Annotated in this window: 92 protein-coding genes (2 of these 92 only partly in view); 54 read left to right on the plus strand and 38 right to left on the minus strand. The window is 73.4% G+C overall.

Going from position 1 to position 114,863, the window contains the following annotated elements:
* Positions 1-156 carry the 5' portion of a serine protease gene (locus AB0H75_RS15675; protein WP_367796457.1) on the minus strand. Its footprint begins 942 nt before the window's first position, so only the first 156 of its 1,098 coding nucleotides appear in the window; its start codon is at positions 154-156; its stop codon lies beyond the left edge, outside the window.
* A gap of 391 nt (positions 157-547) precedes the next feature.
* On the opposite strand from AB0H75_RS15675, the gene AB0H75_RS15680 reads away from it, so the two are divergent.
* The 7 genes from AB0H75_RS15680 (at position 548) to AB0H75_RS15710 (ending at position 6,137) form a co-directional block, all read left to right on the plus strand.
* Positions 548-1,057 carry a hypothetical protein gene (locus AB0H75_RS15680; RefSeq protein ID WP_367796459.1) on the plus strand — a complete coding sequence of 170 codons (510 nt, stop codon included), beginning with the start codon at positions 548-550 and terminating at the stop codon, positions 1,055-1,057.
* Positions 1,058-1,604: 547 nt separating this feature from the next.
* Entirely contained in the window at positions 1,605-1,916 is a 312-nt protein-coding gene (locus AB0H75_RS15685) for a GntR family transcriptional regulator (protein WP_367796461.1), read from the plus strand.
* Between the two features lie 435 nt (positions 1,917-2,351).
* Entirely contained in the window at positions 2,352-2,720 is a 369-nt protein-coding gene (locus AB0H75_RS15690; RefSeq protein ID WP_367796463.1) for a hypothetical protein, read from the plus strand.
* Between the two features lie 263 nt (positions 2,721-2,983).
* Entirely contained in the window at positions 2,984-3,556 is a 573-nt protein-coding gene (locus AB0H75_RS15695) for an NADPH-dependent FMN reductase (protein ID WP_367796465.1), read from the plus strand.
* 32 nt (positions 3,557-3,588) lie between these two features.
* The gene (locus tag AB0H75_RS15700) at positions 3,589-4,566 is read left to right on the plus strand and encodes an ATP-binding cassette domain-containing protein (protein WP_367796467.1); all 978 of its coding nucleotides are present in this window, start codon (positions 3,589-3,591) and stop codon (positions 4,564-4,566) included.
* The gene (locus tag AB0H75_RS15705; RefSeq protein ID WP_367796469.1) at positions 4,563-5,402 is read left to right on the plus strand and encodes an ABC transporter permease; all 840 of its coding nucleotides are present in this window, start codon (positions 4,563-4,565) and stop codon (positions 5,400-5,402) included. The genes AB0H75_RS15700 and AB0H75_RS15705 overlap by 4 nt, the downstream gene beginning before the upstream one ends.
* 114 nt (positions 5,403-5,516) lie before the next feature.
* A complete protein-coding gene (locus AB0H75_RS15710) occupies positions 5,517-6,137 on the plus strand; it encodes a hypothetical protein (protein ID WP_367796471.1) in 621 nt (206 codons plus the stop codon).
* Between the two features lie 17 nt (positions 6,138-6,154).
* Here the strand turns inward: AB0H75_RS15710 and AB0H75_RS15715 are convergent, their stop codons facing one another.
* Positions 6,155-7,669, minus strand: a complete 1,515-nt coding sequence (locus AB0H75_RS15715; RefSeq protein WP_367796473.1) for an FAD-dependent monooxygenase — start codon at positions 7,667-7,669, stop codon at positions 6,155-6,157.
* A gap of 231 nt (positions 7,670-7,900) precedes the next feature.
* Here AB0H75_RS15715 and AB0H75_RS15720 point away from each other — a divergent pair, with 231 nt between their 5' ends.
* Positions 7,901-9,100 carry a cytochrome P450 gene (locus AB0H75_RS15720; RefSeq protein ID WP_367796475.1) on the plus strand — a complete coding sequence of 400 codons (1,200 nt, stop codon included), beginning with the start codon at positions 7,901-7,903 and terminating at the stop codon, positions 9,098-9,100.
* Positions 9,101-9,150: 50 nt separating this feature from the next.
* A complete protein-coding gene (locus AB0H75_RS15725) occupies positions 9,151-12,651 on the plus strand; it encodes an AAA family ATPase (protein WP_367796477.1) in 3,501 nt (1,166 codons plus the stop codon).
* 6 nt (positions 12,652-12,657) lie between these two features.
* On the opposite strand, the gene AB0H75_RS15730 is transcribed toward AB0H75_RS15725, so the two are convergent.
* Positions 12,658-13,581, minus strand: a complete 924-nt coding sequence (locus tag AB0H75_RS15730; RefSeq protein WP_367796479.1) for an AEC family transporter — start codon at positions 13,579-13,581, stop codon at positions 12,658-12,660.
* Positions 13,582-13,654: 73 nt separating this feature from the next.
* Here AB0H75_RS15730 and AB0H75_RS15735 point away from each other — a divergent pair, with 73 nt between their 5' ends.
* Positions 13,655-14,608, plus strand: a complete 954-nt coding sequence (locus AB0H75_RS15735) for an NAD-dependent epimerase/dehydratase family protein (protein ID WP_367796481.1) — start codon at positions 13,655-13,657, stop codon at positions 14,606-14,608.
* Between the two features lie 30 nt (positions 14,609-14,638).
* Here AB0H75_RS15735 and AB0H75_RS15740 read toward each other — a convergent pair whose 3' ends face one another.
* The 5 genes from AB0H75_RS15740 to AB0H75_RS15760 are packed head-to-tail and all read right to left on the minus strand — an operon-like array spanning position 14,639 to position 19,281.
* A complete protein-coding gene (locus AB0H75_RS15740; RefSeq protein ID WP_367796483.1) occupies positions 14,639-15,907 on the minus strand; it encodes an ABC transporter substrate-binding protein in 1,269 nt (422 codons plus the stop codon).
* A gap of 5 nt (positions 15,908-15,912) precedes the next feature.
* The gene (locus AB0H75_RS15745) at positions 15,913-16,929 is read right to left on the minus strand and encodes a branched-chain amino acid ABC transporter permease (RefSeq protein ID WP_367796485.1); all 1,017 of its coding nucleotides are present in this window, start codon (positions 16,927-16,929) and stop codon (positions 15,913-15,915) included.
* Positions 16,926-17,807 carry a branched-chain amino acid ABC transporter permease gene (locus AB0H75_RS15750; protein WP_367796487.1) on the minus strand — a complete coding sequence of 294 codons (882 nt, stop codon included), beginning with the start codon at positions 17,805-17,807 and terminating at the stop codon, positions 16,926-16,928. Before AB0H75_RS15750 ends, AB0H75_RS15745 begins: the two co-directional genes overlap by 4 nt.
* A gap of 2 nt (positions 17,808-17,809) precedes the next feature.
* Positions 17,810-18,526, minus strand: coding sequence for an ABC transporter ATP-binding protein (locus AB0H75_RS15755; RefSeq protein WP_367796489.1), 717 nt, complete (start codon positions 18,524-18,526; stop codon positions 17,810-17,812).
* Entirely contained in the window at positions 18,523-19,281 is a 759-nt protein-coding gene (locus AB0H75_RS15760; RefSeq protein ID WP_367796491.1) for an ABC transporter ATP-binding protein, read from the minus strand. Before AB0H75_RS15760 ends, AB0H75_RS15755 begins: the two co-directional genes overlap by 4 nt.
* A 193-nt stretch (positions 19,282-19,474) precedes the next feature.
* Between AB0H75_RS15760 and AB0H75_RS15765 the strand changes: the two genes are divergently transcribed.
* The 4 genes from AB0H75_RS15765 to AB0H75_RS15780 all read left to right on the plus strand — a co-directional run bounded on the left by AB0H75_RS15765 (position 19,475) and on the right by AB0H75_RS15780 (position 23,634).
* The gene (locus AB0H75_RS15765) at positions 19,475-20,851 is read left to right on the plus strand and encodes a PucR family transcriptional regulator (RefSeq protein ID WP_367796493.1); all 1,377 of its coding nucleotides are present in this window, start codon (positions 19,475-19,477) and stop codon (positions 20,849-20,851) included.
* Positions 20,838-22,325, plus strand: coding sequence for a long-chain fatty acid--CoA ligase (locus tag AB0H75_RS15770; RefSeq protein WP_367796495.1), 1,488 nt, complete (start codon positions 20,838-20,840; stop codon positions 22,323-22,325). The genes AB0H75_RS15765 and AB0H75_RS15770 overlap by 14 nt, the downstream gene beginning before the upstream one ends.
* Before the next feature lie 127 nt (positions 22,326-22,452).
* A complete protein-coding gene (locus AB0H75_RS15775; protein ID WP_367796497.1) occupies positions 22,453-23,094 on the plus strand; it encodes a response regulator in 642 nt (213 codons plus the stop codon).
* 120 nt (positions 23,095-23,214) lie between these two features.
* Positions 23,215-23,634 (plus strand): pyridoxamine 5'-phosphate oxidase family protein, encoded by a 420-nt coding sequence (locus AB0H75_RS15780; protein WP_367796499.1) that lies wholly within the window; start codon positions 23,215-23,217, stop codon positions 23,632-23,634.
* Here the strand turns inward: AB0H75_RS15780 and AB0H75_RS15785 are convergent.
* Positions 23,612-25,336 (minus strand): GAF domain-containing sensor histidine kinase, encoded by a 1,725-nt coding sequence (locus AB0H75_RS15785; protein ID WP_367796501.1) that lies wholly within the window; start codon positions 25,334-25,336, stop codon positions 23,612-23,614. The genes AB0H75_RS15780 and AB0H75_RS15785 overlap by 23 nt on opposite strands.
* Before the next feature lie 72 nt (positions 25,337-25,408).
* Positions 25,409-26,143 carry a hypothetical protein gene (locus AB0H75_RS15790; protein ID WP_367796503.1) on the minus strand — a complete coding sequence of 245 codons (735 nt, stop codon included), beginning with the start codon at positions 26,141-26,143 and terminating at the stop codon, positions 25,409-25,411.
* Between the two features lie 144 nt (positions 26,144-26,287).
* Between AB0H75_RS15790 and AB0H75_RS15795 the strand changes: the two genes are divergently transcribed.
* The 4 genes from AB0H75_RS15795 to AB0H75_RS15810 all read left to right on the plus strand — a co-directional run bounded on the left by AB0H75_RS15795 (position 26,288) and on the right by AB0H75_RS15810 (position 33,743).
* Positions 26,288-27,730: an AAA family ATPase gene (locus AB0H75_RS15795; protein ID WP_367796505.1), complete on the plus strand. Its 1,443-nt coding sequence runs from the start codon at positions 26,288-26,290 to the stop codon at positions 27,728-27,730.
* Entirely contained in the window at positions 27,727-28,947 is a 1,221-nt protein-coding gene (locus tag AB0H75_RS15800) for a tetratricopeptide repeat protein (protein ID WP_367796507.1), read from the plus strand. The genes AB0H75_RS15795 and AB0H75_RS15800 overlap by 4 nt, the downstream gene beginning before the upstream one ends.
* A gap of 114 nt (positions 28,948-29,061) precedes the next feature.
* On the plus strand, positions 29,062-30,621 hold the full coding sequence (locus AB0H75_RS15805; protein WP_367796509.1) for a cellulase family glycosylhydrolase: 1,560 nt from the start codon (positions 29,062-29,064) through the stop codon (positions 30,619-30,621).
* A gap of 197 nt (positions 30,622-30,818) precedes the next feature.
* Complete coding sequence (locus AB0H75_RS15810; RefSeq protein WP_367796511.1) at positions 30,819-33,743, plus strand: AAA family ATPase; 2,925 nt, start codon at positions 30,819-30,821, stop codon at positions 33,741-33,743.
* A 45-nt stretch (positions 33,744-33,788) separates the two neighbouring features.
* On the opposite strand, the gene AB0H75_RS15815 is transcribed toward AB0H75_RS15810, so the two are convergent.
* A complete protein-coding gene (locus AB0H75_RS15815) occupies positions 33,789-37,199 on the minus strand; it encodes a M28 family peptidase (RefSeq protein WP_367796513.1) in 3,411 nt (1,136 codons plus the stop codon).
* Positions 37,200-37,456: 257 nt separating this feature from the next.
* Between AB0H75_RS15815 and AB0H75_RS15820 the strand changes: the two genes are divergently transcribed.
* From AB0H75_RS15820 to AB0H75_RS15835, 4 genes are all read left to right on the plus strand, one after another.
* Positions 37,457-41,326: a BTAD domain-containing putative transcriptional regulator gene (locus AB0H75_RS15820; protein ID WP_367796515.1), complete on the plus strand. Its 3,870-nt coding sequence runs from the start codon at positions 37,457-37,459 to the stop codon at positions 41,324-41,326.
* An 89-nt stretch (positions 41,327-41,415) separates the two neighbouring features.
* A complete protein-coding gene (locus AB0H75_RS15825) occupies positions 41,416-42,567 on the plus strand; it encodes an FAD-dependent monooxygenase (protein ID WP_367796517.1) in 1,152 nt (383 codons plus the stop codon).
* A gap of 55 nt (positions 42,568-42,622) precedes the next feature.
* Positions 42,623-43,201: a hypothetical protein gene (locus tag AB0H75_RS15830; protein WP_367796519.1), complete on the plus strand. Its 579-nt coding sequence runs from the start codon at positions 42,623-42,625 to the stop codon at positions 43,199-43,201.
* A 160-nt stretch (positions 43,202-43,361) separates the two neighbouring features.
* Entirely contained in the window at positions 43,362-43,547 is a 186-nt protein-coding gene (locus AB0H75_RS15835) for a hypothetical protein (protein ID WP_367796521.1), read from the plus strand.
* Positions 43,548-43,619: 72 nt separating this feature from the next.
* Here the strand turns inward: AB0H75_RS15835 and AB0H75_RS15840 are convergent, their stop codons facing one another.
* Positions 43,620-44,720: a serine hydrolase domain-containing protein gene (locus tag AB0H75_RS15840; protein WP_367796523.1), complete on the minus strand. Its 1,101-nt coding sequence runs from the start codon at positions 44,718-44,720 to the stop codon at positions 43,620-43,622.
* A 119-nt stretch (positions 44,721-44,839) separates the two neighbouring features.
* Between AB0H75_RS15840 and AB0H75_RS15845 the strand changes: the two genes are divergently transcribed.
* Positions 44,840-45,481: a TetR/AcrR family transcriptional regulator gene (locus AB0H75_RS15845; protein WP_367796525.1), complete on the plus strand. Its 642-nt coding sequence runs from the start codon at positions 44,840-44,842 to the stop codon at positions 45,479-45,481.
* A gap of 30 nt (positions 45,482-45,511) precedes the next feature.
* On the opposite strand, the gene AB0H75_RS15850 is transcribed toward AB0H75_RS15845, so the two are convergent.
* Positions 45,512-46,300, minus strand: coding sequence for an N-acetylmuramoyl-L-alanine amidase (locus tag AB0H75_RS15850; protein ID WP_367796527.1), 789 nt, complete (start codon positions 46,298-46,300; stop codon positions 45,512-45,514).
* Positions 46,301-46,389: 89 nt separating this feature from the next.
* Between AB0H75_RS15850 and AB0H75_RS15855 the strand changes: the two genes are divergently transcribed.
* Positions 46,390-47,751, plus strand: coding sequence for a N,N-dimethylformamidase beta subunit family domain-containing protein (locus AB0H75_RS15855; protein ID WP_367796529.1), 1,362 nt, complete (start codon positions 46,390-46,392; stop codon positions 47,749-47,751).
* On the opposite strand, the gene AB0H75_RS15860 is transcribed toward AB0H75_RS15855, so the two are convergent.
* Entirely contained in the window at positions 47,735-49,393 is a 1,659-nt protein-coding gene (locus AB0H75_RS15860) for a carbamoyltransferase (protein ID WP_367796531.1), read from the minus strand. The two genes, AB0H75_RS15855 and AB0H75_RS15860, sit on opposite strands and share 17 nt — an antisense overlap.
* Positions 49,394-49,604: 211 nt before the next feature.
* On the opposite strand from AB0H75_RS15860, the gene AB0H75_RS15865 reads away from it, so the two are divergent.
* A complete protein-coding gene (locus AB0H75_RS15865; RefSeq protein ID WP_367796533.1) occupies positions 49,605-50,201 on the plus strand; it encodes a GNAT family N-acetyltransferase in 597 nt (198 codons plus the stop codon).
* Between the two features lie 111 nt (positions 50,202-50,312).
* On the plus strand, positions 50,313-51,470 hold the full coding sequence (locus tag AB0H75_RS15870; protein WP_367797131.1) for an alkaline phosphatase PhoX: 1,158 nt from the start codon (positions 50,313-50,315) through the stop codon (positions 51,468-51,470).
* 59 nt (positions 51,471-51,529) lie between these two features.
* On the opposite strand, the gene AB0H75_RS15875 is transcribed toward AB0H75_RS15870, so the two are convergent.
* On the minus strand, positions 51,530-52,009 hold the full coding sequence (locus AB0H75_RS15875; protein ID WP_367796535.1) for a hypothetical protein: 480 nt from the start codon (positions 52,007-52,009) through the stop codon (positions 51,530-51,532).
* Between the two features lie 166 nt (positions 52,010-52,175).
* On the opposite strand from AB0H75_RS15875, the gene AB0H75_RS15880 reads away from it, so the two are divergent.
* From AB0H75_RS15880 to AB0H75_RS15935, 12 genes are all read left to right on the plus strand, one after another.
* Positions 52,176-55,646, plus strand: a complete 3,471-nt coding sequence (locus AB0H75_RS15880) for a BTAD domain-containing putative transcriptional regulator (RefSeq protein WP_367796537.1) — start codon at positions 52,176-52,178, stop codon at positions 55,644-55,646.
* Between the two features lie 84 nt (positions 55,647-55,730).
* Positions 55,731-58,268 carry a glycoside hydrolase family 9 protein gene (locus tag AB0H75_RS15885; RefSeq protein WP_367796539.1) on the plus strand — a complete coding sequence of 846 codons (2,538 nt, stop codon included), beginning with the start codon at positions 55,731-55,733 and terminating at the stop codon, positions 58,266-58,268.
* Between the two features lie 59 nt (positions 58,269-58,327).
* The gene (locus tag AB0H75_RS15890; RefSeq protein ID WP_367796541.1) at positions 58,328-58,651 is read left to right on the plus strand and encodes a PadR family transcriptional regulator; all 324 of its coding nucleotides are present in this window, start codon (positions 58,328-58,330) and stop codon (positions 58,649-58,651) included.
* The gene (locus AB0H75_RS15895) at positions 58,648-59,646 is read left to right on the plus strand and encodes a hypothetical protein (RefSeq protein WP_367796543.1); all 999 of its coding nucleotides are present in this window, start codon (positions 58,648-58,650) and stop codon (positions 59,644-59,646) included. The genes AB0H75_RS15890 and AB0H75_RS15895 overlap by 4 nt, the downstream gene beginning before the upstream one ends.
* Before the next feature lie 47 nt (positions 59,647-59,693).
* A complete protein-coding gene (locus AB0H75_RS15900; RefSeq protein ID WP_367796545.1) occupies positions 59,694-60,563 on the plus strand; it encodes a hypothetical protein in 870 nt (289 codons plus the stop codon).
* 9 nt (positions 60,564-60,572) lie between these two features.
* Positions 60,573-62,351 (plus strand): peptidoglycan-binding protein, encoded by a 1,779-nt coding sequence (locus AB0H75_RS15905; protein WP_367796547.1) that lies wholly within the window; start codon positions 60,573-60,575, stop codon positions 62,349-62,351.
* Positions 62,344-63,033 carry an ABC transporter ATP-binding protein gene (locus AB0H75_RS15910; RefSeq protein WP_367796549.1) on the plus strand — a complete coding sequence of 230 codons (690 nt, stop codon included), beginning with the start codon at positions 62,344-62,346 and terminating at the stop codon, positions 63,031-63,033. The genes AB0H75_RS15905 and AB0H75_RS15910 overlap by 8 nt, the downstream gene beginning before the upstream one ends.
* Positions 63,033-64,214: an ABC transporter permease gene (locus tag AB0H75_RS15915; RefSeq protein ID WP_367796551.1), complete on the plus strand. Its 1,182-nt coding sequence runs from the start codon at positions 63,033-63,035 to the stop codon at positions 64,212-64,214. Before AB0H75_RS15910 ends, AB0H75_RS15915 begins: the two co-directional genes overlap by 1 nt.
* Before the next feature lie 33 nt (positions 64,215-64,247).
* Positions 64,248-64,667 (plus strand): hypothetical protein, encoded by a 420-nt coding sequence (locus AB0H75_RS15920; protein WP_367796553.1) that lies wholly within the window; start codon positions 64,248-64,250, stop codon positions 64,665-64,667.
* Positions 64,668-64,724: 57 nt separating this feature from the next.
* Entirely contained in the window at positions 64,725-65,354 is a 630-nt protein-coding gene (locus tag AB0H75_RS15925) for a TetR/AcrR family transcriptional regulator (RefSeq protein WP_367796555.1), read from the plus strand.
* An 86-nt stretch (positions 65,355-65,440) separates the two neighbouring features.
* Positions 65,441-66,766 carry an MFS transporter gene (locus AB0H75_RS15930; protein ID WP_367797133.1) on the plus strand — a complete coding sequence of 442 codons (1,326 nt, stop codon included), beginning with the start codon at positions 65,441-65,443 and terminating at the stop codon, positions 66,764-66,766.
* 10 nt (positions 66,767-66,776) lie between these two features.
* Positions 66,777-68,201, plus strand: a complete 1,425-nt coding sequence (locus AB0H75_RS15935; protein WP_367796557.1) for an aspartate aminotransferase family protein — start codon at positions 66,777-66,779, stop codon at positions 68,199-68,201.
* A gap of 3 nt (positions 68,202-68,204) precedes the next feature.
* Here AB0H75_RS15935 and AB0H75_RS15940 read toward each other — a convergent pair whose 3' ends face one another.
* From AB0H75_RS15940 to AB0H75_RS15950, 3 genes are all read right to left on the minus strand, one after another.
* The gene (locus tag AB0H75_RS15940; RefSeq protein ID WP_367796559.1) at positions 68,205-68,876 is read right to left on the minus strand and encodes a hypothetical protein; all 672 of its coding nucleotides are present in this window, start codon (positions 68,874-68,876) and stop codon (positions 68,205-68,207) included.
* Positions 68,877-69,097: 221 nt separating this feature from the next.
* A complete protein-coding gene (locus tag AB0H75_RS15945) occupies positions 69,098-70,186 on the minus strand; it encodes a sensor histidine kinase (RefSeq protein ID WP_367796561.1) in 1,089 nt (362 codons plus the stop codon).
* A 42-nt stretch (positions 70,187-70,228) separates the two neighbouring features.
* Positions 70,229-72,181, minus strand: a complete 1,953-nt coding sequence (locus tag AB0H75_RS15950; protein WP_367796562.1) for a family 10 glycosylhydrolase — start codon at positions 72,179-72,181, stop codon at positions 70,229-70,231.
* 204 nt (positions 72,182-72,385) lie between these two features.
* Here AB0H75_RS15950 and AB0H75_RS15955 point away from each other — a divergent pair, with 204 nt between their 5' ends.
* Positions 72,386-73,918: an N-acetylmuramoyl-L-alanine amidase gene (locus AB0H75_RS15955; protein ID WP_367796564.1), complete on the plus strand. Its 1,533-nt coding sequence runs from the start codon at positions 72,386-72,388 to the stop codon at positions 73,916-73,918.
* 96 nt (positions 73,919-74,014) lie between these two features.
* On the opposite strand, the gene AB0H75_RS15960 is transcribed toward AB0H75_RS15955, so the two are convergent.
* The 4 genes from AB0H75_RS15960 to AB0H75_RS15975 form a co-directional block, all read right to left on the minus strand.
* The gene (locus tag AB0H75_RS15960; protein ID WP_367796566.1) at positions 74,015-75,013 is read right to left on the minus strand and encodes a hypothetical protein; all 999 of its coding nucleotides are present in this window, start codon (positions 75,011-75,013) and stop codon (positions 74,015-74,017) included.
* Between the two features lie 160 nt (positions 75,014-75,173).
* Complete coding sequence (locus AB0H75_RS15965; RefSeq protein ID WP_367796568.1) at positions 75,174-75,398, minus strand: DUF397 domain-containing protein; 225 nt, start codon at positions 75,396-75,398, stop codon at positions 75,174-75,176.
* A 95-nt stretch (positions 75,399-75,493) separates the two neighbouring features.
* On the minus strand, positions 75,494-75,718 hold the full coding sequence (locus tag AB0H75_RS15970; protein WP_367796570.1) for a DUF397 domain-containing protein: 225 nt from the start codon (positions 75,716-75,718) through the stop codon (positions 75,494-75,496).
* The gene (locus tag AB0H75_RS15975) at positions 75,702-76,499 is read right to left on the minus strand and encodes a Scr1 family TA system antitoxin-like transcriptional regulator (RefSeq protein ID WP_367796572.1); all 798 of its coding nucleotides are present in this window, start codon (positions 76,497-76,499) and stop codon (positions 75,702-75,704) included. The genes AB0H75_RS15970 and AB0H75_RS15975 overlap by 17 nt, the downstream gene beginning before the upstream one ends.
* A gap of 153 nt (positions 76,500-76,652) precedes the next feature.
* Between AB0H75_RS15975 and AB0H75_RS15980 the strand changes: the two genes are divergently transcribed.
* Both AB0H75_RS15980 and AB0H75_RS15985 read left to right on the plus strand, forming a co-directional pair.
* Positions 76,653-77,069: an ATP-binding protein gene (locus tag AB0H75_RS15980; protein ID WP_367796574.1), complete on the plus strand. Its 417-nt coding sequence runs from the start codon at positions 76,653-76,655 to the stop codon at positions 77,067-77,069.
* A gap of 61 nt (positions 77,070-77,130) precedes the next feature.
* Positions 77,131-77,268, plus strand: a complete 138-nt coding sequence (locus AB0H75_RS15985) for a hypothetical protein (protein ID WP_367796576.1) — start codon at positions 77,131-77,133, stop codon at positions 77,266-77,268.
* Here the strand turns inward: AB0H75_RS15985 and AB0H75_RS15990 are convergent.
* The 7 genes from AB0H75_RS15990 to AB0H75_RS16020 are packed head-to-tail and all read right to left on the minus strand — an operon-like array spanning position 77,238 to position 82,866.
* Complete coding sequence (locus AB0H75_RS15990; RefSeq protein ID WP_367796578.1) at positions 77,238-77,999, minus strand: SDR family NAD(P)-dependent oxidoreductase; 762 nt, start codon at positions 77,997-77,999, stop codon at positions 77,238-77,240. The genes AB0H75_RS15985 and AB0H75_RS15990 overlap by 31 nt on opposite strands.
* Before the next feature lie 19 nt (positions 78,000-78,018).
* The gene (locus AB0H75_RS15995) at positions 78,019-78,597 is read right to left on the minus strand and encodes a TetR/AcrR family transcriptional regulator (protein ID WP_367796580.1); all 579 of its coding nucleotides are present in this window, start codon (positions 78,595-78,597) and stop codon (positions 78,019-78,021) included.
* Positions 78,598-78,637: 40 nt separating this feature from the next.
* Positions 78,638-79,852, minus strand: a complete 1,215-nt coding sequence (locus AB0H75_RS16000) for a hypothetical protein (RefSeq protein WP_367796582.1) — start codon at positions 79,850-79,852, stop codon at positions 78,638-78,640.
* A gap of 34 nt (positions 79,853-79,886) precedes the next feature.
* Positions 79,887-80,396 carry a SigE family RNA polymerase sigma factor gene (locus tag AB0H75_RS16005; RefSeq protein ID WP_367796584.1) on the minus strand — a complete coding sequence of 170 codons (510 nt, stop codon included), beginning with the start codon at positions 80,394-80,396 and terminating at the stop codon, positions 79,887-79,889.
* A 58-nt stretch (positions 80,397-80,454) separates the two neighbouring features.
* The gene (locus AB0H75_RS16010) at positions 80,455-80,985 is read right to left on the minus strand and encodes a hypothetical protein (RefSeq protein WP_367796586.1); all 531 of its coding nucleotides are present in this window, start codon (positions 80,983-80,985) and stop codon (positions 80,455-80,457) included.
* Entirely contained in the window at positions 80,975-82,045 is a 1,071-nt protein-coding gene (locus AB0H75_RS16015; RefSeq protein ID WP_367796588.1) for a glycosyltransferase family 9 protein, read from the minus strand. Before AB0H75_RS16015 ends, AB0H75_RS16010 begins: the two co-directional genes overlap by 11 nt.
* Positions 82,042-82,866: a glycosyltransferase family 2 protein gene (locus AB0H75_RS16020; RefSeq protein ID WP_367796590.1), complete on the minus strand. Its 825-nt coding sequence runs from the start codon at positions 82,864-82,866 to the stop codon at positions 82,042-82,044. The genes AB0H75_RS16015 and AB0H75_RS16020 overlap by 4 nt, the downstream gene beginning before the upstream one ends.
* Before the next feature lie 91 nt (positions 82,867-82,957).
* Here AB0H75_RS16020 and rfaE2 point away from each other — a divergent pair, with 91 nt between their 5' ends.
* Positions 82,958-84,388 carry a D-glycero-beta-D-manno-heptose 1-phosphate adenylyltransferase gene (gene rfaE2 / locus AB0H75_RS16025; RefSeq protein WP_367796592.1) on the plus strand — a complete coding sequence of 477 codons (1,431 nt, stop codon included), beginning with the start codon at positions 82,958-82,960 and terminating at the stop codon, positions 84,386-84,388.
* Positions 84,389-84,396: 8 nt separating this feature from the next.
* Positions 84,397-84,906: a hypothetical protein gene (locus AB0H75_RS16030; RefSeq protein ID WP_367796594.1), complete on the plus strand. Its 510-nt coding sequence runs from the start codon at positions 84,397-84,399 to the stop codon at positions 84,904-84,906.
* Between the two features lie 9 nt (positions 84,907-84,915).
* On the opposite strand, the gene AB0H75_RS16035 is transcribed toward AB0H75_RS16030, so the two are convergent.
* Positions 84,916-85,746 carry an alpha/beta fold hydrolase gene (locus tag AB0H75_RS16035; RefSeq protein WP_367796596.1) on the minus strand — a complete coding sequence of 277 codons (831 nt, stop codon included), beginning with the start codon at positions 85,744-85,746 and terminating at the stop codon, positions 84,916-84,918.
* 50 nt (positions 85,747-85,796) lie between these two features.
* Positions 85,797-87,374, minus strand: a complete 1,578-nt coding sequence (locus AB0H75_RS16040) for an IucA/IucC family siderophore biosynthesis protein (RefSeq protein WP_367796598.1) — start codon at positions 87,372-87,374, stop codon at positions 85,797-85,799.
* An 88-nt stretch (positions 87,375-87,462) separates the two neighbouring features.
* On the opposite strand from AB0H75_RS16040, the gene AB0H75_RS16045 reads away from it, so the two are divergent.
* The 4 genes from AB0H75_RS16045 (at position 87,463) to AB0H75_RS16060 (ending at position 92,927) form a co-directional block, all read left to right on the plus strand.
* Positions 87,463-89,076, plus strand: a complete 1,614-nt coding sequence (locus AB0H75_RS16045; protein ID WP_367796600.1) for an IucA/IucC family protein — start codon at positions 87,463-87,465, stop codon at positions 89,074-89,076.
* A 100-nt stretch (positions 89,077-89,176) separates the two neighbouring features.
* A complete protein-coding gene (locus tag AB0H75_RS16050) occupies positions 89,177-90,040 on the plus strand; it encodes an STAS domain-containing protein (protein ID WP_367796602.1) in 864 nt (287 codons plus the stop codon).
* Positions 90,021-91,049, plus strand: a complete 1,029-nt coding sequence (locus AB0H75_RS16055) for a chemotaxis protein CheB (protein ID WP_367796604.1) — start codon at positions 90,021-90,023, stop codon at positions 91,047-91,049. The genes AB0H75_RS16050 and AB0H75_RS16055 overlap by 20 nt, the downstream gene beginning before the upstream one ends.
* A gap of 9 nt (positions 91,050-91,058) precedes the next feature.
* Entirely contained in the window at positions 91,059-92,927 is a 1,869-nt protein-coding gene (locus AB0H75_RS16060; protein WP_367796606.1) for a CheR family methyltransferase, read from the plus strand.
* On the opposite strand, the gene AB0H75_RS16065 is transcribed toward AB0H75_RS16060, so the two are convergent.
* Positions 92,913-94,016 carry an exo-alpha-sialidase gene (locus AB0H75_RS16065; protein WP_367796608.1) on the minus strand — a complete coding sequence of 368 codons (1,104 nt, stop codon included), beginning with the start codon at positions 94,014-94,016 and terminating at the stop codon, positions 92,913-92,915. The genes AB0H75_RS16060 and AB0H75_RS16065 overlap by 15 nt on opposite strands.
* Positions 94,017-94,209: 193 nt before the next feature.
* On the opposite strand from AB0H75_RS16065, the gene AB0H75_RS16070 reads away from it, so the two are divergent.
* The gene (locus AB0H75_RS16070; RefSeq protein WP_367796610.1) at positions 94,210-95,616 is read left to right on the plus strand and encodes an NAD(P)/FAD-dependent oxidoreductase; all 1,407 of its coding nucleotides are present in this window, start codon (positions 94,210-94,212) and stop codon (positions 95,614-95,616) included.
* On the opposite strand, the gene AB0H75_RS16075 is transcribed toward AB0H75_RS16070, so the two are convergent.
* The 3 genes from AB0H75_RS16075 to AB0H75_RS16085 are packed head-to-tail and all read right to left on the minus strand — an operon-like array spanning position 95,593 to position 98,350.
* Positions 95,593-96,066, minus strand: coding sequence for an STAS domain-containing protein (locus tag AB0H75_RS16075; RefSeq protein ID WP_367796612.1), 474 nt, complete (start codon positions 96,064-96,066; stop codon positions 95,593-95,595). The two genes, AB0H75_RS16070 and AB0H75_RS16075, sit on opposite strands and share 24 nt — an antisense overlap.
* A gap of 44 nt (positions 96,067-96,110) precedes the next feature.
* Positions 96,111-97,145, minus strand: coding sequence for a hypothetical protein (locus AB0H75_RS16080; protein ID WP_367796614.1), 1,035 nt, complete (start codon positions 97,143-97,145; stop codon positions 96,111-96,113).
* A complete protein-coding gene (locus AB0H75_RS16085) occupies positions 97,142-98,350 on the minus strand; it encodes a hypothetical protein (RefSeq protein ID WP_367796616.1) in 1,209 nt (402 codons plus the stop codon). The genes AB0H75_RS16080 and AB0H75_RS16085 overlap by 4 nt, the downstream gene beginning before the upstream one ends.
* A 270-nt stretch (positions 98,351-98,620) precedes the next feature.
* Here AB0H75_RS16085 and AB0H75_RS16090 point away from each other — a divergent pair, with 270 nt between their 5' ends.
* The 3 genes from AB0H75_RS16090 to AB0H75_RS16100 all read left to right on the plus strand — a co-directional run bounded on the left by AB0H75_RS16090 (position 98,621) and on the right by AB0H75_RS16100 (position 103,287).
* Entirely contained in the window at positions 98,621-100,756 is a 2,136-nt protein-coding gene (locus AB0H75_RS16090; protein WP_367796618.1) for a transglycosylase domain-containing protein, read from the plus strand.
* Between the two features lie 226 nt (positions 100,757-100,982).
* On the plus strand, positions 100,983-101,954 hold the full coding sequence (locus tag AB0H75_RS16095; protein ID WP_367796620.1) for a LacI family DNA-binding transcriptional regulator: 972 nt from the start codon (positions 100,983-100,985) through the stop codon (positions 101,952-101,954).
* A complete protein-coding gene (locus AB0H75_RS16100; RefSeq protein WP_367796622.1) occupies positions 101,941-103,287 on the plus strand; it encodes a serine/threonine-protein kinase in 1,347 nt (448 codons plus the stop codon). The genes AB0H75_RS16095 and AB0H75_RS16100 overlap by 14 nt, the downstream gene beginning before the upstream one ends.
* Before the next feature lie 162 nt (positions 103,288-103,449).
* Here AB0H75_RS16100 and AB0H75_RS16105 read toward each other — a convergent pair whose 3' ends face one another.
* Positions 103,450-104,820 carry a cellulose binding domain-containing protein gene (locus tag AB0H75_RS16105; RefSeq protein WP_367796624.1) on the minus strand — a complete coding sequence of 457 codons (1,371 nt, stop codon included), beginning with the start codon at positions 104,818-104,820 and terminating at the stop codon, positions 103,450-103,452.
* Between the two features lie 264 nt (positions 104,821-105,084).
* Here AB0H75_RS16105 and AB0H75_RS16110 point away from each other — a divergent pair, with 264 nt between their 5' ends.
* Together AB0H75_RS16110 and AB0H75_RS16115 are read left to right on the plus strand one after the other, a co-directional pair.
* The gene (locus AB0H75_RS16110) at positions 105,085-106,152 is read left to right on the plus strand and encodes a lytic polysaccharide monooxygenase (protein WP_367796626.1); all 1,068 of its coding nucleotides are present in this window, start codon (positions 105,085-105,087) and stop codon (positions 106,150-106,152) included.
* Positions 106,149-106,682 (plus strand): hypothetical protein, encoded by a 534-nt coding sequence (locus tag AB0H75_RS16115; RefSeq protein ID WP_367796628.1) that lies wholly within the window; start codon positions 106,149-106,151, stop codon positions 106,680-106,682. The genes AB0H75_RS16110 and AB0H75_RS16115 overlap by 4 nt, the downstream gene beginning before the upstream one ends.
* 151 nt (positions 106,683-106,833) lie before the next feature.
* Here AB0H75_RS16115 and AB0H75_RS16120 read toward each other — a convergent pair whose 3' ends face one another.
* Both AB0H75_RS16120 and AB0H75_RS16125 read right to left on the minus strand, forming a co-directional pair.
* Complete coding sequence (locus AB0H75_RS16120) at positions 106,834-109,326, minus strand: glycoside hydrolase family 9 protein (RefSeq protein WP_367797135.1); 2,493 nt, start codon at positions 109,324-109,326, stop codon at positions 106,834-106,836.
* 14 nt (positions 109,327-109,340) lie between these two features.
* A complete protein-coding gene (locus AB0H75_RS16125; protein WP_367796630.1) occupies positions 109,341-112,241 on the minus strand; it encodes a glycoside hydrolase family 48 protein in 2,901 nt (966 codons plus the stop codon).
* Between the two features lie 356 nt (positions 112,242-112,597).
* Here AB0H75_RS16125 and AB0H75_RS16130 point away from each other — a divergent pair, with 356 nt between their 5' ends.
* A protein-coding gene (locus AB0H75_RS16130; RefSeq protein ID WP_367797137.1) for a glycoside hydrolase family 6 protein crosses the window boundary here: on the plus strand, positions 112,598-114,863 show its 5' portion. The gene runs 44 nt beyond the window's last position; only the first 2,266 of its 2,310 coding nucleotides appear in the window; its start codon is at positions 112,598-112,600; the stop codon falls past the right edge of the window.

Below are 114,863 nucleotides of genomic sequence, written 5' to 3' on the forward strand. Positions count from 1 at the left end.
GGCGATGCCCTGGGCGCTGGTGATGCTCACGTTCTCGCTGTGCGCCACGTGGTCCTTGGCCTCGGCGGCGCCGGCCGCACCGGCGAAGGAGGCGGTGAGCAGCGCGGTGGCGGCCAGCCCGCCGCCGGCGGGCACGAGGGTGTGCTTGATCTTCAAGGGAGGTGCTCCTTGTTCGTCGCGGGAACGCCATGAGCGTTCGGTGCGTCTATGGGGCAGGAAGGTATCCCTCTTGACCCGGGCTTTATGTCCCCTTTGTCCGGATTTATCCGGCGCACAGGTTGCCGTGATCGGACCGTGATCTTCCGGCCGGAGCGCTTTCCCCGCCCGACGGGATATTCCACGAGAACGCTGGGAATTCTCTATGAGAAATTATGTGTCGCACCTCACAGGTGGCGCCGTTATGCGCTCCCACCTGCTCTTATGCGATTCATAAGGTCGTGACAGGCTTCTCTTAGATTCGTTCTGCAGAGTGTTCGGCAAGGGATGGCCTTCGGGGCTGAATACAGATGGTTCGGCCAGGCCGGTCCCAGGAATGGATTCTCGAGTAGTGCGCTTCTCCAAGCCCTTCACCGTGACCCTCGCCGGCGCCGCCCTCCTCGCCCTGCCCCTGTCGGGCGCGGCCCTCGCCGACGCGCCCGAGCCGGCCGCGACGGCCAAGGCCCTGCGGCCGGCCCACGCCGACCCGGCCACGAGGCAGGACGACCGCGACCGGAAGGACGTCGAGCGCAAGGAGCCGCGGCACCAGAAGGTCTCCCTGTCGGCCTCGGTCAACCCCAGCCGGGTACGCGCCGGCCAGTCCTACGGCGTGACGATCGTCGTCAAGGGCCTGTCCACCGGCACCGCCACGGTGACCAGCCCCGAGGGCAAGAGCTACCGGGTGGCCCTGTCCGGCGGCCGCGCCACCAGGAAGCTGACCGTCCCGTCCAGGGCGAAGGCCGGCAGCAGGACGGTGACCGTCAAGGCCGGCGGCACGACCGCCACGGCCTCCTTCACCGTCGTGGCCCCGCAACCGCGCGAGCGCGACGACGACCGCCGCCGTCACCACGCGACCAAGTAGACCCGTCCGGCCTCCGGGAACGCGGCGCCACGCGCCCCGGGCCCGCCCATGCCATCTCCCCACACCACCCCGCCGAGCACCGGTACCGGAATCCCCCGGCACCGGGCCTCCGGCGGGGTGGTGGCGTTTCTCCCTCAGTTGAGCCCCATCTCCGCGGCGATGGCATCCCAGACCTCCCTGGTGGCACGCCCACGACCGCGAGCCGTCTCTTCCCTGGTCACGATCCGGCCGGATGCCCAGATGGTTCGCCGGATGACGTATTGTCCGCCCTCAACACAGAACTCCACCTCCGCGTCGTTCACGGTGATGAAATCCCGTACGCGGCACGTTCCACCCCGCAACGTGTACGGACGCCATACGAGATCATCGATCATCGCGAACGCCGCGCTGCGGACGCAGGGGCCGCCTCGTCCGATCCGACGGGAATCCTCAGCTTGAGGATGACGATCTGCGCCGAGTTGCCCATGCTCACACTGTAGACCTCTGTAAACGTCAGTAGAAGTATGTAGGTGTTTTGTCATGCCAAGCGCCCTTTATGGTTGGCCGCGTGGCAAGGGATGAGAAGAAGCGGACCGATGATCTCGGTGCGGAGATCCCGGCGATCGATCCGCGCGGGATCGAGCTCGTCTACATGATCATCGCGGATCACATCGCCGGCCAGATCGAGAGAGGAGAGCGGGCCACCGGCTCCCGCCTGCCGTCCGAACTCGAACTCTCCAACGCCTGGGGAGTGGCGCGGATGACCCTGCGACGCGCCATCCGGGAGCTGAAGGAGCGCGGCCTGGTACGCGCCGTGCACGGCAAGGGAACGTTCGTCGCGCCCCCGGAATCCAGGGCGCCGCGAACGAGCAGCGAGTAAGGCCCTCCTGGGCCCTCGGCAACGACGTACCAGCGCTCATGGCCACCGCCCTGCCCTTGGAGCCGTCCGCGTCGCGCAACCGGATCGAGCAGGTGGAGACCGCACGGATCCCTACTCGTGGGCGACCGCCGAATGGCGGCCGGGCGGCGGGGAGTACGAGGTCTACCAGGTCGGCGACCGGCCCCTGTGGGAGGAGACGGCCGACGCCTACTTCAGGTGGGTGAGCTGGGGCTTCCCCGACCGCGACCGCTTCGGCATGACGGTGACCCGGGAGGGCCGGCGGGTGTGGCTCGACGCTCCCCGACACAAGCTGCCGGACCACCCGGCCCTCCGATGATCCGGCCGATGGACACCTTCACGTGCGGGACGAACCGACCGGAGGCGGCAGGCGTCGAACCATGAGGTGACCGGAGCCGGATCAGGAGCGGAGGCGCGATGCCGCCCGTGGAGGATGACGACTCGTCCGAGGACGTCGCCGCCGTCGCGGCGCTGATCCTGGACCTGTGCCTGCTGATGGCCGCTGTGGTCACCATCGGCTGGGCGCGCGACCGTGGCGTGCTGTGCGACGGCTCCACCGTGCTCTGCTCGGGCGGGGACCTCACTCCTGAGCGGTGGCAGGCGGAGATGACCTTCCGCTCCGCCGTCGCCTACGGCTGCTACGCGGTCGTGGCAGCGGTCATGGCCGCCGTCGCGGTGGCCGCCCGGCGGCGCGGGCGCAACGCCGTCATGGTCATGCAGCTCGTCGCCCTCGCGGTCGTGGTGACGCTCGCCGTCCTGTGGCGGCCGTACTCCCCGCTGCACTGACGAGTACCCGACCCTGTTGAGCGGGCAGGCTGGACAGTGTGCTCACGCGAGCCGTGACTGGCCGCTCGTTCCCCAAGGCAGGCGCAGGGTGCTGCGCGAGTGGGAGGAGGTGGCGCGGCGGGTGGCCGACGGGAGCCTGGCGGAGGTGGCTCTCAGTGGCGGGGCGTGGTGCTGAGCCGCCCGCGTCGCGCGCCCCGCTAGATCCGATCTAGCGGGTGATCTAGCGCCTTCCTGGTGAGAGCACGGAGGGAGGTGCGGCGGCGATGACCGGCAGGCTGCGGATCGCGGTGATCATCGGCAGTACGCGGGCCGGGCGGGCCGGCGAGGCCGTCGGGCGGTGGTTCGCCGAGCACGCCGCCCGCCGCGACGACCTGGCCGTCGACCTGCTCGACCTGGCCGAGTACGCCTTCCCCGGACGCTACCCCGAGCGGGCCACGCCGGCCATGCGGGCGTTCACCGGCGCGGTCGGCTGCGCGGAGGCGTTCGTCGTGGTCACACCCGAGTACAACCGCAGCTTCCCCGCCTCGCTCAAGCAGGCCGTCGACTACGCCTACGACGAGTGGCAGGCCAAACCCGTCGGCTTCGTGGCCTACGGCTCCGGCTCCCGTGGCCTCCACGCGGTCGAGCAGCTCCGCACGGTGTTCTGCGCCCTGCACGCCATGACGGTACGCGACTGGGTGGGCCTCGACCTGCTCGGCGACGCGGGCTTCACGCCCGGCGGCCGTCCCCGCGACACCGACGACCGGCTGCGCTCCGTCGCCGCCGTGCTCGACCAGCTCACCTGGTGGGGACGGGCGCTCCGGGACGCCCGCCGCGCCCGCCCGTACGTCTCCTGACCGCTCCTCCCCCTTCCGAAAGGACAGCGACCATGCAAGACCTGGCGATAGAGACCACAGGACTGGTGAAGACCTTCGGCGACACCAGAGCCGTGGACGGCCTCGACCTGAAGGTGCCGGCCGGAGCCGTGTACGGCGTGCTCGGCCCGAACGGCGCCGGCAAGACGACCGCCGTGCGGATGCTGGCCACGCTGCTGAAACCGGACGGCGGCCGGGCCGAGGTGTTCGGGCGGGACGTGGTGCGCGAGGCGGACGCCGTCCGCAGCCGGGTGAGCCTGACCGGCCAGTACGCCTCGGTGGACGAGGAGATGACCGGCCTGGAGAACCTGGTCCTGCTCGGCCGCCTGCTCGGCCACCGCAAGCCGGCCGCCCGCTCCCGCGCCGCCGAGCTGCTGGAGGCGTTCGGGCTGACGGAGGCCGGGGGGCGGCAGGTGAAGACGTACTCGGGCGGCATGCGGCGGCGCATCGACATCGCCGCCAGCATCCTCAACACCCCCGACCTGCTCTTCCTGGACGAGCCCACCACCGGCCTCGACCCGCGCAGCCGCAACGCCGTCTGGGACATCGTCCGCGTCGTCGTCGCCCACGGCACCACCGTGCTGCTCACCACCCAGTACCTGGAGGAGGCGGACCGGCTGGCGAGCCGCATCGCGGTCATCGACCACGGCCGCGTCATCGCCGAGGGCACGCCAGGCGAGCTGAAGTCGTCGGTCGGGGCGGGCGCGGTCCACGTACGGCTGCGCGACCCCGCCGACCGGCCCGAGGCCGAGCGCGTGCTCGCCACGACCCTGGACGCCCCCGTCTACCTGGAGGCGGACCCGGTGGCGCTGACCGCCCGCACCGCCGCCGCCGGCAACGCGGCGCAGCAGGCCGCCGCCGCCCTGAGCCGGCTGTCGGACGCCGGCATCGTCGTCGACGACTTCTCCCTCGGCCAGCCCAGCCTGGACGAGGTCTTCCTCGCCCTCACCGACCGCCCCGCCACCACCACCTCCGAGGAGCAGGCAGCATGAGCAGCACCGAGACCGTCGCCCCCCAGAACGTCGAGACCGCGGCGCTGGCCGCCGTCCTCGCCCCCGCGGCCCGACCGCCGCGGCCCAGCGCCTGGTCGGCGTCGATGACGTTCGGCTGGCGGGCGATGCTGAAGATCAAGCACGTGCCCGAGCAGCTCTTCGACGTGACCGCGTTCCCGCTGATGATGACGCTGATGTTCACGTACCTGTTCGGCGGCGCGCTGGCCGGCTCGCCCACCGCGTACCTGCAGTTCCTGCTGCCCGGCATCATGGTGACGAGCGTCGTGATGATCACCATGTACACGGGCGTGGAGGTCAACAAGGACATCGGGAAGGGCGTCTTCGACCGCTTCCGCACGCTGCCCATCTGGCGGCCGTCCACCATGGTCGGCTACCTGCTGGGCGACCTCCTGCGCTACACGATCGCCTCGCTCGTCATCCTGGCGATCGGCCTGGTGCTGGGCTTCCGCCCACCGGGCGGGGTCGCCGGGGTGGCCGGGGGGATCCTGCTGCTGCTGGCGTTCTCGTTCGCGTTCTCGTGGTTGTGGACGATGTTCGGGCTGCTGATGCGCAGCGAGAAGTCGGTGATGGGGGTCAGCATGCTGGTGCTGATGCCGCTGACCTTCCTCAGCAACGTCTACGTGGACCCGTCCACGATGCCGGGCTGGCTCCAGGTCTTCGTCAACGCCAGTCCCATCACCCACCTGGTGAGCGCGGTCCGCTCCCTGATGGCCGGCACCCCGGACACCGGGGAGGTCACCTGGGTCCTGGTGTCGTCGGCCGTCCTGATCGCCGTCTTCGGCACGCTGACCATGCGCCTGTACAACCGCAAGTGAGCGGCGCCCCCGCGGGGGGTGGGGCCACGCCGGGCCGCGCCACGGCCGGGATGTACACCGATCCGTCGGATCGCGCGTCCTATCCCACCCGTCCCCCTACCGCAGGAGCTTCACATGCGCCTCAGACTCCCCGCTCTGACCGTTCTGGCCGCCCTCGCCGCGACGCTGCTCGCCGTTCCGCCGGCCGACGCCCGAGCGGCGTCCGGCGCGATGGCGACGTACCGGGGCCAGGGGGACGACGTGGTGAGCATCCCCGTCACGGCGGTGCCGAGCATCGTCAAGGCCACCCACCAGGGCGAGTCCAACTTCGCCGTATGGGCGCTCGACACGCGGGGCAAGCAGGCGGACCTGCTCGTCAACGCGATCGGTGACTACAAGGGCACCCGGGCCTTCAACGTCCTGACCGCCAGGAAGATCCGCTCCTTCGAGGTCAACGCGGACGGCGCCTGGACGCTTCAGGTCCTCCCCATCACGAAGGCCCGCTACTGGGCGATCAAGGCCAAGGGCACCGGCGCGGACGTGCTGCGGCTCACCTCGCCGTCCAGGGCCGCCCGCCGCATCACCCTCCAGCACACCGGCGAGTCGAACTTCGCCGTCTGGGCCCTCGACGACCGTGGCCGCTCCACCAAGCTGCTCGTCAACCGCATCGGCGACTACAAGGGCCGCGTGCTGCTGCCCGCCGGCACCCGCTACGCCACCGTCGAGGCCGACGGGGCCTGGACGATCAGCCGCTGAGCCCGGCGGCCGGGCGGTCAGGTGATGGCGAGGGCCCGGCGGAGGGCGCCTGTCGGGGTGTCGCCGCGCCAGGCGACGTGCTGGTCGGGGCGGACGAGGGTCAGGGGCTCGCCGGGGAGGTCCACGATCTCCAGGGGGATGCCCAGCTCGCGGGCCTCGGCCTCCAGGGCGGCCACGCCGGGCGTGCCCGCGTCGCCGAGCACGGTGAAGGCGCGGCCGAGGCGGTCGTAGAGGGAGACGCCGGGGGCCAGCCAGCGGTGCGGGAGGCGCTCGCCGGTGCCGTCGGCGACGATCGGGGAGCCGGTGTAGGCGTAGCCGAGGACCAGGTCCAGGCTGTGGAACTCGGCGTCCTTCGTGCGCAGCACGGCCTCGGCGACCGCCGGGCGGACCTTCTCGAACTCGCTCTCGTCGCCCATCAGCGCCGGGTCGGCCAGCTCGGGGGCGAGGGTGGCCATGTTGGCGGCGGCGGCCTCGATGGTGTCGGCGGCGATCGGGCGGCGCTCGGTCTCGTACGTGCCCAGCAGCGCGGCCGGCGCCCAGCCGCCGAGCACGGCGGCGAGCTTCCAGCCGATGTTGACCGCGTCCCCGATGCCGGTGTTGAAGCCGTGGCCGCCATAGGGCGGGTTCTGGTGGGCGGCGTCGCCCGCCAGGAAGACGCGGTCGGTGGCGTAGCGGTCGGCCAGCAGCATGCGGGCGGTCCACGGGTCGGTGGCCAGGATCTCGACCTCGATGTCGTCGCCGGCCAGGTTACGGACGAGCCGCACCGGGTCGGCGTCCTCGGCCCGAACGCCCTGGGCGATGCACCACCAGGTGTCCTTCAGGTCGAGGCGGCCGACCATGCCGGGCTGGGCGGGGTTGAGCACCCAGTAGTGGACGGCGGGGCCGTGCGGGATGCGCTCGGCCAGGCCGGGGGCGCGGAAGACGATGTTGAAGTTGGGGCGGGCGTCCTGGCGGCCCTCGTAGCGGGAGCCGATGGCGGACCGTACGACGCTGCGCGGGCCGTCGCAGCCGACCACGTACGCGGCCCGGACCTCGCGCTCCTCGCCGCCGTTCGAGGTGATGCGCACGGTGACGCCGTCGGCGTCCTCGGCGAGCCCGGTGACCTGCCAGCCGGTGAGCAGCGCGTCGCCGGCGGCCTCGCGCAGGATCTCCTCGACCAGCGGCTGCGGGGCCTGCTGTCCCGGCTCGGCGGCCAGGTCGGAGCCGACCAGGTCGAGCCCGAAGCAGCCGCCGATCCTGGTGATCTCGCGGCCCAGCAGGTTGGTGACGAACACCGCCTGGTCCGACCACGACACCGCGAGCGGCGCCCGCTCCCGCAGGGTGTCGGCCAGGCCCCAGCGCCGCAGCAGCTCCATCGTCCGGGCGGAGGTGGTCTTGGCGCGCGGGCGCAGCCACGACACCGTCTCGCGCGGCTCCACCACCAGGCTGCGCACCCCGTGGTGGGCCAGCTCGACGGCGGTCGCCAGGCCGACGGGTCCGCCCCCGGCGACCAGGACGGGCACGCTTTCCGGCACGGCCACCTCTTCGAGCATCTGTCCCGTCCTCAATCGTGCTGAACCATCATCAACCGGTGTCAAGAGTAGGGGCATGGTGGTGGTACCGCGCGGTGCCCGTCAAGCCGTGCCCGTCAAGCCGTGCCCGTCAAGCCGGTCCTGGATGCCGGTCGCGGTACGAACCCATAACTGATTGAAGATCACACTAGAGGGACCTCTGCCGCGTTGTTACGGTTTACGCCACCAACGACGATCTTCTAGGGGTTCTCCATGACCGAATCCTCCGTGATGCCGCTGCAGATGCGGCGGGTGGCGTTCGACCCGGCTCCGGAGCTGGCCGCGGCGCGCGAGGAGGAGGGCGTCACCAGGATCAGGACCGCGTTCGGCGCGGACGCCTGGCTCGTGAGCCGGTACGCCTACGTCCGCGAGGTCCTGGGCGACGCCGAGCGGTTCCCGATCGCGCGCCAGACCATCGCGCGGCTGCCCGGAGCCCCCGAGATGACCGAGGAACAGCTCAAGAAGATCAACGCCGGCAACCTGCTCGGCCAGAACCCGCCCGAGCACACCCGGCTGCGCCGCATGCTGACCCCCGAGTTCACCATCCGGCGCATGCGGCGGCTGGAGCCGCGGGTGCGGGCCATCATCGACGAGCACCTGGACGCCATGGAGGCCGCCGGGCCGCCGGCCGACCTGGTGCCGTCGTTCGCGCTGCCGGTCCCGTCGCTGGTCATCTGCGAGCTGCTCGGCGTCCCGTACGAGGAGCGCGAGGGCTTCCAGACCCGTACCGCGCGCATGCTCGACGTCACGGTGCCCGCCGAGGAGCGGGTGGCGCTGCAGTTCGAGTCGCGGGCGTACATGGAGGACCTGGTCGGCCGCATCCAGGCCGACCCCGGCGAGGACCTGCTCGGCATGCTGGTCCGCGAGCACGGCGGCGACCTCACCAAGGACGAGCTGGTCGGCATCGGCAGCCTGCTGCTGTTCGCCGGGCACGAGACCACCTCCAACATGCTCTCGCTCGGCACGCTGGCCCTGCTGCGCCACCCCGACCAGCTCGACCTGCTGCGCAAGGAGCCCGAGCGGATCGACGCGGCGGTGGAGGAGCTGCTGCGCTGGCTCAGCATCGTCCACTCCGGCACCACCAAGGTCGCCGCCGCCGAGACCCGGCTGGGCGACACCGTCATCGCCCCCGGCGACCTGGTGATCTGCTCCCTGCCCACCGCCAACCGGGACCCGGAGCTGCTGCCGGACGCCGACCGCTTCGACCTGACGCGCGGCGCGCCCGGGCACGTCGCGTTCGGGCACGGCATCCACCACTGCCTGGGGGCGCCGCTGGCCCGGATGGAGCTGAAGACGGCCTTCCCCGCGCTGTTCCGGCGCTTCCCCGAGCTGCGCCTGGCCGACGGCGCCGAGCCGAGGTTCCGGTCATTCAGCGTCGTGTACGGGCTGTCCTCGCTGGAGGTCGCCTGGTAGGGCCGCCCCGCCCGGTTTCTGTCAGTGGCGGCCGGTAGCGTGCGAGCGTCATGTCCATCGACAGGGTCGCCGAGACGGCCGCGGACCAGCTCATCGGCAGGGAGCACCCCGCCGCGCTGCTGCGTGCCGAGATCTCCCGGGCGATCGGCAGCCACGGCGGGCTGGTGCTGGTCACCGGCGAGGCCGGGATCGGCAAGACCACGCTGGTCACCAGCGCGGCCCGGGAGGCCAGGCGGCAGGGGGCGCTGGTGGTGGGCGGCGCCTGCTGGGGGTCCGGCAGCGCGCCCGGCTACTGGCCGTGGACCCAGGTCGTCCGGGCGCTGCGGCGCGGGGCCGAGCCCGGGGAGTGGGCGGCGGCCGAGCACGCGGCGGGCGCCGACCTGACGGCTCTCCTCAACGACCCGCCCCCGCCTCAGCCCCCGTCTCCGCACGCTGTGTCCCCGCACGCCGTGTCCCCGCCTCTCGTGTCCCCACCTCTCGCGTCCCCGCCGGACGTGCCCTTCCCCGGGCGGGAGGAGGGCGGCGGGCGGGGCGGCGCCGACGGGGCGTTCCGGGTCTACGACGCCGTCACCTCCGCCCTCGTCGCCCTCGCGCAGCGCCGCCCCGTCGTCGTGGTCATCGACGACCTGCACGTGGCCGACCCCGCCTCCCTCCGGCTGCTGGAGTTCGCGGCCCAGCAGACCTGGTTCGAGCGGCTGCTGCTCATCGGCACCTACCGCGACACCGAGGTCGAGTCCACCGACCACCCCCTCCGCGACCTGCTGTCCCCGCTGGTCGCCCGGGCCACCACGATCGCGCTCACCGGCCTCGACCGGGCCGGGGTGGCGGCGCTCCTGGCCAGGACCGCCGGCCAGGCCCCGCCGCCCGGCCTGGTGGCCGAGGTCCACGCGCGCACCGGCGGCAACCCGTTCTTCGTCGAGCAGACCGCCCGGCTGTGGCGCGGCGGCGGCTCGGCGGACGCGATCGCGCCCGGCGTCCGCGACGCGCTGCTGCGCCGGCTGTCCCTGCTGCCGCCGCCGGTCGCCGAGCTGCTGCCCGCCGCGGCCGTGCTGGGGCGCGAGTTCCACCGCCAGGTGCTGGCCGCCGCCGTCGCGGCCCCCGTCCCTCATGTGGACCGGCTGCTGGAGCAGGCCGTGGTCGCCCGGCTGGTGGTGGCCAAGGGCGGCGGCGTGTTCGCCTTCGCCCACGACCTGGTCCGCGAGACCCTGTACGACTCCCTGGCCGACCCGCGTCCCCTGCACGCCGCCGTCGTGGCCGCCCTCGACCGCGCCCCCGGCCTGGCCGGCAAGGTGCTCCCCGGCGACCTGGCCCGGCACGCCCACCTCGCGGGCGAGCGCGTCGCCCCGGCCAGGGCCGTCGAGATCCTGCTGGCGGCGGCCCGCGACGCCCGCGGCCGGATGGCGGGTGAGGAGCAGCTCGGGCATCTGCGGCGGGCGTACGAGACGAGTGCCGCCGCCGATCCGCGCACGCGGGTGGCGGTCGCCCTCGACCTGGGCCGGGAGCTGCACCACTCGGGCGAGCCTGAGGAGGCGCGGCAGATGTTCGAGCGGGCCGCCGCCGTCGCCGCCGGGCTCGACGACCCCGAGCCGCGCGCCCGCGTCGCCCTGACCTTCCACTCCTACGCCCCGGGCCCGGCCGCGCTGGAGCTGCTGCGGGCGGCCCACGTCCGGCTGGTCGGCCATCCGGTGCCGGACGAACGCCTCGCCCTCGACCTGGTGATCCACCTCGCCAGGCTGGCCCGGCAGGGCGGGGACGACGACGCGCTGGTGTTCAGCCTGTGGGCGCACCACGACATCATCTGGGGGCCGGGCACGGCGCGGGAGCGCGTGGCGCTGACCGGCGAGCTGGTCGCGCTGGCCCGGCGCACCTCCGACTCCGAGCTGGAGCACTTCGCCCGGGCCCTGCGCTGGGTGGCCCTGATCGAGGCGGGCGACGCCGGCTACCTCGACCAGTTCCAGGAGTACGCGGCCCGCGGCCGGCGCAGCGAGCAGCCGCACCTGGAGCTGACCGCGGCGGTGGACGGCAGCATCCTCGCCGCCCTGGCCGGGCGCTTCGCCACGGCCGAGTCGCTGCTCGACGGCATCCACTTCGACCAGCGCCACGAGCACTTCGTGTTCATGCTCCAGCACCACCGCTGGGCGATGGCGTGGTTGCGGGGGCGCGTGGCGGAGCAGGCGGAGATCGTGGAGCGGCTCAGGGGCGGCCCGCATCCGGGCGTCGGGCTGCTGGAGGCGCTGACGGCGCTCCAGGCGGGCGACGTCGAGCTGGCGCTGCGCCGCCACGCCGACGGCGAGCCCGCCGAGCGCATGTGGCATCCCCTGTGGTTACGCTTCCTGGCCGAGCTGGGCGCCGCCACCGGCGATCCCGAGCTGTGCGCGGCGGCGCGGGAGGCGATGGCGCCGCACCGCGGGCAGTGGGTGGTGTCGCTGCTCGGGTGGGACATCAGCGGCCCTTACGACCTGTGGCTGGCGCTGGTGGACGCGGCCGAGGAGCGCTGGGACGCGGCGGTCGCCGGCTTCACCGCCGCCCGCCGCTCGGCCGACCGTCTCCAGGCACGCCCGTGGTCGGTGCTCGCCCGCGCCCACCTGGCCGAGACGCTGCTCGCCCGCCGCGCCCCCGGTGACGCGGCGACCGCCACCGCCCTGGTCGCGGAGGTCCGCCGGGAGGCCACCGAGCTGGACATGCGCCAGGTCCTGGAGTGGTTCCCCCTGCCACCCACGGCCCACCCACCCCCCGGCACCCCGCCCCGCGAGGAACCTGCGGCACCCGCACCGCCCACGACCCGCGACGGGTCGGCGACGTCCGCGGCGGCCGTCGGCCACCCAGGCCGGGACGGACCGGCGACGTCCGCGCCCACCACCGCCGGCCCGGCCCGCGACGGGTCGTTGGCGCCCGCGGCGGCCGTCGGCCGCCCAGGGCGGGACGGGGCGGCGTCGTTCGCCCCCATCACCGGCGCCCCGACCCAGGACGGGTCGGTGGCGGGCGGGGCGGGGGGCCGGGGTGCGGAGTTCCGGCGGGAGGGGGCGGTCTGGGCGTTGGTGTTCGCGGGGCGGGCCGTGCACGTTCCCGATGCCAAGGGGCTGCGGGACCTGCACCTGCTCCTGTCCCGTCCCGGCGAGGACGTCCCCGCCGTCCGCCTGCTCGCCCCGGAAGGCGGCGAGGTGGTGGTGGCGGCCCGCCGGATGGGCGGGGACGCGCTGCTCGACCAGGAGGCCAGGAGCCGTTACCAGCGGCACCTGGCCCGGCTCGACGAGGAGATCGACCGGGCCGTGGAACTGGGCGACGACCGGCGGGCCGCCGCGTACGACCGCGAGCGCGCCGCCCTGCTGGCGGAGCTGCGGGCGGCGGCCGGGCTCGGCGGGCGCGGCCGCCGGCTGGGCGACGAGGCCGAGCGGGCCCGCAAGACGGTGACGGCGCGGATCCGGGACGTGCTGCGCAAGCTCGACCGCGCCCACCCCGAGCTGGCCGCCCACCTCCGCGCCGCCGTCTCCACCGGCTCCACCTGCCGCTACCAGCCGCCCGCCCCCGGCGAGCCCGCCTGGCGGTTGTGACCTCTATCAGCCCAGGAGCGCGGCGATGGCGGCCATGATCGGGATGGACAGGGTCGTGGTGGTCAGGACGGCGCCGCGGGCCAGCCGCCGCCCGGTGTCGTAGGTGACCGCGTACACGTAGATGTTCTGCGCCGTCGGCAGCGCGGCGAGCAGGGTGGCCGCCAGCAGCGCCCTGCCCTCCAGGCCCAGGGCGAAGCGGGCGGCGGCGTAGGCGAGGGCGGGCTGGACGGCGGATTTCAGCACGACGACGAGGGCCAGCTCGCCCCGGACGCCGGGCCGCTCCTCGGCCGGGGGCGCGCCGCGGGAGCCGTACAGGCTGAGCCCGTAGGCCAGCAGCGCGACGGGCACGGCCGCGCCGCCGAGCAGGTCGATCGGCCGCATCAGCGGGGCCGGCAGGCGCAGGCCGGCCAGCGCGCAGGCCAGGCCGAGGAGGGAGGCGACCGTCAGCGGGTTGCGCAGCGGGAGGAGCAGGGCGGAGCGGACCGAGCGCGCGCCCCGGTCCAGGACCAGGAACGCGGCCGGGGTCAGCACGATGAGCTGCACCAGCAGGATGGGCGCGACCAGGGCGCCGTCGCCCAGGACGTAGATGGAGATGGGGATGCCGAGGTTGCCGGCGTTGACGTAGGAGGAGGCGAGGGCGCCGACGGTGAGCTCGCGCCGGTCGCGCCGCCACAGCAGCCGGGCGGCCACCACGTAGCCGGCCTGGACGCACACCACCGCCACGACCTCGGTCAGCAGCACCGGCGAGGCCAGCGTGCCCAGGTCCGCCCGGGAGACGGTGGCGAACATCAGCGCGGGCGTCGCGACGAAGAACGCCAGCCGCGACAGCACCAGCTCGTCGGCGGCCCGCAACAGCCCGCCGGCCCCGACGAGGTAGCCGAGCACGGCAACGGACACCAGCGCCACGAACGCCGCGACAACCCCCGTCATACCGCCCCTGGCCTCCCGAAATCGGACACCCGGCAGCGTATCGGGTGGGGTCCGGCCGGGTTACGCTGCATCCATGCGTGTAGTGGTGATCGGCGCCAGCGGCCACATCGGCACCTACCTCGTCCCCCGCCTGGTGGACGCGGGCCATGACGTGGTCGCGGTGAGCAGGGGCAAGCGGGAGCCCTACAGCCCGCACGGCGCGTGGAAGCACGTCACCGCGGTCTCGGCGGACCGGGAGGCGGAGGACGCCGACGGCACGTTCGGGCGGCGGATCGCCGACCTGGAGGGCGACGTGGTCATCGACCTCATCTGCTTCCAGGAGCCGAGCGCCCGCCACCTGGCCGAGGCGCTGGCCGGGCGGGTCCGGCACTTCCTGCACTGCGGCACGATCTGGACGCACGGCCCGAGCGCGCGGGTGCCCACGACCGAGGACCGCCCGAAGCGGCCGCTCGGCGAGTACGGCAGGCAGAAGGCCGCGATCGAGGCGTACCTGCTGGAGCGGGCGCACCGCGACGGCTTCCCGGCGACGGTCATCCACCCGGGGCACATCACCGGGCCGGGATGGGTGCCGGTCAACCCGGCGGGCAACGTCAACCCGGCCGTCTTCCAGACCCTGGCCGACGGCGAGGAGCTGGCACTGCCGAACTTCGGCATGGAGACCGTGCAGCACGTCCACGCCGATGACGTGGCCCGGCTGTTCATGGACGCCGTCGCCGACCCGTCGGCGTCGGTGGGCGAGAGCTTCCACTCGGTGGCGGTGGGCGCGCTCACGCTGCGCGGCTACGCCGAGGCGGTGGCCGGCTGGTTCGGGCGGGAGGCGCGGCTGGCGTACCTGCCGTGGGAGCGGTGGCGGGACACGGTGTCCGAGGAGGACGCGCGGGTCACCCATGACCACATCATGTACAGCCCGCACTGCAGCATGGCCAAGGCCGAGCGGCTGCTGGGCCACCGCCCCCGGTACGAGCCTTTGGAGGCCGTCCGGGAGGCGGTGGACTGGCTGGTCCGCGCCGGGACCGTCAAGGTCTGAGCCGGGCGACCGTCCCCAGCCTGTGGACGGTCAGCCGGTCAGCGGGCCGAACTCCTTGCGCGTGTCGATGACCTGGCCGAACAGCTCCCACCGGGTGCCCTTGAACCGCATGAGCTGCATCGACTCGATGGGGAACGCGTCCCCCTGGGCGGTGTTGAGCGTGACGCCCGGCAGCAGCATGTCGATCTTGACGTCCCGCAGGTTGCGCACCGAGTCCCGCAGCCCCTCCCGGGTCGGGCACTTGGCGGCCTCCATCGCCTTGTGGAAGCTGTTGGCGACGGCCCAGCCGAAGGTCAGGTACGGGATGTCGGGGTCGGCCCCGGGCGCGTACTGCTTGATCTTCTGCTTGTAGAGCGTCATCTCCGGGTCGTTCGCCCAGGTCGGGTCGTTCGGGTCCTTGTAGTACGAGCTGGACACCACGCCCTGCACGTTGTCGAACCCGACCGGCTTGAGCACGGTGATCGAGGCGGCGACGTTGTTGACGATGTGCAGCGGGTTCCAGGAGGTGTTCCTGGCGTCGGCGGCCAGCGCCTGCGAGCCGAACTTCGGCGTGGTGATGTCGAGGAGGACGTCGGCCTTGGACTCGGCGAGGTTGCGCATCTGGGGGTCGATGCTGGGGTCGGTGACCTCGTAGCTCTGCTCGGCGGCGATCGTGACCCCGGTGCCCTCGATCGCCCGCTTGAAGCCGCCGAGCAGGTCCTTGCCGAAGTCGTCGTTCTGGTAGAGCACGGCGACCTTGGCCGAGGGCTTCTCCGTCTTCAGGTACTGGGCGTAGACGCGGGCCTCGGAGACGTAGTTGGGCTGCCAGCCGATGGTCCACGGGTGCGCGGTGTCGGTGCCCCACTTGGACGCGCCGGTGGCGACGAAGACCTGGGGCACCTTGCGCTGGTTGGTGTAGTCCCAGGTGGCGGTGGTGGAGGGGGTGCCGAGCGTCTGGAACAGGGCGAACACCTGGTCCTGCTCGACCAGCCTGCGGGCCTCCTCGACGGCCTTCGGCGGCTGGTAGCCGTCGTCGCGCACGATCAGCTCGACCTTGCGCCCGCCGATGCCGCCCTTCTCGGCGTTGACGTAGTCGAAGTACGCCTTGATGCCCTTGGGGATGTCGCCGTAGGCCGAGGCCGGGCCGGACAGCGGGTAGATGCCGCCCAGCTTGATGCTCTTGTCGGTGATGCCGGTCGTCTGCTGGCCCTGGCACTGGCCGGACGCGGCCGTGCCGGTGCCCTCGCCGCTGTCGCGCCCCCCGCAGGCGCCGACGGCGAGCAGGAGCAGCGCCGCGCAGCCGATCGCAGATACACGCATCCCTGTCACTCCTTCCGGGAAACCATCCCGATCAAGCGCCCGGTCAGGCGTGCGGCCAGCCCGGCGAGGCCCGTGGGGGCCACGTACATCACCGCGATGATCAGCAGGCCGAAGATGACGCCGGGCGCGGCCTCGTTGAGGTCCTGCGCGATGCCGGGCACGAACATCACGAACAGCGCGCCGAGCACCGGCCCGGCCGTCGAGCCGAGCCCGCCCACGACGAGCCCGGCGAGCAGGGTGATCGACAGGTTGACGGTGAAGGAGTCCGGGGAGACGAACCCGATCACCCAGGTGTAGACGCAGCCGGCCGCCCCGGCGAGCATCGCGCTCCAGGCGAAGGCCAGCGTCTTGTACGACGACAGCCGCACCCCCATGACCTCGGCGGCGCCCTCGTCGTCCCGCAGCGCGTGCAGCGCCCGCCCGACCCGCGACCGCAGCAGGCTGCCCACCAGCGCGAACGAGGCCACGGCGACCGCGAGCGCGAGGAAGTACAACCACTGGTCCTCGGCCAGCCCGCTCCAGGCCGGCGGCCGCGGCTTGGGCAGCGTCAGCCCCATCGACCCGCCGGTGACGTGCTCGAACCGCTTGAGCAGCGGCACCAGGAAGACCGCCATCGCCAGCGTGACGAGCGCCAGGTACAGCCCGCGCAGCCGCACCGCGGGCACCCCGAACGCCAGCCCCAGCACGAACGCCACCGCCGCGGCGACCGGCAGGGTCACCGGGTACGGCACCGCCCACTCGTGCAGCAGGATCGCGGCCGCGTACGCGCCCACCGCGAAGAACGCCCCGTGCCCGAGCGAGATCTGCCCGGCGTGGCCGACGAGCAGGTTCAGCCCGAGCAGCGCGACCGCGTACACCAGGACCATCGTGAGCTGGAAGACGTGGAAGGGGACGAGCTGGAAGGGCGCGTAGACCGCGGCGGCCAGCAGCACGGCCGGCGCCGCCCACCGCCGGCGGGCCGCGTCCCACCGGGGGCGGCGCGCCGGGGAGGCGCCCACGCCGGCGTCCTTGACCTGCGTCATACCCGCTCCACCACCGCTCGCCCGAACAGCCCGCGGGGCCGTACCAGCAGCACGCCGAGGATGATCACCAGAGGGACCCCGATCTTGAGGTCGGAGCCCACGAAGCCGAGGTAGGCCCCGGCCAGCGTCTCGGCCACGCCGACGATCACGCCCCCGACGACCGCGCCGGCCGGGCTGTCGAACCCGCCGAGCGTGGCCGCCGCGAAGGCGTAGATGAGCACGCCGCCCATCATGTTGGGCTCCAGGAACAGCAGCGGCGCGACCAGCACGCCCGACACCGCGCCGACGGTGGCGGCCAGCCCCCAGCCGAGCGCCAGCGTCCGGCCCACGCGGATGCCGACCAGCCGCGCCGAGACGGGGTTGGCGGCCACGGCCCGCATGCCGAGCCCGATCTTGGTGTGCTGGAAGAGCAGGTACAGCAGGCCCATGACCAGCGCCACCACGCCGAGCACGCCGAGCGTGGAGAAGCCGACGCTCACCCCGCCCAGCTCCAGCGCGCCGCGAGGGAAGGGGTTCGGGAAGTCCTTGATGAGGAACGTCCAGATCCAGCCGGCGGCGGCGTTGACGAAGATGAACAGCCCGACGGTGACGATCACCAGTGTCAGCTCGGGCGCGCCCTCGACCGGCCGGATGACGACCCGCTCGATGAGCATCCCGCCCGCGAACGACACCACCAGCGTGAGCGCCAGCGCCGCCCAGAACGGCAGCCCGGCCGCCACGCCCTGCCAGGCGAGGTAGGTGGAGAACATGGCCAGCTCGCCCTGGGCGAAGTTGACGATCCCGGTGAACTGGTAGATCAGCACGAGGGCCAGCGCCATGCCGGCGTAGATGGCGCCCGCCCCCAGCCCTTCCACGACCTGCTGCAGGAACCCGGCCACGGCTACACCCGGTATCCCAGGTAGGACTGCGCGACCTGCTCGTCCGCGCGGATCCGCTCGGCGGTGCCCGACAGCACGATGCGCCCGGTCTCCAGGACGTGCGCCTGCCCCGCGATGCCGAGCGCGAGGTGGGCGTTCTGCTCCACGACGACCACGGTGGTCCGCTCCTCTTGGTTGATGGCCTGGACGATGCGGAACAGCTCTCGGGTGACCAGCGGCGCCAGGCCCAGCGACGGCTCGTCGAGCAGCAGCACCCGGGGCCGCAGCATGAGCGCCCGGCCGATGGCCAGCATCTGCTGCTCGCCGCCGCTGAGGCTGCCGGCGACCTGCCCGAGCCGCTCGCGCAGCGGCGGGAAGTAGCCGCAGACCCGCTCCAGGTCGTCCTCGACCGCGCGCCGGCCGCGCCGGACGAACGCGCCGAGCCGCAGGTTCTCCTCCACGGTCAGCGGCATGAACGTGCCGCGCCCCTCGGGCACGTGCGCCACGCCCAGCCGGGCCACCGCGTCGGGCGGCCGGCCGGTCAGCACCGTGTCGCCGAGCCGGACCACGCCCCGGGCCCGGACCATGCCGGACAGGGCGCGCAGCAGCGTGGTCTTGCCCGCGCCGTTGGGGCCGAGGATCGCGCAGATCTCGCCCGCCGGCACGCTGAGGCGCACGCCGTGCAGGACGCGGGCACCGCCGTAGCCGGCGACCAGGTCCTCCACCTCCAGGGAGCTCATACCGCCGTCCCCAGGTACGCCTCGATGACGCCGGGGTCGCGCTGCACCTCGGCCGGCGGCCCTTCGGCGATCTTGCGGCCGAAGTCCAGGCAGACGATGCGGCGGCAGACGCCCATGACGAAGCCCATGTGGTGCTCGACGACGACCACGGTCAGGTCGTAGTCGTCCTTGAGCGCGCGCAGCGTGCCCGCGAACTCGGCCACCTCGGCCGCGTTCAGCCCGTTGACCGGCTCGTCGAGCAGCAGCAGCCGGGGGCGGGAGACCAGCGCGCGGGCCAGCTCGACCCGCTTGAGCGTGCCGAACGGCAGCCCGCCGGCCGGATGGCCGGCCACCCGCTCCAGCCCGAGCCGCTCCAGGACGGCGTCGGCGTCGGCCCGCAGCGCGCGCTCCTCGCGCCGCACGCCCGGCAGCCGCAGCGCGGCGGTCAGGAACCCGGCGCGGCCCCGGTGGTGCGCGCCGGCCAGCACGTTGTCGCGTACGGACATGCGCGGGAACAGGCCGAGGTTCTGGAAGGTGCGGGCGATGCCGAGGCGCGCGATCGCGTACGGGGGCACGGCCCGCAGGTCCGTGCCCTCGTAGGCGATCGTGCCCGAGCCGGCCTCGTAGCGGCGGGTCAGGCAGTTGAACAGGGTGGTCTTCCCGGCGCCGTTGGGGCCGATGAGGCCCACCATCTCGCCGCGCGCCACCGCGAGGCTCACGCCGTCCAGCGCCGTGATGCCGCCGAAGCGGACGGTGAGATCGCGCACCTCCAGCATCCGGCCTCCCCGGGGACATCGCCTGGAGAACATTGTTCTGAAGCGTGGGCTCAGCGTAGGATCCGCTCGTCAGAGGCCGCATTGGGCACGGTGACCCAAGATGTCCGCGGCGAGTTGTCCGCTGAGCACAGCGACGGTCTCGGACCGGTCACGACCCGTTGACCGCCTGCCGATGGGCATGGATCATCCCGGCATGTCCGGTCGTTTTCCGACGGAGACGTTCACTGGCACCCAGGCGGTCCGCGCGCAGCGCGCCCGCATCCTCGCCGAGCTGCTGGACGACGTCCAGGGCCTGGCCGACGCCGGAGCGGCGGCGATCCGGGCCGAGATCCCGGCGTACGCGGCGCAGGGCCCCGGCTTCCACGCCGACGTGCGCGACCAGATCGTCCGGCACTACCGGGCCAAGCTCGCGGTGTTGCTGGAGGAGCGGGAGGTGACGGCGGCGGACATCGCGTTCGTCCGGCGGGCGGCGATGCGCCGGGCCAGGGCCGGGGTGCCGCTGGCCGACTACATCAACGCCTACCGCGTCGGGCAGCGCGTCTTCTGGGAGTCGCTGGTCGAGCGGGCCGGGCCGACACCGGCCGGGCGGGAGGCGGCGCTGTCGCTGGCGGTCGCCCAGATGCGGTACTGCGACTTCGCCGGCACGCAGGCCGCGTACGCGTACATGGAGTTCCAGCAGTACGCCGCCGCCGAGACCGTCAGGGAGAGCCGCGGCCTGCTGGAGACGCTGCTGGCCGGCGGCACGCCCACGCGCGGCAGGGAGCTGGCCGCCGCGCAGGCGCACGGCCTGGCGCCCGACGCGCGCACGCCGCTGCTGGTCGTGGTGGCGATGCTGGCCGAGGCGCCCGCCCCGATGGGCGCCGGGCTCGACCGGGACGCCGAGGCCCGGCACGCCGCCTGCGCCGCCCTCGCCAGGACCGGCGGCAACGGCGGCCGCACGCTGTCGGTGGTGCGCCAGTCGGAGATCGTGGCGGTGCCCGTGCTCGGGCCCGGCGCGGAGCCCGGCGAGCTGTGCGACCGGCTGGAGGCCGTGGTCGAGAGCCTGGCCGGGGAGGGCATCCGGCTGGCCATGGGCGTCAGCACGCCGGCGGCGGGGACGGCGCAGATCCCGCAGGCGTACCAGGAGGCCAGGAGGGTGCTGGACTTCGTGCCCGAGGAGGGCGGCGTGGCCGCGCTGCCGCGCATCACCCCGTTCCAGTACCTGGCGCTGCGGGCCGACGACACCGCCCGCCACCTGGTGGACCCGCGCATCACGGCGCTGCTGGAGGAGGACCGGGCGCGCGGCGGCGTGCTGACCGCGACGATCCGGGCGTTCGCCGCCGCCGACCTCAACCTGCGCACCGCCGCCGAGCGCCTGCAGATCCACCCGAACACCGCGCAGTACCGGATGCGCCGCATCCAGCAGCGCACCGGGCGCAGCCTGCGCTCGATCGGCGATCTCGTCGAGCTGCTCGTCGCCATCGCGCTCCAGGACGCCCTCCCCACCAACTCCGGCCGGGAAAGACTGGCCGCCGTGACCGATGAGGGCCGCGGGAGGGCGGACGTACGGTCGTCCCATGAACCTCGCTGACCGGCTCCACACCGCCGCCGGGCGGCTCGGTGGCAGAGCGGTTCTCACGCTGGACGGGGCGGAGCTCACCTACGGGACGCTCGACGAGCTGAGCGCCCGCCTGGCCGGGCTGCTGGGCCGCCGGGGCGTCGGCCGCGGCGACCGCGTCGCCGTCATGCTGCCGAACGTGCCGGAGTTCGGCGTCGTCTACTACGGGGTGCTGCGGGCCGGGGCCGTGGTGGTCCCGCTGGACCCGCTGCTCAAGCGCCGCGAGATCGCCGCCTACCTGGGCGACTGCGGGGCCCGGCTGCTGGTCGCCTGGCACGCCTTCGCCGAGACCGCCGAGGCGGGCTCGGCGGGCACCGGGGCCGACTGCTTCTTCGTGGTGCCCGGCGAGCTGCCGCGGCTGCTGCGGGCCGTGGCGCCGCGGCGCGAGCCCGCCCGCACGGCCGGCGACGACACCGCGGTCATCCACTACACCTCCGGCACCACCGGGCGGCCCAAGGGCGTCGAGCTGACCCACGCCAACCTGGCCGGCAACGCCGAGGCGGTGGCCCGCATGCACGCGCTCGGCGTGGACGACGTGGTGCTCGGCGCGCTGCCGCTCCACCACACCTACGGCCAGACCTGCGCGCTCAACGCCGCCGTGCACGCGGGCGCCCGGCTGACGCTGCTGCCGCGCTTCGAGGCGGGGCGGGCGCTGGAGGTGATCAGGCGCGACGGGGTGACGGTGTTCCAGGGCGTGCCGACCATGTACATCGCGCTGCTCGACCATCCCGGGGTGTCCGACCTGTCGATGGTGCGCGTGTGCACCTCGGGCGGGGCGGCGCTGCCGCTGGACGTGCTGCGCGCGTACGAGACCCGCTTCGGCTGCCGGATCGTCGAGGGGTACGGGCTGAGCGAGACCTCGCCGGTCGCCGCCGCCAACCGGGGCGGGCCCGGCCGCCGTCCCGGCTCGATCGGCCGGCCGATCAGGGGCGTCGAGATGAGGGTCGTCGGCGAGGACGGCCGCGAGGTGGCGTGCGGCGAGATCGGCGAGATCGTCATCCGCGGCCCCAACGTCATGAAGGGCTACTGGAACGACCCCGCGGCCACCGCCGAGGCCGTGCGGGACGGCTGGTTCCACTCCGGCGACCTCGGCCGGATGGACGAGGACGGCTTCTTCTTCCTGGTGGACCGCCGCCGCGACGTGATCATCCGCGGCGGCTACACCGTCTACCCGCGCGAGGTCGAGGAGGTCCTGTACGAGCATCCGGCGGTGCGCCAGGCCGCCGTGCTCGGCGTGCCGCATCCGGAGCTGGGCGAGGAGGTCGAGGCCGTGGTGGCGGTGCGGGCACCGGTGAGCGGCGCGGAGCTGCGGGAGTTCGTGCGCGAGCGGGTGGCGGCCTACAAGTACCCGCGGCACGTCACGTTCGTGGACGAGCTGCCGACCAGCCACACCGGCAAGATCCTCAAGCGGGAGCTGGGCCAGCTCACCGCGGCCCTGCGCCGCTGACCCGCGATCACGTCACGGGCCGGGCAGGTCACCCGATGCCCGGGCGGCGCGGGAGCGGCCGAAGGTCCCCCGGCCGCCGGGGCGTCGGTCACTGTCCCGCCGCCGGGCCGCGGGCTAGCGTGGAACCATGATTCGCGTGTTCCTTGTCGACGATCACGAGGTGGTGCGCCGGGGCGTGGCCGCCCTGCTGGATGCGGAGGACGACATCGAGGTGATCGGCGAGGCCGGCACCGCCGAGTCCGCGATCGCGCGCGTCCCCGCGCTCCAGCCCGACGTGGCCGTCCTCGACGTGCGGCTGCCCGACGGCAACGGCGTGGACGTCTGCCGCGAGGTGCGCTCGCGGGTGCCGGGGCTGGCGTGCCTGATGCTGACCTCCTTCGCCGACGACGACGCGCTCTTCGACGCCGTGATGGCCGGCGCCGCCGGCTACGTGCTCAAGCAGATCCACGGCTCCGACCTGGTCGGCGCGGTGCGCACGGTCGCCTCCGGCCAGTCGCTGCTCGACCCGCAGACCACCGCCGCCATGTTGCAGCGGCTGCGCGACCAGGCCGCCAGGAAGGACCCGCTCGCGGCGCTGTCGGAGCAGGAGCGGCACATCCTCGACCTCATCGGCGAGGGCCTGACCAACCGGCAGATCGGCGAGCGGCTGTTCCTGGCGGAGAAGACGGTCAAGAACTACGTCTCCAACCTGCTGTCCAAGCTCGACATGCAGCGCCGCACCCAGGCCGCCGCCCTGGCCGCGCGGCTGCGCAGCGAGCGCCGCCCGTGAGCGGGCAGCCCGGGCGGGGGCAGCCCGGGCGGGGGCAGCCCGGGCGGGGGCAGTTCGGCACGCCGGAAGGGGACTTTCGCCCCTGAGCGCCGCGGCGGCCGGGCGGCGATGCTGGCGGGCATGGAACTCGACTCGTCCGGACTCCAGGTGCTCACCGAGACCGAGTGCCTGCGCCTGCTCGCCGGCACGCCCATCGGGCGGATCGTCTTCACCGACCGGGCCCTGCCGGCGGTGCAGCCGGTCGCGTTCTGCCTCGACCGCGACGCCATCGTCATCCGCACCGGCACCGGCTCCAAGCTGGCCGCCGCCACCCGGCGGGCCGTGGTCGCCTTCGAGATCGACGACTACGACCCGGCGTCGCGGACCGGCTGGTCGGTGAGCGTGGTCGGGCACGCCCGCGCGGTCGCCGACCCCGCCGAGGCGGCCCGCCTGGCCGCGCTGCCGCTGGAGCCGTGGGCGCCGGGCGGCCGCGACCACTTCATCCGGGTCAGCGTGGAGCGGCTCAGCGGGCGCCGGATCACAGCGGGACGCTCCACCTGAGCACCGTCCCGCCCGGCCGGCCCGGCTCGCCCGGCCTCCTGTGCTCGGCCGGGTCGGCCGGCTCGGCCGTGAAGGAGCCGCCGAGCCGGGTGGCCCGCTCCTCCAGGTTGCGCAGGCCGCTGCGCCGGCCGCCCGGCGGCAGGCCCACGCCGTTGTCGCGGACCACCAGCGACAGCCGCCCGCCCGCCACCTCCACCGCGACGTCCGCCCTGGACGCCCTGGCGTGGCGGACCACGTTGGACAGGGCCTCGCGCAGCACCGCCAGCAGCTGCTCGGCGAGGTCGCCGGAGACGCGGGTGTCGAGCTGGCCGTCCATCCGCAGCCCCGGCATGAAGCCGAGATGGCCCCGCGCGCCCTCCACCAGCTCCACGATCCGGGTGCGCAGGCTCGGGGGCACGCTCTCCCTGGCGTTCTGCAGGGCGAAGATGGTGGAGCGGATCTGCCGGATGGTCTCGTCCAGCTCGTCGATGGCGTGCTGGAGGCGGCTGGACGCCTCGGGGTGCTCGACCAGCCTGACCGTGCTCATCAACGTCATCGCCGTGGCGAACAGGCGCTGGATGACCACGTCGTGCAGGTCCTTGGCGATGCGGTCGCGGTCCTCCAGCAGGCTCAGCCGCTCGGCGTCGCGGCGGGTCTCGGCCAGCTCCAGCGCGATCGCGGCCTGGCCGCCGAACGCCTCAAGAGCGCGCACGTCACCCCTGCTGAACGGCATCCGGCCGGCCCGCTTGGCGAGGGCCAGCACGCCGCGTACCGACTCGCCGGCGCCGACCGGCAGCAGCAGCTCGGGGCCGTAGCCGAGCGCGCGCAGCGGGGAGTCGGCGTCGAGCGGGTGCGGCGAGGACAGCGGCTGCCCCCGGCGGAAGACCTCGCCCGCCGCCGTCCTGTCGAGGGCGTAGGACGGCTCCGCCGGCTCCTCCCCGGCCGCGCCCTCGGCGAACTCCACCAGCAGGCGCTGCCCGGTGGGCTCGGGCAGCAGGATGCGGACGAGGTCGGCGTCGCTCATCTGCCGGGCCCTGGACGCCACCATCGTCAGCACCTCGCGGGTGTCGCCCCCGGACAGCAGCCGGGTGGTGACCTCGGAGGACGCCTCCAGCCAGGTCTCGCGGCGGCGCGACTCCCTGTAGAGGCGGGCGTTCTCGACGGCGACGCCGGCGGCCGTGGCCAGGGCGATCACGATGGCCTCGTCCTCCTCGTCGAACGCGCCGCCGCCGCGCTTCTCGGTGAGGTAGAGGTTGCCGAACACCTCGTCGCGGACCCGGATCGGCACGCCGAGGAAGGTGCCCATCGGCGGGTGGCCGGGCGGGAAGCCGTAGGACTCCGGGTGGTCGGCGATGCGGCCCAGCCGCAGCGGCCGGGCGTCCTTGATCAGCAGCCCGAGCAGGCCGAGCCCGTGGGGCCAGTGCTCGATGGCCGCGATCTCCTCGTCGGTCAGCCCGACCGGGATGAACTGCAGGAGCGTCTGCTCCTCGCCCACCACCCCGAGCGCGCCGTAGCTGGCGTCCACCAGCTTGGTCGCGGTCTCCACGATGGTGCGCAGCACGGTCTCCAGGTCGAGGTCGCCGCCCACGGAGACGACGGCCTCCAGCAGGGCGTGCACCCGGTCGCGGGTGGCGAGCACGGCGTTGAGCCGCACCTGCAGCTCGGCCAGCAGCTCGTCCAGTCGCATGTGCGGCATGAGAGGGCGGTGCCCGTCATCCACCATGCGTTCAGTGTCGCACCCACCCGGGCGGGCCGGACCTGGCGCGCTCGCGCGATCGGGCCCGCCGGCGCCGGCTCAGCCGGTCAGGCCGAGCACGAACGCGACCGGGACGAACGCGACCGCGAGCGCCACCGCCCACCAGCGGGGCGCCGGCCCGGTCCGCAGGACCGCGACGCCCAGCGGGACGAGGGCGACGGCGAGCCCGGCCAGCGCCACCAGCGAGGCCGGGTCGCTGCTGCCCTTGAGCACGCCCAGCGGCAGGGCGGCGGCCGACGCGAGCGCCACGCACCGGGCCGTCCCCCGGAGGCCGGGGCCGAACGCCCCGGCGAGGGACGCGCCGATCGCGAGCACGACCCAGCCGCCCATGATGCAGATGTTGGCCGCCTTGAACACGTGGAAGGCCCCGTAGGTGGCGGCGACCGCCCGCTGCGCGGCCGGCAGGCCGAGCACGTCCACGAGCTGGAAGGCCAGGTGGCTCACGCCGGCGTGGAAGACCCGGCCGAACAGGCCGAGCACCGCCAGCGTGGCGCCCCACGCGGCCCAGCCGGGGCGCCGGGCGCCGATCACGCGGGCCAGGCCGGTCACCGCGGGCCACAGGAGCACGACCCCGGCCGTGTACAGGCCGTAGGAGAGCGCCATCCGGGCCGGGGCGGCGGCGTGGGCGGCGAGCTGGCCGGGGAAGAAGTCGTCCTCCCCGGCGCGGGCCAGCACCCCGGCGAGCAGCAGGAGCGGGCCGAGCACCAGGCCGGTCCCCTCGACCCAGCGGCCGGGCGGGGTGGTGGTGGCGGCGGGGGTGTGCGTGGTCGTCATGGTGACGATCCAAGCGGCGGGGCGGCTGCGGCACACGGGTGCTGCCTGGACGAACCCACTCCATCCAGCACTACCCCGGTTGACTTTCGATAGCCTGCCAAGTCTGGCAAAGCTGTGAAGTTTCATCACGTTCCGTGATGTTCCATGACAGAAGGGATCGTGCCCGTGCTCGACGCCGGCCTTCAGGCGCTCCGGGAGGCGGCGCGCCTCTCCCCCGACAACCTGCCGCTGCGGCGGCACCTCGGCGAGCAGCTTCTCGCCAAGGGGTACCTGGCCGAGGCGGAGGCGGAGTTCCGCGCCGCGCTCGTGCTCGCGCCCCGTGACCTGGACGTGACGGCGGGCCTGGTGGACGCGTTCATCCGGCAGAGCGCGTACGGCGAGGCGCTGGCCGCGCTGGAGCCCGTCCTGGCGACGCCCGGCTACCCGCCGCGCATGGGCGTCCTGGCCGCCCGGGCGCTGCTCGGCGAGGGTGACCTCGGCCGGGCCGCCTACCGCTACTACGAGGCGATCTCCCGCGACCCGTCCGTGGCCGATCCCGAGGTCGCCACGGCCCTCACCATCCCCGCCGCCGGCCCCGCGCACCCGGCCCATCCGGCCAACGCCACCTCCTCCGCGCCCGGCGCCCCGCTCGGTCCCGTCGCCGGCCCGGACGCCGCTCCCGCCGCCCCGCACGCGCCCGCCGCGGCCCCGGCTCCCGCGGAGGCGGACGGGGCCGAGGTGGAGCGGTCGCGGACGACGTTCGCCGACGTCGCCGGCATGGACGCGGTCAAGGAGTCCCTGCGCGTCAAGCTCCTCCTGCCCCTCCAGCAGCCCGAGCTGTTCGCCGCCTACGGCAAGCGCGCCGGCGGCGGCGTCCTGCTGTACGGCCCGCCGGGCGCGGGCAAGACCCACCTGGCCAGGGCCGCCGCCGGCGAGCTGGGCGCGGCGTTCGTCAGCGTCGGGCTGGCCGACATCCTGGACATGTACATCGGCTCCAGCGAGCGCAACCTGCGCGCCACCTTCGACCTGGCCCGCCGCAACCGCCCGTGCGTGTTGTTCTTCGACGAGGTGGACGCCCTGGCCGCCCGCCGCTCCGACGCCCGCCACACCCACAACCGGCAGATCGTCAACCAGTTCCTGGCCGAGCTGGACGGCGTGGACGCCGACGCCAACGAGGGCGTCCTGGTGCTGGCCGCCACGAACGCCCCCTGGTACATCGACGTGGCCTTCCGCCGCCCCGGCCGCTTCGACCAGCTCGTGTTCGTGCCGCCGCCCGACCTGAGCGCCCGCGCGGCCATCCTGCGCATCCTGTGCCGCGACAAGCCGCTGGCCGAGATGGACTTCGAGGCGGTGGCGCGGGCCACCGAGCACATGGTGGGCGCGGACCTGAAGGGCGTGGTGGACCGCGCGGTGGAGGTCAAGCTGCACGAGTCGATCCGGGCCGGCCGCCCCGTCCCGATGACCACCATGGACCTGCTGGCCGCCGCCAAGGCCGCCCGGCCCACCGCCGTACGGGAGTGGATGGCCACGGCCCGCAACTACGTGCTGCACTCCAACGAGTCCGGCGCCTGGGACGACCTGCTGCCCTGGATCAAGGGCAAGTGGTGAGGACCGCCGAATCCCTCCAGCGGGCGCGGACGCTGCTCCAGCTCTCCCGCCCCGCCGAGGCCGAGCGGGAGCTGCGCGGCGTGCTGGCCGCCGAGCCCGAGCAGGAGCTGGCCCACTGCCTGCTGGCCCTGGCCCTGATCGGCCAGGGCAAAGCCGGGGAGGCCGCCGAGGAGGCGCGGGAGGCCGTCCGGCTCGCCCCGGAGAGCTGGTATCCGCACTACGTCGCCGGCCAGGTCCACTACCGCTCGGGCCAGGCCGACCTCGCCGTACGGGCCGGCGAGGCGGCGCTCGCGCACGCGCCCGGCGAGGCGGCGGTGTGGGAGCTGCTGGCCCGCGCCCACGCGCTCGCGGGCCGCTGGCGGCAGATGGCGCGGGCCGCCGGCAGCGGGCTGGCGCTCGACCCGGAGAGCTGCGACCTGGCCGCGTTGCAGTCGATGGCGCACACCCGGCTCGGCGAGGCCGAGCCGGCCCGGCGGGCGGCGGCGCACGCGCTCCGGCTCGACCCGGAGAGCGCCATCGCGCACCTGGCGGCCGGCCGGGCGGCGCTGGCCTTCGGCGAGCCGGGGGCAGCCGCCGGGCACTTCCGCGAGGTGCTCCGGCTCGACCCCGGCTTCGGCCAGGCCAGGGACCTGCTGGTCACGGCGCTCAAGGAGCGCAACCCGCTGCACCGCAGGCTGTCGGCGCTGCGGCGGAGCTACCGGGGCGGCTGGCGGCTGCTGTTCCTGCTGCCCGCGGTGCCGCCGCTGATCGTGGTGTTCGTGCTCATCGCCGTGACGCACTGGCTGGCCTGGGTCGCCGAGTCGGTGACGGTGCTGCGGCTGGCCCGCGCCCGCGCCACCCGGCTGCTGTTCGAGGGCGCCGAGGCGCGGGTCGCCGCCGTCTGCTGCGTGCTGCCGGTCGCCGGGGCCGCGGCGCTCGCGCTGGGGATCGCGCTGGGCGCGGAGGCGCTGGGGACGGCGGGCGCGGCGGTCATGGCGCTGGTGACGCCGGTGCAGGAGGCCGCGCACACCGGCTCGCACGCGGGCCGCGCCGTCCTGTACGCCTGGACCCTCCTGCTGGCGGTGGCCGCCGTCGTGGCGGTGGTGACGGGGGTGCCGCCGGTGGCGCTGATGGCCGCGTACGCCGCGCTCGCCACGATCTGGGTCGCCGCCTGGGTCCGCCGCGCGGCACCGCCCGCGTCCGCGCCCACGTCCGTGTCCGCGTCCGCTTCCGGTTGAAAGTTTCACGCGTTCGCGCAGGTCAGAGCGGCCGCGGAGGCGACCCGCATTGACGGCCCGCGCGGGCGCTGGCGAGCATGGCGCCGCGTTCTCCCTCCTCGAAAGGGCACCCCCATGCACCTGTCCAAGGCGGTGACGTCCGCTCTGGCCGCGCTCGTGGCGGGCGCGGCCGTGACGGTCGCGCTGACCACGGCGGCCCCGGCGGGAGCGGCCGCCGGCACGGGCACCGGCTACCTCCGGACCAGCGGCAACAAGATCATCGACAGTACGGGCGCGACCGTGCGCCTGACCGGCATCAACTGGTTCGGCATGGAGACCGACAACCGGACCTTCCACGGCCTGTGGTCCAGCAACCCGTGGAAGAGCCAGATCGACCAGATGGCCGGCCTGGGCTACAACACCCTGCGCGTGCCGTACTCCAACGACGCGCTCAAGCCCGGCGCGACGGCCACCGGCATCAACGACTACGTCAACCCGGACCTGGTCGGCCTCTCCCCGCTGCAGATCCTGGACCGGGTCGTGGACTACGCGGGCAGCAAGGGCATGCGGATCATCCTCGACCGCCACCGCCCGACCTCCGCCGGCCAGTCGGCCCTCTGGTACGTCCCCGCCACCCCGGAGAGCACCTGGATCAACGACTGGAAGTCCCTCGCGCAGCACTACGCGAACAACCCGACGGTCATCGGCGCCGACCTGCACAACGAGCCGCACGCCCAGGGCACCAACCCGAACGCCACCGGCGCCTGCTGGGGCTGCGGCGACCAGGCCCGCGACTGGCGGCTGGCCGCCGAGCGGGCGGGCAACGCGGTCCTGTCGGTCAACCCCAACTGGCTGATCTTCGTCGAGGGCGTGAGCTGCCCGAGCGGCGGCGAGTCCAACGTGTGGGACGGCGACCCGAGCAACGACGAGGACTGCGGCTGGTGGGGCGGCAACCTGTCGAAGGCAGGCGAGTTCCCGGTGCGGCTGAACGTGGCCAACCGGCTGGTCTACTCCCCCCACGAGTACGCCACCTCGGTCTACCACCAGAAGTGGTTCGACGACCCGTCCTACCCGGCGAACATGCCCGCGATCTGGGACAAGTACTGGGGCTACCTCTACAAGCAGAACATCGCCCCGATCATGATGGGCGAGTTCGGCACCACGCTGACCGCGAACGTGGACAAGATCTGGCTCCAGGAGCTCATGAAGTACACGGGCACCGGGGTCAACGGGATGTCGTTCACGTACTGGTCGTGGAACCCGAACTCCGGTGACACCGGCGGCATACTCAACGACGACTGGACCACCGTCAACCAGGCCAAGCAGGCCATCCTGCAGCCGTACCTGATCCCGCCGGTCGGCAGCGGCTCCACCCCCTCCAGCACGCCGACCGACCAGCCGGGGCAGTGCACGGTGACCTACCGGCAGGCGAACGCCTGGCAGGGCGGCTTCCAGGGCGAGCTGACCGTCAAGAACACCGGCACCGCGGCCATCGGCAACTGGTCGGCCACCTGGACGCTCCCGTCCGGGGTGACGCTGGTGAACGGCTGGAACGCGGTCGTCACCCAGTCCGGCACGACCTGGACCGCCAAGGGGCCGGACTACGCGAGGAGCCTCGCCCCCGGGGCGTCCGTGGCGGTCGGCTTCACCGCCAACGGCCCGGCGAGCACCCCGCAGAACGCGAGCTGCTCCTGACGGCCTGACACCCCGCGGGGCCGCGGGCGGAAACGCGCTCCCGCCCGCGGCCCTCTTCCTGCCGGGCGCCCGTCCCGCGACGATCGCGGGGCGGGCGCCCGTTCATGTCCCGTCGCGGCGGGTTGACCAGGACTGACCGGTAGTGGATAACGGTATTCCGACAGGGGGAGTAAACCTGCACTGTTACGGAGATCCCGATGACACGTCTGGCTACTCCTGCGCTGGTCGGGCGGGACGTTCCCCTACGCACGCTCACCAGCGCCATCACCGGCCCGCCCGCCGTCATCCAGGTGCAGGGCGAGGCCGGGATCGGCAAGACCCGGCTGGTCCGGGCCGCCATCGAGTGCGCGGCCGCCACCGGCCGCGCCGACCGTACCGTCCTGCTCGGGCACTGCCACCAGATCCGCGAGCCGTTCCCGTACGGGCCGGTCCTCGACGCGCTGCGGCACCTCGCCCCCGCCCTGCCCGGCCCCGACCGGCTCAGCCCGGTGACCGGGGCGCTGCGCGCGTACCTGCCCGAGCTGGCCGGCTGCCTGCCGCCCGAGCCGTCGCCCGCGCCTGACGACCCGCGGGCCGGGCGGCACCGGCTCTTCCGCGCCGTGCACGCGCTGCTGGCCGCGGCCGGGCCGGTCGTGCTCGTCGTCGAGGACCTGCACTGGGCCGACGACGGCACCCGCGACCTGCTGCGCTTCCTCATCGGGCAGCCGCCGGACGGGCTGGCGCTGGTGGTGACGTTCCGGCGGGAGGAGCTGCCGGTGCCCGGGCTGCCGTTCGGGCACGCCTACCGCAGGTCGCCCGGGGTGCGCAGCGAGGTCATCCCGCTGGCGCCGCTCGACGTCGAGGAGGTGCGCCGGCTGGCCGGGGCGCTGGCCGGGCAGGCGGCGGCCGGGGCCGAGTTCGCCGCCCGGCTGCACGAGCGGACGGCCGGGGTGCCGTTCGTGATCGAGGAGGTGATGCGCTCGTTGCTCGACGACGAGGGGCGATTACCCGGGCCGGAGGCGCTCGACCGGATGGCGGTGCCGCTGCTGCTGCGTGAGGCCATGGCCGAGCAGCTCGCCGGGCTGTCCCCGGCCGCGCTGCGCGCCGTGCGCGCCGCCGCCGTCCTCGGCGTCCCGGCCGACGAGCCGCTGATCGCCGCCGTCGCCGAGCCCTCCCCCGGCGGCGACGACGAGGGCGGCCTGTGCGCGGCGCTCAAGGCGGGCGTGCTGCTGGAGCACCCCGACGGCCAGTACGCCTTCCGCCACGCCCTCGCCCAGCAGGCCGTCTACGACACGATCCCCGGCCCCGACCGGCGGCTGACCCACCAGCGGGCGATGGACGTCCTCGCCGCCCTCGACCCGCCGCCGCTCGTCCAGCTCGCCCACCACGCCCGCCGCGCCGGCGACCTGGCGGCCTGGCAGCGGCACGGCGCCGCCGCCGCCGACCACGCCGCCGCGATCGGCGACATCCCGCTCGCCGTCGAGGTGCTGGAAGGGCTGCTCGCCGACCCTAAGCTGCCGCGCGAGGCGCGCGGCCCGCTGGCGCTGCGGCTCAGCCGGCTCGCCGCGATCGGCCTGTCCCACCGCCGCGTCGTCCGCATCCTGCGCCACCTGCTCTCGGACGACTTCCTGTCCCCCCGGGTACGCGGCGAGGCCCGGCTCAACCTCGGCGTGCTGCTGTCCAACCAGGCGGGCGCGGTCGCCGCGGGCCGCCAGGAGATCCTGGCCGCCCTGCCCGACCTGCGCGACAACCCGAGCCTCGCCGCCCGCGGCCTGGCCCTGCTCGCCATGCCCGCCTGGGGGTCGGAGCCCCTGGCCGCCCACCAGGAGTGGATGGCGCGGGCGGAGCGGCTGCTCGTCGAGGACCAGGACCCGGAGCTGACCGCCGCCGTGCTGGCCAACAAGGTCACCCTCGCCATGCTCACCGGCGCCCCCGACGCCTTCGCGCAGGTGGCCGCGATGCCGGTGGACGGCCCGTCCGCGGCGGTGCGCCGGCAGGTGGCGCGCGGCTACTCCAACCTGTACGACGCCGCGCTCGCCCTCGGCCACTACGCCGCCGCCGAGCGGTTCGCCGAGCGCAGCAGGCGGATCGCGGAGGAGACCGGGGCGCTCTACCCGGCGTTCCTGGTGGAGATGTCGTCGATCCGGCTCGACCTGCTGACCGGCCGCTGGGCCGGGCTGCGCGAGCGGGCGCTGGCAGCGGTCGAGATGACCTTCGAGGCGCCGCTGCTGGCGGTCGAGGCCCGGCTGGCGCTCGGCGTGCTGGCCCTGGCGCGCGGCGAGTGGGACGAGGCCCGCGAGCACCTGGAGGCGGCCGGCGTCCGGGACGCGGACTCCGGCTTCCTGCCGGTGGCCCTGGCCGGCTCGGCCGCGCTGGTGGAGCTGCACCTGGCCAGGGGCGCCCCGGACGCGGCGCTGCACGAGGCCGGGCTCGGGCTGGAGCGGCTGCGGCGCAAAGGCGTGTGGGTGTGGGGCGACCAGCTCGTGCCCGCCGCCGTGGTCGCGCTGCTCGGGGCGGGGCGGTGGCGGGAGGCGGAGGAGCTGGTGGCCGAGTTCGCGGCCGGCCTGGCCGGGCGGGACGCGCCGGCGGCCCACGCGGGCCTGCACGCCGCCCGCGCCACCCTCGCCCGCGCCACCGGCGACGCCGCCCTCGACCGGACGGCGTGGGAGGAGGCCGTGCGCTGGTACGGGCGGGCGCGGGAGGCGTACGAGGCGATGCCGCGCCCGTACGGGGCGGCCCGGGCGGTCGAGTCGCAGGCCGGCGCGCTGCTGGCGCTCGGCGACCGGGAGGCCGCCGCCGGGATGGCCGCCGACGCCGCCGACCGGTACGCCGCGCTCGGCGCCACCCACGACGCGGCCCGCTGCCGCCGCCTGCTGCGCGACCTCGGCCCCCTCGCGGGCGGCTCCCGCCGGACCAGGCGGGGCCGGGGCGAGGTGTTGTCGCCGCGCGAGAGCGAGGTGGCCCGGCTGGTCGCGCAGGGCCGTACCAACCGGGAGATCGCCGAGGTGCTGTTCCTGTCGCGCCGCACCGTGGACACGCACGTCGCCCAGGTCCTGCGCAAGCTGGGCGTCCGCACCCGGACGGAGATCAGGGAGCCCCGGCCGGACAGGCGGCCGGGGCTCCAGGACGGCGGGGCGCCCTGACGGAGGGTCAGTACGTCAGGGGCCCGCGCCGCCTGAGGGTGCGGATCAGACGGTGATCGACCAGGAGTCCAGGTAGCCGGTGTCGCCGGTGTAGACGTCCTCGATGTCGAGCACCCAGGTGCCCGCCGCCTGCTGGGTCACCGGGACGGAGAACGTCCTGGTGCCGTACTGGGTGCAGGTGGTGCCGCCGTAGGGGTCCACGACGTACCAGGTGCCGTTGGGGCCGCGCAGCCAGATGTCGAGGTCCTCCGCGCACGTGTGGCTGATCGTGATCGACAGCCGGACCGGCGAGGTCGCCGTGCCGGTCGCCGTGGAGGTGATCGAGCTCTGGGTGTTGGCGCCGTCGTTGATCGGATAGTCGGTGTCGTTGGTGAAGGTCCGGCCGTTGGAGGTGCCCTGGACGGTCAGCGCGTACGTCGCCGTCCTGGTCACCGTCTCGCCCGTGCCGGTCACCGTGACGGTGTAGCTGCCCGCCGGGGTGGTCGGCGCGGTGGAGATCGTCATCGTGGCCGAGCCGCCCGAGGTCACCGAGGCGGGGTTGAAGCTCGCCGAGGCGCCGGTGGGCAGGCCGGTGGCCGACAGGTTCACGGTCTGGGCGGTGCCCGCCGTGGTCGTGGTGGCGATCGTGGTGGTGGCCGGCGAGCCGGCCTGGACGGTGCCGGAGGACGGGTTCGCCGAGACCGAGAAGTCACGCGTGGGCGGGTTGCCGCCGGCCGCCTGCTTCCAGACCACGTACATGGCGGCGTCGGCCGCCCGGTCCAGGACCGTGTCGTTGATGTTGGACGTGGTGTCGCACGAGGAGTGGTAGCAGGAGTCGTACGCCCGCCCTGCGGTGCCGCCCCACTTCGCGGCCTGCGCCGACGTCTTCGTCGCGCTGGCGCCCGCGGCCACGCCGGAGCTGGCGATGCCGGCGTTGCGGAAGGAGGCGTCGTCGGAGCGGTTGGCGCCCTCGGTGTTCTCCTCGGGCTGGAGGCCGAGCCGGTCGTAGAACTCCTTCAGGTACGCGGCCCCGGTCGTGGTGATGTTGTTGATGAAGTAGCCGCCGTTGGTCGAGCCGACCATGTCGTAGTTGTAGTAGACCTGGATCTTCGACCGGTCGCTGGAGCTGAGCGAGTTCACGTAGAACTCCGAGCCGTTGAGCCCCTGCTCCTCGTCCGTCCACCAGCCGAAGCGCACGTGCTTGGACAGCGTCGGGTTGCGCTGGGCCAGCGTGAGCGCGACCTCCAGCAGGCTGGCCGAGCCGGAGGCGTTGTCGTTGATGCCGGGGCCGGCCGCGACGCTGTCGAGGTGGGCGCCGGACATGACGACCTGGTTCGTGTCGCCGCCGGGCCAGTCGGCGATCAGGTTCGGGCCCGCGCCGCTCGTGCAGTACGTCGTCGAGCAGCTCTGCCGCACCACCGTGTACCCGGCGTCGCGCAGCTTGCCCTCGATGTAGGAGACCGACTGGAGGTAGCCGTTGGTCGTGGACCTGCGGGTGCCACCGTTGGCGGTCGCGATCGACTGGAACTGCGTCAGGTGCGTCTTCACGTTGGACAGGCTGACGTCCGGCGGGTCACTGCCGCCGGGTCCCTGGCCGACGGTGAGCGTGTACGTCGCGGTGTGGGTGGTGGCGCCCCTGCCGGTCACGGTGATCGGGTACGTGCCCTGCGGCGTGGAGGAGCCCACCGACAGCGTCAGCGTCGAGGAGCCGCCGGAGGTCACCGACGCCGGGTTGAAGGCGGCGGTGGTGCCGCTCGGCAGGTCGGAGGCGCTGAGGCTGACGGTCTGCGCGCTGCCCGAGGTGGTCTGGGTGCCGACCGAGACCGTGAGCTGCTGGCCGGGCGAGGCGTTGCCGGACGACGGGGTCAGCGACATCGAGAAGTCGTTGCCCGGCGCGGTGCCGCAGGCGGGCTCGGTGGAGGCCGCCGCCACGCTGACCGCGCTCCAGGCGGCCTTGGTGGAGGTGCACTCGGCGCTGTTGGCGCCGTACAGCTCGATCGCGGCCGCGACCGAGGCGGCGCGGACGTTGGTGTAGCGCCAGGTCGAGGTCTTGCGGCTGAGCGCGCCCAGGTAGATCTTGCCGGCCTTCTGGATGCCGACGCCGGTCACCGAGGACGGCCCGCCGGAGCAGATCGGGCTGGACGGCTTGCCGCCGCCGGGGTTGTTTCCCTCGGCCAGCAGGTAGAACCAGTGGTTCAGCGGGCCGGCCGCGGAGTGCACCTCGGTGTTCGGGATCGAGGAGGAGTAGCAGTTGGGGTCGCCGAGCGCGGACGGGTTGTACATGTTGCGGATCGGGCCCTGGCCGACCAGGTTGACCTCCTCGCCGACGAGGTAGTCGGGCGGGTCCTGGGCGTGGTTGGCGTAGGCCTCGGTGAGCGCGCCGAAGATGTCGCCGGTGCCCTCGTTGATGCCGCCGTTCTCGTTGCCGGAGCCGGCGCCGCCCGGCGTGGTCTGGAAGATCGCGTGGCCGAACTCGTGGGCCACGACGTCGATGGACGTCGCCTGCTGGCTGTTGGCCTGGTTGTGGCCGAAGTTGGTGTAGCTGCCGTTCCAGTAGGCGTTGACGTCGCTCAGCCCGACGCGGGCGGGGAAGCCGCGGCCGCTGCCGTTGATGCCGTTGCGACCCAGCCAGTCGCGCAGCATGTCCCATTCGCGCTGCACGCTGTAGAGGGCGTCCACGCAGGCGGTCTCCAGGTTGGTGCCGGAGCCGTTGCCCCAGGAGTCGTCGGGGCCGGTGTAGGGGCTGCCGTTCTGGCCGCCGCACTGCAGGCCGGGCCTGGTGCTGTCGGTCATCGAGTACGAGCTGCCCGAACCGCTGGTCTGGATGGTGACCTGGCCGTAGTAGTAGCCGTTGCCGGTGCCCGCGCGGACCAGGTCGTAGGAGTCGGCGATCTTGCCGGTGCGGGCGTCCACGAAGACGTGCTGGATGCTCGGCTTACCGTCGACGAGGCCGCTGACCACGGCCTCCCAGGTCAGCCGGGGCCGCTCGCCCCAGGCCAGCACGACCAGCCGCGGCGCCGCGGTGTCGTCCACCCGTGACAGCTTCGTTCTGGCCACCTCGGTGGCGCGGGCGGCGTCGATCTTCGCCTTGACGGGCACGTCGCGCGGGCTCGGCCCGGAGGCCGCGACCGTGTCCCTGACGTGCCCGGCGGCGTCCGTGACCACGACCGCGTCGCCGCCCACCACGGGCAGTCCCTTGTACGTGCGCTCGTACGCCACGTAGAACATGTCGCTCGCGCCCGGCGTGACCGAGACCCGGCTGTATGCCTCGTCCGGTCCCCTGGTCAGCTCGTCGAGCTGGCTGGCGACGGCCTGGTCGGCCACCGCGGCGGCGCGGGAGACGGGGTCGGCGGCCGCTCTTCCGCTTGTGGCGGGGGCCGCCCCGGGCGGGGCGGCGTGCGCGGGCGGCGCCTGCAACGCCACCGAGGCGGCTGTGGCCAGGCCGGCCACCGCAGCCAGTAAGGCTTTGCTTCTCACGGCTGTCTTGCTCCTTTCGGCGTTCCCCCGGCCGCCGGGGCGCTTGTGAGCGCGTACGGCGGGCACCGCGCCGCCCGGGATCGCCCGGGCCTCGCGTGGACGGCGGGGAAACTGGGGGGTGATGGGGGGTGTCGGGAAAGCGAGCGAACCGTTTCGCTTTGTCCGCCGCCGTACGCTAAGCGCTCACCGGCGGGCGGAAAATACGTATGTGCATCGGTAGGTCATACCGATAATTCCGTTTTCGCTGCTCATCGGGCATGAGGGACAATCGGGACGTGCAGTTCGGCATCCTGGGGCCGGTCCTGGCCCGCACGCCCGACGGCCGGCAGCTCCCGCTCGGCGGCCCCCGCCCGCGTGCCCTGCTCGCCCTGCTGCTGCTGGACGCCGGCCGCACGGTGAGCGTCGACCGCCTCATCGACGGCCAGTACGGCGACCACCCGCCCGCCGGGGCCGCCAACGCCGTCCAGGCCCAGATCTCCCGCCTGCGGCGGGCCCTGCCCGGCGGCCTGATCGCCTTCCACGGGACGGGCTACCGGCTGGCCGTGGAGCGCGAGGACGTGGACGCCCACCGCTTCGAACGCCTCGCCCGCGAGGGCCGCAGGCTGCTCGCGAACGGGCTCTTCGCGGGCGCGGCCACGGTGCTCGGGGACGCGCTGGAGCTGTGGCGGGGGCCGGCGCTCGCGGACGTCTCCGACGCGCCGTTCGCGGCGGCCCAGGCGCGGCGGCTGGAGGAGCTGCGCCTGTCGGCCCAGGAGGACCTGCTGGCCGCCGAGCTGGAGCTGCCCGAGGCCAGCCCGGTGGCGGCGCTGCGGGAGCTGGTGGCCGCGCACCCGCTGCGCGAGCGGGCGCGCGGGCTGCTCATGCGCGCCCTGCACGCCGCCGGGCGGCAGGCCGAGGCGCTGGCCGTCTACGAGGAGACGCGGCGGCTGCTCGCCGACGAGTTGGGCGCCGACCCGTCGGCCGAGCTGGCGGCCCTGCACCTGGAGATCCTGCGCGGCACGGCGCCGCCCGCGCCCGCGGCGGCCCGCAGCGTACCGCCGGCGCAGCTCACCAGCTTCGTGGGGCGGGAGGAGGAGCTGGCCCGCCTCCGGTCGCTGGCCGGGGCCCGCCTGGTGACGATCGTCGGCCCGGGCGGCACCGGCAAGACCCGCCTCGCCATCGAGGCCACGACCCGCGCGGAGCCGTCACGCGAGGTGTGCTTCGTGGACCTCACACTGGTGGACGCCACCACCCCGGAACCCCCCGCCGACGGAACGGACGCGGCGGGTGGAGCCGGTGGAACCAGCGGGGCGGGTAGAGCCGGTGGAACGGGCGCGGCGGGTGGAACCGGTGGAACCAGCGGGGCGGGTAGAGCCGATGGAACCGGCGCGGCCGGTGGGCAGGTGGCGGTGGCGGTGCTGGGGGCGCTCGGGCTGCGGGAGCCGGTCCTGCGCGCTCCCGGCGGGTCCGGCGCTCCCGCGGGGTCCGGAGGGCCCGGGAGGCCCGGGAGGCCCGGGGGGGCCGGGGGCGCGGCGGGGGCGGTGGGCATGGCCGTGGAGCGGGTGGTGGCCGCGTTGGACGAGCGGGAGCTGACCCTCGTCCTCGACAACTGCGAGCACGTCGTCGCCGAGGCCGCCGCCCTCGCCCGCCGCCTGCTCACCGCCTGTCCCCGCCTGACCGTCCTGGCCACCAGCAGGGAGCCGCTGGGCATCACCGGCGAGCACCTCGTCCCCCTCGCCCCGCTGCCCGCCCCACCCCTCGACCCCGGCGCCGGCACCGGGGTCGGCACCGGGGTCGGCGACCTCGCCGCCTACCCCGCCGTCCGGCTGTTCGCCGACCGGGCGGCGGCGGTGCGCCAGGGCTTCGCGCTCGGCCCCGGCAACCTCGGCGCGGTGGCGCGGATCTGCGCCGCGCTCGACGGCCTGCCGCTGGCCATCGAGCTGGCGGCGGCCCGGGTGCGGACGTTCGGCGTCGCGGAGATCGCCGCCCGCCTGGCCGAGCACGGCCGCTTCACGCTGCTCTCGCGCGGCGACCGCACCGCCGCCGCCCGCCACCGGACGCTGCGCGGGGTGGTCGAGTGGAGCTGGGGCCTGCTGGAGCCGGAGGAGCAGGAGCTGGCCAGGCGGTTGTCGGTGTTCGCGGGCGGGGCGCGGCTGGAGGCGATCGAGGCCGTCTGCGGCACCGGCGCGGCGGACACGACGGACGCGGCAGACGCGGCAGACGCGGCAGACGCGGCAGACGCGGCAGACGCGGCAGACGCGGCAGACGCGGCAGACGCGGCAGACGCGGCGGACGCGGCGGACGCGGCGGACGCGGCGGACGCGGCGGACGCGGCGGACGCGGCGGACGCGGACGTCCTGGTCGGCCCGTTGACGGGCCTGGTGGACAAGTCCCTGGTGGAGACCGACGGCGAGCGCTACCACATGCTCGACACGATCCGCCTGTTCTGCGCGGAACGACTGGCCGAGGCGGGCGAGGAGGAGCGGCTGCGCCGGGCCCACGCCGCCTGGTTCCTGGAGCTGGCCCGGCGGGCCGACGACCACCTGTACCGGGCCGAGCAGCTCGAATGGCTGGCCCGGCTGTCGGCGGACGACGCCAACCTGCGGGCCGCGCTGCGCTGGAGCGTCGAGCACGACAGGCCGGTCGCGCTGCGGCTGGTCGCGGCGCTGGCCATGTACTGGTGGCTGAGCGGGCGGCGCGCCCAGGTCGTCGCGCCCGCCGCCCGCCTCCTGGCCGCGGTCGGCACCGAGCCGCCCGCCGGGCTGGGCGAGGAGTACGTGCTCACTGTGCTGCACGCCGTACCCGAGACGGGCTCGCCGCACTGGGAGCGGGCGCGCGCGATCCTCGCCTCGCTGGACCGGCCGATGCGCCACCGGTTCGGCCTCGCGCTGTGGGGCATGGTCGCCGGGCCGCCGGAGGAGGGCGAGGACGCCGGGCTCCTGCTGCCCGCCGACCCGTGGAGCCGGGCGCTGAACCGGCTGGGCCAGGCGCTGCTCGCCCTGCTGCGCGGCCGGGTCGGGCCCGCCGAGCGCGAGCTGGAGAGGGCGCTGGCGGACTTCGACGCGGTGGGCGAGCGCTGGGGGAAGGCGCAGGCGCTCGACTGGCTGGCGCTGATCACGAGCTGGCGCGGCGACCCGGCGCGGGCGATGCGGCTCTGGCGGGACACGATCGGGCTGCTGGAGGAGCTGGACGCGACGGAGGAGCTGGTGGACGTCCTCGACCACCGGGCCGAGGCCCGCTGGCGGGCCGGCGACCTGGAGGGCGCGCGCGCCGACTGCGACCGGGCGGCCGAGCTGGCCAGGCGAACCGGCCGGCCGGCCCTGACGGCCAGGATCCACCTGCGCCTGGCCGAGATCGCCCGCCGCCGTCACGCCCTCCTCCAGAACCCCCCGTCCCCCCATCCCGGCTCGCCCGACGAGCGGGGTCACGTGGCGCTCTCCTTCCCGCCCCCGTCCCCCCATCCCGGCTCGCCCGACGAGCGGGGTCACGTGGCGCTCTCCTTCCCGCCCCCGTCCCCCCATCCCGGCTCGCCCGACGAGCGGGGTCACGTGGCGCTCTCCTTCCCGCCCCCGTCCCCCCATGCCGGCTCGCCTGGGGATACGGGTGGTGGCTTCCTGGAGGAGGCCGCCGAGCGGCTGGCCGTCGCGTTGAGGATCGCCTCGGAGGCCGGGGCGTTCACCGCCGCCGGTGTCAGGTCGCGGGTGCTGACGGCCCTCGGCCGGCTCGCCGAGGCGGAGGGGGACGCGGCCGGGGCGGTGCGCAGGCACCGCGAGGCGCTGGCCGCCGTCCTGGCGTCCCCGCTGGCCGACGACCTCGCCACCGCCGCCGAGGGCCTGGCCGGCGCCACCCTCCTGCCCGCTGCCGGGAACACCGCCGGGGACACCCCCAGGAACACCCCCAGGAACACCCCCGGGGACACCGCCGGGGACACCGCCGGGAACCCCTCCTGGGACGCCGGGCGGGCGGCGATGTTGCTCGGGGTCGGGGTGGCGCTGCGGGGCATCGCCGTCGCGGGCGACCCGGACGTGGCCGCCACCGCCGCCCGCGCCACCGCCGTCCTCGGCGCGGACGGCTTCGCCGCCGCGTACGCCAAGGGCGCGGCCATGAACCGGACCGAGGCCCTGCACCTGCTGGCGAACGCCCGCTGAACCCCCGGCCCGAGGAGCGCTGACGGAGGCGCCGGCGGCTGTCAGCCGGTGATCGGCGGGCTGTCAGCGCCGGCCGCGAGGCTCGGCGCATGAAGAACGCGAGCATCCTCATCTCCGGCGCGAGCATCGCCGGCCCCGCCCTCGCCCACTGGCTGATCCGCCACGGCCACGCGGTCACCGTCGTCGAGAAGGCCCCGGCCCTGCGCCCCGGCGGCCAGGCCGTGGACTTCAAGGGCGCGACCCACCGGACGGTCCTGTCCCGCATGGGAATCCTGGACGACGTCCGCGCGCTCCAGACCGGCGGCACCGACCAGCGCATCGTCGACGCCGCCGGACGCACGCTGGCGGTCCTGCCCGGCGAGTTCACCGGCGGCGAGCTGGAGATCAGGCGCGGCGACCTGGCCCGCCTGCTGTACGAGCGCACCGCGCCGGCCTGCGCGTACGTCTTCGGCGACTCGATCACCTCGCTCACCGAGACCCAGGACGGCGTGCACGTGACCTTCGAGCGCGCCGCGCCCCGCACGTTCGACCTGGTGGTGGGCGCGGACGGCATCCACTCCAACGTCCGCCGCCTGGTCTTCGGCCCCGAACGGGACCACGTGCGCTTCCTCGGCCACTACTACGCCCTCGTCGATCTCGACCGGGATTTCGGCTCGCCGAAGATGTACAACGAGCCCGGCCGGATGGTGGCCGTGGGCGGGCCGAAGGCGCCGGCGTTCTTCGTCTTCGCCTCCGGGCAGCTCGACTACGACCGCTACGACGCCGCCCAGCAGAAGGACGTCCTGGCCCGCGTCTACGCGGGGATGGGCTGGCGGGTGCCCGAGGTGATGGAGGCGGTGGAGCGGTCGTCCGGCGTGTACCTGGACTCGCTCAGCCAGGTCGGCGTGGACGCCTACAGCCGGGGGCGGGTGGTGCTGCTGGGGGACGCGGCGTACGGCAACACGCTGGCGGGCTTCGGTACCGGCCTGGCCGTGGTGGGCGCGTACGTGCTGGCCGGCGAGCTGGCGGCGGCGGGCGGCGATCACCGCAGGGCATTCGCCGCGTACGAGCGCCAGATGCGCCCGTACGCCAGGATCGCCAGGAACGGCAACGCCGGCCCCTTCCTCGCGCCCGGCACCCCGTCGAGGATCCGGATGCGGAACTGGATGTTCAAGTACCGCCTGCTCTTGACTGTGATGCAGAAGATGACCGACAAGTTCGCGACCGGCATCGACCTGAAGACGTACGGAGAAACTTACTGAGCCGGGTCCCCGAAAGCGCCGAACCTTCGCGGCCGGCGCCGCATCCAACCCGGGCATGAACACCTTCCAGCGGCTCCTGGCCCTGTCGGCCGCCGCTTCGCTCGCCGCGACCCTGGTCGCCGCCCCCGCCGGGGCCACCGCGCACCGCCCCTCCTGCCCGAGCCCGTCCAAGGCGGAGGCCAGGCGCTCGTTCGACGCGAGGACCGACCGGCCGCCGAGGGGCGCCACCGCGATCAGGGGCGTCCGGGTGGACCACCTTCCCCGGGGGTTCACCTACGGGCAGGTCGTGGTGAACCGCCACGGCGGCATCACCGAGTACGGCTACCAGTGGTCCGACGACCGTGACGACGTGGACCGCCGGCACCGCTCGTTGTGGGTGCGGGTGGTGTGCTGGCCGCAGGCGCGCCGGTTGGGCCAGCTCAGGAACGCCCCGTTCGATCTCGGCACGTTCTCCGGCGACCCGCGGACCGTCCGGTTCGGCGGCCGGACGGCGCTCGTCCAAGAGGGTGACGGCGCGCTGGGGGCCGGGCTCTACGCCGGATGGGTCGAGCGCAGGGGCGTCGTCGTCACGGTGATGGCCGGCGAGCCGTTCCGCTCCCAGTTGGGTGCGATCATCAAGGGCATCCGGCTCTGAGGCCGCCCGCGCGGCCGGCCGGACCTCGTTCCGCCAGAAAAAGCGGCCCCGGAGGGGAAAGAGAGCCGGATGGCCGATGCGGTGGCGGCCCTCGCCTGTGCATCCTGGTGGGGAAGGGTCCGGCGGGGGCCGGTCCCTCTCGGAGAGGAGTCACGAGGGCATGGACTACGCGGCAGGCCGCCCCACCGTGATCTTGGACAATGGCGTCGTCGGCCAGGTCGTGCTGGCCGATCCGGCACGGCGTGACCTCGTGCTCGTGCTCTGCATGAACGGGATCCTGCTCAGCGTGCAGCTCGACGGCATCGCGTGCGTGGTCGGCGGCGCTCCCCTGTGCCGCGAGCCCTGACCGTCCCCCGCTCCCGCCCCCGTTCCCACCCCCGCCCCCGCCCCCGCACCGGCACCCGTTCCGGGCGGGGCCTCACCGGCCGGTGACGAGCTTGCTGATCGCCTCGACGGCGGCGAAGTCGTTGGTGAGGCGGTTCTTGGTCAGCGCGAACGCGAGGCCGGTCGCGGTGTCGGCCCAGGCCGCGCTGCCGCCCGCGCCCGGCACCCCGAAGACGGTCGGGGTCGCCTCGGGCGTGGAGGTGGGGTCGCCGATGGCGTACCCGAGGCCCCAGGCCGACGGCATGCCGAAGATCTCGTCCATCCCGCTGGAGACGACGGCCGTGGCCTCGCGCAGCCGCCCGGGGCCGATCAGGCGGACGCCGTCCACCTCGCCGAGCAGGGCGGCGTACATGCGGGCGATGGCCCGGGCCGAGGTCTTGCCGCCGGCCGGGATGTCGGCGGACAGGTAGTCGGGCCGGCTGCCGAGGGCGGCGGTCGGCATGAGCGTCATCGGGCCGGCCTTGAACATCGGCAGGTCATCCGGCATCTCGGCGAAGGCCGACATGTCCACGGGCGCGTCCTCCAGCCGGGCCAGCCGGGCGTGCTCCGCCTCCGGCATCCCGAAGTACAGCTCGCCGGCCACGCCGAGCGGGCCGCTGACCTCCTCCAGCAACACCTGCGAGATGGGCTTGCCGGTGACCCGGCGGACGATCTCGCCGACGAGGAAGCCGAAGGTGTAGGCGTGGTAGCCGACCTTGGTGCCCGGCTCCCACCACAGCTCGGCCTCCTCCAGCGCGGCGACCATCGTGCCCCAGTCGCACACGTCCTCCGGCGTGGTGTCGAGCGGCACGCCGGGCACGCCCGCCGTGTGCGACAGGACGTGCCGCACGGTCACGCCCTCCTTGCCGTGCTTGCCGAACTCCGGCCACAACTCCGCCACCGGCGTGTCGTAGCCGAACAGCCCGCGCTCGGCCAGGACGTGCGCGACGGTCGCGGTGGCGCCCTTGCCGATGGAGAAGTTGTAGAAGGGGGTGTCGGAGGTGACGGGCCGCCCGGTCCCGGGGTCGGCCACGCCGGCCACCACGTCCACGATCTGCTCGCCGTCGCGGTAGACCGCCACCTGGAGCCCGCGCTCGTCGCCGGACTCGACGAGCCGGTCGGCCGCTTCCTGCACCCGCTGCTGAAGGTCGCTCATGACGTGCCCGCTCCTTTTCTGGTGATTCCCTGGTCAGCTCTGGAACTAGACGGTACAGTACTCATGCCAGTACGGAACTGTCTAGTACTATTTCTCCAGGAACGCGAGAGAGGGCGGCCATGACGGCGGAAGAGGACGGGCGGGCGGCACGGAAGCGCAGGCAGATCATGGAGGCCGCGCGGCCGGTGTTCCTGCGCAACGGCTACGTGGGCACGAGCATGGACGAGGTGGCGGCGCTCGCGTCGGTGTCCAAGCAGACCGTCTACAAGCACTTCACGGACAAGGAGCAGCTCTTCACCAGCCTCATCCTGGACACCACCGACCAGGTGGAAGGGCTGGCCAGGATGGTGACCACCGCCCTGGACGACAGCACCGACCTGGAGAAGGACCTCGGCGAGCTGGCCCGCAGGTTCCTGGACTCGATCATGCGGCCCGACCTGCTGCGCCTGCGCCGGCTGGTGATCGCCGAGGCCGACCGCTTCCCCGACCTCGGGCGCACCTGGTACCAGCAGGGGTTCGAGCGCTCGCTGGACACCCTGTCCCTGGCGTTCGAGCGGCTGGCCGGACGCGGGCTGCTGCGCCTGGACGACCCGCGGCTGGCCGCCGAGCACTTCGTCGGGCTGCTGCTGTGGATCCCGGTGAACAAGGTCATGTTCTGGGGGGCGGGCGAGCACTACGCGGAGGCGGATCTCGACCGGCTCGCGGCGGCGGGGGTGGAGGCGTTCCTGCGCGCCTACGGCACCACCGGCGACGGCGGCTGAGCGGTCAGGTCAGGCGGTCAGGCCAGGCGGTCAGGTCAGGAAGTCGCGCACCCCGGCGGCCAGCGCGGTGGCCATGCGCTGGCGGAAGGCCGGCCTGGAGAGCTTGGCGGCGTCGCCCGGGTTGCGCATGTTGCCGCACTCGATGAAGACGGCCGGCCGCGTCGACAGGTTGAGGCCGCCCAGGTCGGTGCGGGTCTGCAGGCCGTCCTTGGCGGTGTAGGTCGCGTACGGCAGGCCGGTGCCGGCGCGGTAGGCGTCGCGGACGGCACGGCCCAGCTCGCGGGAGGGCTGGACGACCTCGTCGTTGTGCCCGCGCAGCAGGCCCGGCGTGATCACGTGGAAGCCGTGCCCGCCGGCCGCCGCGCCGTCGCCGTGGATGGACAGGACCGCGTCCGCGCGGGCCTGGTTGCCGATGGCCGCCCGCTCGGTGACGCACGGGCCGACGCCCTTGTCGTCCGGCCGGGTGAGCACGACCCTGGCGCCCATGCGCTCCAGGATCGGCTTGAGCCGGCTCGCGACGTCCCAGGTGAAGGCGTGCTCGGAGTAGCCGTCGGCGGTCTCGGTGCCGGTGGTGTTGCAGGCCTTGCGGCCGTTGATGACGTCCACCTGGCGGTTGATCTCGCGCGGGTGGGAGGCGTTGCCGCCGTTGTGGCCAGGATCGAGGACGACCGTCCTGCCGCGCAGCGGGGAGGCGGCGGTGGAGGACGGGGTGGAGGGCGTGGCGGGTTGCGCCGCCTCGGGCGCCCGGGAGGCCGCCGGGCCTCCGCACGCGCAGGACAGCGCGGCCGAAACCGTGAGGGCCACCAGGTACGCGCGCATGGCCCCGACCGTACCGGGCACCGCGCGGCAAACCCAATACATACGCTGACCTGCTATTTCGTGTCGCCTGGCGGGGTAGGTCGGGCGATGTGATCCGAGGCTATGTGGAGCAGCCGAGCCCGCGCGCGGGCGGGACCCTGACGCTGCGGGCGGCGACGGACGCGCCGCGCTTCCGGGTGGAGTTCCACCGGTGCGGCGACGGGCTGACCGCGTGCGGGACGTCGCCCTGGCTGCCCGGCTCGGACGCGCCGCCGCACCTGCCCGCGCACGACTGGGGCAGGGACGGCACCGGCCCCCGGGGCGAGCCGCTGCGGGCGTGGGCCGGTCACGAGCTGCCCGCCCCGGCCGAGCCGGGCGTGTACGTGGCGGTGCTGGTGGAGGGCGACGGCACCGGGCACGACCGTGCCGGTTCCTGCCGCACCGGCGCGTACGCCCCGGAGGCCCAGGCGCTGTTCGTGGTCCGTCCTGCCGCCCCGTCGGCCCCGATCCTCTACAAGCTGCCGCTGCTCACCTACCACGCCTACAACGTCTCGGGCGGCTGGTGCCTGTACGACCATCCACAGCCTGGGGACGTCCCCGGCGATCCGGCGCCCGGGGTGTCGCTGCACCGGCCGGGCGGCGGCACCGGCGCGATCCCGTACGACGTGGCGAACTTCGACCCGTACGACCCGACGCCGCGCCAGACGTTCGCCCACTGGGACGGCCGCTTCGCGGCGTGGCTGGCCCGGCGCGGCTACCAGGTGGACTACTGCACGGACCTGGACCTGCACCGGGACGGCGACGCGCTGCTGGAGCCGTACCGGCTGCTGGTCAGCGCCGGGCACGACGAGTACTGGAGCGAGGCGATGCGGGCGGCGGTGTCGCGGCACGTGGCGGCCGGGCGCAACGCCGCCTTCTTCGGCGGCAACACCTGCTGGTGGCGGGTGGTCTTCCACGACGAGGTCACCTTCGAGCGCACCGGCTTCTGGCACGAGCACGGGCCGCCGGAGAACGAGCTGATCGGCGTCAGCTTCCGCAACGGCGGCGAGCGCGACCGCGACGACCACCCCCTGCCGGTCGGCTACAGCGTCCAGCACGCCGGCCACTGGGTGTACGAGGGCACGGGGCTGCGCGAGGGCGACCTGTTCGGGCTGGAGGAGTGCCTGGTGGGCTACGAGTGCGACGGGGCCGAGTTCGACCGCGCGGCCCCGCCGCCCCACGTGCCGACGGGCGCGGACGGCACCCCGGACGGGTTCACGATCCTCGCGGTGGGCGACTGCGCGGCGGCCGGGTGGGGGTTCGGCAACCGAGCCGCCACCATGGGGCTCTACCAGGCGGGCGGCACCGTCTTCAACGGCGCCACCACCGACTGGGCGCGCGGCCTGGACGGCTCGGCGGCGGTCGGGCGCATCACGGCGAACGTGCTCGACCGCCTCAGCCGGGCGGAGCCGCCGCTCAGTCCACCTTCCTGATCAGGTACGGCGGCATCACCAGCGCGTGCATGCCGGTCGTGCGCAGCGTGTCGATCGAGTGCTCCGGCGTCTCGGTGAGCGGCTGGCCGGGGCCGTTGAGCGAGGTGTTGATCAGCACGGGCAGGCCGGTGCGCTGGTACCAGCGGGTGAGCAGCGCGTGCAGGAACGGCGTGCGCCGCGGCTCCACGGTCTGCAGCCGCGCGGTGCCGTCCACGTGGGTGACGCCGGGCAGCAGCTCGCGGTACTCGGGGCGGACGTCGGCGGCGTACTGCATGAAGGGGGCGGGCCGGTCCACGTCGAAGATGTGCCCGGCGTGCTCGGCGAGCACGAGCGGGGCCAGCGGGCGGAACCACTCGCGGCCCTTCACCTCGTAGTTGATGTAGTCCTGCATGTCGGGCCTACGCGGGTCGGCGATGATGCTGCGGTTGCCGAGGGCGCGCGGCCCGGACTCGCTGCGGCCCTGGTGCAGGCCCACGACGCGGCCGTCCTCCAGCAGCGCCACCATCGTGCCGATCAGGTCCTCCGGCTGCTCGGCCACCAGGCCGTCGGGCAGGCTGCCGACGGCGGCGGCGATCTCGCTCTCGTCCGGGTCGGGGCCGAGGAAGTCGTCGTTCCAGCGCCAGCGGCCGCGCAGGCCGAGCACGGCCTCCAGCCCGTACAGGGCGCAGCCGATCGCGGTGCCGCCGTCGTGCGGGCTCGGCGGGATGAAGACCTCCCGGAACGGCCCCCGCCTGATGAGCAGGCCATTGGCCGAGCAGTTGAGCGCGGTGCCGCCGGCGAAGGCCAGCCGGTCCAGGCCGGTCCTGGCGTGCAGCCAGCCGGCGAGGGCGGACAGGGCGTTCTCGAAGGCGCGCTGCCCGGCGGCGGCCAGGTTCGCCGCGCGGCGGAACGGCTCGCCGCCCGGCTCGTAGAGGAAACCCTCGCGGCGGGTGAGCAGCTCCGTCCACGCGGGCGGGATCAGCACCTCGTGCTCGCGCACGTCGAGCTCCGGCAGGCCGAGCGCGTACGGGTCGCCGTACGGGGCCAGGCCCATGACCTTGCCCTCGTTGCCCTCGCCCTCCGGCCAGAGCGCCTTGGTGAGCAGGGCGTAGAAGCAGCCGAGCCCGGCGGGGGCCGACCAGTCGCCGTCCCAGAGCTGCTTGGCCAGGCACTCGACGCCGTCGCGGGTGCAGCGGTAGAAGGAACTGACCTCCAGCAGGTCGCCGCCGGCGCCCGGCGGCGGCGTGAACGCCTCGGTGAAGTGCCGGACGGGGCTGCCCTGGTTGTCCACGACCAGGCCGGCCGCCTGCTCGAACGGCGAGGGGTGGAAGGCGCTGTAGAGATGGCTCAGGTGGTGCGAGACCTGGATGATCGGGGCGTCCTCCTTGAGGCTGAGGGTCTCGCGCAGCTCCTCGTGGTACTCCTCCAGGTTCTCGATCTCGGTGTCGGAGGAGTAACCCTCGACCACGAGGTCCACGGGCTCCTTGAGCAGCGGCATCGCGGGCAGGTAGCGGTCGGGCAGGTCGCCGGGCCGGCCCCAGTGGTGCTTGCGGCGGCTGACGCGCTCCTTCTGCAGGCTGTACATGCCCGAGTCGCCGACCGCGACGGCGATGGATCCGTCCTGTGTGCGGTTGATACCGATGACGATGGGAAAATCGGCCATCTCCGGTGCCTCCTGGTTGTGATCACGGCACCCGTACCCGAGCCCAGGACAAGTGGATCTCCCAAGGACGTAAGAGACACGCCAGCGCCGGCGGGGCGGTTCGGGCGCTCGTCCTGCGCGCCGGGCGGCCGTCCGTCTACGCTCGGGGTCGGGACGAGCGCCGAAACGACCACCGCACAGGACCCCCGCCTGATCGGAGGAGAACAGCGCCATGAAAGAGACCTTCACGATGCGCCCGGACGTCCGGCCGGCGTCGGCCGCCGACGTCACCCGGGTCGCCGAGCTGATCGCCACCGCGTTCGCCGGGCTCAAGGTCGTGACCTACCTGGTGCCCGACCGCAGGGAGCGGCACCGCGTCCTCACCGCCGCCTACCACCTCCTGGTCGAGCACGCCCTGGAGCACGGCGAGATCCACCTCGCCGAGGACGGCCGCGCGGTCGCCGTCTGGCTCCCGCACGCCGTGCCGCCGCCCCCGATCCGCGACTACGACCGCCGCCTGGCGGAGGCCACCGGTGAGTGGCTGGAGCGCTTCCAGGCGCTCGACGCGCTCTTCGCGCGGCACCGCCCCGCCGAGCCGCACCACTACCTGGCCTTCCTCGCCGTCCACCCCGACCGGCAGGACCAGGGGCTCGGCTCGGCGCTGCTGCGCCACCAGCACGGGCGGCTGGACGGCGGGGCGGCGTACCTGGAGGCCAGCAGCACCGGCAGCCGCGACCTGTACGCCCGCCACGGCTACCGGGTACGCGAGCCGTTCGCGCTGCCGGACGGCACCATGTACTGGCCGATGTGGCGGCCGGGAGCCGCCTAGCGCCATCCGGAATTCATCCGCCGCCCGGTTCACAAAGGGGCGTCCGTGGACGATCGTGTGTCTGCTGCCGCGAAACGCCCCCACCGGACGGCAGCGGATGGAGCAGGGATGATGCATCGCCGTACCTTCTTACGCACCGTCTCGGCCGGGCTCGGCGCCGTGGCCTTCTCCGGCGCCGTGTGGCACGACGCCGCCGTCTCGATGGCCGCCGGGGTCTCCAGGGTCTCGGCCGGCGCGAGCCCGTACGGGCCGCTCGGCGCGCCCGACGCGAACGGCATGGCGCTGCCCGCCGGGTTCACCGGCCGGATCGTGGCCAGGTCCGGCCGGTCCGTCGGCGGGACCCTCTGGCACCCCGCCCCGGACGGCGGCGCCTGCTTCGCCGACGGCACCGGCTGGATCTACGTGTCCAACTCCGAGGTGCCGCTGGTCGGCGGCGCCTCGGCCATCAAGTTCCGGGCCGACGGGTCGATCGAGCGGGCCTATCGCATCCTCAGCGGCACCACGCTCAACTGCGCGGGCGGCGCCACCCCCTGGAACACCTGGCTGTCGTGCGAGGAGGTCTTCCGCGGCCGGGTGTACGAGACCGACCCGTACGGCTCGCGCGCCGCCCAGCCCCGCCCCGCCATGGGCCGCTTCAAGCACGAGGCCGCCGCCTGCGACCCCGACCACCGGGTCGTCTACCTCACCGAGGACGAGAGCGACGGCTGCTTTTACCGCTTCACCCCCACCACCTGGGGCGACCTGTCCAGCGGCCGGCTCGACGTGCTCTGCGGCGCGGGCGGCGACGCCGTCGAGTGGCGCCAGGTGCCCGATCCCGGCCCCGCCGTGCTGGAGACCCAGACCCGGCACCAGGTCGCCGCCGCCCGCCACTTCAGCGGCGGCGAGGGCTGCCACTACGCGAACGGGATCTGCTACTTCACCGCCAAGGGCGACCGCAAGGTGTGGGCGTACGACGTCGCCCGCCAGACCGTCACCGCGATCTACGACGGCACCGGCACCCTCGACGGCGTGGACAACATCACCGGCCGGCCCTCCGGCGACCTCTACGTAGCCGAGGACGGCGGCAACATGGAGATCAACATCATCACGCCGGACGGCGTCGTCGCCCCGGTCATGCGGCTCGACGGCCAGGCCCAGTCGGAGATCACCGGGCCCGCCTTCTCCCCCGACGGCACCCGGCTGTACTTCTCCTCCCAGCGCGGCACCAGCGGGGCCTCGGCCGGGACGGGCGGCATCACGTACGAGGTGAGCGGGCCCTTCCGGCACTGAGCCCGGCACGCGGGAAGGCCCCGCGGGGACCGGGCGGGGCCTTCGTCCGCGGGGGCCGGCTACTGGCCGGTCAGCTTCAGCCTGACCGTGTAGGTGTAGTCGGTCTCGTCGTGCCCGTCCACGATGGTGGTCTCCGTGGTGGTCGCGCCGACCGCCAGCCCGGCGCACGTGGTGCCGTGGGCGATCGCGGAGCCCAGGCTGTCGCCCTCCCCGATGATCGGCGGGGTGACCTCGCGCAGGTCGAACGAGACGTTCTCGGTGCCCACGAGGAGCGTGGTCGGGTTGCCGAAGTCGGCGGGGTCGCCGTCGTCGCCGCTGCGCATGGCGAAGTACTTGGCGCCGAACTTCGGGAACAGGTTGCCGTCCACCTTGAAGCGCAGCTCGTCCTGGCCGTCCCGCTCGGCCACGTTGTTGGCGTCGATGTCGTAGAGGTCCACGCGGCACGAGCCCGCGGCGTGCGCCGGGCCCGTGGCCACCAGCACGGGGGCGACCATCCCGCCGGCCAGGGCGAGAGCTGCGACCAGCTTGTGAGAGCGCATGCTGACTTCTCCTTGCGTCCGGTGCTCCGCGGCCTTCGCGGAACGGGCACCAGAGTGGGCGGGCCACCGTGAGCCGATCGTGAGCACGCAGGTCAGTGGCACGGAACACACGTGTTGTGTGCCCTTTCCCACAGCCGCGCGCGCCGCCCCCGCCTACCGTGCGGCCATGGCGAAGTCGCTGACCCTGCTGCTGCTCGGCACCCCCGAGCTGGCCGTCGGAGGAACGCCCGTGGGCATCCGCTCCGCCAAGAGCCGGGCCCTGCTCTGCTACCTCGCCGCCGTGCCCGGCGCCCGGCCGCGCGCCGAGCTGGCCGGCCTGCTGTGGGGCGAGCGGCCCGACGCCAACGCCCGGGGCAGCCTGCGGCTGGCCCTGTCCGAGCTGCGCAGGGAGGTGGGCGGCTGGCTGGACATCCACCGCGACCAGGTGCGCCTGCGCGCCGAGGACGCCTGCTTCGTCGACCACCGGCAGCTCAGCCGGGAGCCGACGGTGGAGGGCGCGCTGCGGCTGTGGCGCGGCGAGTTCCTGGACGGCGTCTCCTTCCGCGACGCCCCCGCCTTCTCCGGATGGCTGGAGGCCGAGCGGCGGCGGGTGCGGCTGCTGCTGCGGGAGGCGCTCGTCCGCGCCGGGGGGCAGGGCTGTACGGGCGCGGACGGCGGGCAGGTGACGCGGCTGGCGCGGCTGGTCGCCGAGCTGGACCCGTACGACGAGGAGGCGCACCGGCTGCTGATCGCCCGCCTGGCCGCCGGCGGCAACCGCGCGGCGGCGCTGGCCTGCTACGAGGAGCTGCGGCGGCGGCTCGCCGCCGAGCTGGGCGTCGAGCCCGCGCCCGAGACGCTGGCGCTGCGGCGGGAGCTGGCGGCGATCCCGCGCCCCGCCCGGCGGGCCGCCGCCCCGCCCGTGCCGGGCACCGCCCTGGTCGGCCGGGACGGTGACGTCCGGCGGATCCGCGACCTGCTGGCCCGCGAGCGCCTGGTCACCCTGCTCGGCCCGGGCGGCATCGGCAAGACCCGCCTCGCCCTCGCCGTCCCCCGCTGTGCCGGGCCGGGGACCGGGGGGCCCGGTGGGGGCGCCCCCTCTCCTCCGGTCGCCGGCCGGGCCGGGGGGCTCGGTGGGGGCGCCCCCTCTCCCCCGGTCGCCGGCCGGGCCGGGGGGCCGGGGGAGGATGTCGCGTTCGTGTCGTTCGCCGGGGTGCGGCCGGAGGCGGCCGTCACGACGCTCGCCCGCCATCTCGGCGTCGACCTCTCGCCGCCCCGCCCCGCCGCCGACCTCCTCCTCGCCGCCCTGGCCGGCCGCCGCGCCCTGCTCGTGCTGGACAACCTCGAACACCTGCCGGCCTTCGACCCGTTCATCGCCAGGATCCTGCGGCACGCCCCCGGCGTGCGCGTGCTGGTCACCAGCAGGCGGCGGCCGGACCTGCCCGGCCAGCACGTCGTCCGGGTGGAGGAGCTGCCGCCCGCCGACGCCGAGGCGCTGTTCGCGGCGCGGGCGCCACGCGCGCAGCCGACGTTCGACGCCGGCCGGGAGGCCGCGCACGTGGCCGCGATCTGCGCCGCGACCGGCGGCCTGCCGCTGGCCGTCGAGCTGGCCGCCGGCCTGCTGCGGGCCGTGCCGTGCGCGGAGCTGGCCCAGCGCCTCGGCGCGGACCCCGGCCTGCTCGCCGCTCCCGGGCCCGCCGCCCGGCCCCGTCACGCCGGGATGCGGGCCGTGTTCGACACCTCGTGGGGATTGCTGGACCGGGCGGGGCAGGAGGCGCTGGCCGCGCTGTCGGTGTTCGGCGGCGGGTGCACGCTGCGGGCCGCGCTGGAGGTCGCCGCGACGACGCCGGCGGTGCTCGTCCGCCTGGTGGACCACAGCGTGATCCAGCTCACCCCGGCCGGCCGGTACGCCGTCCACCCTCTCGTCCAGCAGCTCGCCGGTGCCCGGCTGTCGCCCGAGCGGCGCCGGGCCGCCCGCGAGCGGCACGCCGCGCACTTCGCCCGCCTGCTCGACCGCCACGCCACGGGCCTGCGGGACGGCGCGGACCCGGAGGCCGTCCGCGTGCTCGCCCCCGAGCTGGACAACCTCCGGCTGGCCTGGCAGGCGTCGCGCCACCCCCGCTTCCTGGACCACTACTGGACGTTGTGCCTGCGGCTGCGCCTGTACGAGGAGTCGGCGGCCGTCGTCCACGAGCACCTGGCCAGGACGCCGGAGGCGGCGCACCTGCGGGCCCGCTGGTCGTGGATGGCGGCGCTGAGCGAGCACCAGCTCGCCAGGGAGGGCGAGGCCGTCCGCCTGGCCCGCGCCGCGCTCGCCACCCTGGGCGAACCCCTCCCGGCCTCCCCCGCGCCCATCGCCGTCGCCACCGCCGGGGCCGCCCTCCACCAGATCGCCCACCACCTCACCCACCACCCCCGGCACCGCACCGAGACCCCGAACCCGACCGGGACCCCGAGCCGGACCGAGACCCCGAGCCGGACCGAGACCCCGAGCCGGACCGGGACCCCGAGCCGGACCGGGACCCCGAGCCGGACCGAGGTCTCGCGCCGGGGCGGGGCCGAGGCGGCGCAGGCGCTGACCCTGCTGGCCAGGCTCGCCTTCCTCCAGCAGGACCTGCCCACCATGCTGCTGGCCTCGCTGCGCCAGCTCAACGCCGCCGACCGCGCGGCGGACCCGGCGTTACAGGCGGAGGCCCGCGCGAACTTCGCGACGATCGCCCGCATCGCCCGCCTCCGCCGGCTCGCCGACCATTACGGCACGCTCGCCGACCGCGCCCTGTCCGGCCTGCGGCACCCCACGGACGCGGCGAGCCGCGCCCACCTGGCACGCGGCCTCGACCGGCTCCACGCGGGCGCGTTCGAGGACGCCCGCCGCTCGTTCACCGAGTGCCGGGACCGCACGCTCGACCCGCGTACGGCGGAGAACTGCGCGGGCATGCTCGCCGAGACCGCCCTGTGGCGGGGCGACTTCGCCGTGGCGGCGGAGCTGTACGCCGCCACGGAGGAGCTGGCGGTCCGCCGGGTCGGCGGCGACGACATCGGCCGCCACTGGTGCCTGACCGGCCGCGCCGAGGCCCTTCTCCGCCTCCGCGCCGCCCCCTCCGAGCGGCCGGAGGAGATCGCGGGCGTCCTGGCGGCCGCCCACGCCTCGGCCGAGCGCCGCCGTACGCACGGCGAGGCGTTCGGCCTGCGCGACAGCGACGCCGGCCGGACGATCCAGCGCATGCGCCTGGTCGCCGCCGCCGCCCGCCTCGGCCTGCGCCCGGCGCGGGAGGCGCTGGCCGAGGCGCTGGAGCTGGCGGCCCGGCTGCCCGCCGCGCAGCCCGGCATGCTCGAATGCTGGACCGGCCTGGCCGAGCTGCTCTGGGAGCACGCCCGCGACGACCGGGCCCTGGCCCGCCGCCTGCGCCCGTACCTCTCCCGCTACCTGGCCCGCAACCCGGGCGCCGCCGCCCGCCTCGGCTGGGCGGACGCGCTCGTGCTGGCCGCCGCCGGCCGGCACCGGGCGGCCCGCCGCGCGGCCGGGCGGGCGACGGCGGCGGCGGCCCGGCTGGCGGTCCCGTACGACCACCACCGCGCCATCGAGACCGCCCGCCTGATCACCGCCGGGCCGCTGGAGCGCCCCGCCTCCCTCCGCCGGATGAAAGTTTCACGGTCTTGAGTGGCAGATGGTGCGTGCCCGTTGACGCGGCCATTCCCGCCCAGGAGGATTGGGAGCGCTCCCAATCCCCCCAAGAGGACCTTCATGACCCGATTCCGGGCCGCCTTACTGGCCTTCCTCACCCTGGTCGCCCTGTCCCCCGCGACGTCCGCCCGCGCCACCGCCGCCGCCGACGAGGGACCCGAACAGATCGTGAACGGCACCTTCGACGCCGGCACCGCCCCCTGGTGGGGCACCTCCAACGTCACCCTCGCCGTCACCGACGGCCGCCTGTGCGCCGACATCCCCGGCGGCACCGCCAACCCCTGGGACGTCATCATCGGCCAGGACAACATCCCCCTGGTCCAGGGCGAGACCTACGCCTACCGGTTCTTCGCCTCCGCCACCCCGGCCAAGGTCGGCCGCGCCCTGATCCAGCTCCCCGTGGACCCGTGGACGCAGTACCTGTCGGCCGCCCCCGAGATGAGCGTCTCGGGCAACAGCTACTCCTACACCTTCACCGCCCCCGTGTCGCTGCCGAACGCCCAGGTCGCGTTCCAGCTGGGCGGCAGCGCCGAGCCCTGGAGGTTCTGCATGGACGACGTGTCGCTCAAGGGCGGCGCGGAGCCCGAGGTCTACGAGCCGGACACCGGGCCCCGCGTCCGCGTGAACATGGTCGGCTACCTCCCCTCGGGCCCCAAGAAGGCCACCGTGGTGACCACCGCCACGACCCCGCTGGACTGGGAGCTCAGGAACGCCGACGACGAGACCGTCGCCAAGGGCAGGACCACCCCGAGGGGCGTGGACACCAGCTCCGGCCAGAACGTCCACACGCTGGACTTCAGCTCCTACCGCAAGCCGGGCGAGAGCTACACGATCAGGGCGGACGGCGAGACCAGCCGCCCGTTCGACATCGCCGCCGACCTCTACGACCAGCTCCCGACCGACGCGCTGAAGTTCTACTACACCCAGCGCAGCGGCATCGAGATCCTGGGCAGCCTGCGCCCCGGCTACGCCAGGCCGGCCGGCCACGTCGGCGTCGCGCCGAACCAGGGTGACGTGAGCGTCCCGTGCCAGCCGGGCGTCTGCGACTACTCGCTGAACGTCAAGGGCGGCTGGTACGACGCCGGCGACCACGGCAAGTACGTCGTCAACGGCGGCATCTCGGTCTACCAGCTCATGGCCGCCTACGAGCGGGACAAGGCCGCCTTCACCGACGGCCAGCTCGCGATCCCCGAGAGCGGCAACGGCCGCCCGGACATCCTGGACGAGGCCCGCTGGGAGCAGGAGTTCCTGCTGAGCATGCAGGTGCCGGACGGCAAGCCGCTCGCCGGCATGGTCCACCACAAGATCCACGACCGGAACTGGACCGGCCTGCCGCTGCTGCCGCACCTCGACCCGCAGCCGCGCGAGCTGCACCCGCCCTCCACGGCGGCGACGCTGAACCTGGCCGCGACGGCGGCGCAGGCGGCCCGGCTGTTCGCGCCGTACGACGCCGCGTTCGCCGCCAGGAACCTGGAGGCCGCGCGCAAGGCGTGGGCGGCGGCCAAGGCCAACCCCGCCAGGTACGCCGACCCGAACGACGGCGTCGGCGGCGGCGCCTACAGCGACGGCGACGTGAGCGACGAGTTCTACTGGGCGGCGGCCGAGCTGTTCATCACGACGGGCGAGAAGGAGTTCGGCGACTTCGTGCTGGCCTCGCCGCACCACACCGCCGACATCTGGCGCGAGCGGGGCTTCGACTGGGGCAACACGGCCCAGCTCGGCCGCCTGGACCTGGCGACGGTGCCCAACGCGCTGCCCGACCGGGCGCGGGTGCGGCAGTCGGTGGTCGAGGGAGCCGAGAAGTACCTGGCGATCCAGCGGGAGCACCCGTACGGGCTGGCGTACGACCCGCCGGACTTCGACTGGGGCTCCAACAACCTGGTGCTGAACAACCTGGTCGTCGTGGCCACCGCCTATGACCTGACCGGCGAGGAGAAGTACCGCGCGGCCGTCCGCGAGGGCATGGACTACATCCTGGGCCGCAACGCGCTCAACCAGTCGTACGTGACGGGTTACGGCGAGGTCGCCTCGAAGAACCAGCACAGCCGCTGGTACGCCCACCAGCTCGACTCCTCGCTGCCCAACCCGCCGCGCGGCACGCTGGCCGGCGGCCCGAACTCCGCCATCCAGGACCCCGTCGCCCAGCGCCTGCTCCAGGGCTGCAAGCCGCAGTTCTGCTACATCGACCACATCGAGTCGTGGGCGACGAACGAGCTGGCCATCAACTGGAACTCCCCGCTGGCCTGGGTCTCGGCGTTCCTGGCCGACAAGGCCGAGCGCGCCGACTGCCGGGTCGCCTACACGGCGCACGGCGCGTGGCCGGGCGGGTTCACCGCGCAGGTCGTGATCGAGAACACCGGCAAGCACGCGGTGGACGGCTGGGCCCTGCGCTGGTCGTTCCTGGCCGGTCAGGAGGCCGGGCACGTCTGGGGCGCGACGTTGTCGCAGTCGGGCTCGGTGGTGACGGCCAAGGCCCTGGGCTGGAACGGCAAGATCAAGCCCGGACAGAAGGTGACGTTCGGGTTCAACGGCACGAACCCCTCCGGCCCGAACCCCGCACCCGAGGTGTTCCACCTCAACGGGGCACGCTGCCGGTAGGCCCTGGCGGGTCCCCTGGGCGTTGCGGACGCTCCGTTGAACGGAATACTGTCGTCCCCATGCCCAGGGGAACCTCTGAAGTCAGCGAGCCGATGTACTTCGTGCTCACGGCCCTGCGCGCGGGCCCGCTGCACGGACACGCGATCAGCAAGTCGATCAAGGAGCTGTCGCGCGGACGGGTCCAGCCGTCCGTCGGCACGCTCTACGGCATCCTGGAACGGCTCAACGAGCGGGGCGTGATCGCCGTGGACCGCGAGGAGACGGTCAACGGCCGCAACCGGCGCTACTTCAGGATCACCGACGAGGGCCAGGCGCTGGTGGAGGCCGAGGCCAGGCGGATGCAGGAGGCGGCCTCCCTGGTCCTGCGCCCGTCCGGCGCATGACGGCACCGGACGACCCCGCCCTGGACGACCCCGCCCCGGACGCCCCCGCCCCGGACGCCCCCGCCCCGGACGCCCCCGCCCTGGACGCCCCCACGCCGAACGCCCCCGCGCCGGGCCCGCTCGAACGGCGCTACCGCAGGCTGCTGCTGGCCTACCCGCGCCCCTACCGGCGGGCGCACGGCGACGAGCTGCTGGACGTGCTGCTGGAGGACGCCGCCCCCGGCAGGCGGATGCCCGTCCTCCGTGAGGCGTGGGGCCTGCTGACGGGCGGCGCGCGCAGCCGCATCGCGCACCAGGCGACCGGCAGCGCCTGGGAGGACGGCCTGCACCTGGGCGTCACGGCCGTCGCGGTGACGAACCTGGCCGCGCTGCTCCCGTACGCGCGCGAGCTGCCGCTGTGGACGCTGCTGTCGGCGCTGGCGCTGCTGGCGATCCTGCGCGGGCGGCTGCGCGCGGGCCTCGCGCTCACGCTGCTCACCGGCGTGAAAGCGGTCGCGCTCGCCTCGGGCCGGCAGTGGTTCGACGTGACCCTGCTGCCCGTGCACCCGGGCGCGCTCTCCGGCCGGGCCCTGTTCCAGGACAGCGATCCGTTCCTGGTGGCGGCCGGTTACGCGGTCGTGCTGGTCGGCCTGGTGGTGCCGGTGTCGCTGCGGCGGCCGGTCCGGGCCAGGTCCTGGTGGTGGTGGGCGGCGGTCGTCCCGGCCGCGTGGGCGGGCCCCGCGTGGATGGCGGAGGGGACGGCGCCCCCGATCAGCCTGAGCAGGATGGCCGTGGAGGCGGTGGCGCTCGGGCTGGCGGTGGCGGGCGGCTACCTGGCGCGCGACCACCGGTGGGCGCTGGCGTCGGGGATCTACCTGCTCGTGGTCGTCGCCGAGCTGGCCTTCCACGCCCAGGAGCTCGGGAGGCAGCACCTCGCCTACGCGGGCATCCTCGTCCTGCTGACGGTGGCCGCCGCGTTCGTGCCGCTGCGGCAGCGACGGCACTGCCTGGATTGACCGCTCGAATTGACCATGCTTCGTTTAACGGAGTATGGTCTCGTCCCATGCTCAAGAGATCCCGCCTGACCCTTGCCCTGTCCGCCGCGGCGGCCGTCCTCTGCGGCTGCGGGGGCGCCGCCGCGAGCCCGGCCGCCGCCCCGAGCACCGCGGTCCAGGACAAGAAACGCCAGTTCGAGACGGTCAAGGCCGACTGCATGAAGCAGAAGGGCTTCACGTACGTGCCGTACGTGAAGCCGGAGAAGCAGGAGAGCGACCAGGAGCGCGAGCTCGCCTCCGGTGACTACGCGGCGATGCGCGCCCACCGCGAGAAGTACGGGTTCGGGATCTTCTCCCTGCACATCTACCCCAAGGAGCTCGGCGACCCCGCCCAGGACCCCAACGTCAAGATCGCAGGGGCGCTCTCGCCCTCCCAGGGAGAGGCCTACCAGCAGGCCAAGGACGCCTGCACCGGCGTGGCGGGCAAGCAGGTCCTCGGCCTGACCCTGAAGTCGGGCATCGACTACTACAGCCAGCTGGCCCAGGCCCACAAGCGGGCCAAGGCCGCCGAGCTCGACGGCGACCCCGAGCTGGTGAGCCTGGCCGGCTCCATGGCGACCTGCCTCAAGGGCAAGGGCTACACCGTCAGCGACACCAGGCCGACCGCCATGGCCGGGCGCGGCGAGACCGCGTTCATGGAGCAGCAGAGCACGCTGGGCCGCGAGCAGCAGGGCGACCTCCCCGACCGGCCGAAGATGACCAAGGACACCAAGCAGTTCCAGATGCCGACGCTCACCCCCGAGCAGGCCAGGCCCTATCTGGCCAAGGAGATCAAGGCGGCCCTCGACGACCTGGAGTGCGGCAAGGACTTCTACGCGGCCTACACACCCCGGGAGACCGCCCTCCAGCGGCAGGTCAACGACCGGTTCGCCTTCTGACCGGCTCTCATGGGATCCCCACGCAGGCTCCTCGCCGGCGTCGTCGCCGGCGTGGTCGTCATCGCGGGCGCCGGCTGGGCGGTCGGCACCCGGCTGCGCTCCCCCGCCGATGAGGCGGCCCGCCGCGCCGCGCCCGCCGCCTCGCTGGTCACCGCCGCCGTGGAGCGCCGCAAGCTGGTCAGCACGGTGGTGCTCAGCGGCATGCTGGAGTACGGCTCCCCGCTGCAGGTCACCCTGGCCGGCGTGGTCGGCGGCGACGCCGAGCCGCAGCGGACCACCCGCGCGCCGCGCAAGGGCCGGCTCAGGGAGGGCGCCGTGCTGATGGAGGTCAACGGCCGCCCGGTGTTCGCCCTGCGCGGCACGGTGCCGATGCACCGCACGATCGCCCCCGGCAGCGAGGGGGACGACGTCCGGCAGGTGCAGCGGGCCCTGCGCAGGCTCGGGTACCGCACGCCGGCCTCGGGCGTGTTCGACCGGGCCACGATCGCGGCGGTGACCCGCATGTACGCCGGCAAGGGGTACGAGGTTCAGCGGCCGACGCCGGCCGAGCGGCAGACGTACGAGACGCTGCGCAAGGCCGTGCGGACGGCCAGGGAGAGCCTGGCGACCGAGCGGCAGGCCCTGGACCGGGGGCGTGACGTGCTGCCGCTGAAGGTCCGGCTGGACAACGCCGAGAAGGACCTGAAGGCGGCGCGCGCCGCGCTGGCCGAGGCCGGGGCCCGCGAGCTGACCCCCGCCGACGAGGCCGACCTGGCGGCGGCGGACGCGGCCGTCCGCGCGGCGCGGGAACGCCTGCTCGAAGCCGAGCAGGCCCTCCGCCAGGCCACCTCCCCGCCGTCGGCCGGACCGTCGGCCGGACCGTCGGCCGGGGTCACGGCCGCTCCCCAGCCGACCTCCCCCCAGCCGACCTCCTCCCGACCGGCCACCCCCGGGCCGACCGCCACCGTCGACACGACCCTGCTGGAGCTGAAGGTGGCCCATGCCAGGGCGGACCTGGAGGCGGCCCGGCAGGCCCGCGACCTGGCCCTGCGCAAGGCCGGCGAGGCCAGGAAGACCAGGCTGGCGGAGCTGCGCAAGGCCGTCAGGACCGCGAAGGAGGCAGTGGTGACCGCCGAGCAGGCGTTGCGCCAGGCCAGGCAGCTCTCCCCGGCCCGCCTGAAGGTCGCCGGCGCCAGGGCGGACCTGGCCGCGGCCCAGGGGATGCTGGCCGAGTACACCCGCACCTACGGCGTGTCGATCCCGCCGGGCGAGGTGGTGTTCCTGCCGAAGCTGCCCGCCCGCGTCCAGAAGGTCGCGGCCAAGCCGGGCCGGCCCGTCGAGGGCGAGGTGGCGACGGTGACCGGCTCGGCGTTCGCGGTGACCGGGTCGGTCGAGGCGGCGGAGGCGGAGCTGCTGCGGCCCGGCATGAAGGCCACCGTCGAGCCGGCCTCGGGCCGGACGTACCCGGCCCGGCTGAGCGCGATCGGCGAGAAGGCCGGGCGGCCCGGCGGGGAGGAGCCGCCGGAGGGCTCCGAGCCCGTGCTGCTCACGCCGAGCGGGCGCGCGGGCCTGCGGGCGGGCGTCGCGGTGACCGTGCGGGTGACGGTGGGGGCGACCGGGAAGCCGGTGCTCGTCGTCCCGGTGGCCGCGGTGATCACCTCGGCCGACGGCAGGGCGCGGGTGCGGGTCGAGTACGCCACGGACCGCACCAGGGACGTCGAGGTGCGCACGGGCCTGACCGCCGACGGGAACGTCGAGGTCAGCGGCGCGCTCAAGGAGGGCGACCGGGTGGTGGTGAGCGGTGGCTGAGCGGGGGACGCCGCCACCCGTCGTCGAGCTGGTGCGGGTCTCCAGGGAGTATCCCGCCGCGCCGCCGGTCCGCGCGCTGCACGAGGTGTCGCTGCGCGTGGAGCGGGGCGAGCACCTGGCGATCGTCGGCCCGTCGGGCTCCGGCAAGTCCACGCTGCTCAACGTGGTCGGGCTGCTGGACCGCCCGACGTCCGGCGGCTACCGCCTGGACGGCGTGGAGACCACGACGCTCCGGGACGGCGCTAGGACCCGGCTGCGCGGCGGCCGGATCGGCTTCGTCTTCCAGTCCTTCCACCTGCTCCCGCACCGCAGCGTGCTGGAGAACGTCATGCTCGCCGAGGTCTACGGCGCCCGGCCGCGCGGGGGCAGGCGGGAGCGGGCCCTCGCGGCGCTGGAGCGGGTGGGGCTCGGCCACCGGGCGGGGTTCGTACCGGACCGGCTGTCCGGCGGCGAGCGCCAGCGCGCGGCCATCGCCCGGGCCCTCCTGGGCGGCCCGTCGCTGCTGCTGTGCGACGAGCCCACCGGCAACCTGGACAGCCGCAACACCGAGGCCGTGCTCGACCTGTTCGACGAGCTGCGCGAGCAGGGCCTGACGATCGTGGTCATCACGCACGAGCGGGAGGTCAGCGAGCGGGCCGGGCGCCGGGTGCGGATCACCGACGGCGTGCTGGTGGAGGAGTGATGCACGTACGCGACCTGGCCGGCGAGGCCGTCGCCGGCCTGCTGGCCCGGCCGGTGCGCACGGCGCTGACCACGCTCGGCACCGTGCTCGGCATCGCCACGCTGGTCGTCACGCTGGGCGTGGCCGCCACCGCGGGCAACCAGATCGTCGGCCGCTTCGACGCGCTGGCCGCCGCGGCCATCACCGTGGAGGTGCCGGGCTCCACCACCGGGGCGCCGGTGGTGACCTGGGACGCGGTCGAGCGGCTGACCCGGCTGCGCGGCGTGGAGTCGGCCGCCGCAGTGGCCGACGCGGAGGAGGGCGCGAACCTGTCCGTGCGTTCCAACGATCTCGTGGACCCCGCCCGGGTCACCACGCACGCCCTGACCGTGCTGGCCGCCACGACCGGGCTGCCCGGGGCCGCGCGCGGCCGGATGACGCGGGGCCGTTTCTACGACGAGGGGCACGTCCGGCGCGGTGACCGGGTGGCCGTGATCGGCGAGGACGCGGCCAGGATGCTCGGGATCACCCGGCTCGACCGGTCACCGGCGATCTTCATCGACGGGCACGCGTACACCGTGATCGGGGTCCTCGGCGACCTGCGGCGGGAGCGGAGCCTGAGCGCGGCCGTGATCCTGCCGCCCACCGCGGGGCGGCGGTTCGGGCTGCGCGAGGTCACCAGGGTGCTGGTCAACACCAGCCTGGGCGCGACGGACCTGATCGCGCGCCAGGCCCCGGTGGCGCTCAGCCCCGGCGCCGGCGACCTGTTGCAGGTGATCACCCCGCCCAGCCCCGCGAGGGCCAGGGACGCGGCGCGGGGCGACGCCGACGCGCTCTTCCTGATCCTCGGCCTGGTCTCGCTCGTCGTGGGCGCGCTCGGCATCGCGAACGTCACGCTGGTCACCGTCATGGAGCGCGTCCAGGAGATCGGCCTGCGCCGGGCGCTCGGCGCGGCCAGGCGGCACGTCGCCGCCCAGTTCCTGCTGGAGTCCACGCTGATCGGGCTGGCCGGCGGCGTGATCGGCGCGAGCCTGGGCGTGGTCGCGATCGTCGCGGTCTCGGCCGTCCAGCAGTGGACGCCGCTGCTGGACGTGCGGCTGGCGGTCGCCGCGCCGCTCGCGGGAGCGCTGGTGGGGCTGCTGGCCGGGCTGCATCCGGCGTGGCGCGCGGCCCGGATGGAGCCCGTGGACGCGTTGCGGTGAACCCGACCGGCCCCCCGGAACGTCAAAGAGGGCATGAGGATCTGGCGCATCGCGCTCACGCCGCTGCTGGTGCCGGCCCTGGTCGCCGCCCCGGCCGTCCCGGTGTCCGCCGCCGTCCAGCGGAAGGTGTTGGTGGAGTACCGCAGGCAGGGCGGCTTCGCGGGCTTCGACGACCGGGTGGTGGTGTACGGGAACGGCTGCCTCCGGCTGAGCCGCCGTACCGGGCCGACCGTGGACAAGTGCCTCACGGGCAAGGAGGAGCGCAGGCTCCGGGCGGCCCTGAAGGGGCTGCGGATCGGGCGGTCGCAGCCGCCTCCGCAGGGGGCGGACTTCCTCAAGTACACCCTCGTCCACAAGGGGCACCGCGCGAGCCGCTACACGCTCCCGAAGAGCTGGCAGCCGGTGGTGAAGCAACTCGACGCGGCCATGACGAAGTACTGGGCGCCGGACTGAGCCCGTACTCAATCAAATGATTGACCGGCGGGCCCCGGCGGCTCTATGTTCGGGCGCATGACCCCAGCGGACGGCGGGCAGGTCGCCCTGATCGTCAAGGTCGCGACGCGGCTGTTCGCGGCCCACGGCTACGACGGCACCTCCACCCGCCAGATCGCCGAGGCCGCCGGCCTCAACATCGCCACCGTCAACTACCACGTCGGCGGCAAGCGGGAGCTCTACCTCGCCGTCATGGAGCGCGCCCACCAGGCCGAGCGGGCCGCGCTGGAGCGGGCGCTCGCCCGGCCGGCCGGCACCGGCCCCGTCGCCGCGATCCACCGGCTCGTGGACGACTACCTCGACTTCTGCGTGGACAACCCGGAGATCCCCGCGTTGTGGATGCACCGCTGGCTCTCCGACGCCGGCGACATCACCGAGCTGGAGCGCGAGTACGTCCAGCCGCTCGTCGCGAACGTCGGCGCCGCGCTGCTCCCGGCCCGCGACGCGGGGATCATCGACGCGACCGTGGACCTGGAGTACACGATCTGGACCGCGATCTGGTCGATCCACGGCTTCGCCAAGGGCGGCGTGCTGGACGCCGAGGGGCGCCGCAGGGGCGCCGGCGACCGGGCGGCCCTGCGGCGCTTCCGCGCCCACCTGCACCTGTCGCTCCACCGCACCCTCGGCCTGCCCGGCGACCCTCCGTGAGCCGCGTGGAGGCCATCGGGTCCGGTGAGGGGAAGCCCGGCGAGAAGCCAGACGGGGAACCAGGTGGGAAGCTCGGCGGGAAGCGGCTGCTCGGCTACGGGATCGGCTCGGTGGGCACCGGCGTGTTCTCCGCCGTCCCCGGCCTGCTGCTGCTCTACTACCTGACCGACATGCTGGCCGTCCCGGCCGCGGCGGCCGGCGCCGTGCTCGTGGCGCCCAAGATCTGGGACGTGCTGCTCAACCCGCTCGTCGGCGCGGCCAGCGACCGCGAGGCCGTGCGCACCGGCCGGCGCACCCGGCTGCTCGCGATCGGCGCGGTGACGCTGCCGGTGGCGTTCGCGCTCATGTTCGCCGTCCCCGGCGGCCTTCCGGGTGCCGCGTGGTCGGGGGCGGCGTGGTCGGGGGCGGCGTTCCTGCTGGCGGCCACCGCGTTCGCCTGCTTCCAGGTCCCCTACGTGGCCCTGCCCGCCGAGATGGCCGGCACCCGGGCCGCGCGGACCCGGATCATGTCCTGGCGGGTGGTGTGCCTGACCGTCGGCATCCTCGTCGCGGGCGGCCTGGCGCCGGCCGTGGTGGATCTGGCGGGCGGCGGCCGGGCCGGGTACGCGGTCATGGGCGTGGTGATCGGCGCGGTCATGGCGGCGGCCCTGGTGGCCGCGACGCTGGCCACCCGCTGGGTGCCGTCCAGGCCGGGGCCGCGCCAGCTCGGGCCGGTGGCGGCCTTCCGGCTGGCGCGCGGCAACCGGCCGTTCTTCGTGCTGCTGGCGGCGTTCGTGACGCAGGCGCTGGCGGTGGCGGTGATGCTGGCCGGGGCGCCGTACGTGGCCTCGTACCGGCTGGGCGACTACGGCCTGACGTCGGTGATGTTCGTCTGCCTGGTCGGGCCCAGCATGCTCGCGGTGCCCGGCTGGGCGTGGCTGGCCCGCAGGCACGGGCCGGTGCGCTGCTACCTGGCCGCCTCCGCCGGGTTCTGCGCGGTCGCGCTCGCGCTGGTCCCGGCCATCGCGGCGGCCGGTCCCGGGTCCGGCTTCCCGGCGGCCGGGCTGGCCGCCACGCTCGCGCTGACCGCCCTGGCGGGGGTCTGCTACGCGGCCCTGCAACTGCTGCCGCTGTCCCTGCTGCCCGACACCGTCCACGCCGACGCCGCCCGCACCGGGCACGCGCAGTCGGGCGCGTTCACCGGGTTGTGGACGGCGGGCGAGACCGCGGGGCTGGCGCTCGGGCCGGGGCTGTTCGCGCTGGTGCTGGCGGGGTCGGGGTTCGCCTCCGCGCCGGCCGGGGCGCCCGTCGCGCAGGAGCCCGCCGCCCTGACCGGGCTGCTGCTCGGCTTCACCGCGCTGCCCGCCCTGCTCATGCTGATCAGCCTGCCGTTCGTGGCCTGGTACGGCCGCCTCGCGAAGGAGCCCGTGTGAAGGAGCCCGTGTGAACCTGCCCCCGTCCGGACGCGCCACCGCCGACCTGCTGGCCGAGCTGGCCCGGCTCAAGCGGCACGACCTGCCGGTGCGCGGCGGCCAGGTGACCGCCTACGTGTACGACACCGGCCGGGCCGAGATCAACGACGCCGCGGCGCGCGCCTACTTCGAGATGCTGGAGGTCAACTGCCTGGACCCGACCGCCTTCCCGAGCATCGTCGAGATGGAGCGGCAGGTCGTGGGCGCGGTCGCCGACGAGCTGGGCGGCGGCCACGGCATCTTCACCAGCGGCGGCACCGAGTCGATCATGCTGGCGGTGAAGGCGGCCCGCGACCTGGCCGGGCGGGAGCAGCCCAACCTGGTCGTGCCGGTCACCGCCCACCCCGCCTTCCACAAGGCCGCCCACTACCTCGGCGTCGAGGTCGTCGCCGTGCCGGTGGACCTGGAGACCTACCGGGTGCGGGCGGCGGACGTCGCCGCGGCCCTGACCCCGGACACGATCCTGGCCGTCGTCTCGGCGCCGTCCTATCCGCAGGGCGTCATCGACCCGGTCGAGGAGGTCGCCGCCGTCGCCGCGGCGGCCGGGGTGCCGTGCCACGTGGACGCGTGCGTGGGCGGCTGGCTGCTGCCGTGGCTGCGCGCGGCCGGGGCCGACATCCCGCCGTTCGACCTGTCGGTGCCCGGCGTCACCTCGATCTCCTGCGACCTGCACAAGTTCGGGTACGCGCCCAAGGGCGCCTCGGTCGTGTTGTTCGCCGACCCCGCGATGCGGCGCGGGGCGTACTTCGCCTCGGCCGCCTGGCCCGGGTACACGATCATCAACGCGACCGTGCAGAGCAGCCGGTCGGCCGGCCCGCTCGGCGGCGCGTGGGCCACGCTCCAGGCGCTCGGCCGGGACGGCTACGTCGAGCTGGGCCGCGCCACCCTGGAGGCGGCGACCCGGCTGCGCGCCGGCATCGCGGCGATCCCCGGGCTGCGGGTGCTGGGCGAGCCGGAGTCGTCGCTGGTGGCCTTCGCCGGCGACGGGATCGACGTGTTCGTGCTGGCCGACGAGGCCCGCGCGCGCGGCTGGTTCCTGCAGCCGCAGCTCTCGTACGCCGGAATCCCGGCCAACCTGCACATCACGGTCACCGGCGTGACGCTGGCCGGGGTGGACGCCCTGCTCAAGGTGATCGCCGAGGCCGCCGCGGCGGCCCGCGAGCGCGGCCCCGTCGCGCTGCCGGACGGGCTGGTGGAGCTGGTGGCCGGCCTGGACCTGGACGCGCTCGACGACGCCGCCTTCGCCGAGCTGGCCGCCTCGGTCGGGACGGATCTGCGGCCGGGCGCGGGCCAGCCGGAGATGGCGGTGGTCAACGCCGTGCTGGACGCCCTGCCGGCGAGCGCCCGCGAGGCGGTGCTGGTGCGCTTCCTGTCGGTGGTCTACGGCGCGGGCTGAGGCTCACCGCAGGTCGTCGAGCTGCTCCAGGGCGAACGAGCGGATCTCCTCGTCCTCCACCGTGGCCGCGTGCGCGAGCAGGTTCATGTCCTCCTCGTCGGACAGCCGCGCGGCCGCGGCGGCGGCGAACATCCGCACCACCCGGTCGTCGCCCTCCAGCCGGGCGACGATCTCGCGCGGGTCGACCTCCTCGCTCTCCAGCCGCACCAGCCACTCGGTCAGCGCCTTCAGCTCGGGGTCCGGCGAGGCGGCGGCGCCGGCCGCGAGCTGCTCGGGCGAGGCGGCGGCCAGGAACGCGAGCACCTTCCAGCGCACGGCGTCGTCGAGGTCGCGGCTCAGCGCCAGCACCCGGGCGGCGAGGGGGCCGTCCTCGGGCGTGCCGGCCGTCAGCGCGGCCTCGATCGCGAAGAAGCGCACCTGGCGCAGCGGGTGGGCGAGCAGGGCGGGCAACTCGCCCGCCAGCGGCGCGGCGAGGTCGCCCAGCTCCGACAACAACCAGGCGCCCGTGCGCACGGCCTTGTCGTCGCCGCTGCGCAGCAGGCGGAGCAGGTTGTCCACCGGGTAGCCCGCGAACAGCTCCTCCAGCAGGTCGTTGGCCGCCGGGCCCAGGAAGTCGTCGTCGGCCGGGTGCGCGAGGACGCGCGCGACCAGCTCGTCACCTGTCCGTTCCTCCACCGGCCACCCCTGCCTTCCGAAGAGCACGGGCCCGCGGGGCGCGGTCCGCCGCACCCCGCGGGCCTCCCGCAAGCACCGGCGAGCCCATCGGCCCTCGCGGGAGCTTCATGGCGCATGACCATATAGGCCCTCATATCGCTCTTGGCCACACTTTCCGTTCATGAGATCTACATCTCACCGCCAAGAGGGCGAGGACGTGCTTCCGGGCCTCGCCGGGGCGGTCAGCTCGTGGGCAGCGTGACCATCACCAGGAAGCCGCCGTCCTCCTCCGGGCCGGCCTTGAGCGTGCCGCCGGCCAGCTCCACCCACTGGTTCACCTCGCCCAGCCCCTCGCCGCCCGGGCCGGCCGGCGGGGGCTCCTCCGCCGGCCGCGCGTTGCGCACGCTGACGCGCACCACGCCCGGCAGGTAGCGGACCTCCACCCGGGTGTCCGCGCCCGGCGCGTGCTCGCGCACGTTGTCCAGGGCCTCCTGCACCACCCGGTACGCCGTCCGCCCCACCATCCCCGGCACCGTCACCGGCACGCCGCTCACCACCAGCTCCACCGGCACGCCCCTGAAGGCCGCCTCCGACACCAGCGACCGCAGGTCGGGCAGCGGCAGCCCGAGGTCGAAGCCCTCGCCGGTGCCGCGCCGCAGCAGCCCGCTCATGTGCCGCAGCTCGTCCAGCGCCGCGCAGCCGGTCGCCCGCAGCTCCTCGGCCGCCGCCCGGGCGCGCTCGTCGCGCGTCTCCTCGGCCAGCGTCCCGGCCCGAACCACCATGTGGCTCACCCGGTGGGTGACGACGTCGTGCATCTCGCCGGCCAGCCGCTCGCGCTCCACCCGCCCGGCCCGCTCCTCCAGCGCGTGGCGCAGGCGCAGGTCGGCCTCGGTGTACAGGCCGTACAGGAGGGCGAGGGCGAGCACCACCTCGGTACGCAGGACGAGGGGCGCCGCGCCGGGCCATTCGGCCAGCAGCAGCACGGCCAGGCCGAGCACGATCACGGGCAGCCAGCGGCCGGTGGCGCGGTGCCGCTCGGCCGTGAACGCCATGACCGCGTACACGGCGAACGGGCCCGCCGGCGGCCACACCAGCAGGCCCTCCAGCGGGGGCATCGCCGCCGGGGCGAGCACGCAGAGCACGGGCAGCGTCGCCGCCGTGCCCGCGCCGATCCAGGCGACGGTCAGCGGCGCGCGCCGCATCCAGGCCAGCGGCAGCGCCGCCGCGAGAAGGACCGGCAGGAACGGCCCCCGGGGGCAGGCCGCCAGCGTCAGACCCGCCGCGACCAGAACCGCGACCGCCTCGGCCGGGTGCGGGCGGGCATCGTCCACCGGCTCATCGTACGGTCATGGACCGCACCTGCCCAGCGTCCCTCACACCTTGGTGACCCGGACGGCGTCGGCGACGACGTAACCGCTCGCCGAGGTCCAGCGGCTCACGCCGACCACGTTGTACGTCCCCGCGTTCAGCGGGAACGTCCCCAGCACCCGCCAGACCCCGCCGCCCGACCGCTGGTCCACGGTGACGGTCTGGTTGCCGCTCGACGTCGCCACAATGTACGGCGTCGCGCTGTTGTAGCCGGGATCGGACGGGTACCAGACCTCCACCCGGTAGGTGCCCGCACTGGGGATCGCGGCCGAGTACCAGGCCGGGTCGCTGGCGGCGACCGGGTCGGCGAAGCGGTAGTCGCCGCCGTAGCGCTGGCCGGAGTAGGCGGAGGTGCCCCAGCTCGCGCTCGCGGTGAAGCCGGTGCCGGCGTTGTCGAGCACCACGCTGAACCCGCCGCTCCCGGAGCCGGCGGTCCGGCCCGCGCTGGGCGCGCTCTCCTGGTGGGTCCTGGTGAGGGCGGTGACGTAGTAGGTCTGCGTCCCGCTCGCGGTGGTGTCGGTGAACGTCCTGCTCCTGGTCGTCCCGACGAGGTTGCGGGCGTCGGCGAAGAAGCACGGGTCGGCGGCGGACGGGGAGCCGGCGACCCGGTAGACGGCGTAGGAGGTGCCGGAGCCGGTCCAGGTGAGCTGGACGCCGCCCGTCCCCTGGGTGGCCGCGGTGATGACGGGCGCGGCGGGGGCGGCGGCCGTGCCGCGGGCGGGCAGCAGGGCGGGCCTGGTGTAGTGGGTGGCGACCAGGCGGGTGATCGCGCCGATCCGGTCGGCCTTGACGTCCTTGGCGCTGAAGTACACGTCACCGCTGATCTCGGGGTGCTTCCTGTTGTCGAGCAGGTGGTCGCTCAGCTCGGCCGGGTCCTGCCAGGCGGCCTCCTGGCCGGAGGCGCCGGCGCGGTAGGCGGCCTGGCCGATGACGAGCTGCACGCCGGTGTCCCGGACGACGTCGGACCACCAGGCGGTGAGCACCTCGTAGGCGGCGGTGGAGAAGCCGAGGTGCCAGTAGATCTGCGGGGAGATGTAGTCCACCCAGCCCTGCTTGACCCAGGTGCGGCTGTCGGCGTAGATCGCGTCGTAGGACTGCAGGCCCGAGGTACGCGAGCCGAGCGGGTCGGTGCCGGCGTTGCGCCAGATCCCGAACGGGCTGATGCCGAAGGAGACGTGCGGCTTGGCGGCGTGGATGCGCTGGTCCAGCTCGCGGACCAGGAGGTTGACGTTCTCCCGCCGCCAGTCGGCGACGTTGGTGAACGAGCCGCCGTACTGGGCGAACGTGGCCGAGTCCGGGATCTGCTCGCCGCTCGCCGGATAGGGGTAGAAGTAGTCGTCGAGGTGGACGCCGTCCACGTCGTACCTGGAGACGGCGTCCATGATCGCGTCCTCGATGAAGGCGCGGACCGCCGGGATGCCCGGGTTGTAGTAGAGCTTGCCGCCGTAGGCGAAGCGCCAGCCGGGGTTCTTGCGGGCGGGGTGGGTGGAGAGCAGCTTGCTGGGGTCGTCGTGGTTGGCGATCCGGTACGGGTTGAACCAGGCGTGCAGCTCCAGGTCGCGGGCGTGGGCCTCGCTGACCATGAACGCCAGCGGGTCGTAGCCCGGGTCGCCGCCCTGGGTGCCGGTCAGCCACTGCGACCACGGCTCGTACGGGGAGGGCCAGAAGGCGTCGGCCGTCGGCCTGACCTGCACCATGACGGCGTTCATGCGCTTGGCCACGGCCAGGTCCAGCCAGGCGCGGAACTCGGCCTGCTGGGCTGCGGCGCTCAGCCCGGTGCGGCTGGGCCAGTCGATGTTGGCCACCGAGGAGATCCACATGGCCCGGAGCTGGCGCTTGGGGGTGGCGGGGTCGGTGGCGCAGGCCGCCGCCACGGCGGTGGGAGCGGGGCCGGGCGCGACGAGGGTGACGAGCGCGGCGGTGAGCGCCGCCAGGACGATACGCGGGAGCGCGGTCACGAAGGGAAGTTTCAGCGCCCCGGCCGGAAAGCGCAATAGTTTTCACCGATTTGCGGGGGCCCAACTTCGGACACGCTGTCAACAAAGATGAAAAGTTTCACCCGACCCGTCGGTAATGTCAATTATCGACATCGGTCAGATGCTGACGTAACGTGCGAGCCGTCACTCCTGTGACCCAGCACTCCTGTGAACGAGGAGCCCCCCATGACATTCGCCCGCACGCGATTAACAGCCCTCGCCACCTCGATCCTCGCCGCCCTCCTCCTCATCGCCGCAGGCCGGCCCGCCCTCGCCGCGCCGGCCACGCAGGACGGCCCGCTCCCCGCCGCCTTCGCCGAGGCGGCCGCCCGCTACGACGTGCCGCGCGACCTGCTCGTCGCCCTCGCCTACGCCGAGACCCACCTCGACGGCCACAAGGGCGAGCCCAGCGCCAGCGGCGGCTACGGCGTGATGCACCTGGTCAGCAACCCCACCAACCACTCCCTGGAGAAGGCCGCCGAGCTGACCGGGCAGCCGGTCGAGAAGCTGCGGGCCGACGACGCCGCCAACGTCCTCGGCGGCGCCGCCGTCCTGCGCTCCCACGCCGACGCCCTCGGCCTCGACGAGACCGCCAGGAAGGACACCGGCCGCTGGTACCAGGCGGTCGCCAAGTACGGCAACGCCACCACGCCCGAGCTGGCCCGCCTGTACGCCGACGCCGTCTACGAGGCGCTCGGCCTCGGCATCGACATCCGGGGCGTCCAGGTCAAGCCGCAGGAGGTCACCGCCGACCGGGGCCCGTACGCCAAGGCCCGCGACCTCAACGCCAAGGCCGAGGCCGGCGTGCTGAGCACCGACTACGGCCCCGCCGCCTGGGTCGCGGCCAGCTCCAGCAACTACACCGCCTCCAGCCGCCCGTCGAGCTACGCCATCGACCGCGTGGTCATCCACGTCACGCAGGGCTCGTACGCCGGCACCATCTCCTGGTTCCAGAACTCCAGCGCCCAGGTCTCCGCGCACTACGTGGTCAAGTCCTCCAACGGCGCCATCACCCAGATGGTCCGCGAGAAGGACATCGCCTGGCACGCCGGCAACTGGACCTACAACACCCGCTCGATCGGCATCGAGCACGAGGGCTACGTCAGCGACGCCTCGTGGTTCACCGACGCGATGTACCGGGCCTCGGCCGCCCTGACCAAGGCCATCTGCGACAAGTACGGCATCCCGAAGGATCGCAGTCACATCATCGGCCACAACGAGGTCCCCGGCGCCACCCACACCGACCCCGGTTCCTACTGGAACTGGACCACGTACATGAACTACGTGACCGGCGGCGGTGGCACCCCGTCGTGGACCACGACCGTGGACAACACCACCTCCGGCCAGTTCACCGCCAGCGCCAACTGGGGCACCTCCGCCTACTCCGGCCAGCGCTACGGCAGCGACTACCGCTTCGCCGACCCGGTCGCCAGCAGCGACCCGGCCTGGTACGCGGCCGCGATCCCCAGCGCGGGCACCTACCGGGTTGAGGTCTGGTACCCGTCCGATCCCGGCTACAACAGCTCGGCGCCGTACATCGTGGCGACCTCGAGCGGCAACCAGACCGTCTACGTCGACCAGCGCAGCGGCGGCGGGACGTGGAAGAGTATCGGCACGTTCTCGCTGAACGCGGGCACGTACAACGTGGTCGGCGTGAGCCGCTGGACCTCCGGCACGGGCTACGTCATCGCCGACGCCGTCCGCCTCAGCCGCCTCTGACCCACCCACCCCCCGGCCCGCGCCCCCACCCGGGGGCCGCGGGCCGCCCTTGAAGGCAGTCCCCGCCGCCGCCTCCCGAACCGCGCGAAGCAGTCGTCAGCCTGGGACCCGCCCCTCCATCCGATCGTCACGCCCCGGACCAGCACCGGTGGCCAGGACCACCCACCCCGCCGCGACCGCGGCGGCCACGGCCAGCGCTGCCAGGGCCACCAGCGTCCGCCCGTCAGGATGCACCAACGCCTGCCCCCGCAACGCCTGCCACGTCACCAGAACGACCAGCCCCGCGTACGCGCCCGCCGCGACGAGCATCAGCCCCACCCGGGTCCGCTCCCCCCGCAACCAGCCCACCCGACCGGCGAGAGCCCCGAGCACGATCGCCACGACCACCATCACCTGCAACCCGTGCAGCCCCACGAAGTGCGGAATGCGCAGATCACCCCCAACCGTGCTCCACCCGGTAAGAGGCAGCCCAGGCCCCCCATCCGGCACCCCCACGTTGTGCTGGGCCGCCAGCGGCACCGCATGCCCGAGCGCATCCTTCGCCCTCCACACCCCGCTGGACCTCGCCGGTATGAAGATCCCCAGCCCGATCCCGACGACCACAAAGGCCAGCCCCGCCCGCACGGCCCAGCCGAACACCCGATCCCCGACCCGCTGGAAGACCAGCAGCCCCGCGAGAACGAAGTTCGCCAGCATGAGCAACTGCACCCCCACACCGAATATCAGCTGAATGACATCGGTGAAGGGATCATCCGCCTGGTTGAAATGGCTGAACGTCCCCCGCGCCGCCTGCACCACCACGACGCCGACATCGACCATGCCGGTGACGGCCAACAACGTCGCCGTCCACCAGGTCCACCGGCTCGCCTTGTGCGGCAGGCTCAGCAGCCACACCAGCGTCAGGCCGTACACGATGAACGACACGGCGAACTTGAGCGGCTTCCCCCACACCGGCGCCCCGAGCAGCACCCGCCCGTCCACCACCATGCCGACGGCCGATACGGCCAGCAGCACCACCATCGAGGCGACCATCACCAGCAGGGGCCGATGCAGCCGGCGCCCCGCCGTACGGACTGGTTCGAGAAGTGCGGACATCGGCACGCCTTCCGACAGGCAACCCGCAACAAAGGACCAGTCCCGACGCTAGGAAACCGCCCCGCCCCCACCCCACCCCGCCACCCCCCGAACCGAGGAACGGCCAGCCACCCCACCCCCGGTAGTGCCGGCCACACCCCATGCCGGCGACGAGCCGCCCTCAGAAGTCGAACTCCCCGAGCTTCGCCCCGCCGACGAACGCCCGGAAAACACCACCCCGAAGAATCATCGGCGGGACATCGGGCTGCTCGGAATCACGAACCGCATAACGGTCGCCGCTCAGCTTGGCCGCGTATAGGCAGTCTCCGCCGTCCGGTCCCGAGAGCGAGGACTTGACCCACCGCGCGGCCTCCAGCTCAGCACGCAGCTCATCGCTGATCTTCATACCTCGCCACCGCCTCACGGATCAGCCGCTGGCTCATCGACAGGGAAGTACCCGTTCTCGTATGGCACTGAGCAGCACGGGAGTGCAGATCGCCCTTAGAAGTCGAACTCCCCGAGCTTCGCCCCGCCGACGAACGCCCGGAAAACACCACCCCGCAAGATCATGGGCGGGACATCGGGCTGCTCCGAGTCACGAACCGCATAACGGTCGCCACTCAGCTCGGCCGCGTAAAGGCAGTCCCCTCCGTTCGGTCCCGAAAGCGAGGACTTGATCCACCGCGCGGCTTCCAGCTCGGCGCGCAGCTCATCGCTGATCTTCATACCTTGCCGCCACCTCACGGATCAGTTGCCGGCTCACGTGTACGGGGTGCGCCCACTTATGAATTGCGTCGTATATGACGTTAACTCGCCGCACCATGTCTTCGCGAGGGGAGACGGTGCCCTGGACGACGTCCTCGACATAAACGTGTTCCGCCATGTCGTTGCCTTTGGCGAGAGCGAACCCCCCGAGCACGCCAGCGGTCGCGCCTACGTCCAGTGGCACGACCTGGATGCAGATGTTGGGTTGCTCAGCCGCCTTCAACAGGCGCGCCAGTTGCTCGCGCATCACTTCGCTCCCCCCGACCGGCCGCAGGAGAGCGCATTCATCGATCAACACCCAATACATGGGCGGAAGCACCCGCTCAAGTATGGCCTGCCGTCGAAGCCGAGTCTCGACAGCATCCTCGATCCATTGATCAGTGGCTCCCGGTGCAGCACTGAGCACGGCCCGCGCGTAACGGGCCGTCTGGAGGAGGCCAGGAATGACGAGGGGCTGCCAGGTGCGGATGGTGTGTGCTTTTTCCTCCGCCTTCGGCCACTCGCTGAACCAGCGTGGCGTGGACATCACCGTCGTGTTGGGCAGGAGCCCGTAGAGCTCCCCGTTCAGCCCCAACGCGGCCTCCGCCGCCAGGGTGAATCCCTTGCTCGGCCGCCGTTTGCCGCGCTCGATCAGGCCGACCAGGCTCTCGCTGCACGAGAGCAGCTCGCCCAGCGCCATCTGCGACATCCCCGCCGCCTCACGCGCCTTTCTCAGGACTTGGCCGTACACCTCTGTCGTCATGCCACGCCCTTTCCCAGGACCCGGACAAGCGTCGGAGCGTCTGTCCGACAACGGACGGTGACGGGTCGATTACAAAATAATGGTCACGCGGCAGTCTGAGAAGTGTTCTCGGACATTCGCTCGACCGAAGCCGGTGATTACGTGCGGCCTGGAGTGGTACCTACAGATTTCGTCCTGTGGCGGAGTACGACGCTGCGCCGCAATCCCAGAGTCTCCTGGCAGGCGCGGCAGGCGGTCGGGTTGTGGCTCGCCGACGCCGAGCCCGGGGTCCGTTCCGACGCGTTGCAGATCGTGGCCGAGCTGGTGGCCAACGTCCTTCAGCACGTGCCCGGCGGCCCGGGGCGGGACTGGGTGGGGGTCCGCCTCGGGTTCGGGGGCGGGTTCGTCCGCGTGGAGGTGATCGATCCGGGCGTTCCGGACCCCGGCCCGTGTTTCGTGCCCCGCCAGGTCGGGGCCCTGGCGGAGGCGGGGCGGGGTCTCGGCATCGTGGCGAGCCTGAGCGCCGGCCGGGGGACCCGGCTCGTCGCGGGCGGACGCCGGGTGGTCTGGGCCGACGTTGCGGCGGGATGACGGCGTCCGGGCGTTTCCCGGGTGGCGGGTCATCGACGGTGCGGGAGGTGGCTACATCGCCGTGCGCGTTGTCCTGGTGCCGGCCGGAAGCGGCCTGTCCAATGTGCGGTGCGGGGTGACCCTGGCCGAGTTGCAGGAGCACCTGGAGGAGGAGGCGCGGCGGGGGTGTCAGGCGGTGGCGCCGCCGTCGATCACGTGATCCTGGCCGACGACGAAGCTCGACTCCGGCGAGGTCAGCCAGAGCACCGCTGCCGCGATCTCCTCGGGGGCCGCCACCCGGCCGATGGGCAGGGCGCCGCGCAGCCGTTCGTCGCGCTGCTCGCGGGTCTCGCCGGGACGGGTGGACATCGGGGAGTCGATCGGGCCCGGGCTGACGGCGTTGATGCGGACGCCGTCGGCGATGTGGTCGCGGGCGGCGGTGCGGGTCAGGTGGCTCACCGCGGCCTTCGAGGCGGCGTACGCGGCCGCGCCCGGCAGCCGCCAGTGCGCCCCCAGGTTGGAGGCGACGTTGACGATCGCCCCGCCGCCGTGCGCGCGCATGTGGGCGACCTCGTGCTTCATGGACAGGAACACGCCCTTGAGGTTGACCGCCAGCACCTCGTCCCAGACGTCCTCGTCGTAGTCGGCCGCGGGCGCGAGCACGCCGAAGATCCCGGCCGCGTTGCAGGCCACGTCGAGCCCCCCGTGGCGGGAGACCGCGGCGGCGACCATCGCGGCGGCCTCGGCGGAGCGGGTGAGGTCGGCGGGGAAGGCGCTCGCCCGCCCGCCGGCCGCCTCGATGTCCTTCACCAGGGCGCCCAGCCGCCCGGCGTCGCGGCCGACGGCCAGCACGGCGGCGCCCTCCTGGGCGTACGCCCGGGCCACCGCGCCGCCCACCACGCCCGTGGCACCGGTGACGAGCGCGACTTTCCCCGCAAAACGATCTGCCATCATTTAAGACCAATCATTCTCATATTTGGACGGCTGTCATGGCCTGATCGACCGCGTCACGCAGCCGGCGCGGGTCCGGGTCGGCCCGGCCGAGCACCCTGACGCCCTGCAGCAGCACGAGCAGGAACCTGGCCAGCGCGTACGGGTCCTTGTGCCCGGGGATCTCCCCCTGGGCCCGCGCCCGCACCAGCGCGGCGGCCATCGCGGTCTCCAGCTCCGCCCAGCTCTCCGCCACCCGCCGCGACACCAGCGCGTCGCGGGAGCCGAACTCGACGGCCGAGTTGACCACCATGCACCCCCGCCGCAACTCGTCGGCCAGGCATTCGGCGACGTAGCCGTCGAGGAAGGCGCGCAGCGCGGGCAGCGCGGGGCCCGGCTGGGACAGCGGCGCCACCACGTCGCGCCGGGCGAGATAAAGCTCCAGGGCCCTCAGGTAGAGCTCGCGCTTGCCGCCGAAGGTGCCGTAGAGGCTCGCCCGCGCGATGCCGAGCCGGGCCACGAGGTCCGCCATCGACGTGCCCTCGTAGCCGCGCTCCCAGAACAGCTCCAGCGCCTTCTCCAGCGCCTCGTCGGGGTCGAACTCCTTGGTGCGTGCCACGCGGGACACGCTAGCAGTATCGAGAACGATTGGTCAAAAATCAGCGTGGCGTCAGGATCCAGCGCCAGGCGCCCTCCTTGTCGCTGTCGCGGTTGGCGGTGAGCTGGGTCATGCGCTTGCCGTCCACGCTGACCAGCACCAGGCCGTTGTCGAACTCGTCGCCGCAGGTGCCGGCGCAGCCGAGCGCGAGCACGTTGTCGTCGTCGGCCCAGGCGTGCAGTTGCAGGACGTTCTGGCGGCCGGCGATCCGGCCGGTGGCGCGATCGGTGATCTCGGTCGGCAGGCCGTCCTGGCCGAGCACGTGGCGGCCGTCCGGGGAGATCGCCGACTCGGCGGAGTAGTCGACGTACTGCTGGCCCTCCGGCGCGTCCCGGGGCTCGCCGTCCGGGGTGTACCAGACGCGGTCCGGATGGGTGTGGGTGGGTGCCCAGATCGCCGTGCCGTCCAGGCTCCAGCCGAGGTCCTGGCGGCCGTTGGAGTTGGCCGGGACGTCGTCGCGGGTCCGGGCCGGCAGCTCGTGGTAGTCCGCCTCGCCGGCCGCGACGTCGAGGATGTAGTAGCCGGTGCGCGAGCTGGGAAGCGCGATCATGTTCCCGGGCCGGGGGCCCTCCTCGAACTGGTCGGGATGGCCGGAGTAGGCGGTGGCCAGCACCTTCGTGCCGTCGGGCGACCAGGACAACCCGGCCACCGGGTGCTCCAGGTCGATCCAGCCGAGGATCCGGCGGCTCTCCAGGTCGAGGATGCCCACCCGGCGGGCCGGCAGCTCGCGCTCCAGCACGGCCGCCACCCGCAGGCCGGGGGCCACGTCCAGCCAGCCCCACGAGGTGCGCTCGTAGCCGCCGGTGCGCGGGTCGTACAGGGACCAGGTGCGCACGAACCGCTGGCGATTCTCCCCGGCCGCCTCCTTCTTCGTGGTGTAGAGCGCCGACACGGCCAGGCGGCCGGCGGCGACCAGCGTGGCGGGCGGGTTGTGCTCGGTGTCGGCGCGCACGTCCGTCGGGGTCGGCGAGGGCCGGGGCGGGAGCGTGATCCCGCCGGCCGGGCGTACCGTCAGCTCCGGGCCGCGCTGGCCGGACACCACGAACGCGACGCCCGCGACCAGCACCGCGACCAGCCCGGCCGCCAGGCCCGCCAGCAGCAGCGGCGAGCCGATCGGCAGCCGGACGCGCCTCCGTAGCGCCCGGTCGGCCAGGTCGTGCGGGACGCGGGCCTCCCCGGCCCACTCCTCCATCGTGTCGCGCAGCAACCGCGTCATCGGGCCACCTCCAGCGGGTCGTACGGCGAGCGGGTCACCGGGCCACCTCCAGCTCCCGTGCCAGTTCCGGGGCGATCTCGCGCAGGCGCGCCAGGGACCGGTGGGCGGTGCTCCTGACCGTGCCCACCGAGCAGCCGAGCGTGCGCGCCACGTCCCGCTCGGGCAGGTCCTCGAAGTAGCGCAGCACCAGCACCGCCCGCTGCCGGGCGGTCAGCCTGGCCAGCGCGGCGCGCAGCACCAGGCGCAGCTCGCTCTGGTGGTTGAGGTCCCGGTCGGCGGCCTCCGGCAGGTCCGCCCGGATCACCTCGCCGCGCCGCACGCTCGTCCGCCACCAGCTGATCTGCTGCCGGTACATGATCTGCCGGGCGTACGCCTCCGGGGCGTCCACGCGCCGCCACCGGGCGGCCAGCTTGGCCAGCGCGCTCTGCACCAGGTCCTCGGCCGCGTGCTGGTCCCCGCCGGTGAGCAGGAATCCCAAGCGCATGAGGGCGGGAGAACGCGCGGCGACGAACTCGCGGAAACGCTGCTCGTCCGCGGCGTCCACGATCACCTCCAGAGGGGTTTCGACGTCACCCCCCTGAGACGCCGCGCGGGGCCGTCCGCTATGCGCCCGGCTCGCGGAAAATGTTCTCGGATCGCGCCGGGTCGGAGTAGTCGGGGCCGGAGCCGTCCGAGCCGGAGCCGTCCGGGTCTGAGCCGTCCGAGCCGGTGCCGTCCGGGCCGGTGCCGGACGGGGGCTGGTTCAGGGAGTCCAGCGTGGTGTCGTCCAGGATCGCGTGCTCCGCCTCGATGGTCTCCTCCACGGGTGTGTCCATCACGGGCGGTTCCGGGGCGGCGGGTTCGGCGGTCGAGGCTTCCGGGACGGGCGCGGCCCGGCGCGGCCCGTTCAGCAGCCCGAGGCTGTCCTGCTCGCCGCGGCGGCGGATGACGTCGTCGATCGCCTCGGTGAGCTCCTCCTTGCTGTAGGAGCCCTCGTCGGGCACCTCGTTGAGGTGGGCCAGCAGGTCCGCGGGCAGGTTCACCCGTGCGGAGGCCCGCGCGTACACCTCGCGGACGGCCACCCGGTCGCGGTCGCCGAACGCCTCGTCGATGGCCTGGCGCAGCTCGTCGAGCACCGCGTGCTCAGCAGCCATGTCGGTCCCTCCCCTTCATCGCGAGCAGGTCCTCGGCCTGCTCCAGCACACTGCCCACCGGCACGTCGCTCACCCACGGCAGGTCGTGCGGGCAGCGCTCGCCCCGCGGGTCCACGCCGTCCGCGCCGCAGGCCGGGCAGGTCGTGGTCCACGAGATCAGCGGCCGGTGCCAGGTCCTGGAGAGGGGGCCGAAGGTGATGAGGTTGGCGCACCAGTAGACGGCGACCGTGGGCGTGCCGACCGCCGCCGCCAGGTGGCGCGGGCCGGTGTCGTTGCCGACCACCAGGTCGCAGCGCTCGTACAGCGCGGCCAGGCCGCCGAGCCCGAGCGTGCCCGCGACGGCGGTGGCGGGGCGGCGCATCGCCGCGACGACCTCCGCCACCAGCTCCCGCTCGGCGGCCGAGCCGGTGACCACGACCGGCCGGCCGAGCCGGTCGGCGACCTCCGCGAACCGTCGCGCGGGCCAGCGGCGGCGCGGGTCGCGCGCGCCCGGGTGCACGGCGACCAGGCCGGCCGGCGGCTCGCCGAGCGCGGCGGCCAGCTCCTCGCGGTCGCGGGCGGTGACCGCCACGCGCGGCTCCAGCCGGCCGGCGCCCGCGCCGACCAGCGCGGCCACCTGGAGGAAGCGCAGCGTCTCGTGGTGGTGGTCGGTGTAGGGCAGCCAGCGGTCCAGCTCCTCGGCGTCCGGCGTACGCAGCCCGGCCGTCGTCCGTGCGCCCAGGCGGCGTACGAAGGGGTTGGAGTAGCGGCCGCCGCCGTGGATCTGCACGGCCAGGTCGAACGCGCGCCCGCGCAGCTCCTCGTACAGCCCGTCGGGGGCGGCGTGCCCGTCCTCGGCCGTGGACACGCCGGTGACCGGCGGCAGCGCGATCACCTCGTCCACCGGCCCCGGCCGCCCGGCCAGGAACCCGGCGTGCCACGGCAGGCCGAGCAGCGTCAGCCCGGCATCGGGGTAGGCGGCCTTCAGCGCCTCCAGGGCGGGCACGGCCAGCAGGAAGTCGCCGATCGCGTTGGCCCGCAGCACGGCGATCCGCTCGACGCCCGCCACGCGCCCGCTCACCGGCCCTCCAGCACGTAGTCGTAGCACTCGGCCCGCCGGTCCACGACGGTGGTCGGCAGCTCCAGGTGGTAGGCGCGGCTGGGCAGCAGTCCCGCCCCGCCGTAGCGCTCCATGACGCGGAGCTGGGCCACGACGTCCTCGCCGGCGTGCGCGGGCGGCACCGACCGCCAGAAGCCGAACCCGCCGCACTCCACCAGCCGCTCCCGGTCGTAGAGCACGCAGCCGCCGATCCAGGCCACCTTGTACGCCTTCCACGGCCCGTCCGCGCCGGCCTTCTCGGCCAGGTGCAGCGGATTGGCGGCGTTGTGCAGGCGGTGCCGCCACCAGGCGGGCCCGTCCCTGCGCACCCGCTCCGGGCGCACCGGGCCGGGCCACTCCTCGTACGACACCAGCTCGTGCGGCCGCGGGTCGTCCCGGTACGACAGCCCGTGCAGCGCGTACCCCACGAACCCGCACGCCAGCTCGTCCAGCGCCCCGGCCAGCGTGCCGAGGGCGCCCGGCTCCAGCCACACGTCGTCGTCCAGGTAGAGCGCGAACCTGCGCCCGGCCTGCTCCAGCAGGAACTGCCGCTGCTCGGCCAGCCCCCGCGCGGGCACGTGCCGCAGCAGCTCCACCGGCGAGCCCCGGTGCGCCAGGATGCGCAGCGCCGCGGCCACCAGCGGGTCCTCGCCGGCCGGCCGCGCCGACTGGTCGGAGACGACCACCCGGAACCCGGCCGTGTCCTGCGCCGCGAGCCCGGCGAGCGTGACCGCGAGCGCCCCCGGCCGGTCCTTGGTGGGGACCAGCACGTCCAGATCAGCGGCGAGATCCGAGCTGTCCATAGGCGCCCGGCTACCCGCAGGAAACCCCTCCATACCTGGTGTAACCGCAGGCCCGGGGTTTGAGGGGCCCTCCTGCAGGTACTCGCTTCTCATGGGCACCTCTGACGGGAAGGTCATCGACGCCGTGGTCGTCGGTGATGTCATGCTCGACTCCTGGCTGCACGGCTCGGCCAAACGGCTGGCGCAGGAGGCGCCGGTGCCCGTGATGAGCCTGGAGGCCACCGAGAACGCCCCGGGCGGCGCCGCCAACACCGCCGCCAACCTGGTCGCGCTCGGCGCCCGCGTCCGCCTGATCGGCGTGGCCGGCGACGACGAGCCCGGCGGGGAGCTGCGGCAGGCGCTGAGCCTGCTCGGCGTCGAGCCGGACCTGCTGACCGTGCCGGGGCGGCGCACGTCGCACAAGCGGCGGCTGGTCACCGACGGCCAGCTCACCGCCCGCTTCGACGACGAGGACCCGGACCCCCTGCCCGAGACGGCCGAGCGCGAGCTGCTGCGCCGCATCGAGGCCGCCGCGCCGGCCGCCGACGTGGTCGTGGCCTGCGACTACGCGGGCGGCGTGTGCACCCCGTCGGTACGCGCCGCGCTGGCCGGGCTGCCCCTGCTGGTGGTGGACGCGCACGCCGTGGCCCCCTGGCGGGAGAGCCGGCCGACCGCCGTGCTGCCGAACTACGCCGAGGTCGTGCGGCTGCTCGCCGAGGAGGGCGGGGAGCTGGACCGGCTGGCGTACCTGGTGGCGCGCAGCGACCGGGTGCTGGAGCTGACCGGCGCGGACATGGTGGTGACCACGCTCGACGGCGAGGGCACGCTGCTGCACCGGCCGGGGCTGCCGCCGTACCGGACCTATGCCCGGCCCGCGCCGCAGCACATGGCGACGGGCGCGGGCGACACCTACACCGCCGCCTTCGCGCTGTGGCTGGCGGACGGGGCCGCGCCGGAGGAGGCGGCGGAGGCCGGGCAGGCCGCCGCCGGGGTGGTGGTGCGCCGCCCGGGCACGGCCGTGTGCACCCGCCACGACCTGCTGCGGGCGCTGCGGCGCCGCGAGGGCGCGGTGCAGACGCCCGAGCGCCTGGCCCAGCTCCTGGACGAGCACCGGCGCGGGGGCGAGCGGGTGGTGTTCACCAACGGCTGCTTCGACGTGCTGCACCGCGGCCACGTCACCTATCTGGAGCAGGCGGCGCGGCTCGGCGACGTGCTGGTGGTGGCAGTCAACAGCGACGCCGGCGTGGCCCGCCTCAAGGGCCCGGGGCGGCCGGTCAACCCGTGCGAGGACCGCATGTCGGTGCTGGCCGCGCTCAACGACGTGGACTACGTGGTCGAGTTCGACGAGGACACCCCCGAGCGGCTGCTGCGGATGATCCGCCCCGAGCTGTACGTCAAGGGCGGCGATTACACGCCGGAGATGTTGCCCGAGGCGCCGCTCGTCCGGGCGATGGGCGGCGAGGTGCGGGTGCTCGACTACCTGCCCGACCGCTCCACGACGGCCATCATCGGCCGCATGAGATCCCTTCCTGAGAACGCGTGAGGAGCACCATGAGGAACCAGGCCACGACCACCCCCGCCGGGACGTCCGCCACGGACGCCGAGGAGAAGCCGGGACGCGGGTCCAGGCGCCGGCCGGTGACGCGCGCCGCGGCGCGCGGCGTGATCGCGTCGATGGCCATGTCCGGCCTGCGGCGGGTCACCACCACGATCGGGCTGGTGTCGGAGACGCCGCCGGAGGCCGTGCTGGAGCGCACCGCGCCCGAGATGCTGCGCCGCCTGCCCAAGGAGCGCCGGCCCGCTCTGGTGGAGATGGTGCACTGGACGTACGGGGCGGCCGGCGGCGCCCTCTACGGCCTGCTGCCGCGGGCGGTGCGCCGGCAGCCGTGGGCGGGCCCCCTGTACGGGCTGCTGTTCTGGGAGGCGTTCGAGCGGGGCCTGGCGCCCGCCCTGGGCCTGTCGCAGCCGAGGTCGACCGGCGAGCGCCTGGCCCTGCTGGCCGACCACCTGCTGTACGGCTCGGTGGTCGGCGCCTCCCCCTGGCCGCACGAGGACCGGTAGGCCCACCCCCTACAGCAGGGTGCGCTCCAGCCACGGCCGCAGGACCGGCAGGACGTTCTCGGGCCGCATGGCCCCCATGTGGTCGAGCCCGTCGAGCACGACGACGTCCCAGCCGCGTGCCTCCAGCTCGGCCCGGTGCCGCACCAGCGGCCCGCCGATGTCGACCCGCGTGCCGCCCCACTCCTCGGCGTAGACGATCTCGTCGGCCGACCCGGCGAAGCACAGGCGCGGGCAGGTCAGGGTGACGGCCTTGTCGTCGAAGCCCTGCAACGCCCGGTAGAGCGTGACGAACTGCCGCGCCTGCGCCTCGCCGGGGACGTTCTGGACCGACGACCAGTCGCCGGGCTCGACCGGCCGGTCCGAGGGCGGGGGCGGGGCGAGCGACTTCTCGTGGGTGGCCGCGGTGACCTTGAGCATCTCGGCGTACGGCCCGTCGTAGGGCGGGTACCCGCCCATGACCAGCGCCGAGAGCCGGTCGGTGCGCAGCGCGAGCTGCAGGCCGCTGAGCGCCAGCCACGAGTAGCCGTAGTAGGCGAACCGGCCGGCCCCGGCGGCGTCGGCCACGGCGAGCAGGTCGGCGGCCACGTTGTCCGGAGTGAGGGTGTCCGGTTTGGGGGCGGCCATGACGTGGCCGGTGTAGTCGAAGGCGGCGACGCGGAAGGCGTCGCCGAGCCCGTCGATGAGGTTGCGGCCCAGTGCCGGGTCGGCGCCCCACTTGCGCATCTCCTCCGCCTGCTCGCCCTCGACCGGGCGCGGATCGACGGGCAGCAGCACGACCGGCCCCGAGCCGCGCACCTCCACCTCGATGGCGCTGCCGTCGTGCAGGATCGCTTCGGCCATGCCTTCCTCCATCTCATTACACCGTAAATTATTACGGTGAGGAGGATAGCTTAGGGCGTAAAGAATCTCAACGGATTAGGTACGGGCACGCAGCGCATCGCCTCCCCCTCGGCGTCCGACCAGCGCAGCAGCAGGTTGGCCTTGGCCGGGACGTGAGGTCCTGACAGCAGCGCCCGCAGCTCCTCCGGGTCGGCGTGATCCCGCCCGGCGTCCTTGAACACCGCCCTCGCCCGCGCCCACAGCTCGTCCCGCAGCAGGGGATGGCGCTCGGTCACGGCACCGGCGATCTCCACCAGGTTGTTGACCACCAGGCAGTAGACCAGCCGCTCCCAAGCGTAGGCCCGGCTCACCGAGGCCGCGCCGGGCAGCCCGGGGCGGCGCTCGGCCAGGACGCGCACGCCCTCGTGGTCGCGGAAGATCGCCTGTGCGGGCAGGCCGCGCCCGTCCACGCCGACCAGCACGTTCTGCAGGTGGCATTCGAGCACGACCCCGTGCCGCAGGTACGCGTGCAGGACCGGCGGCACCACGTGCTCCAGGTAGCGCTCCCACCACAGCAGGGCCGTGTCGTCGTCCAGGCCGTCCAGCGGGTTGCCGGGGAAACCCTCGCTGATCCCCGCCGCGTGCACCGCGGTCAGCCCGGGCCGCAGGTGCCGGCGCAGCCCGTCCCGGACGATCACCGCCAGCGCCTCGCCGCCGTCGCCGTCCAGCTCGGCGGCGCGGTAGCCGCGGTCGCGCAGCACGGCGGGCCGCGGGAGGTGCTCGGCCAGGTCCTCGAAGGCCCCGTCCACCAGGTCGGCGATCTCGCTCAGGCGGCGCAGGTCGCGCAGCCACAGGCGGCGCACGTCGTTGGTGATCCGCACGTCCAGGCTGAACTTGCAGAACAGGTCGGGCCCCGGCAGGTACACGGTGCGGACGGACGACGTGGCCACGGCCTCGTCCGCGGTGTCGCCGAGGTGGCGCAGCCGCCCGCCGCGCAGGCCGCCGAGCAGCTCCACCTGCCAGGGGTGGGCGGGCAGCGGCACCAGGCCGCCGGCGCGCGCGGCCGGGGCCAGCACGTCGAGCGCGGCCGGGTCGCCCTCCTCGACGAGGAGGTCGGCGGGCACGCCCAGCAGCCGCAGGGGGAAGCGCGCGCGGACCTCGGGCGAGTACCGCAGCCACTCCTCCGGGCCGCCGCCGCCCCGGGCCTTGGGCGCGGGATGGTAGCGGTGACCGGCGACGAGGGCCTGCTCCGAGCGCAGGTAGAGGTCGGCCGGCGGCTCCGTGGCCCGCCGGGCGGCCAGCAGCACCGCGGCCACGTCGCGGCTGTGGCGGATCTCGGCGGGCAGGGTGTCGTTGTCCATCCCCGTGCGGGCGCGCAGCTCGGCCGCGGCGAGCTCGATCAGGCCGTCCAGCGGGAGCGGGCGCCAGCCGTCCGGGGTGCGGAGGGCGGGGTCGCCCGGGAAGCGGCGGCCGGTGGCGCGCAGCACGCGGCCGGTCGCGGGCAGCTCGTACGTCTCCGGCTCGGGGCCGGGGCGGGCGATCTCCCTGACCAGGCAGTTGAGCAGTGCCGTCACCGTGAGGGCGGTGGCGCTCGCCAGGGTCTCGGGCTCCGGCCCGCCGGGCGGCAGGAGACCGTCTGTGGATGGCATGGTGACCTTCTCCTACCGTTTGTCCCTGTTAATACCTACAGGCTAGCCAACCAGGATGTTCATGATTATCGAAGGGAATGAGGGGCGGATGGAGCGGGAGTTCGCGGCTCAGCTCGCCGTCGTGCGTCCCGACCTGTCGGCGGCCTACGCCGCCGCCGTGCCCGGCGCGCGCGCCGCCGTGCTGGGCCGCCTGTGGCGCGGCCTGCTGCACGAGCCGCTGCCCGGCGTCGCCTCCGCCCGCCCGGACGAGGGCCTCGTGGTGCTGGCCGACGGACGGCGGGCGCGCGGCCCGGAGCGACGGCTCCACGACCTCGGCGAGGTGCCCGCCGTGCTGCTGGACGAGCGGCCCGACGAGCAGCCGGGCGGGCGGCCCAACGGGCAGCCGCCCGGATCGCCGGGCGGGCGGCCGTACGCGCGGCCCGCCGACCTGCTGGCCGCGCTCGGCCTGCCCGGCTCCGGCCGGCTGGCCGAGGACCTGGACAACAGCGTCGCCTCCCTGGCGCTGTCCCGCGCGAACGCCCGCCCGCTCGCCCCCCGCACCCCGGAGGACCACGAGCAGGGCGTCGTGGACGGGCACCCCTACCATCCGTGCTGCCGCAACCGCCCGGGAGTGTCGGTGGCCGAGCAGCTCGCCTACATGCCCGAGCACCGCCCGGTCGTCGCCCTGGACCTGGTCGCCGTCCCCGCCGCCGACTGCCTGGTCTCGGGCCCGTGGCCGGCCTCGCTGACCGACGGCGAGCGGCTGCTGCTGCCCGTGCACCCCTGGCAGAGCGAGCACGTGCTGCCCGACCTCGGCATGCGGCCGTACGCGCGGGGGGCGATCCCGGCCCGGCCGCTGATGTCCGTGCGCACCCTCGCTCCGCTGGACGGCGGCCCGCATCTCAAGACGGCGTTCAGCACCCGGATGACCTCGGCCGTCCGGGACATCTCCCCCGGCTCGATCCACGACTGCGTGCTGCTGTCGGACCTCCTCACCGGCCTGTCCCGCCGCGCGCGCGGCCCGCGCATGATCCGCTACCTGGCCGGGGCCGCCGCGACCGCCAAGGGCGAGTTCAGCGCCGACGTGTCGGTCATGCTGCGGGAGCCCACGCGGGCCTTCGCCGGGCGGGCGACCGTGCTGCCCGTGTCCGCCGTGACGGCCGCGACCGCCGCCGCGGCGGGCGGCCCGGACACCTGGCTCGCGGCCTTCGCCCGGATCGCGCTGCCCGGCGTGCTGCGCCTGCTCTCCCTCGGCGTGGCGCTGGAGGCGCACGGCCAGAACCTCCTGGTCGTGCTGGACGGCCGGGGCCTGCCCGCCCGGCTGGCCTACCGCGACCTGGCCGACGTCCGGCTCAGCCCCGCCCGGCTGGCCCGGCACGGCACCGAGGTCCCGCCGGTCGCCGCCCGGCTGCTGCACGACGATCCCGGGGTGCTGCACGCCAAGCTGTTCGGCTCGCTGATCGGCACCACGTTCGGCAGCCTGATCGCCGGTTTCTCCGGCGGTGATGACCGCCTGGAGGGGTATATGTGGCGGATCGTACGCGACGCCGCGCAGGAGGCGTTCGATGAGCTACCTTGCAACCCGGACGTACGGGCCGACCGCTCGGCGTTCTTCGCTCCGCGCATCGCGATGAAAGCACACCTGCTGGCGCAGCTGGAGGGCGCGCCATCAGGCGACAATTGGATGAAGGTGCCGAATCCCCTGCGGTCCGCGACGGACTGACTGCGAATCGTCTAGCTCTGGGCCGCGTAAAGAGGGACTATGGCCTGGAGCCGTGTCTGCACCGCGCCCCTCGGAGCACACGGATTGAGGAGACTGTCCGATGATGCAACTGTCAGTACGGCTCGTCCCCGTCGGGGAGACGACTCTGGTGGTGGCCCTCACAGGAGAGCTGGATTCGACGACCAGGCCCGTCCTGGCCGCCTTCCTGGACCCGCTGCCGCAGTCCCTGGTCAAGTACGTCGTCATCGCGGCCGCCGACCTCTGGTTCTGCGACCTCAACGGGCTGGAGCAGCTCGCGGCCACCCATCGCGCCATGCAGGCGAGGGGCGGTCACCTGGCGGTGGCCGAGGCCAAGCCGCCGCTGCGGCGGCTCATCTCGCTCATGGCCGAGCAGGCCCAACCGGCGATCCCGGTGTACGCGACCATGCCGGAGGCACTGGCGGACACCGACGTGGACGTCTACGAGGTGTCCAAGCCGCCCGTGCCCGTCCCCCGGCACATGCCCCGCCTGCGCAACGTGCGCACCGCCCCGCTCAGCGACAGCGTCCGCGAGCGGCTCCGCCAGCGGCGCCAGCAGCGCCCCGGGCCAGTGGTCCTTCCGCTGTCCCTGGTCATGGACCAGTCCCGCCACCTGCGCGAGCAGACCCTGCGCCAGCGCTACACGATGACCCGCCAGCTCATGGAGGCCGCCGAGTCCTGCCTCCTGCTGGTGTCGGCCCGCGAGCGCTGCGCCGCCAGCCTGGCGGCCCTGCGCAACAACCGCACGACGATCCAGTCGGCCGTGAGAGGGCCCGCCACGGGACCGGCCACGGGATCGGCCACGGGACCGGCCACAGGACCGGCCACGCGGGGCGCGCCGATCGTCGCACCCGCCGCCCCGGCGACGGCGCCGGAAAGTTCCGCCGACAGGCATACGACGGCCGTTCTGGGACAGGGAAAGAGGGATGCGGACACCCGGACGTGACATCGTGGTCGTCGCCGCCAGCGCCGGCGGCGTCGAACCGCTGCGTACTCTCCTGGCCGGCCTGCCCGCCGGCCTGCCCGCCGCCGTGCTCGTGGTCCTGCACGTCCCGGCCCAGGGCAACAGCGTGCTGGCCGGCATCCTCGACAGGGCCGGCGAGCTGCCCGCCGCCCCCGCCGTGGACGGGGAGGAGATCCGGCCGGGCCGCGTCTACGTCGCCCGCCCCGACCACCACCTCCTGGTCAGCGACGGCAAGGTCCGCCTTTCCCGGGGCCCGCAGCACAACGGGCACCGCCCGGCCGCCGATCCGCTGTTCATGAGCGCCGCGCTCGACGCCGGCCCGCGCGTCGCCGCCGTCGTGCTGAGCGGCACCCTCGACGACGGGGCCAAGGGCAGCGAGGCCGTCCACCGGAGGGGCGGCGCGGTCGCCGTCCAGAGCGTCGGGGAGTGCGCCTTCACCGGCATGCCGAGCGCCGCCCTCGCCGCGGTGCCCGAAGCCGAGGAACTGCCCGTGCGCAAGCTCACCGCCTGGATCGAGCAGCAGAGCCGTACTCCTGTGAGGGGGGAGGACCCGATGCCCGACGACGACCTGGAACGCGAGATCGACCTGCTGTTGCGGGAGTCTCCCGCGCTCGGCGACCCGGACGGCGAGCTGATCGGCTTCAGCTGCCCCACCTGCAACGGCCCCATCTACGAGCAGCAGAGCGAGCGCAACATCCGCTACATCTGCCGGGTGGGCCACGCCTGGTCGCGCTACAGCATGGTCGACGCGCAGTCGAACGCGGTGGAGCGGGCCCTGTGGGTGGCCGTCCAGCGGCTGGAGGAACGGGTGCAGATGCTGCAGCGCATGTGCCGCTCGGCGGAGGAGCGCAAGCAGACCCTGTCCTTGCAGTACTTCCGGGAGGAGGAGGAACGCACCCGGGAAGCCCTGGAGACGCTGCGGGCGCTGCAGAGCGGCATCGGCCGTGGGGCCGAGGCTCCCGCGGGGGCCGAGCGCGGCGAGTCGGCGTAGGCTGGCGCCGTGACACCTGAGGAAGAGCGCGAGTTCGACGATCTCCTCCTCCTGCTGAAGGAGACCCGGGGCTTCGACTTCACCGGATACAAGCGGAACACCCTCATCCGCCGGATCGCCCGGCGGCTGGAGGCGCTGAAGCTGCACACCTACAGCGAGTACCGCGACTATCTGGAGCTCCAGTCGGACGAGTACGGCAGGCTGTTCGACAGCCTGCTGATCAACGTGACGAGCTTCTTCCGCGACGCCGCCGCCTGGCAGCGCCTGCGCGAGACCGTCATCCCCGCCCTGCTGGAATACAAGGACACCGGCCAGCCCATCCGGGTGTGGAGCGCGGGCTGCGCCACCGGCGAGGAGGCCTACACCGTCGCCATGGTGCTGGCCGAGGAGCTGGGCCTCGACTCCTTCCGCGAGCGCGTCAAGATCTACGGCACCGACCTCGACGAGAAGGCGCTCCAGGCGGCGCGGACGGGCGTCTACACCGACCGCTCGCTCGCCGAGGTCCCCCTCGACCTGCGGGAGACCTACTTCGAGCCGGCCGAGGGCGGGTTCACCTTCCGCCGCGACCTGCGCCGCCAGCTGATCTTCGGCCGCAACGACCTGACCCGCGACGCCCCCATCTCGCGCGTGGACCTGCTGCTGGCCCGCAACACGCTGATGTACTTCAACACCGAGATGCAGCTCAACATCATCCGGCGATTCCACTTCGCGCTGGCCGACCCGGGCTTCCTGTTCCTGGGCAAGGCCGAGATGCTGCTCAACCACAGCGACAAGTTCGAGCCCGTGGACCTGCGAATGAGGTTGTTCAGGAAGATCAAGCCGGTCAATCAGAGCAACCGGGCGACCTGGTCGGTGGTCGGCACCGCCTCCGACCTGGCCGCGCGCCTGCCCACGCTGGCGTCCGTGGCGCTCGCCTCGGGGCCGGTGGCGCAGATCGTGCTCGACCTGACGGGCAACCTCGCCCTGGCCAACGCCAAGGCCGAGGCCCTGTTCAACCTCAATCCGCGCGACGTCGGCCGCCCGTTCCAGGACCTGGAGGTGTCCTACCGGCCAGTCGAGCTGCGCTCGGTCATCGAGCAGGCCCGTCACGACCTGCGTACGGTCGAGCTGCAGGAGGTGGGCTGGCACCGTCCCGGCGTCCCCGAGGACAACGTCTTCGACGTCTCCGTGGTGCCGCTCCTGGCTTCCGGGAACCTGGTGGGGATCAGCATCCACTTCAACGACGTCACCCGCTACCGCAAGCTGCGCGACGAGCTGGAGGAGGCCAACCGGCAGCTCGAACAGGCCTACGAGGAGCTGCAATCCCTCAACGAGGAGCTGGAGACCACCAACGAGGAGCTCCAGTCCACCAACGAGGAGCTGGAGACCACCAACGAGGAGCTCCAGTCCACCAACGAGGAGCTGGAGACCATGAACGAGGAGCTCCAGTCCACCAACGACGAGCTGCAGCAGATCAACGACGCCCTGACCGCCCGCACGATCGAGCTGGACGAGGTCAACCGGTTCGTCTCCTCCGTGGTGCGCAGCCTGGGCGACGCGGTGGTGGTGCTGGACGACCAGCTCCGGGTGATCGTCTGGAGTCCGGGGGCCGAGGACCTGTGGGGCGTGCGCTCCGACGAGGCCGTGGGCAAGAACCTGGCGGCGCTCGACATCGGCCTGCCGCTGGACGTGCTCGCCCCGCGGTTGCAGGCGGCGCTCAGCGACGGCGCCAAGCCGCCCGAGGAGGTCGAGGGGCTGGTGCTCGACGCGGTCAACCGCAGGGGGCGGCCGGCGGCGCTCTCGGTCCAGGTGTCCCACCTGCGCGCCGAGGACGACAACACGCACGGGCTGATCATGGTCATGAACCTGATCAACGCCGACGTCTCATCCGAGCGCTAGCCCGGCGAGCGGGATCCGGCGGAAGGCGATGCTCTCGTACGGCCCGAAGTCGCCGGTCTCGAACAGCAGCCCCACCGTGCCGGCGTCCAGCCGGACCAGGTCGGAGTAGGCGGCCGGCAGCCCGGAGACGGTGTGGGCGACCCGCCAGGTGACGCCGTGGTCGAAGCTGGCCCGCACGGTCATCAGCGCCCGCGCGTCAGGGGCCGCCGGGCCGGAGAAGAGCAGCACGCCGGGCGGCTCGCACCACAGCAGGCTGCCCTCCACCACCGGGCCCACCAGCCCGGCCTGTGGGCGGAAGGGCAGCTCCAGCGTCTGGCCGCCGTCGGCGGAGCAGGCGTCGGCGCGGGTGCCAGGAGCCGTGGAGTCGGTGCGGGTGTTGAGGTAGAGCCGGCCGCCGGGCAGCTCGGCGGCCGTGGTCTCGTTGACGTTGACGTAGCCGTCGGGGTTGTCGTCCACGTAGCCGATGCGCCAGGTCCGGCCGCCGTCGTCGCTGAGCAGGGCGTGGCCGCCGTTGTAGGCGCCCTCGGTGCCGTCGTCCCCTCCGGCGGGCGGCAGGGAGTGGTTGGCGGGCACCACGACACGGCCGGCGTACGGGCCCTCGCGCAGCTCGATCGCGTGCCCGGGAGTGGTGGCGTACCAGCGCCACTCCGGCTTCTTCACCTGGTCGGTGATCTCGCGGGGCGTCGTCCAGGTGACCCCGTCGTCCTCGCTGACCTGAGTGAACACCCGGCGTCCCGCGGCGGCGGGCACCTGGCCGCGGCGGATCTTCTCCTCCGTGGCCCCCGGGCCCTGCCGGACGTGGACCAGCAGGATCCGGCCGTCGGACAGCACGACCGGCGCCGGGTTCCCGGCGGTGCCGCCGTCCGGCTCGGTGGCGACGACCTGGAGCGGGCCCCAGGTGCGGCCGCCGTCCTCCGACCGCTTGAGCACCAGGTCGATGTGGCCGGAGTCGCCGGCCGAGCCGCGCCGCCCCTCGGCGAACGCCAGCACCGTGCCCGCCCGCGTCGCCACCGCGGCGGGGATCCGGAACGTGTGATAACCCTCGCTCGCCCGCCGGTACGGCAGCGACGTCGGAAAGGACTCGGCCATGCCGGGCACGCTACGGCCCTCCGGTGAACGCTTCCCGAAGCCCGCCCGACCCGCGGCCGAACTCCCGGCCCCCCGGCAGGCGGCCCCCGCCCCGCCGCGCCGCCCCGCCGCGCCGCCCCGCGAGGCCGGTGGCCCGGGGAGGGGACGGGCGTGAAAGAGTGCGGTGAGGAACCGAGTGCATGGGGAGGCCGGGGTGGCTGACGAGTTCGACGTGATCGTGATCGGCGCCGGTCCCGCCGGCGAGAACGTCGCCGACCGGGCCGTGCGGGGCGGCCTGACCGCCGCGATCGTGGAGGAGCGGCTGGCCGGCGGCGAGTGCTCCTACTGGGCGTGCGTGCCGAGCAAGGCGCTGCTGCGGCCGGTGGACCTCGCCGGCGAGGTGAGCCGGGTGCCCGGCCTGTCGCTCGGCGAGATCGACGTGGCGGCCGTGCTGGCGCGGCGCGACGAGGCCGTCTCGCACTACGACGAGGGCGGCCAGGTGCGCTGGATCGAGGGCGTGCCGGCCACGTACGTCCGCGGCCGGGGCCGGCTCGACGGCCCCAGGCGGGTCCTGGTGGCGCTGGAGGACGGCGGCGAGCGGGTGCTGACCGCCCGCCAGGCCGTGGTGCTGGCCACCGGCAGCACGGCGGCGGTGCCGCCGGTCCCCGGGCTGGCCGAGGCCGAGCCGTGGACCAGCCACGAGGTGACGGCGGCCACCGCGATCCCCGGGCGCCTGGCCGTGCTCGGCGGCGGCGTGGTCGCCTGTGAGATGGCGCAGGCGATGCACGGGCTGGGCGCCCGCCAGACGACGCTGCTCGTGCGCGGCGACGGGCTGCTGGACCGCATGGAGCCGTTCGCGGGCGAGCTGCTGGCCGAGTCGTTCGCCGAAGCCGGCATCGAGGTGCGCACCCGCGCCGAGGTGGTGCGGGTGGAGCGGCCCGAGCCGGGCGGCAAGGTGACCGTCCACCTGTCCGACGGGCCGCCGCTGGAGGCCGACGAGCTGCTGGTGGCCACCGGCCGCCGGCCCGCCACGGGCGAGCTGGGGCTCTCCTCGGTGGGCCTGGCCGACGGCGACTACGTCGAGGTGGACGACAGCATGCGCGCGACCGGCGTGCCCGGCGGCTGGCTGTACGCGGTGGGCGACGTCAACGGGCGGGCGCTGCTCACCCACATGGGCAAGTACCAGGCGCGGATCTGCGGCGACGTGATCGCGGCGCGGGCCCGCGGCGACGAGCTGCCCGCCATGCGCGACCTGGCGGGCGGTTACGGCGCGCCGCAGGTGGTCTTCACCGACCCGCAGGTCTGCGCGGTCGGCCGCACCGAGGCGGCGGCCAGGCAGGAGGGCTTCCGGGTGCGGGTGGTCGACTACGACCTCGGCTCGGTGACCGGGGCCTACCTGCTGGGCGACGGCTACCGGGGCAGGGCCAGGGCCGTCGTGGACGAGGACAGGAAGGTGCTGCTCGGCGTGACGTTCGCCGGGCCGGGCGTGGGCGAGCTGCTGCACGCGGCCACGATCGCGGTCACCGCCGAGGTGCCGCTCGATCGGCTCTGGCACGCCGTGCCGTCGTTCCCGACGGTCAGCGAGGTGTGGTTGCGCCTACTGGAGGCGTATGGACTGTAGGGGGCGGGCCCCCGCGGGGCCGGCCCTGGGGGGCGCGGAGCCGCTGGGTCCGCGCTCCAGCGTCAGCTCGGCCACGGTCTCCTCGACGCTGTCACGCAGCTCCACACGTGACAGCAGGTCCGTCAGCCGCAGCACGGTCAGCAGGTGGTCCGAGGGCCGGACCAGGATGATCCGGCCGCCGGCCCGCTCCTCCTCCATGCGCTGCATCGCCATCGCCAGCACCCCGATGACGGAGGCGTCGTAGAAGTCCAGCTCGGCGAGGTCGAACACGAGGACCGGACCGGCCGACCAGCCCCAGACGGCGTTGACGCAGGCGCTGAAGCGAACCCGTCCGGGATGGTCGAGCCGGCCGCTGGCGCGCATGACCGTGCACTGAAGATGTCGGGTCGTCTCGATGCGCAGGCCGCTCCCAGTCACCCTTTCCCACTGCCCTCTGGACGGCGTTATCACAGGTGATCGCCAATTTTCCGGCGATGGCCCAGGGCACGGCGGCCCTAGTCCTGGCGGGACATCTCCATCGCGTACGAGCGCTCGCCTACACTGCCGTACTCCAGGGTCGGCACCACGCCCGGCACGGGCGTGAGGAGCACCAGCAGCGGCGAGCGGGCGGGGCTCGGCACCTCCAGCTCGGTGAGGTTGCCCTGGACGCGCTGCTCGGGCACCCCCAGGTCGCCGTCCCGGAAGCTGAGGACCTGCTCCACGTTGGGGGCGGCGGCCCGCATGAGCTTCCTGGTGGCGTGCCGCAGCCAGCGCCACTCGCTGTTCATCCGCCGCCAGGTCGCGGGGATGACGCTGGCCGGCTCCGCCTTGGAGCTGAGCCGGAAGGTGATGTAGCCGCTGGAGCCGAACGTCTGGCGCAGCACGGGGTTGACCACGAACATGCCGGAGCGGAGCGGGCGCGGGCCCTGCCGGTTGAGGTTGACCAGGCCGCCGGAGCTGACCAGCGAGTACAGCTCGCAGCGGCACCCGTCCACGGTGTCGGAGTCGTAGTCCACCGCGGGCGGCTCCTCGAAGACGACCTTGTCGATGCGCAGCCCGGCCACGCCGTCCGGCATGATCCGGCCGGAGACCAGCTCGCGCACCTCGGGGCCGACGCCGTCGCCCTCCATGATGTCCAGCGCCTCGACGCAGATCAGGCCGTCGTCGGGGATCTCCTCGGCGGACAGGTCGAAGGCGACCTGGGCGTGCGCGCGGCGGCCGCGCAGCAGCACGCACTGGCGCAGCCGGCCCTGGGAGCGGATCTGGACCAGCCGGGGCAGCGTGCTGGCCGGCTCGGTGGCGCCGAGGTGCCAGCCGCTCACCGAGTGCTCGTCCACCGACAGGGACATGCGGACGCGCAGCGGGCGCCCCTGCGCGGCGATCTTGAAACCGGCCAGGCCGGAGCCCTCGAACCGGCCGACGATCTGCGAGCCGCGGTGCAGCCGGTCGGTCACCTGGAGAGCGGCGATCTGGCCGCTGAGCAGGTGGGCGGGCGGGATCGCGGGCAGGATCACCTGGTCCAGGTCGGTGGCGGATCCTACGCTGCTCATCGGGCGCTCCTCGCGGGGGTGAGTGTGGTGGACAGCCCTGCCGGGTAACGGAAGTCGAAACGGGTGAGCAGGGGTTCACGCCGCTCCCACATGCGGTGGACCGCGCTGAAGAGGGGGTCGCCGTCGCGCTCGACGTAGCGGAGGTTGACGGCCAGCACGCGCGGGTAGTCCGCGCCGTGCGCCCAGTGCGGCAGGAGCTGGGTCGGCACGTCGGCGCCGCAGCGGCGCATCCACAACCACAGGCGGGCGCGCTCGCGCTGCTCGGGGCCGAGGATGGTGTCGCCCTTGGCGTGCCTGGCGATGGCCTCCTCCAGCAGCATCCGCTGCTCGGCGGGCGTGCGCGACAGGTGGGTGGCGCCGCAGCAGGCGCCCTCCGACCAGCCGGACTGGATGACGGGGATGCCGAAGGCGGGCAGGTCGCTGTCCTGGAAGGTGACGGCGACGTCCGTGAGGCTCCACAGGATGTTCGTGGACAGGCCGCTCGTCCCGGATCTCATGCGCGCGTGGCCGGCCGCGATGGGGTCGAAGAACAGCCAGTTCGCCGACTCGTCGGAGGCGGCGAACTGCGCCGTGGTCTCGAACAGCTCGGTGTCCCTGCCGGGCGCGTGGCCGGTGACGGCGATCGTCGGCAGGCCGGGGTCGAGGCCCAGGCGGGCGCAGCCGTAGTTGCGGAGCTGGCGGCGCTCGGTGTCGGTACGCACCTGGTAGCCGCTCTTGGCCTGCCAGGCCACCCGCTCGGCGCTGGGCCTGATCACCTCGCGGTGCGGCCAGACGTACTGCTCGAAGAAGGCGGCCACGCGGCCGGGCAGCTCCTCCTCGAAGGAGCTCGGCCCCTCGTCGGGGAAGAGCGCGTACGCCTGCAACGTGCCGGTGCCGTGGACGTGCACGACCGGGATGTCCCGGGGCACGCCGCGGTCCACGCGGCCGGTCACCAGCGCGACCGGCGGCGTGTCCGGTTGCAGGTCGGCGGTGGCACCGAAGACCTCGGCGAGTTGCCGCGACTCCGGGTCCCCGAGGACCACCAGCCGCGCGGCGGCGGCGCCGCACACGGCCTTGGCCACCATGAGGGTGCGTACCACGGCTCTGATGTCCTGGTCGAACACCTCGGCCACGACGCAGCGCTCGCCCCCGGGGTTCTCTCCCCAATAGGTGCGGGCGGCGCGAAGCAGCCGATCGAAATGCCCGCCATCTCCGACACGACGCATGAGACCTCCAACGGGCCAGGTAGATATGCCCTGGTAGAGGCTGCCAGAGGGTCGTACGTCCGCCATCGCGCCGCGACGACGTTTTGCCGAGGTCTGACGGGAACCAGAAGGAATCGTGCCGCGCCCGGCCCCTGTGCCGGAAGTCACGCGCGTCAGGATCGAACCAACCAGCTCCCACCGGGGTCCAAGCTTTTACATGGAGCACGCATGGCCGGGTTTAGGATGCACCCTATTGCCACGAGGGGGAGGAATTTCCGCATGGGTTCCCGCATGTCGAGTATCGCGCGCCTGACCGCGGCGGCGGCCGCGGCCGGCGTGGTGGCCGCCGCCATCGCGCTGCCCGCGGTCGGCGGCACGGGAGCGATGTTCGTGGGCGCGTCGGAGGATCTCGGCATCAAGCCCGAGGAGCTCAAGGAGCCCCCGCTGGCCGAGCGCACCACCGTCCTCGACGCCAAGGGCAACGAGATCGCGTGGTTCTACGAGCAGTACCGCGAGAACGTCACGCTCGACCAGGTGGCCGACGTGATGAAGAAGGCCATCATCGCCATCGAGGACTACCGCTTCTACGAGCACGGCGCGATCGACATCGAGGGCACCATGCGCGCCCTGGCCAAGAACCTCGCCTCCGGCGGCATCGCCCAGGGCGGCTCGTCGATCACCCAGCAGTACGTCAAGCAGGTGCTGCTCAACTCGGCGACCACCGACAAGGAGCGCAACGCCGCGCTGGAGGCCAGCTACGCCCGCAAGCTCAAGGAGCTGCGCTACGCGATGGCCGTGGAGGAGAAGTACACCAAGGACCAGATCCTGGAGAAGTACCTCAACATCGCCTACTTCGGCGCCGGCGCGTACGGCGTGGAGGCGGCGGCCCAGCGTTTCTTCGGCGTCAGCGCCTCCGAGCTCAGCCTGGTGCAGGCGGCCACCCTGGCCGGCGCCGTGCAGGACCCCAACGCGACCGACCCCAACCTGGGCAAGAAGCACCGGGCCAAGCTGCTCGACCGGCGCAACGTGGTGCTCGCCCGGATGGCCGAGCTGAAGAAGATCACGCCGGAGGAGGCCGAGGAGGCCAAGGCCAAGAAGCTCGGCTGGAAGAACATCGCGATCCCCGGCGGGTGCAGCTCCAGCAAGTACCCGTACTTCTGCATGTACGTGCGCAACGAGATCCTCAGCAACTCCGACTTCGGCAAGACGGCCAAGGCCAGGGAGCAGTTCCTCAACCGCGGCGGCCTGACGATCAAGACCACGATCGACCCGAAGATGCAGAAGGCCGCCGAGCGGGCCATCAAGAAGCACGTCTTCGCCTCCGACAACCCGGTGGCCTCCGAGGCGCTGGTGCAGCCGGGCACGGGCGCGATCAAGGCGATGGCCGCCAGCCGCGAGTACGGCACCAACAAGCGCAAGAAGGAGATGTCCTTCAACGTCGTGGCCGACGCCACGCACGGCGGCGGCGTCGGCTTCCAGGCCGGCTCGACGTTCAAGACCTTCACGCTGCTGACCGCGCTCAAGCAGGGCATGAAGATCAACGACGGCTTCACCGTCGGCAGCGGCTACCGCGCCCCCTACTACTCCTCGTTCAAGAACTGCAAGGGCGAGAACATCGCCGACCCCACCCACACCGTCACCAACGACGAGGGCGGCGGCGGCTTCAAGTCGCTGGCCACCGGCACCTGGGGCTCGGTCAACACCTTCTTCATGATGCTGGAGCAGAAGGTGGGGCTGTGCAACGTGGTCAAGACGGCGAAGGACCTCGGCATCGAGCGCTCCGACGGGCAGCCGCTGCAGGAGTACTCCACCTTCACCCTCGGCATCAACGAGATGGACCCGGTGACCGTGGCCAACGCCTACGCGGCGATCGGCGCGCGCGGCAAGTACTGCGCGCCCATGGCCATCACCTCGATCAAGGACCGCAACGGCAAGGTCACCAACTACAAGCCGAAGTGCAAGCAGGTGATCGACCCCGAGGTGACCGACGCGGCGGCCAACATCCTGTCGGGCGTCTTCACCAAGGGCACCATGCGCGGCGTCGGCGGCATCGGCCGCCCGGCGGCCGGCAAGACCGGCACCACCGACTCGCAGGCCACCGCCTGGTTCGCCGGGTTCACCCCCGACCTGGCGGGCGCGGTCAGCATCGGCGACCCGCGCGGCGCGGTCACGCACAAGCTCAACAACATCACCATCGGCGGCCGCTACTACGGCTCGGTCTTCGGTGCCTCGATCCCGGGCCCGATCTGGAAGGACACCATGATCGCGGCGCTGAAGGGCGTCCCGCCGACGAACTTCACCCCGGTCAACACCTCCAAGTTCGGCGGCTGCGGGTCGAGCTGCCAGCCGCAGCCCCGGCAGCCGGTCGAGCCGCAGCCCGGCGACGACGACGGCGGCTTCGACATCCGCATCGGCGGCGACGACTGATCGATAAGAGTTCTTTTCAAATAGGTCGGATACGACAAAACGGACACGGAAATATGGCGGTGATCATCAATCTCCACAAAAACCTCTGAGGGTTACCACCGCCACTAGCTCAGCAAATTCGGGGTGCGTCCGCACAAGCGGACGCACTCTGAGCAAAGGCCCTATTAACAACGGCGAAACATTGGTAACGTGGGAGCGCTCCCAGGATCTTTCCGCGAGGTGCTCCATGACCGAGCAGCCCACACTGGCACAGGTGGCGGCCGCTGCAGGGGTTTCCCCCGCGACCGCATCAAGAGTCCTCACGGGCTCGGTGCGGGTCAGTACCTCGACCCGCCGCCAAGTCTACGACGCCGTCTCCCGCATGGGCTACGTCCGCCATCGGGCGCCCAGAGGAGCGGCAGCCAAGACCACAGCCGACGGCGTCACGGCCGTGATCTGCGACCATCTCCCCCGACTGTTCTCCGAGCCCTACTACGCCCGGCTCCTGTCCGCCGCCGGCGCGGTGATAGCCGAGCACGGCACCCATCTCATGGTGACCACCGTCACCCCCACCTCCTCCACCCTCCCCGCGCTGTCCGGCGCGGTGCTCATCATCGGCGCGCGCGAGCGCCATCCGCTGGCCATCAAGCTGTCCACCTCCGGCGTTCCGGTCCGCAACATCGGCCGCCCGCCGCACGACCTCAAACTGCCGTACGCCGACGTCGACAACCTCGACGGCGGGCGGCAGGCGGCCGAGCACTTCCTCCTCACCGGCCGCCGCAACGTCGCCGCGATCGGCGGCCCCCCGTCCCTGCCCGCCGCCCGCGACCGGCTGGAAGGGCTGATAAGAACCCTGCAGGCGGCCGGCGCGCCCGACGTGCCGGTGGCCTACGGCGACTTCACCGCCGCCTCCGGCACCCATGCCATGCAGTGGTTGTTACGTCACGCCCCCGGGCTGGACGCGGTCTTCGTCGCCTCCGACCTCATGGCGGCGGGCGCCATCCAGGCGCTGCGCAGGGCCGGGCGCAAGGTGCCCGCCGACGTGGCGGTGATCGGGTTCGACGACGCCCCGGTCGCCAAGCACACCGTCCCCGCGCTGACCACGATCCGCCAGCCCGTCGAGGAGCTGGCCACGGTGGCGACCCGGCTGCTCCTGACGGGGGCCGCGGGGGTCGATCCGGTCCTGCCCACGGAACTGGTCATCCGTGAATCGGCTTGAGCCGGGGGATGTCCTGGCCCGGCGGTACCTGCTGCTGGACCCGCTGGCCAGAGGGGGCATGTCGGTCATCTGGCGTGCCTTCGACCAGTCGCTGCACCGGATGATCGCCGTCAAGGTGCTCACCGCGTCCCTGCACACCGATCAGGGCGAACGGGTGAACGCCCGCAGCGAGGCCCGTGCCGCCGCCAGGTTCCTCCACCCCGACACCATCGAGATCTACGACTACGGGGAGACCGTCACCTCGAACGGCTCCCTCGCCGCCTACGTGGTGATGCCGCTGCTCGACGGCACGCCGCTCGGCGAGCGCATCGAGGAGGGGCCGCTGCCGTGGACCGAGGCGGCGGCCATCGCGCTGCGCCTGGCGCGGGTCCTCATGGCCGGGCACGCGCGCGGCCTGGTCCACCGGGACGTGACCGCCGAGAACGTGCTGCTCACCGACGACGGGCCCAAGCTGCTCGACTTCGGCATCGCGGCGTGGGCCGGCGACCCCGAGGACGACCGGGGCACCCCGCCCTACGTCGCCCCGGAGCGCCTGCTCGGCGCGCCCACCCATCCCGCGGTGGACGTCTACGCCCTGGGCGTGCTGCTGCACACCATGCTCACCGGGCGCACGCCGTACCCGGAGACCACGTGGGAGGAGATCGAGGCGGCCCGCCGCACCGATCCCCCGCCACGGGTCCCCGGGGTGCCGCACGCCATCGCCACGCTCTGCCAGCGGTGCCTGGCGCACCGGCCGGAGGAGCGGCCGACGGCGGCCGAGATCGTCGCCGAGCTGACCGCCGCGCTGGGCACGGCCACCTTCGGGCGGCACGTGCGGCGCGGGCTGACGGTCGCCGGCTCGGCCGCCGTAGCGCTGTCGGCGCTGCTGTGGTTCCAGCAGACGGGGCTCCAGCAGATGGGGCTCCAGCAGCCGGGATCCCCGCAGACAGGGGTGCAGCAGACGGGGTCACCGCAGGCGGGACCCCCGAGCGGCGAGCTCAGGCGGCAGCCCCGGACGCAGGAGAGCGTGGTGGCCACGCCGACGGTCGCCGCCACCGCCCGCTACATGGAGAGCTCGCCGGCCGCGACCGCCACGGTCGAGCAGGCGGTTGACGAGTTCCAGACCGTGCTGGAGGCCAGGACGCCGTGCGGGGCGACCGACGCCGACGTCGTCCTGGACCTCAAGCAGGTGCTGCACACCACCGTGCTGCCGCGCGGGCCCTACCAGTCCACGACGGCCAACCTGCGGCGCAAGCTGTCCGACCGGCTGCGGGAGGGCCGGCTCGCGCCGGCCTGCCTGAGCGAGCTGAACGCCCGGCTCGACGACATCGAGAAGGCGCTCGAACGCGACTAGCCGGCCGATCGGCGCGCACACCCGTGGACGCGCCGGATTGGACGGGCCGGATTGGACGCGCCGGATTGGACGCGCTGGATGGACGGAGGGGTACGGCAGCACCAGCCGTACCCCTCCTGACGCGCGGCCCGTGCCCCTCGCGACAGCACGCCCGCGCGAGCCTCACGCGCAGGTGTAGCCGCTCGGCACCTGCGTGTTGCCCTCCGGCCGGCTCGCCTGGAAGCCGAAGCTGGTGGCCGCGTTCGGCGCCAGGGTGCCGTTGTTCGCGGTGTTCCTGGCGGTGACCGTGGAGCCGCTGACGCTGAGCACGGCGTTCCACGAGCCGGTGATCGTGTGGCCGGCCGGCAGCGTGAACGTCACCGTCCAGCCGTTCCTGGTGGCCGAGCCGGTGTTGGTGACCGTCACGGGCTGCACGACGTAGCCGTTGTTCCACTGCGTCTGCGTGGTGGCCGCGGCGGTGCAGCCGCCGCCTCCGCCGCCGCCGGCCTGGGTGGTCACGGTGACGGCCGCCGACTCCGACGAGAGGTTGCCCGCGGCGTCCCTGGCCCGCACCCGGTAGCGGTAGGTGGTGGACGGGGACAGGCCGCTGTCGGTGTAGGAGGTCGAGCCGACGCTGCCGACCGGCGAGAAGGAGCCGTTGCCGGTGGCGCGCAGCACGTCGTAGCCGGTCACGCCCACGTTGTCGCTGGAGGCGCCCCAGGCCAGGGTGGTGCTGGTGGAGGTGGTGTTCGAGGCGGTCGGGGTGCCCGGCGTGCTGGGCGGGCTGGTGTCGGTCGTGCCGCCGCCGGAGCCGAAGGAGAAGGAGTTGACCGCCAGGCCGGCGCCGCCGACCCAGGGCTCGAAGCCGGCCTGGACGCTGGTCAGGTACCACGAGCGCTGGGCGTAGCCGCGGCTGATCGCGTCGGCGTAGAAGGTGTTGATGGTGAAGTCGATGGAGGAGGTCGGGGAGGTACGCACGTACGAGATGACGTTCCAGCCGATGTTGCCGTACCAGACCTGCCAGGTGCCGCCGGCCAGGTTGACCGTGCCGACCTGGGAGCCGACCGGCTGGATCGAGCCCGTGTGGTTGAGCCAGACCATGATCTCGGCGCCGGTGTTCTGGCCGTCGGTGCGCGGTGTGGGGTCGAACCAGATGTCGTAGGCGGCGTCCCACACGCCGCTGCCCGGATAGGTCATGCTCACGCTGGTGCGCAGCGAGCCGAACGCCGAGGAGCTGGCCTGCATCGGCAGGTTGCTGCCCGTGCTGCAGGTGGCGTAGTGGCAGCCGGCGTAGATCGCGGGGTAGGAGGCCGGCGCGCCGTTGGTGGGCTTGTTGTGGGCGGCCTGGGTGATGGTGAAGCCGCCGTTCTGGTTGACGTCGATGCACTGGGCGGTGTCGGCGCCCCAGACGTTGTTGATGACGACGTAGCGGCCGTTCTGGACCGTGGTGGAGGCGTACTTGTCGCACAGGACCGGAGCGGCCTGGGCGGGGGCGGCGAACAGGCAGGTCGCCAATAACGCCCCGATGAGCAGATGGATGTGCGCGTACCTCATGACACGTTGCTCCTGCTTGTTGGAGAACAGGGTACTTGGGAGCGCTCCCAACACGCAGGCTTCACGGCGGACGGGCGTCCGGCAAGGGCCTGCACCCCCCGATCACCTGCGGTGGTGCGGCCACCAGGGGAAACCCTGACCATGATCGGTTGAAAGTTTCACGGCACGTTGTCGAAAAGGCGCGACGCGTGATTCAATCGCGCTGGCCGGGCGGGCTGGGTCGTGGGGCAGTTTCCTCTGTCGTCAGCGCAAGGGAAAGCCCAGATGAAAGCAGTAAGAAGGACGGCGTTGGCCGCCGTCGCGCTCCTGATCACCACCATCCTGATCGCACCCACCCCCGCGCAGGCCCACGGCGTGATGATGATGCCGGGCAGCCGCACGTTCCTGTGCTGGCAGGACGGCCTGCGGGAGAACGGTCAGATCCTCCCCTACAACCCGGCCTGCGCCGCCGCCGTCGCGCAGAGCGGCTCGACCCCCCTGTACAACTGGTTCGCGGTGCTGCGCTCCGACGGCGCCGGCCGCACCAGCGGCTTCATCCCCGACGGCCAGCTCTGCAGCGGCGGCACCGGCGGGCCCTACGACTTCACGGCCTACAACGCGGTCCGCTCCGACTGGCCGAAGACCCACCTCACCTCCGGCGCCAACATCCAGATGCGGCACAGCAACTGGGCCAAGCACCCCGGCAGGTTCGACTACTACGTCACCAAGAACGGCTGGAACCCCAACGCGCCGCTGAAGTGGTCCGACCTCGAACTCTTCGGCAGCGTGACCAACCCGCCCGACACCGGCCCGGCCGGCGCGCTCAACTACTACTACTGGAACGCCACGCTGCCGTCCGGCAAGAGCGGCAACCACATCATCTTCACGCACTGGATCCGCTCGGACAGCAACGAGAACTTCTACAGCTGCTCCGACGTCGTCTTCGACGGCGGCAACGGCCAGGTCACCGGCGTCGGCCCGAACGGCGGCACGCCCGACCCGGGCTCCACGCCGACCTCGACCTCCACGCCTCCGGTCCCCGACGGCGCCTGCACGGCGACGTGGAAGGCCACCAACACCGGCTGGGCCGGCCACTTCCAGGGTGAGGTCACGGTGAAGAACACCGGCACCTCGTCGCTGAACGGCTGGACGGTCTCCTGGACCTACAGCGGCGGCCAGGGCTTCGACGGCTCGCCGTGGAACGGCGTGCTGAGCGGCCAGCCGCCGAACGTGAAGGTCAAGAACCAGAGTTACAACGGCCAGCTCTCGGCGGGCGCGAGCACCACGTTCGGCTTCAACGCCACCGGCTCGGTCCCGAACCCCGCTCCCACCCTGACCTGCACCAGCCCGTGATCAAAACCCGTCGCGGGCTCGTCGCGGCGATCGTCACCCTGGCCGGGCTGACCCTGGCCGGGGTGATGTTCCTCGCCGGCAGGCAGCCGTCCTCGCAGCTGGACCGGGAGCTGTCCGCGCAGGTCACCAAGATCCTGGAGGAGTCCTCCGCGGACGAGCACCACGCCCACGGCCACACCACCATCGACTCGCGCGTCATCTGCGCCGTCGAGCCGTTCGGCACCGAGCCGCCGAACGCGAAGTCCCTGGTCGAGGTCACCTGGGTGTACGCCAGGCACCTGTGCGCGGTCACCGGCGAGGGCACCGGCTGGGCGCAGTCCGTGCGCGCCTCCGGCCCGATCGCCGTCAAGATCAGCATCCCTCCCCAGGTCCGGGTGCCCGAGCCGGGCCAGGGCTACCAGGACCGGATCCGCCGGATCGTCCCCGAGCGCTACCACGCGCAGGCGCTGCGCGAGGAGTTCGAGGACGAGTCGTTCATCGAGGTCGCGCGCGAGCGGTTCGCGCAGGCCACCCAGCAACGGCAGAAGTAGGCGGGCGCGCGAAAACGGACGCGGCCGACTGGAGGTGTCGGCCGCGTCCGTCCCATCCGGGCGGGGATGGTGTTCATCGGGCAGGGATATGAAGGTGTGGCATCACCTCCTCATACGCAGCCGGTGGCCGGGATGTTCAGGATCGGCCCGTTCAGGATCGGTTCGGGGTGCAGGTGACGGGGTCGGGGACGGCCGCCGTCCCGCTCGCGATGAAGCCGAACGTGGTGCTCGCGCCCGCCGCGAGCGCGCCGTTGTAGCTCTCGTTCCCGACCGTGACGGTGGAGCCGGACTGCGTGAGCTTGCCGCCCCAGACCTGGGTGACCGCGTTCTGCGAGGTCCAGCCGACCGTCCAGCCCGTGATCGCCGAGGTGCTGGTGTTCTTCACGGTCACCTCGCCCTGGAAGCCGCCGCCCCACGAGTTCGCCACCTTGTACGTGGCCTGGCAGCCGCCCGGGGGCGGTGTCGTGTTCGTCGTGGTGAACGTCGTGGCGTCCGAGGCCGCCGAGGTGTTGCCCGCCGCGTCCCTGGCCACCACGGTGACCGAGTAGGACGTGGCAGGGGTGAGCCCGCTCAGCTCGAAGGAGGCGGACGGGGACGTGCCTGCCTTGGTGGACCCCAGGTAGACGTCGTACCCTGCCACGCCCACGTCGTCCGTGGAGGCCGTCCAGGTCAGCCTGGCGGTGGAGCCCGTGATCTCGGAGACCGCGGGCTTGCCCGGCTTGCCGGGCGGGGTGTCGTCCTCTTCCTCCGGACCCGGGGGCTCACCCCAGATCTTGGTGGCGCCGCTGTAGAGGGTGATGTTCGAGGTGCGCACCGGCGTGGCGCCGGGCGTCGTCGGGATGTTGCGGTACGACCAGTCGTTCGACGGGTCCCACGTGCCCGAGCTGGTGATCCTGAACTGCACCTCCCTGCGGTGCTGCGACTGCCCGGCCGGCGCGATGACCTGCCCGGAGCAGTCGATGTTCACGTAGTACACGCCGCCCCCGGCGGAGCCCAGGGTCGGTGCCTTGCACTGCGTGTAGGCCGACGACACGCTGATCTGCGAGGCGGTCGTCGAGCCGTCGAGGGTGAAGTAGTAGCGGAACGAGCCGTCGGACAGCACCCGGGCGGGCCAGGCCGACTGGTTGCGGACCAGCGCCTTGATCTCGGTGAAGTTCGAGCCGGAGGCGTTGACGCCCGCCTCGACGAAGATCTCGGGGCCGTCCGGGGTCTCCGCCGGCGGGAAGTTCGCCGCCGGGGTGCCGCCGTACTCCTTGTAGAGCCGGGCCAGCGCGCCGGTGAAGGCGGCGTTGTAGTCGGTGGCGACCTCGTTCATCACGTAGTCGTCCCGCTTGTCGGTGTAGGCGTCGTTCGGCTCGGGCGGGCCGCCGACGAGCGCGCCGTACAGGGTGTGGCGCGTCTGCTCGGGGTTGGTGATCTGGTCGGTCCACGAGCCGTGCGCCGTGCGGTGGTGCGGGTTCTTCGGCGGGTTGGCGCCGAACCCGATCAGGTACGAGGACTTGCGCGGGTTGTCGCCGAGCGCGTAGTTGATCTGCCGGACCGCGAAGTCGTGGTAGCGGGCCTTGAGCGTCGCGTCGCTGATCGAGTCGCTGTGCACCAGCGCCGCGAAGGCCGTGTTGGCCGCGTACCGCAGCGAGCCCCACCGGTCGAGCACGGCCTGCCCGCCCGGCGAGTACGCCACCTTCGACCCGTTGACCCCGACCGTCCACCAGTCGAGCCACCGGTTGGCGTCGTCCAGGTAGCGCTGCTTGCCGGTGAGCTTGTGCAGCAGCACGTACGCGCCGTAGGACTTGTCGTCCCAGGCGAGCGTCCACCTGTACGACTTCGTGGTGGTCTGCTGCTCGTTGGACAGGCTGTCGTAGCCGGTCTCGGCCTTGGCCAGGTAGGAGGCGTCGTCCGTGGCCCGGTACAGCCAGATCGCGCCCCACACCAGCTCGTCGTTGTAGCCGCTCCAGGAGTTGTAGTAGCCCTGCGCGTCGGTGATGCAGTCGCTGTACTTCTTCCTGACCGTGTCGGCGAAGGTGTAGAGCTGCTTGGCGTGCCTCAGCAGGGTGTCGGCGTAGGCCGCGTCGGTCGGCCGGAAGACGATCGAGGAGGCGGCCATCGCCGCCGCCGTCTCGCCTGCCAGGTCCGAGCCGCCGCAGGAGGCGTCGATCTTGTACGCCGGCCGCGCCATCTGCATCGCCTCGGCCGGCCCCCACCAGGCGTGGTCGGTGCCGCCGTTGCCGACCTGCCCGTACAGCACGTTGGCGCTCGGGTGGGCCTTGATGAAGTAGTCGTTGACGAACCTGAGGTTGTTGAGCAGGTGGGTGAGCTGGCCGGAGGAGCTGTAGGCGTCGCGGTACTCCACCGCGCCCCAGGCCAGCATGGTGGCGGAGTACGCCATGGGCAGACCGAACTTGACGTGGTCGCCCGCGTCGTACCAACCGCCCGTGAGGTCCAGGCCGGCGTCCTTGCCGTCGTTCATGCCCGAGTCGCCGCGCCAGGAGACGCGGTTCCAGGCGGGCAGGTCGCCGGACTGCTGGGCCTCGTAGAACCAGAGCGACTTCTGCAGGGCCTCGCCGTAGTTGAAGGCGGGCGCGGCGGCGCGGGCCGCCGGCCCCACCCCTGTGACCAGGGGCAGGACCAGCGACGCCACGGCTATCAGTGCTGCCTTTCTCACGGGAAGAGCCGCCCGTACTCGGCCAGGGCGACGGCGACGTCCACCTGCGCCCAGAACCGGTGGTAGTTGAAGACCGGCGCGGGGCCGGTGCCCTTCAGGAAGGCGTCCACCTTCGGCCAGTCCGGGTCGTTCTTGTAGAACGAGCGGATGGAGATGAAGGTCGAGCTGGAGTTGATGGTGTCGCCGTTCGGCATCTTGCCGCTCCAGCCGGACGGCACGTACACCGGGTCGTCGATCCGGTTGTAGTCCGTCTTGGTCTCCGGCACCGACACGCCCTTGGCGTCCCGGTTCTTCCACACGCCGTCGAGCAGCGCCTTGGCGGTGTTCTTGGCCTCGGTGTGGTTGGCGCGGGCCGCGTAGTACATCAGGACCTTGGCGTAGGCGCCGGCGACGCCGACGTCCGTCGTGTAGTCCGCGATGGTCACGTGCAGGCCCGGGTTGTCGCCCGGCATGCCGGAGGTCGAGCTGAAGTCACCGGCGGGCTGGCCCGTCCAGCGCAGCGTCGAGGGCACCTGGTAGGTGCCGTCGCTGTTGATCGTGGTGTTGGCCAGCGCCCAGGTGACCCACTTGTCGAGGATGGCCTTGGCGTCGGTGTTGCCGGTCTGGTTGTACAGCTCGGCCACCCGCTCCATCGTCCACGCCTGGAAGCCGAACCACTGGTTCGACGGCGGGTCGTGGTAGACGGGCTGCCAGTCGTAGGCCATCCCGAAGAACTTCGGCAGGCCGCTCGGCGGGGCGGCGTAGTGGCCCTCCCAGCTGTTGGTCGCGCCACCGGCGATGGCGCCCTCGTCGGACTGCAGCCACTTGTAGAACTGGAGCTGCCTGGTGAGGCTGGTGCTCCAGTCGGCGGCGCCGGTCGAGCTCTTGGGCTTGAGCTCGGCGACGTTGGACAGCGCCCAGGCCGCGAACGGGTTCTGGTAGCCGGAGTGGTTGTGGCTGGAGCCGATCCGCCAGGCCCAACCGGCGTTGGAGTCGGTCGCGCCGCCCCAGGCGTAGTACCACGACAGCAGGAACGCCGAGGCGTCCTTGCCGGTGCCGGCCGCGCACGACGTGCTGGTGCAGCCCGGCTTCTTGAAGTACTTGTCGTACATCGCGTAGCGCAGGTAGTCGCCCATCTTGGCGGCCTTGGCCACGCTGGCGGACACGTCGCTCGCCTTGTTCTGGGCCTTGGCCCAGGTCAGCGCCCAGTACGCGGCCTGCACGGCGCGCGCGTCGGCGTCGGGGGCGTTGGTGTACTTCCACTGCTTGGCGTAGGAGCTGTCCTTGATGAACAGGTCCAGGAAGCCGTTGGGGCCGCCGTGCTTGAAGGTGTCGCAGGACGGCTGCGGGATCGTCTCGAAGACCGACTCCTCCGGGCCGCGCTGGTAGGTGTTGATGTAGGCGGGCTTGGTGGTGCCGTCGCCGCAGCGGCCGAAGCCGTAGGTGTTGTCGACGTCGAGCAGCCAGTGCATGCCGTAGATGTCGCGGGTGCCGTACGCGCTCTGCAGCTCGCTCGCCAGCGGGTCGGTGCCGACCGAGACGCTGGAGTCGATCTGCGTCGGGTAGTTGCTGATCGAGTTGTACTCGGCCGCGTACGTGGCCGGCTTGGAGGCGTTGTAGAAGGAGTTCGTCGGCTGGTCGGCGGTGGAGGGGATGATGTACTTCTCCATCGACGCCCACGCGGCGTTGAACTTCGACCAGTCGCCGGTCACCTGGCCGTAGGCCGCCTCCAGCCACAGGTAGTAGCTGTAGGCCTCGGACGTGGTCTCGTGCCCGTGGTCGGGGGCCTCGACCATGAACGTCTCGACCGAGTGGTACGGCACCCCGTCGGGCGAGAAGTAGCCGTTGGCCGGGTCGTGGAGGTCGTTGTAGAGCTCGACGAAGCGCTTGACGTACTCGTTGTCGCCGCCCACGTCGTCGTCGGCCTCACTGATGGTGACATCGACCGGCGTGTAGCCGCTGGCGCTGACCCGGATCACGGCCGAGCCGCTGGTCGTGTCGGAGTCGTCGGCCGCGGCGATCGTGACGTTCTGCGCGGTGTTCCAGTTGGACGGCGTGAAGGTGAGGGTGCCGCCGCCGGAGACCGTGATGTCGGCGTCGCCGCTGGCGCGGGTCACGCTGACGCTCACGTTGGCGGAGGGCGCCTGCGACAGCTTGACGCCGAAGGTCGCGGTGCCCTTCTCGGGCACCGACAGCGTGGTCGGGCTGACGACCAGGGCCGGGCCGGTGTTCGGCGAGACCGTGATGCCGACCGGCGAGGAGGTCTTGGTCAGGCCGCTGTTGTCGGTGGCGCGGGCGGTGATCGAGTAGCTGCCGGCCGCCACGTTGGTCCAGCTGTAGGAGTACGGGGCGCTCGTGTCGGTGCCGAGCAGCGTGCTGCCCTGGAAGAAGTCGACCTTGGTGACCGTGCCGTCGGAGTCGGCGGCCTCGGCCGCGATCGGCACGGTGGCCGGGGCGGTGAAGGTCTGCCCGGCGGTGGGCGAGGTCAGCGACACCGTGGGCGCGTTGCCGTTGCCGGGGCCGCCGCAGGTGGTGCCGTTGACGGTGAACGAGGTCGGGCTCGGGTTGCTGCCGGACCAGGTGCCGTTGAAGCCGATGCTGGTGGAGGCGCCGGTGGCCAGGCTGCCGTTCCACGGCATGTTGGTGGCGGTCACCCGGGTGCCGCTCTGGCTCCAGTTCGCGCCCCACCCGCTGGGCGTGTACTTCTGGCCGGTGGTCGGGAAGTCGAAGGCGAGGGTCCAGGAGGAGAGGGGGTCGCCGGTGTTCTTCAACGTGACGTTGGCGGTGAAGCCGCCCTGGTTCGAGCCGCTGTTCCACTGGTTGGCGGCGTACGTCACGTCGCACGAGACCGCGGCCTGGGCGGGGGCGGCCGCCACGGCCGAGGTCGCGCCGGCCACGAGGAGGAGGGTCGTGGCCACCGCGAGTCGCCGCGATAAGCGCGACAGAAGGGGAGGTCTGAATTTCACGGGATCTCCAGGGAGTAGGAAAGTGGGAGCGCTCCCAATCGGGATTGTGGGTGTGCTCCGGCGTATGTCAACGAAATGGCGCTCCGGTAACCCCTCTGTTTCCTCTCACCTGGCTGCCCTAGATGAAAGTTTCATCAACGTTGAAGGGCATTCGGCGAGCATGCGGGGCGGTGAGCGGCGGCGGACGATCGGCCCTCTGTACACCGCATCGGTGGCGGCTCACGATGGGAGCGCTCCCAGCCACCTAGCAGTACTGGAGATGATCGCTCGTGAGACTCCAACGCGGCCTCCGCAAATGGGCCGTGACCATGACCGCCGCGAGTGTCGCGGCCTTGGGGCTCGTCGTGGGCCAGGGAACGGCCGCGAACGCCGCGGTCGCCTGCGACGTGACCTACTCTGCCAACTCGTGGACGAGCAGCCCTGGTCAGGGCGGTTTCACCGCGAACATCACGCTGAAGAACACCGGTGACCCGATCTCCTCCTGGTCGCTGGCCTTCGACTTCCCGTCCACCGGCCAGAAGTACACCCCGAGCGGCTGGGGCGCGAACTGGAGCCAGAGCGGCACCCGGGTGACCGCCACCAACATGCCCTACAACGGCAGCCTGGCCACCGGCGCCTCCACCAGCATCGGCTTCAACGGCACCTGGTCGGGCACCAACGCGAACCCGGCCTCGTTCAGCGTCAACGGCACCACCTGCGGCGATACCGGCCCGACCACGCCGTCCGTGGTGCTGTCGGCCAGCTCGGTCGCCGTGAACGAGGGCTCGACCGCCACGTTCACCGCCCGGCTGTCGTCCGCGCCCAGCTCGAACGTCACCGTCACCACCGCCCGCACCAGCGGCGACACCGACCTGACCGTCAGCTCCGGCGCCTCGCTGACCTTCACGCCGTCCAACTGGAACACCGCGCAGACCGTCACCCTGGCCGCCGCCCAGGACAGTGACACCACCGCGGGCACGGCCTCCTTCAGCGTCGGCGGCAACGGCGTCACCGGCGCCACCGTGACGGCCACCGAGGTGGACGACGACGCCACGACGAGCCAGTCGATCATCGTCACGCCGACCGCGGTGACGGTGCCCGAGGGCTCCACCGCCGCCTACACCGTGCGCCTGGCCACCCAGCCGTCCGGCAACGTGAGCGTCACCTCGACGGCCGGCAGCGGCGACAGCGACATCACCGTCCAGTCCGGCGGGAGCCTGACCTTCACCTCCGCCAACTGGAACACCGCGCAGACCGTCACCCTGGCCGCCGCCCAGGACAGCGACACCACCGCCGGCAGCCGGACCATCACGGTCGCCTCCACCGGCCTGACCTCCAGGACGGTCACCGCCACCGAGGCCGACGACGACGGCGGGCCCACGCCCGGCCACGTCGCCAACCCGTACGCGGGCGCCACCGGCTACGTGAACCCGAACTGGTCGGCCAAGGCCGCCGCCGAGCCGGGCGGCTCCGCCGTGGCCAACACCTCCACCGCCGTGTGGCTGGACCGCATCGCCGCCATCGCCGGCTCCAGCTCCTCGATGGGCCTGGAGGCGCACCTGGACGAGGCCGTCCGGCAGGACGCCGCCAACGGCTCCGCGCCGCTGACCGTCCAGTTCGTCATCTACGACCTGCCCAACCGGGACTGCTCGGCCCTGGCCTCCAACGGCGAGCTGCTCATCGCCGAGAACGGCCTCAACCGCTACAAGACCGAGTACATCGACCCGATCGCGTCGATCATGAGCAACAGCAAGTACGCCAACCTGCGCATCGTCACGATCATCGAGCCCGACTCGCTGCCGAACCTGGTCACCAACCTCAGCTTCGCCAAGTGCGCCGAGGCCAACTCCACCGGCGCCTACGTGCAGGGCGTCCAGTACGCGCTGAACAAGCTGCACGCCATCCCCAACGTCTACACCTACGTGGACGCCGCCCACCACGCCTGGCTCGGCTGGGACTCGAACTTCGGCCCGTCGGTCAACGTCTTCTACAACACCGTCGCCGGCACCACGGCCGGGGTGGACAGCGTGGACGGCTTCATCGTCAACACCGCCAACTACTCCGCCACCACCGAGCCGTACTTCACCATCAACACCACGGTGAACGGCACCACGGTCCGCCAGTCCAACTGGGTGGACTGGAACTACTACGTGGACGAGCTGACCTTCGCCCAGGCCCTGCGCAGCGCGCTGATCAGCAAGGGCTTCAAGGACGGGCTCGGCATGCTCATCGACACCTCGCGCAACGGCTGGGGCGGCAGCGCCCGGCCGAGCGGGCCGAGCACCTCGAACGACGTCAACCAGTTCGTGAACGGCTCGCGCGTCGACCGCCGCATCCACGCCGGCAACTGGTGCAACCAGAGCGGCGCGGGCCTCGGCGCGCGGCCGACCGCCAACCCGGCCACCGGCCTCGACGCCTACGTGTGGATCAAGCCGCCGGGCGAGTCCGACGGCGCCAGCACCGACATCCCGAACGACGAGGGCAAGAAGTTCGACCGGATGTGCGACCCGACCTACGAGGGCAACGACCTCAACAAGCACAACATGTCGGGCGCGCTGGCCGGTGCGCCGCTGTCCGGCCAGTGGTTCTCCGCGC

Origin of the sequence: Nonomuraea sp. NPDC050783 (assembly GCF_040802095.1) — a bacterium.
Lineage (GTDB): Bacteria > Actinomycetota > Actinomycetes > Streptosporangiales > Streptosporangiaceae > Nonomuraea.

What these genes read in the sequence shown, in the direction of transcription:
- AB0H75_RS15690 (WP_367796463.1), top strand. Translation starts at nt 2,352, where the DNA reads ATGCCGCCCGTGGAGGATGACGACTCGTCCGAGGACGTCGCCGCCGTC.
- AB0H75_RS15695 (WP_367796465.1), top strand. Translation starts at nt 2,984, where the DNA reads ATGACCGGCAGGCTGCGGATCGCGGTGATCATCGGCAGTACGCGGGCC.
- AB0H75_RS15700 (WP_367796467.1), top strand. Translation starts at nt 3,589, where the DNA reads ATGCAAGACCTGGCGATAGAGACCACAGGACTGGTGAAGACCTTCGGC.
- AB0H75_RS15705 (WP_367796469.1), top strand. Translation starts at nt 4,563, where the DNA reads ATGAGCAGCACCGAGACCGTCGCCCCCCAGAACGTCGAGACCGCGGCG.
- AB0H75_RS15710 (WP_367796471.1), top strand. Translation starts at nt 5,517, where the DNA reads ATGCGCCTCAGACTCCCCGCTCTGACCGTTCTGGCCGCCCTCGCCGCG.
- AB0H75_RS15715 (WP_367796473.1), bottom strand. Translation starts at nt 7,669, where the DNA reads ATGCTCGAAGAGGTGGCCGTGCCGGAAAGCGTGCCCGTCCTGGTCGCC.
- AB0H75_RS15720 (WP_367796475.1), top strand. Translation starts at nt 7,901, where the DNA reads ATGACCGAATCCTCCGTGATGCCGCTGCAGATGCGGCGGGTGGCGTTC.
- AB0H75_RS15725 (WP_367796477.1), top strand. Translation starts at nt 9,151, where the DNA reads ATGTCCATCGACAGGGTCGCCGAGACGGCCGCGGACCAGCTCATCGGC.
- AB0H75_RS15730 (WP_367796479.1), bottom strand. Translation starts at nt 13,581, where the DNA reads ATGACGGGGGTTGTCGCGGCGTTCGTGGCGCTGGTGTCCGTTGCCGTG.
- AB0H75_RS15735 (WP_367796481.1), top strand. Translation starts at nt 13,655, where the DNA reads ATGCGTGTAGTGGTGATCGGCGCCAGCGGCCACATCGGCACCTACCTC.
- AB0H75_RS15740 (WP_367796483.1), bottom strand. Translation starts at nt 15,907, where the DNA reads ATGCGTGTATCTGCGATCGGCTGCGCGGCGCTGCTCCTGCTCGCCGTC.
- AB0H75_RS15745 (WP_367796485.1), bottom strand. Translation starts at nt 16,929, where the DNA reads ATGACGCAGGTCAAGGACGCCGGCGTGGGCGCCTCCCCGGCGCGCCGC.
- AB0H75_RS15755 (WP_367796489.1), bottom strand. Translation starts at nt 18,526, where the DNA reads ATGAGCTCCCTGGAGGTGGAGGACCTGGTCGCCGGCTACGGCGGTGCC.
- AB0H75_RS15760 (WP_367796491.1), bottom strand. Translation starts at nt 19,281, where the DNA reads ATGCTGGAGGTGCGCGATCTCACCGTCCGCTTCGGCGGCATCACGGCG.
- AB0H75_RS15765 (WP_367796493.1), top strand. Translation starts at nt 19,475, where the DNA reads ATGTCCGGTCGTTTTCCGACGGAGACGTTCACTGGCACCCAGGCGGTC.
- AB0H75_RS15770 (WP_367796495.1), top strand. Translation starts at nt 20,838, where the DNA reads ATGAACCTCGCTGACCGGCTCCACACCGCCGCCGGGCGGCTCGGTGGC.
- AB0H75_RS15775 (WP_367796497.1), top strand. Translation starts at nt 22,453, where the DNA reads ATGATTCGCGTGTTCCTTGTCGACGATCACGAGGTGGTGCGCCGGGGC.
- AB0H75_RS15780 (WP_367796499.1), top strand. Translation starts at nt 23,215, where the DNA reads ATGGAACTCGACTCGTCCGGACTCCAGGTGCTCACCGAGACCGAGTGC.
- AB0H75_RS15785 (WP_367796501.1), bottom strand. Translation starts at nt 25,336, where the DNA reads ATGGTGGATGACGGGCACCGCCCTCTCATGCCGCACATGCGACTGGAC.
- AB0H75_RS15790 (WP_367796503.1), bottom strand. Translation starts at nt 26,143, where the DNA reads ATGACGACCACGCACACCCCCGCCGCCACCACCACCCCGCCCGGCCGC.
- AB0H75_RS15795 (WP_367796505.1), top strand. Translation starts at nt 26,288, where the DNA reads ATGACAGAAGGGATCGTGCCCGTGCTCGACGCCGGCCTTCAGGCGCTC.
- AB0H75_RS15805 (WP_367796509.1), top strand. Translation starts at nt 29,062, where the DNA reads ATGCACCTGTCCAAGGCGGTGACGTCCGCTCTGGCCGCGCTCGTGGCG.
- AB0H75_RS15810 (WP_367796511.1), top strand. Translation starts at nt 30,819, where the DNA reads ATGACACGTCTGGCTACTCCTGCGCTGGTCGGGCGGGACGTTCCCCTA.
- AB0H75_RS15820 (WP_367796515.1), top strand. Translation starts at nt 37,457, where the DNA reads ATGAGGGACAATCGGGACGTGCAGTTCGGCATCCTGGGGCCGGTCCTG.
- AB0H75_RS15825 (WP_367796517.1), top strand. Translation starts at nt 41,416, where the DNA reads ATGAAGAACGCGAGCATCCTCATCTCCGGCGCGAGCATCGCCGGCCCC.
- AB0H75_RS15830 (WP_367796519.1), top strand. Translation starts at nt 42,623, where the DNA reads ATGAACACCTTCCAGCGGCTCCTGGCCCTGTCGGCCGCCGCTTCGCTC.
- AB0H75_RS15835 (WP_367796521.1), top strand. Translation starts at nt 43,362, where the DNA reads ATGGACTACGCGGCAGGCCGCCCCACCGTGATCTTGGACAATGGCGTC.
- AB0H75_RS15840 (WP_367796523.1), bottom strand. Translation starts at nt 44,720, where the DNA reads ATGAGCGACCTTCAGCAGCGGGTGCAGGAAGCGGCCGACCGGCTCGTC.
- AB0H75_RS15845 (WP_367796525.1), top strand. Translation starts at nt 44,840, where the DNA reads ATGACGGCGGAAGAGGACGGGCGGGCGGCACGGAAGCGCAGGCAGATC.
- AB0H75_RS15850 (WP_367796527.1), bottom strand. Translation starts at nt 46,300, where the DNA reads ATGCGCGCGTACCTGGTGGCCCTCACGGTTTCGGCCGCGCTGTCCTGC.
- AB0H75_RS15860 (WP_367796531.1), bottom strand. Translation starts at nt 49,393, where the DNA reads ATGGCCGATTTTCCCATCGTCATCGGTATCAACCGCACACAGGACGGA.
- AB0H75_RS15865 (WP_367796533.1), top strand. Translation starts at nt 49,605, where the DNA reads ATGAAAGAGACCTTCACGATGCGCCCGGACGTCCGGCCGGCGTCGGCC.
- AB0H75_RS15870 (WP_367797131.1), top strand. Translation starts at nt 50,313, where the DNA reads ATGCATCGCCGTACCTTCTTACGCACCGTCTCGGCCGGGCTCGGCGCC.
- AB0H75_RS15875 (WP_367796535.1), bottom strand. Translation starts at nt 52,009, where the DNA reads ATGCGCTCTCACAAGCTGGTCGCAGCTCTCGCCCTGGCCGGCGGGATG.
- AB0H75_RS15880 (WP_367796537.1), top strand. Translation starts at nt 52,176, where the DNA reads ATGGCGAAGTCGCTGACCCTGCTGCTGCTCGGCACCCCCGAGCTGGCC.
- AB0H75_RS15885 (WP_367796539.1), top strand. Translation starts at nt 55,731, where the DNA reads ATGACCCGATTCCGGGCCGCCTTACTGGCCTTCCTCACCCTGGTCGCC.
- AB0H75_RS15890 (WP_367796541.1), top strand. Translation starts at nt 58,328, where the DNA reads ATGCCCAGGGGAACCTCTGAAGTCAGCGAGCCGATGTACTTCGTGCTC.
- AB0H75_RS15895 (WP_367796543.1), top strand. Translation starts at nt 58,648, where the DNA reads ATGACGGCACCGGACGACCCCGCCCTGGACGACCCCGCCCCGGACGCC.
- AB0H75_RS15900 (WP_367796545.1), top strand. Translation starts at nt 59,694, where the DNA reads ATGCTCAAGAGATCCCGCCTGACCCTTGCCCTGTCCGCCGCGGCGGCC.
- AB0H75_RS15905 (WP_367796547.1), top strand. Translation starts at nt 60,573, where the DNA reads ATGGGATCCCCACGCAGGCTCCTCGCCGGCGTCGTCGCCGGCGTGGTC.
- AB0H75_RS15915 (WP_367796551.1), top strand. Translation starts at nt 63,033, where the DNA reads ATGCACGTACGCGACCTGGCCGGCGAGGCCGTCGCCGGCCTGCTGGCC.
- AB0H75_RS15920 (WP_367796553.1), top strand. Translation starts at nt 64,248, where the DNA reads ATGAGGATCTGGCGCATCGCGCTCACGCCGCTGCTGGTGCCGGCCCTG.
- AB0H75_RS15925 (WP_367796555.1), top strand. Translation starts at nt 64,725, where the DNA reads ATGACCCCAGCGGACGGCGGGCAGGTCGCCCTGATCGTCAAGGTCGCG.
- AB0H75_RS15955 (WP_367796564.1), top strand. Translation starts at nt 72,386, where the DNA reads ATGACATTCGCCCGCACGCGATTAACAGCCCTCGCCACCTCGATCCTC.
- AB0H75_RS15960 (WP_367796566.1), bottom strand. Translation starts at nt 75,013, where the DNA reads ATGTCCGCACTTCTCGAACCAGTCCGTACGGCGGGGCGCCGGCTGCAT.
- AB0H75_RS15965 (WP_367796568.1), bottom strand. Translation starts at nt 75,398, where the DNA reads ATGAAGATCAGCGATGAGCTGCGTGCTGAGCTGGAGGCCGCGCGGTGG.
- AB0H75_RS15970 (WP_367796570.1), bottom strand. Translation starts at nt 75,718, where the DNA reads ATGAAGATCAGCGATGAGCTGCGCGCCGAGCTGGAAGCCGCGCGGTGG.
- AB0H75_RS15975 (WP_367796572.1), bottom strand. Translation starts at nt 76,499, where the DNA reads ATGACGACAGAGGTGTACGGCCAAGTCCTGAGAAAGGCGCGTGAGGCG.
- AB0H75_RS15990 (WP_367796578.1), bottom strand. Translation starts at nt 77,999, where the DNA reads ATGGCAGATCGTTTTGCGGGGAAAGTCGCGCTCGTCACCGGTGCCACG.
- AB0H75_RS16000 (WP_367796582.1), bottom strand. Translation starts at nt 79,852, where the DNA reads ATGACGCGGTTGCTGCGCGACACGATGGAGGAGTGGGCCGGGGAGGCC.
- AB0H75_RS16010 (WP_367796586.1), bottom strand. Translation starts at nt 80,985, where the DNA reads ATGGCTGCTGAGCACGCGGTGCTCGACGAGCTGCGCCAGGCCATCGAC.
- AB0H75_RS16020 (WP_367796590.1), bottom strand. Translation starts at nt 82,866, where the DNA reads ATGGACAGCTCGGATCTCGCCGCTGATCTGGACGTGCTGGTCCCCACC.
- rfaE2 (WP_367796592.1), top strand. Translation starts at nt 82,958, where the DNA reads ATGGGCACCTCTGACGGGAAGGTCATCGACGCCGTGGTCGTCGGTGAT.
- AB0H75_RS16030 (WP_367796594.1), top strand. Translation starts at nt 84,397, where the DNA reads ATGAGGAACCAGGCCACGACCACCCCCGCCGGGACGTCCGCCACGGAC.
- AB0H75_RS16035 (WP_367796596.1), bottom strand. Translation starts at nt 85,746, where the DNA reads ATGGCCGAAGCGATCCTGCACGACGGCAGCGCCATCGAGGTGGAGGTG.
- AB0H75_RS16040 (WP_367796598.1), bottom strand. Translation starts at nt 87,374, where the DNA reads ATGCCATCCACAGACGGTCTCCTGCCGCCCGGCGGGCCGGAGCCCGAG.
- AB0H75_RS16045 (WP_367796600.1), top strand. Translation starts at nt 87,463, where the DNA reads ATGGAGCGGGAGTTCGCGGCTCAGCTCGCCGTCGTGCGTCCCGACCTG.
- AB0H75_RS16050 (WP_367796602.1), top strand. Translation starts at nt 89,177, where the DNA reads ATGATGCAACTGTCAGTACGGCTCGTCCCCGTCGGGGAGACGACTCTG.
- AB0H75_RS16055 (WP_367796604.1), top strand. Translation starts at nt 90,021, where the DNA reads ATGCGGACACCCGGACGTGACATCGTGGTCGTCGCCGCCAGCGCCGGC.
- AB0H75_RS16065 (WP_367796608.1), bottom strand. Translation starts at nt 94,016, where the DNA reads ATGGCCGAGTCCTTTCCGACGTCGCTGCCGTACCGGCGGGCGAGCGAG.
- AB0H75_RS16080 (WP_367796614.1), bottom strand. Translation starts at nt 97,145, where the DNA reads ATGAGCAGCGTAGGATCCGCCACCGACCTGGACCAGGTGATCCTGCCC.
- AB0H75_RS16085 (WP_367796616.1), bottom strand. Translation starts at nt 98,350, where the DNA reads ATGCGTCGTGTCGGAGATGGCGGGCATTTCGATCGGCTGCTTCGCGCC.
- AB0H75_RS16090 (WP_367796618.1), top strand. Translation starts at nt 98,621, where the DNA reads ATGTCGAGTATCGCGCGCCTGACCGCGGCGGCGGCCGCGGCCGGCGTG.
- AB0H75_RS16095 (WP_367796620.1), top strand. Translation starts at nt 100,983, where the DNA reads ATGACCGAGCAGCCCACACTGGCACAGGTGGCGGCCGCTGCAGGGGTT.
- AB0H75_RS16105 (WP_367796624.1), bottom strand. Translation starts at nt 104,820, where the DNA reads ATGAGGTACGCGCACATCCATCTGCTCATCGGGGCGTTATTGGCGACC.
- AB0H75_RS16110 (WP_367796626.1), top strand. Translation starts at nt 105,085, where the DNA reads ATGAAAGCAGTAAGAAGGACGGCGTTGGCCGCCGTCGCGCTCCTGATC.